Annotated in this window: 111 protein-coding genes and 4 pseudogenes (2 of these 115 only partly in view); 60 read left to right on the forward strand and 55 right to left on the reverse strand. The window is 64.1% G+C overall.

Annotated elements, in window-relative coordinates; all coding sequences use genetic code 11:
• From OW521_RS23010 to OW521_RS23015, 3 genes are all read right to left on the reverse strand, one after another.
• Window positions 1–1,489: the start of an NAD-glutamate dehydrogenase domain-containing protein gene (locus OW521_RS23010; RefSeq protein ID WP_442781193.1), read on the reverse strand. It extends 1,760 nt beyond the left edge of the window; 1,489 of the gene's 3,249 nt are visible here — the first part of the coding sequence; it begins with the start codon at window positions 1,487–1,489; the stop codon falls past the left edge of the window.
• Window positions 1,486–3,084 carry a hypothetical protein gene (locus tag OW521_RS24480; protein ID WP_442781194.1) on the reverse strand — a complete coding sequence of 533 codons (1,599 nt, stop codon included), beginning with the start codon at window positions 3,082–3,084 and terminating at the stop codon, window positions 1,486–1,488. The genes OW521_RS23010 and OW521_RS24480 overlap by 4 nt, the downstream gene beginning before the upstream one ends.
• A 161-nt stretch (window positions 3,085–3,245) precedes the next feature.
• The gene (locus OW521_RS23015) at window positions 3,246–4,904 is read right to left on the reverse strand and encodes a phosphodiester glycosidase family protein (RefSeq protein ID WP_268021765.1); all 1,659 of its coding nucleotides are present in this window, start codon (window positions 4,902–4,904) and stop codon (window positions 3,246–3,248) included.
• Between the two features lie 144 nt (window positions 4,905–5,048).
• On the opposite strand from OW521_RS23015, the gene OW521_RS23020 reads away from it, so the two are divergent.
• The gene (locus OW521_RS23020) at window positions 5,049–5,633 is read left to right on the forward strand and encodes a histidine phosphatase family protein (RefSeq protein WP_268021766.1); all 585 of its coding nucleotides are present in this window, start codon (window positions 5,049–5,051) and stop codon (window positions 5,631–5,633) included.
• 7 nt (window positions 5,634–5,640) lie between these two features.
• Here OW521_RS23020 and OW521_RS24255 read toward each other — a convergent pair whose 3' ends face one another.
• Window positions 5,641–6,993: a PEP-utilizing enzyme gene (locus OW521_RS24255; RefSeq protein ID WP_326493993.1), complete on the reverse strand. Its 1,353-nt coding sequence runs from the start codon at window positions 6,991–6,993 to the stop codon at window positions 5,641–5,643.
• The gene (locus tag OW521_RS24260; RefSeq protein WP_326493994.1) at window positions 6,935–8,305 is read right to left on the reverse strand and encodes a PEP/pyruvate-binding domain-containing protein; all 1,371 of its coding nucleotides are present in this window, start codon (window positions 8,303–8,305) and stop codon (window positions 6,935–6,937) included. Before OW521_RS24260 ends, OW521_RS24255 begins: the two co-directional genes overlap by 59 nt.
• Before the next feature lie 241 nt (window positions 8,306–8,546).
• Between OW521_RS24260 and OW521_RS23030 the strand changes: the two genes are divergently transcribed.
• Window positions 8,547–10,136, forward strand: a complete 1,590-nt coding sequence (locus OW521_RS23030; protein ID WP_268021767.1) for an AMP-binding protein — start codon at window positions 8,547–8,549, stop codon at window positions 10,134–10,136.
• On the opposite strand, the gene OW521_RS23035 is transcribed toward OW521_RS23030, so the two are convergent.
• Window positions 10,133–11,182 (reverse strand): glycosyltransferase, encoded by a 1,050-nt coding sequence (locus OW521_RS23035; RefSeq protein ID WP_268021768.1) that lies wholly within the window; start codon window positions 11,180–11,182, stop codon window positions 10,133–10,135. The two genes, OW521_RS23030 and OW521_RS23035, sit on opposite strands and share 4 nt — an antisense overlap.
• A 162-nt stretch (window positions 11,183–11,344) precedes the next feature.
• On the opposite strand from OW521_RS23035, the gene OW521_RS23040 reads away from it, so the two are divergent.
• The 7 genes from OW521_RS23040 to OW521_RS23070 all read left to right on the forward strand — a co-directional run bounded on the left by OW521_RS23040 (window position 11,345) and on the right by OW521_RS23070 (window position 16,214).
• Window positions 11,345–11,674 (forward strand): PadR family transcriptional regulator, encoded by a 330-nt coding sequence (locus tag OW521_RS23040; RefSeq protein WP_268021769.1) that lies wholly within the window; start codon window positions 11,345–11,347, stop codon window positions 11,672–11,674.
• 1 nt (window position 11,675) lies between these two features.
• On the forward strand, window positions 11,676–12,056 hold the full coding sequence (locus OW521_RS23045) for a DUF1048 domain-containing protein (protein ID WP_268021770.1): 381 nt from the start codon (window positions 11,676–11,678) through the stop codon (window positions 12,054–12,056).
• Window positions 12,053–12,877: an ABC transporter ATP-binding protein gene (locus OW521_RS23050; RefSeq protein ID WP_268021771.1), complete on the forward strand. Its 825-nt coding sequence runs from the start codon at window positions 12,053–12,055 to the stop codon at window positions 12,875–12,877. Before OW521_RS23045 ends, OW521_RS23050 begins: the two co-directional genes overlap by 4 nt.
• Window positions 12,874–13,635, forward strand: a complete 762-nt coding sequence (locus tag OW521_RS23055; RefSeq protein WP_268021772.1) for an ABC transporter permease — start codon at window positions 12,874–12,876, stop codon at window positions 13,633–13,635. Before OW521_RS23050 ends, OW521_RS23055 begins: the two co-directional genes overlap by 4 nt.
• 87 nt (window positions 13,636–13,722) lie before the next feature.
• Window positions 13,723–14,307 carry an HhH-GPD-type base excision DNA repair protein gene (locus OW521_RS23060; RefSeq protein ID WP_268021773.1) on the forward strand — a complete coding sequence of 195 codons (585 nt, stop codon included), beginning with the start codon at window positions 13,723–13,725 and terminating at the stop codon, window positions 14,305–14,307.
• 57 nt (window positions 14,308–14,364) lie between these two features.
• A complete protein-coding gene (gene arfB, locus OW521_RS23065; RefSeq protein WP_268021774.1) occupies window positions 14,365–14,787 on the forward strand; it encodes an alternative ribosome rescue aminoacyl-tRNA hydrolase ArfB in 423 nt (140 codons plus the stop codon).
• Complete coding sequence (locus OW521_RS23070; protein ID WP_268021775.1) at window positions 14,784–16,214, forward strand: alkaline phosphatase family protein; 1,431 nt, start codon at window positions 14,784–14,786, stop codon at window positions 16,212–16,214. The genes arfB and OW521_RS23070 overlap by 4 nt, the downstream gene beginning before the upstream one ends.
• A 45-nt stretch (window positions 16,215–16,259) precedes the next feature.
• Here the strand turns inward: OW521_RS23070 and OW521_RS23075 are convergent, their stop codons facing one another.
• The 4 genes from OW521_RS23075 to OW521_RS23090 form a co-directional block, all read right to left on the reverse strand.
• A complete protein-coding gene (locus tag OW521_RS23075; RefSeq protein ID WP_268021776.1) occupies window positions 16,260–17,375 on the reverse strand; it encodes an AI-2E family transporter in 1,116 nt (371 codons plus the stop codon).
• A gap of 51 nt (window positions 17,376–17,426) precedes the next feature.
• Window positions 17,427–18,560 carry a glutamate--cysteine ligase gene (locus OW521_RS23080; protein WP_268021777.1) on the reverse strand — a complete coding sequence of 378 codons (1,134 nt, stop codon included), beginning with the start codon at window positions 18,558–18,560 and terminating at the stop codon, window positions 17,427–17,429.
• Between the two features lie 307 nt (window positions 18,561–18,867).
• Entirely contained in the window at window positions 18,868–19,446 is a 579-nt protein-coding gene (locus OW521_RS23085) for a DUF1326 domain-containing protein (RefSeq protein WP_268021778.1), read from the reverse strand.
• 111 nt (window positions 19,447–19,557) lie between these two features.
• Window positions 19,558–19,782 (reverse strand): hypothetical protein, encoded by a 225-nt coding sequence (locus OW521_RS23090; protein WP_268021779.1) that lies wholly within the window; start codon window positions 19,780–19,782, stop codon window positions 19,558–19,560.
• A gap of 241 nt (window positions 19,783–20,023) precedes the next feature.
• On the opposite strand from OW521_RS23090, the gene OW521_RS23095 reads away from it, so the two are divergent.
• The 7 genes from OW521_RS23095 (at window position 20,024) to OW521_RS23125 (ending at window position 27,565) form a co-directional block, all read left to right on the forward strand.
• Window positions 20,024–20,902: an FAD binding domain-containing protein gene (locus OW521_RS23095; RefSeq protein WP_268021780.1), complete on the forward strand. Its 879-nt coding sequence runs from the start codon at window positions 20,024–20,026 to the stop codon at window positions 20,900–20,902.
• 5 nt (window positions 20,903–20,907) lie between these two features.
• Window positions 20,908–21,432 carry a (2Fe-2S)-binding protein gene (locus tag OW521_RS23100; RefSeq protein ID WP_268021781.1) on the forward strand — a complete coding sequence of 175 codons (525 nt, stop codon included), beginning with the start codon at window positions 20,908–20,910 and terminating at the stop codon, window positions 21,430–21,432.
• Window positions 21,429–23,822 (forward strand): aerobic carbon-monoxide dehydrogenase large subunit, encoded by a 2,394-nt coding sequence (locus tag OW521_RS23105; RefSeq protein WP_268021782.1) that lies wholly within the window; start codon window positions 21,429–21,431, stop codon window positions 23,820–23,822. The genes OW521_RS23100 and OW521_RS23105 overlap by 4 nt, the downstream gene beginning before the upstream one ends.
• A 1-nt stretch (window position 23,823) precedes the next feature.
• Entirely contained in the window at window positions 23,824–24,765 is a 942-nt protein-coding gene (locus tag OW521_RS23110) for an XdhC family protein (RefSeq protein ID WP_268021783.1), read from the forward strand.
• A gap of 78 nt (window positions 24,766–24,843) precedes the next feature.
• A complete protein-coding gene (locus OW521_RS23115; RefSeq protein ID WP_268021784.1) occupies window positions 24,844–25,767 on the forward strand; it encodes an AAA family ATPase in 924 nt (307 codons plus the stop codon).
• A complete protein-coding gene (locus OW521_RS23120) occupies window positions 25,760–27,001 on the forward strand; it encodes a vWA domain-containing protein (RefSeq protein WP_268021785.1) in 1,242 nt (413 codons plus the stop codon). The genes OW521_RS23115 and OW521_RS23120 overlap by 8 nt, the downstream gene beginning before the upstream one ends.
• Before the next feature lie 309 nt (window positions 27,002–27,310).
• Window positions 27,311–27,565 carry a hypothetical protein gene (locus tag OW521_RS23125; protein WP_268021786.1) on the forward strand — a complete coding sequence of 85 codons (255 nt, stop codon included), beginning with the start codon at window positions 27,311–27,313 and terminating at the stop codon, window positions 27,563–27,565.
• A 67-nt stretch (window positions 27,566–27,632) separates the two neighbouring features.
• Here OW521_RS23125 and OW521_RS23130 read toward each other — a convergent pair whose 3' ends face one another.
• The 4 genes from OW521_RS23130 to trxA all read right to left on the reverse strand — a co-directional run bounded on the left by OW521_RS23130 (window position 27,633) and on the right by trxA (window position 29,720).
• Window positions 27,633–28,433, reverse strand: coding sequence for an SDR family oxidoreductase (locus tag OW521_RS23130; protein WP_268021787.1), 801 nt, complete (start codon window positions 28,431–28,433; stop codon window positions 27,633–27,635).
• Between the two features lie 126 nt (window positions 28,434–28,559).
• Window positions 28,560–28,937: a hypothetical protein gene (locus OW521_RS23135; protein ID WP_268021788.1), complete on the reverse strand. Its 378-nt coding sequence runs from the start codon at window positions 28,935–28,937 to the stop codon at window positions 28,560–28,562.
• Window positions 28,934–29,323: a heavy metal-responsive transcriptional regulator gene (locus OW521_RS23140; protein ID WP_268026074.1), complete on the reverse strand. Its 390-nt coding sequence runs from the start codon at window positions 29,321–29,323 to the stop codon at window positions 28,934–28,936. The genes OW521_RS23135 and OW521_RS23140 overlap by 4 nt, the downstream gene beginning before the upstream one ends.
• Before the next feature lie 70 nt (window positions 29,324–29,393).
• Entirely contained in the window at window positions 29,394–29,720 is a 327-nt protein-coding gene (trxA, locus tag OW521_RS23145; protein ID WP_268021789.1) for a thioredoxin, read from the reverse strand.
• Window positions 29,721–29,929: 209 nt separating this feature from the next.
• Between trxA and OW521_RS23150 the strand changes: the two genes are divergently transcribed.
• Complete coding sequence (locus tag OW521_RS23150) at window positions 29,930–30,613, forward strand: hypothetical protein (RefSeq protein ID WP_268021790.1); 684 nt, start codon at window positions 29,930–29,932, stop codon at window positions 30,611–30,613.
• Between the two features lie 71 nt (window positions 30,614–30,684).
• Here OW521_RS23150 and OW521_RS23155 read toward each other — a convergent pair whose 3' ends face one another.
• Both OW521_RS23155 and OW521_RS23160 read right to left on the reverse strand, forming a co-directional pair.
• Window positions 30,685–31,716, reverse strand: coding sequence for an aldo/keto reductase (locus tag OW521_RS23155; RefSeq protein WP_268021791.1), 1,032 nt, complete (start codon window positions 31,714–31,716; stop codon window positions 30,685–30,687).
• 8 nt (window positions 31,717–31,724) lie between these two features.
• Complete coding sequence (locus tag OW521_RS23160; RefSeq protein ID WP_268021792.1) at window positions 31,725–32,597, reverse strand: NAD-dependent epimerase/dehydratase family protein; 873 nt, start codon at window positions 32,595–32,597, stop codon at window positions 31,725–31,727.
• 182 nt (window positions 32,598–32,779) lie between these two features.
• Here OW521_RS23160 and OW521_RS23165 point away from each other — a divergent pair, with 182 nt between their 5' ends.
• From OW521_RS23165 to OW521_RS23230, 14 genes are all read left to right on the forward strand, one after another.
• The gene (locus OW521_RS23165) at window positions 32,780–33,142 is read left to right on the forward strand and encodes a hypothetical protein (protein ID WP_268021793.1); all 363 of its coding nucleotides are present in this window, start codon (window positions 32,780–32,782) and stop codon (window positions 33,140–33,142) included.
• A gap of 151 nt (window positions 33,143–33,293) precedes the next feature.
• Window positions 33,294–33,887: a molybdopterin-dependent oxidoreductase gene (locus tag OW521_RS23170; protein ID WP_268026076.1), complete on the forward strand. Its 594-nt coding sequence runs from the start codon at window positions 33,294–33,296 to the stop codon at window positions 33,885–33,887.
• A gap of 10 nt (window positions 33,888–33,897) precedes the next feature.
• Window positions 33,898–34,635, forward strand: coding sequence for an FAD-binding oxidoreductase (locus OW521_RS23175; RefSeq protein ID WP_268021794.1), 738 nt, complete (start codon window positions 33,898–33,900; stop codon window positions 34,633–34,635).
• Window positions 34,632–34,979, forward strand: coding sequence for a DUF6510 family protein (locus OW521_RS23180; RefSeq protein WP_268021795.1), 348 nt, complete (start codon window positions 34,632–34,634; stop codon window positions 34,977–34,979). The genes OW521_RS23175 and OW521_RS23180 overlap by 4 nt, the downstream gene beginning before the upstream one ends.
• 517 nt (window positions 34,980–35,496) lie before the next feature.
• A complete protein-coding gene (locus OW521_RS23185; RefSeq protein ID WP_268021796.1) occupies window positions 35,497–36,417 on the forward strand; it encodes a helix-turn-helix transcriptional regulator in 921 nt (306 codons plus the stop codon).
• A gap of 53 nt (window positions 36,418–36,470) precedes the next feature.
• A complete protein-coding gene (mgrA, locus tag OW521_RS23190; RefSeq protein WP_268021797.1) occupies window positions 36,471–37,517 on the forward strand; it encodes an L-glyceraldehyde 3-phosphate reductase in 1,047 nt (348 codons plus the stop codon).
• A 120-nt stretch (window positions 37,518–37,637) separates the two neighbouring features.
• Window positions 37,638–38,567, forward strand: a complete 930-nt coding sequence (locus OW521_RS23195) for an MTAP family purine nucleoside phosphorylase (protein ID WP_268021798.1) — start codon at window positions 37,638–37,640, stop codon at window positions 38,565–38,567.
• Window positions 38,564–39,631, forward strand: coding sequence for an NAD-dependent epimerase/dehydratase family protein (locus tag OW521_RS23200; RefSeq protein WP_268021799.1), 1,068 nt, complete (start codon window positions 38,564–38,566; stop codon window positions 39,629–39,631). The genes OW521_RS23195 and OW521_RS23200 overlap by 4 nt, the downstream gene beginning before the upstream one ends.
• Before the next feature lie 188 nt (window positions 39,632–39,819).
• The gene (locus tag OW521_RS23205; RefSeq protein WP_268021800.1) at window positions 39,820–40,593 is read left to right on the forward strand and encodes a glycosyltransferase family 2 protein; all 774 of its coding nucleotides are present in this window, start codon (window positions 39,820–39,822) and stop codon (window positions 40,591–40,593) included.
• On the forward strand, window positions 40,590–41,297 hold the full coding sequence (locus tag OW521_RS23210; protein ID WP_268021801.1) for a TIGR04282 family arsenosugar biosynthesis glycosyltransferase: 708 nt from the start codon (window positions 40,590–40,592) through the stop codon (window positions 41,295–41,297). The genes OW521_RS23205 and OW521_RS23210 overlap by 4 nt, the downstream gene beginning before the upstream one ends.
• Window positions 41,294–42,025 carry a class I SAM-dependent methyltransferase gene (locus OW521_RS23215; RefSeq protein ID WP_268021802.1) on the forward strand — a complete coding sequence of 244 codons (732 nt, stop codon included), beginning with the start codon at window positions 41,294–41,296 and terminating at the stop codon, window positions 42,023–42,025. The genes OW521_RS23210 and OW521_RS23215 overlap by 4 nt, the downstream gene beginning before the upstream one ends.
• Window positions 42,022–43,551, forward strand: a complete 1,530-nt coding sequence (locus OW521_RS23220; protein ID WP_268021803.1) for a glycosyltransferase 87 family protein — start codon at window positions 42,022–42,024, stop codon at window positions 43,549–43,551. The genes OW521_RS23215 and OW521_RS23220 overlap by 4 nt, the downstream gene beginning before the upstream one ends.
• A gap of 129 nt (window positions 43,552–43,680) precedes the next feature.
• Window positions 43,681–44,094: a hypothetical protein gene (locus OW521_RS23225; protein WP_268021804.1), complete on the forward strand. Its 414-nt coding sequence runs from the start codon at window positions 43,681–43,683 to the stop codon at window positions 44,092–44,094.
• 133 nt (window positions 44,095–44,227) lie between these two features.
• Window positions 44,228–44,656 (forward strand): dihydrofolate reductase family protein, encoded by a 429-nt coding sequence (locus OW521_RS23230; RefSeq protein ID WP_268026078.1) that lies wholly within the window; start codon window positions 44,228–44,230, stop codon window positions 44,654–44,656.
• A gap of 11 nt (window positions 44,657–44,667) precedes the next feature.
• Here the strand turns inward: OW521_RS23230 and OW521_RS23235 are convergent, their stop codons facing one another.
• A complete protein-coding gene (locus OW521_RS23235; RefSeq protein WP_268021805.1) occupies window positions 44,668–45,057 on the reverse strand; it encodes a carboxypeptidase-like regulatory domain-containing protein in 390 nt (129 codons plus the stop codon).
• Window positions 45,058–45,247: 190 nt separating this feature from the next.
• Here OW521_RS23235 and OW521_RS23240 point away from each other — a divergent pair, with 190 nt between their 5' ends.
• A complete protein-coding gene (locus OW521_RS23240) occupies window positions 45,248–46,321 on the forward strand; it encodes a DNA polymerase IV (RefSeq protein ID WP_442781195.1) in 1,074 nt (357 codons plus the stop codon).
• A gap of 42 nt (window positions 46,322–46,363) precedes the next feature.
• Here OW521_RS23240 and OW521_RS23245 read toward each other — a convergent pair whose 3' ends face one another.
• Window positions 46,364–47,266 (reverse strand): MurR/RpiR family transcriptional regulator, encoded by a 903-nt coding sequence (locus OW521_RS23245; RefSeq protein WP_268021806.1) that lies wholly within the window; start codon window positions 47,264–47,266, stop codon window positions 46,364–46,366.
• Between the two features lie 148 nt (window positions 47,267–47,414).
• On the opposite strand from OW521_RS23245, the gene OW521_RS23250 reads away from it, so the two are divergent.
• Genes OW521_RS23250 through OW521_RS23260 form a run of 3 tightly spaced genes read left to right on the forward strand, consistent with a single transcriptional unit; the run spans window position 47,415 to window position 50,468 of the window.
• Complete coding sequence (locus OW521_RS23250) at window positions 47,415–48,788, forward strand: MFS transporter (protein WP_268021807.1); 1,374 nt, start codon at window positions 47,415–47,417, stop codon at window positions 48,786–48,788.
• Window positions 48,781–49,254, forward strand: coding sequence for a GAF domain-containing protein (locus OW521_RS23255; protein WP_268021808.1), 474 nt, complete (start codon window positions 48,781–48,783; stop codon window positions 49,252–49,254). Before OW521_RS23250 ends, OW521_RS23255 begins: the two co-directional genes overlap by 8 nt.
• Window positions 49,251–50,468 (forward strand): metal-dependent hydrolase family protein, encoded by a 1,218-nt coding sequence (locus tag OW521_RS23260; RefSeq protein ID WP_268021809.1) that lies wholly within the window; start codon window positions 49,251–49,253, stop codon window positions 50,466–50,468. The genes OW521_RS23255 and OW521_RS23260 overlap by 4 nt, the downstream gene beginning before the upstream one ends.
• Window positions 50,469–50,584: 116 nt before the next feature.
• Here OW521_RS23260 and OW521_RS23265 read toward each other — a convergent pair whose 3' ends face one another.
• The 11 genes from OW521_RS23265 to OW521_RS23315 form a co-directional block, all read right to left on the reverse strand.
• A complete protein-coding gene (locus OW521_RS23265; protein ID WP_268021810.1) occupies window positions 50,585–51,706 on the reverse strand; it encodes a ring-opening amidohydrolase in 1,122 nt (373 codons plus the stop codon).
• Window positions 51,696–52,484: an amidase family protein gene (locus OW521_RS23270; protein WP_268021811.1), complete on the reverse strand. Its 789-nt coding sequence runs from the start codon at window positions 52,482–52,484 to the stop codon at window positions 51,696–51,698. The genes OW521_RS23265 and OW521_RS23270 overlap by 11 nt, the downstream gene beginning before the upstream one ends.
• 2 nt (window positions 52,485–52,486) lie before the next feature.
• Window positions 52,487–53,104, reverse strand: coding sequence for an amidase (locus OW521_RS23275; RefSeq protein WP_268021812.1), 618 nt, complete (start codon window positions 53,102–53,104; stop codon window positions 52,487–52,489).
• Entirely contained in the window at window positions 53,101–53,799 is a 699-nt protein-coding gene (locus OW521_RS23280) for a GntR family transcriptional regulator (protein WP_268021813.1), read from the reverse strand. Before OW521_RS23280 ends, OW521_RS23275 begins: the two co-directional genes overlap by 4 nt.
• Before the next feature lie 25 nt (window positions 53,800–53,824).
• Complete coding sequence (locus OW521_RS23285; RefSeq protein WP_268021814.1) at window positions 53,825–55,063, reverse strand: CaiB/BaiF CoA transferase family protein; 1,239 nt, start codon at window positions 55,061–55,063, stop codon at window positions 53,825–53,827.
• Window positions 55,050–55,940, reverse strand: a complete 891-nt coding sequence (locus OW521_RS23290; protein WP_268021815.1) for an enoyl-CoA hydratase/isomerase family protein — start codon at window positions 55,938–55,940, stop codon at window positions 55,050–55,052. Before OW521_RS23290 ends, OW521_RS23285 begins: the two co-directional genes overlap by 14 nt.
• The gene (locus tag OW521_RS23295) at window positions 55,937–56,911 is read right to left on the reverse strand and encodes an ABC transporter permease (protein ID WP_268021816.1); all 975 of its coding nucleotides are present in this window, start codon (window positions 56,909–56,911) and stop codon (window positions 55,937–55,939) included. The genes OW521_RS23290 and OW521_RS23295 overlap by 4 nt, the downstream gene beginning before the upstream one ends.
• On the reverse strand, window positions 56,908–58,443 hold the full coding sequence (locus OW521_RS23300; RefSeq protein WP_268021817.1) for a sugar ABC transporter ATP-binding protein: 1,536 nt from the start codon (window positions 58,441–58,443) through the stop codon (window positions 56,908–56,910). The genes OW521_RS23295 and OW521_RS23300 overlap by 4 nt, the downstream gene beginning before the upstream one ends.
• A complete protein-coding gene (locus OW521_RS23305) occupies window positions 58,443–59,615 on the reverse strand; it encodes a sugar ABC transporter substrate-binding protein (RefSeq protein WP_268021818.1) in 1,173 nt (390 codons plus the stop codon). The genes OW521_RS23300 and OW521_RS23305 overlap by 1 nt, the downstream gene beginning before the upstream one ends.
• A 203-nt stretch (window positions 59,616–59,818) precedes the next feature.
• Complete coding sequence (locus OW521_RS23310; protein ID WP_268021819.1) at window positions 59,819–61,933, reverse strand: putative bifunctional diguanylate cyclase/phosphodiesterase; 2,115 nt, start codon at window positions 61,931–61,933, stop codon at window positions 59,819–59,821.
• A 114-nt stretch (window positions 61,934–62,047) separates the two neighbouring features.
• A complete protein-coding gene (locus OW521_RS23315; RefSeq protein ID WP_268021820.1) occupies window positions 62,048–62,707 on the reverse strand; it encodes a peroxiredoxin in 660 nt (219 codons plus the stop codon).
• Between OW521_RS23315 and OW521_RS23320 the strand changes: the two genes are divergently transcribed.
• The gene (locus OW521_RS23320; RefSeq protein WP_268021821.1) at window positions 62,706–64,538 is read left to right on the forward strand and encodes a tetratricopeptide repeat protein; all 1,833 of its coding nucleotides are present in this window, start codon (window positions 62,706–62,708) and stop codon (window positions 64,536–64,538) included. The genes OW521_RS23315 and OW521_RS23320 overlap by 2 nt on opposite strands.
• On the opposite strand, the gene OW521_RS23325 is transcribed toward OW521_RS23320, so the two are convergent.
• The 10 genes and pseudogenes from OW521_RS23325 to OW521_RS23365 form a co-directional block, all read right to left on the reverse strand.
• Window positions 64,535–65,320 carry a diacylglycerol/lipid kinase family protein gene (locus OW521_RS23325; RefSeq protein WP_268021822.1) on the reverse strand — a complete coding sequence of 262 codons (786 nt, stop codon included), beginning with the start codon at window positions 65,318–65,320 and terminating at the stop codon, window positions 64,535–64,537. The genes OW521_RS23320 and OW521_RS23325 overlap by 4 nt on opposite strands.
• Window positions 65,321–65,357: 37 nt before the next feature.
• Window positions 65,358–65,705 (reverse strand): divalent metal cation transporter, encoded by a 348-nt coding sequence (locus OW521_RS23330; protein WP_268021823.1) that lies wholly within the window; start codon window positions 65,703–65,705, stop codon window positions 65,358–65,360.
• A complete protein-coding gene (locus OW521_RS23335) occupies window positions 65,653–66,051 on the reverse strand; it encodes a divalent metal cation transporter (protein WP_268021824.1) in 399 nt (132 codons plus the stop codon). Before OW521_RS23335 ends, OW521_RS23330 begins: the two co-directional genes overlap by 53 nt.
• Window positions 66,052–66,100: 49 nt before the next feature.
• Window positions 66,101–66,292, reverse strand: a pseudogene (locus tag OW521_RS24485) (hypothetical protein); the annotation flags it as partial.
• Between the two features lie 12 nt (window positions 66,293–66,304).
• Complete coding sequence (locus OW521_RS23340; protein ID WP_268021825.1) at window positions 66,305–66,457, reverse strand: hypothetical protein; 153 nt, start codon at window positions 66,455–66,457, stop codon at window positions 66,305–66,307.
• A 164-nt stretch (window positions 66,458–66,621) separates the two neighbouring features.
• Complete coding sequence (locus OW521_RS23345; RefSeq protein WP_268021826.1) at window positions 66,622–67,758, reverse strand: App1 family protein; 1,137 nt, start codon at window positions 67,756–67,758, stop codon at window positions 66,622–66,624.
• A gap of 57 nt (window positions 67,759–67,815) precedes the next feature.
• Window positions 67,816–68,277 carry a GyrI-like domain-containing protein gene (locus OW521_RS23350; protein WP_268021827.1) on the reverse strand — a complete coding sequence of 154 codons (462 nt, stop codon included), beginning with the start codon at window positions 68,275–68,277 and terminating at the stop codon, window positions 67,816–67,818.
• 63 nt (window positions 68,278–68,340) lie between these two features.
• Entirely contained in the window at window positions 68,341–70,401 is a 2,061-nt protein-coding gene (locus OW521_RS23355; RefSeq protein ID WP_268021828.1) for a phosphocholine-specific phospholipase C, read from the reverse strand.
• 735 nt (window positions 70,402–71,136) lie between these two features.
• A complete protein-coding gene (locus OW521_RS23360) occupies window positions 71,137–71,796 on the reverse strand; it encodes a dihydrofolate reductase family protein (RefSeq protein ID WP_268021829.1) in 660 nt (219 codons plus the stop codon).
• A gap of 220 nt (window positions 71,797–72,016) precedes the next feature.
• Window positions 72,017–72,487, reverse strand: a complete 471-nt coding sequence (locus OW521_RS23365) for a cupin domain-containing protein (protein ID WP_268021830.1) — start codon at window positions 72,485–72,487, stop codon at window positions 72,017–72,019.
• Window positions 72,488–72,624: 137 nt separating this feature from the next.
• Here OW521_RS23365 and OW521_RS23370 point away from each other — a divergent pair, with 137 nt between their 5' ends.
• A complete protein-coding gene (locus OW521_RS23370; protein WP_268021831.1) occupies window positions 72,625–74,019 on the forward strand; it encodes a sulfite oxidase in 1,395 nt (464 codons plus the stop codon).
• 82 nt (window positions 74,020–74,101) lie between these two features.
• Entirely contained in the window at window positions 74,102–75,202 is a 1,101-nt protein-coding gene (locus tag OW521_RS23375) for a hypothetical protein (RefSeq protein WP_268021832.1), read from the forward strand.
• 261 nt (window positions 75,203–75,463) lie between these two features.
• Here OW521_RS23375 and OW521_RS23380 read toward each other — a convergent pair whose 3' ends face one another.
• On the reverse strand, window positions 75,464–75,595 hold the full coding sequence (locus OW521_RS23380; protein WP_268021833.1) for a hypothetical protein: 132 nt from the start codon (window positions 75,593–75,595) through the stop codon (window positions 75,464–75,466).
• 702 nt (window positions 75,596–76,297) lie between these two features.
• Here OW521_RS23380 and OW521_RS23385 point away from each other — a divergent pair.
• The 6 genes and pseudogenes from OW521_RS23385 (at window position 76,298) to OW521_RS23410 (ending at window position 83,650) form a co-directional block, all read left to right on the forward strand.
• Window positions 76,298–78,748: a galactose oxidase early set domain-containing protein gene (locus OW521_RS23385; RefSeq protein ID WP_268021834.1), complete on the forward strand. Its 2,451-nt coding sequence runs from the start codon at window positions 76,298–76,300 to the stop codon at window positions 78,746–78,748.
• Window positions 78,749–78,803: 55 nt separating this feature from the next.
• Window positions 78,804–79,511, forward strand: a complete 708-nt coding sequence (locus OW521_RS23390; RefSeq protein ID WP_268021835.1) for a hypothetical protein — start codon at window positions 78,804–78,806, stop codon at window positions 79,509–79,511.
• 87 nt (window positions 79,512–79,598) lie between these two features.
• A complete protein-coding gene (locus tag OW521_RS23395; RefSeq protein WP_268021836.1) occupies window positions 79,599–80,876 on the forward strand; it encodes a glycosyltransferase in 1,278 nt (425 codons plus the stop codon).
• A 154-nt stretch (window positions 80,877–81,030) separates the two neighbouring features.
• Complete coding sequence (locus tag OW521_RS23400; RefSeq protein ID WP_268021837.1) at window positions 81,031–82,509, forward strand: ArnT family glycosyltransferase; 1,479 nt, start codon at window positions 81,031–81,033, stop codon at window positions 82,507–82,509.
• Complete coding sequence (locus tag OW521_RS23405) at window positions 82,506–82,991, forward strand: GtrA family protein (RefSeq protein WP_268021838.1); 486 nt, start codon at window positions 82,506–82,508, stop codon at window positions 82,989–82,991. Before OW521_RS23400 ends, OW521_RS23405 begins: the two co-directional genes overlap by 4 nt.
• A gap of 59 nt (window positions 82,992–83,050) precedes the next feature.
• Window positions 83,051–83,650: pseudogene (locus OW521_RS23410) on the forward strand (aldo/keto reductase).
• A gap of 85 nt (window positions 83,651–83,735) precedes the next feature.
• Here the strand turns inward: OW521_RS23410 and OW521_RS23415 are convergent.
• On the reverse strand, window positions 83,736–83,861 hold the full coding sequence (locus OW521_RS23415; protein WP_268021840.1) for a hypothetical protein: 126 nt from the start codon (window positions 83,859–83,861) through the stop codon (window positions 83,736–83,738).
• Complete coding sequence (locus OW521_RS23420) at window positions 83,858–84,739, reverse strand: helix-turn-helix transcriptional regulator (RefSeq protein ID WP_268021841.1); 882 nt, start codon at window positions 84,737–84,739, stop codon at window positions 83,858–83,860. The genes OW521_RS23415 and OW521_RS23420 overlap by 4 nt, the downstream gene beginning before the upstream one ends.
• Window positions 84,740–84,841: 102 nt before the next feature.
• Between OW521_RS23420 and OW521_RS23425 the strand changes: the two genes are divergently transcribed.
• The 4 genes from OW521_RS23425 (at window position 84,842) to OW521_RS23440 (ending at window position 87,929) form a co-directional block, all read left to right on the forward strand.
• The gene (locus OW521_RS23425) at window positions 84,842–86,293 is read left to right on the forward strand and encodes an MFS transporter (protein WP_268021842.1); all 1,452 of its coding nucleotides are present in this window, start codon (window positions 84,842–84,844) and stop codon (window positions 86,291–86,293) included.
• 82 nt (window positions 86,294–86,375) lie between these two features.
• Window positions 86,376–87,260, forward strand: coding sequence for an aldo/keto reductase (locus tag OW521_RS23430; RefSeq protein WP_268021843.1), 885 nt, complete (start codon window positions 86,376–86,378; stop codon window positions 87,258–87,260).
• Between the two features lie 20 nt (window positions 87,261–87,280).
• Window positions 87,281–87,460, forward strand: a complete 180-nt coding sequence (locus OW521_RS23435; protein WP_268021844.1) for a hypothetical protein — start codon at window positions 87,281–87,283, stop codon at window positions 87,458–87,460.
• Window positions 87,461–87,527: 67 nt separating this feature from the next.
• Window positions 87,528–87,929: a (R)-mandelonitrile lyase gene (locus tag OW521_RS23440; RefSeq protein WP_268021845.1), complete on the forward strand. Its 402-nt coding sequence runs from the start codon at window positions 87,528–87,530 to the stop codon at window positions 87,927–87,929.
• A 172-nt stretch (window positions 87,930–88,101) separates the two neighbouring features.
• On the opposite strand, the gene OW521_RS23445 is transcribed toward OW521_RS23440, so the two are convergent.
• A complete protein-coding gene (locus OW521_RS23445) occupies window positions 88,102–89,232 on the reverse strand; it encodes a YVTN family beta-propeller repeat protein (RefSeq protein WP_268021846.1) in 1,131 nt (376 codons plus the stop codon).
• Window positions 89,233–90,119: 887 nt separating this feature from the next.
• Here OW521_RS23445 and OW521_RS23450 point away from each other — a divergent pair.
• The 4 genes from OW521_RS23450 (at window position 90,120) to OW521_RS23465 (ending at window position 92,332) form a co-directional block, all read left to right on the forward strand.
• A complete protein-coding gene (locus OW521_RS23450; protein WP_268026080.1) occupies window positions 90,120–90,470 on the forward strand; it encodes a DUF6454 family protein in 351 nt (116 codons plus the stop codon).
• Window positions 90,467–90,658, forward strand: a complete 192-nt coding sequence (locus tag OW521_RS23455; RefSeq protein ID WP_268021847.1) for a hypothetical protein — start codon at window positions 90,467–90,469, stop codon at window positions 90,656–90,658. The genes OW521_RS23450 and OW521_RS23455 overlap by 4 nt, the downstream gene beginning before the upstream one ends.
• A 491-nt stretch (window positions 90,659–91,149) precedes the next feature.
• The gene (locus tag OW521_RS23460) at window positions 91,150–91,656 is read left to right on the forward strand and encodes a hypothetical protein (protein ID WP_268021848.1); all 507 of its coding nucleotides are present in this window, start codon (window positions 91,150–91,152) and stop codon (window positions 91,654–91,656) included.
• A 133-nt stretch (window positions 91,657–91,789) separates the two neighbouring features.
• Window positions 91,790–92,332: an NADPH-dependent F420 reductase gene (locus OW521_RS23465; RefSeq protein ID WP_268021849.1), complete on the forward strand. Its 543-nt coding sequence runs from the start codon at window positions 91,790–91,792 to the stop codon at window positions 92,330–92,332.
• A gap of 384 nt (window positions 92,333–92,716) precedes the next feature.
• Here the strand turns inward: OW521_RS23465 and OW521_RS23470 are convergent, their stop codons facing one another.
• From OW521_RS23470 to OW521_RS23495, 6 genes are all read right to left on the reverse strand, one after another.
• Window positions 92,717–94,174, reverse strand: coding sequence for a UDP-glucose dehydrogenase family protein (locus tag OW521_RS23470; protein ID WP_268021850.1), 1,458 nt, complete (start codon window positions 94,172–94,174; stop codon window positions 92,717–92,719).
• Between the two features lie 106 nt (window positions 94,175–94,280).
• Entirely contained in the window at window positions 94,281–95,393 is a 1,113-nt protein-coding gene (locus OW521_RS23475; protein ID WP_268021851.1) for a right-handed parallel beta-helix repeat-containing protein, read from the reverse strand.
• A complete protein-coding gene (locus OW521_RS23480; RefSeq protein ID WP_268021852.1) occupies window positions 95,390–97,288 on the reverse strand; it encodes a right-handed parallel beta-helix repeat-containing protein in 1,899 nt (632 codons plus the stop codon). Before OW521_RS23480 ends, OW521_RS23475 begins: the two co-directional genes overlap by 4 nt.
• On the reverse strand, window positions 97,288–98,553 hold the full coding sequence (locus OW521_RS23485; protein WP_268021853.1) for a glycosyltransferase: 1,266 nt from the start codon (window positions 98,551–98,553) through the stop codon (window positions 97,288–97,290). Before OW521_RS23485 ends, OW521_RS23480 begins: the two co-directional genes overlap by 1 nt.
• A 352-nt stretch (window positions 98,554–98,905) precedes the next feature.
• On the reverse strand, window positions 98,906–99,886 hold the full coding sequence (locus OW521_RS23490) for a D-2-hydroxyacid dehydrogenase (protein WP_268021854.1): 981 nt from the start codon (window positions 99,884–99,886) through the stop codon (window positions 98,906–98,908).
• Entirely contained in the window at window positions 99,883–100,788 is a 906-nt protein-coding gene (locus OW521_RS23495) for an isocitrate/isopropylmalate family dehydrogenase (RefSeq protein WP_268021855.1), read from the reverse strand. Before OW521_RS23495 ends, OW521_RS23490 begins: the two co-directional genes overlap by 4 nt.
• Between OW521_RS23495 and OW521_RS23500 the strand changes: the two are divergent.
• Window positions 100,739–100,911, forward strand: a pseudogene (locus tag OW521_RS23500) (aldehyde dehydrogenase family protein); the annotation flags it as partial. The gene OW521_RS23495 and the pseudogene OW521_RS23500 overlap by 50 nt on opposite strands.
• A gap of 33 nt (window positions 100,912–100,944) precedes the next feature.
• A complete protein-coding gene (locus OW521_RS23505) occupies window positions 100,945–101,643 on the forward strand; it encodes a GntR family transcriptional regulator (RefSeq protein WP_268021856.1) in 699 nt (232 codons plus the stop codon).
• Window positions 101,644–102,345: 702 nt separating this feature from the next.
• Here OW521_RS23505 and OW521_RS23510 read toward each other — a convergent pair.
• A complete protein-coding gene (locus OW521_RS23510) occupies window positions 102,346–102,783 on the reverse strand; it encodes a hypothetical protein (RefSeq protein ID WP_268021857.1) in 438 nt (145 codons plus the stop codon).
• A gap of 176 nt (window positions 102,784–102,959) precedes the next feature.
• On the opposite strand from OW521_RS23510, the gene OW521_RS23515 reads away from it, so the two are divergent.
• Together OW521_RS23515 and OW521_RS23520 are read left to right on the forward strand one after the other, a co-directional pair.
• The gene (locus OW521_RS23515; RefSeq protein WP_268021858.1) at window positions 102,960–103,889 is read left to right on the forward strand and encodes an ABC transporter ATP-binding protein; all 930 of its coding nucleotides are present in this window, start codon (window positions 102,960–102,962) and stop codon (window positions 103,887–103,889) included.
• Window positions 103,889–105,157, forward strand: a complete 1,269-nt coding sequence (locus OW521_RS23520; RefSeq protein ID WP_268021859.1) for an ABC transporter permease — start codon at window positions 103,889–103,891, stop codon at window positions 105,155–105,157. The genes OW521_RS23515 and OW521_RS23520 overlap by 1 nt, the downstream gene beginning before the upstream one ends.
• 340 nt (window positions 105,158–105,497) lie before the next feature.
• Here OW521_RS23520 and OW521_RS23525 read toward each other — a convergent pair whose 3' ends face one another.
• The 5 genes and pseudogenes from OW521_RS23525 to OW521_RS23545 all read right to left on the reverse strand — a co-directional run bounded on the left by OW521_RS23525 (window position 105,498) and on the right by OW521_RS23545 (window position 109,268).
• Window positions 105,498–106,376, reverse strand: a complete 879-nt coding sequence (locus OW521_RS23525) for an aldo/keto reductase (protein WP_268021860.1) — start codon at window positions 106,374–106,376, stop codon at window positions 105,498–105,500.
• Window positions 106,373–106,711 (reverse strand): putative quinol monooxygenase, encoded by a 339-nt coding sequence (locus tag OW521_RS23530; protein WP_268021861.1) that lies wholly within the window; start codon window positions 106,709–106,711, stop codon window positions 106,373–106,375. The genes OW521_RS23525 and OW521_RS23530 overlap by 4 nt, the downstream gene beginning before the upstream one ends.
• A gap of 98 nt (window positions 106,712–106,809) precedes the next feature.
• Window positions 106,810–107,810 (reverse strand): annotated as a pseudogene (locus tag OW521_RS23535) (aldo/keto reductase family protein).
• Between the two features lie 36 nt (window positions 107,811–107,846).
• Window positions 107,847–108,872: a LacI family DNA-binding transcriptional regulator gene (locus OW521_RS23540; protein ID WP_268021862.1), complete on the reverse strand. Its 1,026-nt coding sequence runs from the start codon at window positions 108,870–108,872 to the stop codon at window positions 107,847–107,849.
• A 141-nt stretch (window positions 108,873–109,013) separates the two neighbouring features.
• Window positions 109,014–109,268: a hypothetical protein gene (locus OW521_RS23545; protein ID WP_268021863.1), complete on the reverse strand. Its 255-nt coding sequence runs from the start codon at window positions 109,266–109,268 to the stop codon at window positions 109,014–109,016.
• A 565-nt stretch (window positions 109,269–109,833) separates the two neighbouring features.
• On the opposite strand from OW521_RS23545, the gene OW521_RS23550 reads away from it, so the two are divergent.
• From OW521_RS23550 to OW521_RS23565, 4 genes are all read left to right on the forward strand, one after another.
• Window positions 109,834–110,316 (forward strand): hypothetical protein, encoded by a 483-nt coding sequence (locus OW521_RS23550; RefSeq protein ID WP_268021864.1) that lies wholly within the window; start codon window positions 109,834–109,836, stop codon window positions 110,314–110,316.
• A gap of 494 nt (window positions 110,317–110,810) precedes the next feature.
• On the forward strand, window positions 110,811–111,455 hold the full coding sequence (locus OW521_RS23555) for a metalloregulator ArsR/SmtB family transcription factor (RefSeq protein WP_268021865.1): 645 nt from the start codon (window positions 110,811–110,813) through the stop codon (window positions 111,453–111,455).
• Window positions 111,456–111,465: 10 nt separating this feature from the next.
• The gene (locus OW521_RS23560; protein ID WP_268021866.1) at window positions 111,466–112,752 is read left to right on the forward strand and encodes an MFS transporter; all 1,287 of its coding nucleotides are present in this window, start codon (window positions 111,466–111,468) and stop codon (window positions 112,750–112,752) included.
• Window positions 112,753–113,105: 353 nt separating this feature from the next.
• On the forward strand, window positions 113,106–113,240 hold the 5' portion of the coding sequence (locus tag OW521_RS23565; protein WP_268021867.1) for a recombinase family protein. Its footprint extends 81 nt past the window's final position; the window shows 135 of its 216 coding nt (coding positions 1–135); it begins with the start codon at window positions 113,106–113,108; its stop codon lies off the right edge, out of view.

Raw genomic sequence — 113,240 nt, forward strand, 5'->3', positions numbered from 1 at the left:
AACGCTTGCGCTCTTTGAAGGACGCTGCCGCATCGGGGTTCGGATCAAGAAAGATGTCCCGATGGTCAAATGCGGCCACCAGCCGGATGTGCGGCGAGAGCAGCATCGCGTTTCCAAACACATCGCCGCTCATGTCTCCGATGCCGGCCACCGTGAAGTCCTCTCCCTGCGAGTCCATGCCAAGCTCGCCGAAATGGTGCTTTACGGATTCCCATGCGCCGCGGGCCGTTATCCCCATCCGCTTGTGGTCATAGCCCACGGACCCGCCGGACGCGAAGGCGTCGCCGAGCCAGAAGCCATAGTCCCGGGCCAGAACGTTGGCTGTGTCGGAAAAAGATGCAGTTCCCTTGTCGGCGGCTACTACGAGGTAGTAGTCGTCGCCGTCGTGCCGTGCGACACGTTCAGGGGGCACCACCGCCTCACCGAGTGGCGTGATCACCAGATTGTCGGTCAGGTCCAACAGGCCCCTCACAAATATCCGGTAGCATTCCAGGCCTTCAGCAAGCCATGCCTCCCTATCGGCGGCCGGGTCGGGCAACCTCTTGGGATAGAACCCTCCCTTGGCCCCCGTCGGCACAATAACCGAGTTCTTTACGTTTTGTGCCTTGACCAACCCGAGGACCTCGGTCCGGAAATCCTCGCTTCGATCAGACCAGCGCAGCCCGCCCCGGGCCAACGCGCCGAAACGGAGGTGGACGCCTTCAACCCGCGGGGAGTATACCCAGACCTCGTACTTCGGTCGCGGAAACGGTGCGTTGACGATGGCCGCAGGATTCAGCTTGAAGCTCAGGTGTGCCTTGCCCTGGAAGTAGTTGGTCCGCGTTGTGGCTTCCACAAGGTCCATGAAGGCGCGCAGCAAACGGTCTGCGTCAAGGACGGGAATCTCGTCAATGGCAGCCAGCAACTCCTCCCGGGCAGCTGCCGTGTCCCCAAGGCGGCCGGAATCGTCCAGCCCAGGATCGAACTTCGCCTGGAACAAGTCCAGGAGTGCATGGGTGGCCCGGGCGTTGCCGATCAGCGTGTCCGCGATGAACCCGTACGAGTTGGTGGTTCCCAGCTGCTGGAGATACTTCGCGTAGCTTCGCAATATGGCCGCCTGTCGCCAGCCCACCCGCTCCCGGATGACCAGTGCGTCGATGCGGTCGGATTCAACGTCACCGCGCATGGCGGCGGCGAAGGCATCAGCGATCAGTTCCCTGGTAGCCTCCGGGTCGACTCCGGCGGGATACTTCACGCCGAGGTCGTAAAGGAACAAGTCCTGCCCGCTCCCCCGCCGGAGTTCGAAGGGGCGCTGGTCCAACACCTCCAGCCCGAGGTTGTGTAGGAACGGCAAGATCTGCGTGAGGCTCCTGGGCTTGGTCAGGTAGAGGCGGATCCGTGCGTCCTCGGCGAGGGTAGGCAACATGCCCGGCCTGACGTAAACCGTAAGCAGCGGATCGCCGTGATGGCGGCCGCCTGTGCCGTCGAGGTCGAACGACTCGAAATTCATGATGTCCCCGACAGCAGTTTCCGCCGTGTAGTCCGCGCGATAACTCGGGGGAACGCGTCCGACCACAGTTCGGAAAGCCGTGCGGCCTCGGCGGACGTGAAGCGCTCACGGATTACTTCTTCAAGACCCTCCGCCCATGGGCGGGTGGCTGAGACCAGCCGCCGCTCCAGTTGGGAGGGATCGACGTCGACGGCGACGGATTCCGGCGCATCCAACGCGGCGCCGGCCATGTGGATCCGGAAGAAGACGCGGGCCATGGGCGAGTCTGTCAGGCTGACATCGAACTCAATGGATTTCGCTTTGAAGACCTGCCGGAGCTCCTGCTCCATCAGCAACCGGACGGCAGTGCTGTAGCGGCGCCGCGGGAAGAGGACCACCGCGGACATGAATCGGCCCAAACTGTCCGGCCGGAGGAATACCCGCGTCCGCCGCTGTACCTCGGCGCGGAGGATTTCACCCGCCAGCCGGGTGAGGTCATCCACATCAATGTGGAAAAGTTCATCGCGCGGGAAGGTCTCCAGAATGGCTAACAGGTCCTTGCCGTGATGGGACCGTGGCGTCAATCCCAAGCCCTCGCCGACAACCTGGACCTTTTCACGGATCACCGGAATTCGCCGGACGGATTGATGGGCGGCGCCCGAGGTAAACAGCCCCACGAACCGTCGTACCCCCGTCTTCTTGCCGGCCTCGTTGAAGACCTGCAAGTGCAACTCATCCAAGTAAGACCGCCTCAGGACGGTGGACCTTACTTCTGAAGTGGCAAGCGTGAGCGCTTGTGACCCACGTTCCCTCGGCAACCCCGGTGGTGGCCATCCTGCGGCGGTGTGCCCCTGCGCTCCTCTCAGCAGGCCCAGCCCGGAACCCTGCCGCCCGGAGAGCAGCTCCCCGCCGCCCGCCGTCGTGAGCTCATATTCGTCATACCCCAGGAACAGGAAGTTGCCATCGTCGAGCCAGAGAAGCAGCTCGCGGATCTCTTCCTGTGGCGGAGCAACGGTGTCCGGTAATCCGCTCGCGGAAACCATGGCGTCTTGCAACTTGCCGTGGATGGCAGCAGCGTCCTCGGCAGCAACCCGAACATCCTCAAGCACCCGGTACAGGTTCTCCGTGAGTTCCCTTGCGGCGTCGTCGTCCGCCAGCCTGCCGATCTCGGCCGCAATCCAGACTTCGCTGGCGCCTCCTTCCCGGGAACGCCCTGCCAGGGCGCCCTTCGCGGAGGAACCGGTCCAGACGTCCACCAACTCGTGAGTAACGGGATCCCGCAGCACGTGGAAGCTCGGATGCACAAACAGCCGGATCGTGGCATCGTCGCGTGTGAGTTCCGCTGTGATGGAATGGACAAGGTACGGGATGTCGTCGGTCACCACGGCAATGACGCTGGCGTCCAATTCGTTCAGGATCCCGACGGCGGCCTGGCCCGGGGCCCGCGACGACGCCACTTTCAGGTGGTGTCCCACCCTTGCACGGAGCATCCGGGGACTGTAGCTCCGCAGGTCTTCCGCGGACACTTGCGCGAAGTAGTTGCTCAGGAAAAGCTCGTCCGGCTCGCGCGGAACGGCGGAACTGGCGCGCTCCTCCGGCACCGGTATGTGTGACATGCCACCGCACCTCCGCCGCGGGGTGCCACCGCCAACTGCGCATGGCAATCCAGCCCTCGCGATTCCTTCCATGATGGCTGTGTGCACCGACGCCGTCCAGTGCCGCCGCGGAGGACGGACCGGACGCAGGGCACGCCCCGCGTCCGGTCAACCTGGCAGTACTACTGCTCGTGCTTGCGGGCAGGGAGCACGAGCAGGGCGTCCCCGACGGCACGCTCCGATCCGCCCGACGGGCTGTTCAGGACTTTTCCGCCGGCAACCGCTGTTGTTGAGCCGCCACCGTCCAGGTTCATGGCCTGAACCATGCCGAGCGACACGGCGACGTCCGCCTCTTCCTTCAAGCTCAGTCCCAGCGAGGCCGTTGAGCGTCCGTCTGCGGTGACAAGCATGGTTCTACCCTGGGCATCGGTCCCGGCGAAGGTCCGGGGGTTCCGCTTGTGGACCCAGCCGTAGTAGAAGCTGTTTCCGTCATTGGGGTGGACCATGCCGTCATGTTTGACGGTGACGTCCTCGCTGCCGTCCTTGACCAGCAGCGGGCCGCCGTTCACGACACTCGTGGACTTATTGGTGTGGAGGGTCTTGCCATCCTCGCCGAGCAGGCCGGCGTCGATCTTCAGCTTGGCGCCCAAGGGCGCCAGTGCGCGGAGCCGTGCGACGTCGGTTCCAGTCGCCTGGACCGTGTGTCCGCCCGCAGGAACAGCCGAACCGCGGGTTTCTGCGATGGAAGTTACGGTGTCGTGGCTGTCCACCGTCACCTCAAGGCCCGCCCCGGCAGGAGTGGACGGCCCGAACTCCGGGGTGAAGGTCACGAGCTCGTTCGGGTTGGTGCAGGTGACGTCCTGGAGTGCGCGCGGGGTCGGCAAGTCGTTGGCGCCGCCGCAGTTTCGGATCAGGCCGGGAACCCGGTCGATGCCGTCCAAAGCCGTCTCCCCGGACCCCGAGGAGATCTTCCCGGCCCAGGTTAGGCGCTGGATGCTGGTGGCGTTCTTCTTGCCGTCAATGACCAGGGCCGGACGGTCGGCGACGGGTTCGCTGAGGGTTTTCCCGGCGTACACACCAACACCGGCGGGGTCACCTTCGGCACCGGCCTTCGGATCGAAGACGAAGAAACCAGCGTTGATCGCGGCGATGGCGTGTGCGTCGGACGCCAGTTGGCTGGTCGTCTCCCGCTTCTCCAGATCCGGGCCGAATGAGGCCGCAAGCTGACCCTGGTATGTCCCTGGGTCGATCGTGATGACATCAAGGTTCCACGGTCCGCGGGTCTTCGTGCTGGTCCCGGCGTCGCCGTCCCAGCCTGAGTAGATCACGGACGAGGCGAAACCGGCGGCCTTGATCTTCGCGACGATAGGGGCCCCGTCGGCCCGCGCTGCAAGACGGCCGGCGCGGACCCGGTATCCGAGATCGCCCCCGGCATCAGCCAGCTGGGGTGACTGGACCTGTTCGACCCGGGCATCGACGCCGGCGGCTTTGAGCTTATCGGCGGTGCGCTGCGCGGTGGCCTGGCTTGAGAGCGCCGAGGCGGGCGCGTCAGGATCCGGCGAATCCGAAGGGATGGCAACTTCAGCCGTCCAGAAAAGCGAAGAGTCTGCTCCACCACGGCTGATCTTGGTCAACGTGACGCCTGGGGCGAGGGTTGTCACGGTCCGGTTCTCGGGAAGATCGGCGGCACCAAGGTTGAGGTGCGCGCTCCGATCCCTACCGTTTTCGCTGTTCTGACCGCCGTCGGCGTGGGTGGGGCCCACGGGGCTGAGGATCGCTGAAGAGACGGCGAGTACCAGACCGGCAGTCAGGACGCTGCGGGACTTAAGGGGGGATTTCATGCGTCCACCGTACAAAGGCTCGACCGCGGGCCCGGTCCCGTTTGGCGGTCTTGGGGCGCCTATTGACCCAACCTTCACTCCACGTTCATTTACTCAACTGCCCGGATGCGGGAGGCAGAACGAACGCAGGGCAGAATGGAAAACATGCCCCTCACGACATTCGCCCTCATCCGCCATGGCCAGACAGATTGGAATGCGCAGCGCCGGCTGCAAGGATCCACTGACATTCCGCTCAACGACGTCGGCCGCGGCCAAGCGCGTGACGCCGTCGCCGTCCTGTCGGGTTACGAGTGGGACGCGATCGTATCCTCGCCGCTGAGCCGGGCCGCGGAAACTGCGGACCTGATCGCAGCCGGGCTGGGGCGCAGTGTGGACCGGCGCGTGCCGGAGCTCACCGAGCGTCGCTTCGGACCAGCCGAAGGCCTCCGGGCCGGCCCGGAACTGGACGCATTGCGCATCTCCGGCAATCTCCGGGGCGCAGAAAGCGAGGACGAGGCAGCATCCCGCGGTTTAGGAGCGCTGGAAGCACTGGCTGAAGAGTTCCGTGGCCGCCGCGTCCTGGTGGTCGCCCACGGCACGCTCCTCCGGGTGAGCCTCAACCGCGCCATAGGCCGCACCTTGGAAAGCATCGACAACGCTGTGCTCAATTTGGCACACCATCACCCCGTTGACGGCTGGCAGCTCGAATACTTCAACGGCGAACGCATACTGACCTCCGTCCGGAGCTGACCTGCTGTCATTTCCCTGAAGGCAGCCCCTCAATCGTGACAATGCCGGCGTCGCCGTCGACGCGGATCCGTTGACCGCTGGCAATGCGCTGGGTGGCCACTCCGGTGCCTAGCACTGCGGGGATGCCGTACTCCCGGGCAACGATCGAGCTGTGGCTCAACGGGCCGCCAACGTCTGTGACCACGGCCGAGGCCATCGCGAACAGGGAGGTCCATGCAGGCGTGGTGATCCGGGCGACCAGGACGTCCCCGGGCATCATCAGTGCGAAGTCCTGGGGCCCGCTGAGGACCCGGGCAGGAGCAGTGACCCGGCCCGAGCTGGCGCCGACTCCCTTGATGACGTCGCCTTGCTGTTGCTGCGAGCGTGCCGGCATCATCCCCCCGAAGGTCCGTTCCATCCAACGGCTCTCCGGTAGCAGTTGCGGGGCCGCGGCCTTTGCCTGGCCGCGCCAGAGCATCTTGCGTTCCTCGATAGCTTCGGCCCGTACGGGCCTTTCCGTTCCGGTGATCGTTCCCTCCCCCGCAAGGCCGAACTCGACGGCGGTCCGCAGCTCCTGCTCGCGCAGCCAGAACACGTCGGCGGCCCGGCTGATGACTCCGGAGCCGGCCAGTCGTTGTCCGAGCTCAAGCAGCATCCGCCGAATCAGGGGCCAGGCCAGCCCGACGTCGGCCAGGGCGTCCTCGCGGATCGGTGCGGACTTCTGCGCCCACCGGAGCAGACGGAGGAACGCGGCCCGGCGGTTCCGCCCGAGCCGGCCTTGCCGAAGCCGGGCAAGCATTCGTTCGGTTTCGTCCTCCCGCCGGGCGGCCGAAAGGCGCTGGCGCTCGTGCGGGTCGTTGCCCTGTCCCCGTAGGTAAAACTTGACCGTGTCCAGCAGCGCCGCAGGATCGTCGGCCGGGAGAGGGCTGAGGAAGTCAAGGTTGTAGACCGCATGGCCGAACCGGTCGAGGTGGGCCTGGAAGCGTGGATGCCATTGCTCCCAAAGCGCTTGATCCATGCCGGCAGGCGGGAGCCCGGTGCGCTGTGACTCGGCCAGCGTCGCCGTCGACTCTTTGAGGATCGCCGGGGCCAGCCCCTGAACTTCCCGGGCCCAGCCTGCGAGGTCGTACAACGACTTCTCCGCCCGGATCGGTTCGCTGTCGTAGCCCAGGAGGAATGTTTCGGCCGGGGGATCTCCTTGGCGCCGAACGAGTTTGTCGTAATAGGCCCGGAAAGAGATTTCGCTCACCGCGGCGATCGGAATGACTGACTCCACGGCCGTGTAGTAGACGGTCCCCGCATCGAGCAACGTCCGGACGCCCTCAAGCAGTTCCCCACCCGAGAGCTCCCCTATCGACTTTTCCGACCATCCTTTGATCACCTGCCGGTAGCGGGGATGAGAATTCCCGCCAGCCATCTACGCCCATGTGCGCCTCGCCGCGAGCCAGGGCGAGCATAGCCGCCGGCGCCTTGCCCATCACCCGCCACATTCCTGAGGTGCGGTAGTAGTAGTAGGCGTAACCGTTGACCGTTGGCAGTCCAACGTCGCCGTCCCGGACGACGTCACTGCCGACGGCTTCGTTCATTAAGGCTTTGAGCGACCGGGTCACCGAGCCGTCAATGAGGTCGGCGAACAGCGGCGAGAGCGGGTCCGGCAGTTGTTCCACGATGCTCGCCCGGAAATAAAGTCCTTTCGGATAGGGCACGGGCCAGGTATCCGGGATGTCAGCCGCAGGTTCAGGCAGTGCCGTGATGGGCCGGGACTGCAGGATGAAAAATTCGCCGCCATCCCGTGCCCACTCGATGTCCTGCGGGACTCCGAAATGATCGGCAATCCGGGTCCCGTAGCGGGCCAGCGCGGCCGCCGCGCCGTCGTCGAGCACTGGCTGGTTCCGGCGAGCGGCCGGCACCGGTTGCTCTGTGGTTCCTTGGCCGCCCCCCGCGTAGACAGTCATCGTCTCCTTGTCTGCCGTCCGCCGCGACAGCACCCGCTCAGTCCCGGCATCGACGACGACGTCGTCCGTGGTGACGGTTCCGCTGACCACGGACTCCCCCAGGCCCCACGCGGCACCGATCACAATCTGGTCACGCCGCCCGTTGGAGGGATTGGCCGTGAACATGACCCCGGCAGCCTCGGCCTCGACCATCTGCTGGACCACGACCGCCAGGCGCACAGCTTCCGGTCCGATGCCTTCACGGACCCGGTAGGCCATGGCACGCGCCGTCCACAGCGAAGCCCAGCAATCTCTCACCGCGACGGCCAAGGCTTCCGCGCCACGGATGTTGAGGTAGGTTTCCTGCTGTCCGGCGAAGCTGGCCGAGGCGAGGTCCTCGGCCGTGGCAGAGGAGCGAACAGCTACGGCCTCGTCCCCGTTGCCGAGGCTTCGATAGGCCGCGCCAAGCTCGTCGGCCATCCCGGTGGGCATGGTGCCGCCTGCAAACAGGGCCCGGATCCGCTCCGAGGCGTCTTCGTAGTCCTGCGGCGTGGCTTGCGGCGACAGTGCGGCCAGTTCCTGGATGCCCGCTCCAAGGTGATTGGCATCCACAAAAGCCGAATAGGCTGCGGTGTTCAAGACAAACCCTGGAGGGACCGGCACCCCCGCCTGGACCAGGCCGCCCAGGCCAACACCCTTGCCACCGGCCATGGCGAGATCGGCGCTTCCCACATCGCGTAAGTTGTAGATGTATGTCACAACCGTGCGTCCATTCTGCCCGCGGCCGGGCCCCATTGAATTGACCCTGATTCCCAACATACTGGCACGCCCACGGGCAAGAGGCCATGGCTCACGGTTGCATCAGGCGGCGGCCGGATCGCCGCCCACCGTGCCGGAAGACGAGCATGCTCAGGCGGGGCGCCCCTTGTCCCTGCCCCGGACACCGGGTGTAATGGACGCACGACGGCGACTCCCGCCGTCGTGCGTCGAAGGAGCCGCTATGTTCGCCAGCCCTTACCCGGACGTCGAGATTCCCGAAGCCACTCTGTACGACTACCTGTTCGGCGGGCTAAGCGTTGAGGACCTGGACCGGGTCGCCCTCATAGACGGCACGGCTGGCGGCGAAACGACGTACCGCGAGCTTGTTACGCGCATCGATGCGCTCGCCGGCTGGCTCGCTAGCCAGGATGCCGGGCCGGGAACCACCGCGGGACTGTTCTGCCCCAACATCCCGGCGTTCGCCGTCGTCTTCCACGGGATCCTCCGCGCGGGCGCCGCCGTCACCACCGTCAACGCGTTGTACACCGCCGATGAAGTCGGCCGCCAGCTTGTCGACGCTGGTGCCTCGTGGCTCTTCACCGTCTCGCCGTTCCTTGAGCGGGCCCGAGCCGCGGCGCAGGCGGCCGGCATACCGGCCGAGCGGCTCGTGGTGCTCGACGGCGGCGACGCGGCCGCCGCTGCCGGACATCCTTCCCTCGCCGAAGCGCTCGGCGCGGGCCTCCCCGCTCCGGACGTGCGCGTCGACCCCCACGCCACGGCCGTCATCCCCTATTCCTCGGGCACGAGCGGCATCCCAAAGGGCGTCATGCTGAGCCAGTACAACCTCGTGGCGAACGTTGCCCAGAACAGCGGCTTCGGGTTGACTCCCGACGATGTGCTGCTCGCCGTCCTCCCGTTCTTCCATATCTATGGCCTGACCGTCCTGCTCAACCTCGCCTTCGCCGAGCGCGCGCAACTCGTGACGATGCCGAAGTTCGACTTCCCGGAGTTCCTGCGGATCACCCAGGACTACCGCTGCACCTACCTGTTCATCGCCCCGCCGATCGCGGTTCCGCTCGCGAAGCACCCGCTCGTCGACCAGTACGACCTCTCGTCCGTCCGCGTCGTGGTCTCCGGAGCGGCGCCGCTCGACGGCAAATTGGGCGCCGCCGTCGTGCGTCGTCTCGGGTGCGTCATGCTTCAGGGATACGGCATGACCGAACTCAGTCCGGTGTCCCATTCAATTCCCCTTCAGGACGCGAACACTGTTCCCCTTGATTCCGTTGGTTACCCCATCCCGAACACGGAGTGCAAGCTCCTCGACATTGCCACCGACGAAGAGATCCCGCTGCCCTCCGAGGGGGAGACCGGGCGCGGCCAGCTCCTGGTCAGAGGTCCGCAGGTCATGCTCGGCTACCTCAACCGGCCGGACGCGACGGCCGCCACGATCGACCCGGATGGTTTCCTCCGCACGGGCGACATCGCGACGGTTACGGCCGGCGGCGTCGTGACGATCGTCGACCGGCTCAAGGAGCTCATCAAGTACAAGGGCTACCAGATCGCGCCCGCCGAACTCGAAGCACTCCTGCTCACCCACCCCCGGATTGCGGACGCCGCGGTCATCGGAGTGCCGGCGGACGACGGCGAGGAGGTGCCGAAGGCGTTCGTCGTCCGGCAGGCCGGGGCCGAGCTGGGTGACGAGGACGTCATGGTGTTCGTGGCCGAGCACGCTGCGCCGTTCAAGCGCGTGCGGTTCGTCGAGTTCGTTGACGCGATTCCCAAATCGGCGTCGGGGAAGATCCTTCGGCGGGAGCTTCGCGCGCGAGGCTAATGACGCGTACCGGCGACGATGCGAAGGACTTCGCAGGCCGTTTCTTCCCATCGCGGCAACACCTGGCTGGCTGCCGCAGCCGCATCCTGCCATCTCTTCCTCAGCGCCGAATCGCTGAGCCATCTTTGGAGCATCTCCGCCAAAGATCCGGTTCCCGGGGCAAGATCGATTGCTTCGCCGGCCCCGTGGGCTCCGAGCGCTTCGACGGCGCCGGTCCCCTTGCGAACCACTACCGGTATACCGTAAGCCAGCGATTCCTGGACGACCATGCCGAAGGACTCAGAATGCGAGACCAGCAAACTGAGATCCGCGCGGAGCCACTGTTCCTCCAAAGCCGGACCGGAATGTTCGCCTCGTAGTTCCACGCGTTTCTCGAGTCCATGCCGAAAGATGCGCTCTCGCACGGCCGATGCGTAGGACGGATCAGCGGTTGTGGAACCCACAATCGCCGCTGTCCAGGCCAGATCCTTGATCCGCGCCAACGCCTCGACAAACAGGATCTGGTCCTTGTTGGGAAGCAGGGCACCAACCATGATGAAGTGCGGCGCCTCCGAAGCCCCGGACGGTCCTGGCTTTCCTCCAGGTCCCCGGGGAATTGCCCGCTTGCCAGGGCGATCTGCGCCGGCGGTCGCTGCATGCACGTTTGGCAGGCCGCACCGTTTGGCGGCTTCGGCGGTACCGGAACCGGTGCAAAGAAGACCGGTCGCGGCGCGGAGTGCACGCATTTCAAGGTCCAGTTCTCCGGAAACGGGCATGTGGAGCAACACCCAGACCCTGCGCCCGGCAGCGGTAGCGGTCTCGATTTCCGTGGGCGCTCCCGTGGCAATCAGGCCATCGACAATGCAGATGGACAAATTGTCTCCGGCGAGCGCCGCGGCTAGATGGCTCTTGTCCGTGGCGGTTCCGGAAGGCCAGCCACCGTCAAGGCTGTGGACGGCGACTTCCGCGCCTTGGGCACGGAGGGATTCAACCAACCTCGCGTTGTAGATGTTGCCGCCGGAACGGTGGCGCACGTTGGCCGGCACGATCATGCGGACCTTGACCAAGGGCTTTCCCTCCATTCACGCCGGTGAATTACTTGCCCGGCCCACCCAACCGCGCCTTTTCTCGGGCATGACGCAACTATATCGATGGGGGCTTGCACTTCCGGTACTTAGCGATACTATGTATCAGTAGCTAGTGACACTGAGTAGTCGAGGAGAAGTCCAATGGGCAAGCAGATGACGGAGATGCTCAGGGGGACACTGGAGGGCATCGTTCTTGCCCTCCTGACCGGGAACCCTGCGTACGGGTACGAAATCACTGCGCTGCTCCGGGCGAAGGGCTTCTCCGATATTGCAGAGGGCACCGTCTACGCACTGCTCGTCAGGATCGAGCAGAAAGGCCTCGTCGACGTCGAGAAGCGTCCGTCCGAGAAAGGACCCCCACGCAAGGTGTACTCGCTCAACGAGCAGGGCAAGAAAGAACTGGACGAATTCTGGAACACGTGGAGTTTCCTGTCCGAACGACTGGAACAGCTCCGAAAAGGAGGAAAGTAACATGGCCGCAGGGTGGATCGAGCAGCTTACGGGATCGCTCGAACAGAAGAAGCAGTACCGGCAGTACAAGACCCGCGTGGAGCGGCTTCCCGCCGACTATCGCGCGGCGGCGACCGCGCTGGAGCGGTACCTGATGTACTTCGGGGCCATCACCAAGGGCGATGTGCTGGTGTCGATGCTCGGCGATCTCGCCGACCTCTTCGAGCAGAGCGCCGCGGACGGAACGCCGATCCGCGAAATCGTCGGTAACGACCCCGTCGAGTTCGCGGAAACGTTCATGCAAAACTACACGGGCGGTCAGTGGATCAACAAGGAACGCGAGCGCCTGATCAAGGCGATCGACGCGGCCGCAGGCGAAGTTGCAGAGGAGAAGGACTCATGACCAGTGCATCCATCACCCGCGAACCCGCAATCCGCGTGCAGGGCATGGAAAAGTCCTACAAGGATTTACACGTACTGCGCGGCGTGGACTTCGACGTGGCACCGGGGACCATTTTCGCCCTCCTCGGCTCAAACGGGGCAGGAAAGACCACGGTGGTGAATATCCTGTCCACACTGCTCAAGGCCGACGCTGGGACCGCCAGCGTCAACGGCTTCGATGTCGCCACGCAAGCTGCGGAGGTGCGGGAGTCCATCAGCCTCACCGGACAGTTCGCGGCCGTCGACGAAATCCTCAGCGGGCGGGAGAACCTCGTGCTGGTCGCCCGGTTGCGGCACCTCAAGGATCCACGGACAATCGCGGCTGACCTGCTCGATCGTTTCTCGCTGACTGACGCGGCCGCACGGAAGGTCGCGACGTATTCGGGTGGCATGCGCCGCCGCCTCGACATAGCGATGAGCCTCATCGGGACTCCGCCCGTCATCTTCCTCGACGAGCCGACCACCGGGCTCGACCCCCAGGCGCGCATCGAGGTGTGGCAGGCCGTCAAGGAACTCGCCGGGCGCGGCACGACGGTGCTGCTCACGACGCAGTATCTGGATGAGGCCGAACAACTCGCCGACCGGATCGCGATCCTCCACGAGGGCCGGATCATTGTGAACGGCACCCTCACCGAGCTCAAGCAGCTGCTCCCGCCTGCCAAGGTGGAATATGTCGAGAAGCAGCCGACCCTCGAGGACGTCTTCCTCGCCATAGTCGGTGACAACGACAACGACGACGCCGTGACCGCGGCCACGGCGCGAGCGAGTAAGGAACTACGATGACCACGCATTTCTTCGGCGACACCGCGGTCCTGCTGGGACGATCCCTTCGACACATCGCGCGCAGCATGGACACCATCATCACGACCGCCATCATGCCGATCGCCTTCATGCTGCTGTTCGTCTATGTTTTCGGCGGCGCGATCAACTCTGGCTCGGATTCATATGTGAGCTACCTACTGCCCGGCATTCTGCTCATCACGATTGCCTCGGGCATCTCCTACACGGCGTATCGGCTCTTCCTGGATATGAAAAGCGGCATTTTCGAGCGATTCCAGTCCATGCCGATCGCACGGTCGTCCGTGCTTTGGGCGCACGTGCTGACCTCACTTGTCGCCAATCTGATCTCGCTCGTGGTTGTCGTGCTCGTCGCACTGCTCATGGGCTTCCGTTCGGGGGCGGGAGTGCTGGCCTGGCTCGCGGTCGCGGGCATCCTGGTCCTGTTCATCTTGGCGTTGACGTGGATCGCCGTCATCCCCGGTCTCACCGCGAAGTCCGTGGACGGCGCGAGCGCGTTCTCCTACCCGCTCATCTTCCTGCCGTTCATCAGCTCGGCGTTCGTGCCCACGGCCACGATGCCCGGCCCGGTGCGCGCCTTCGCTGAGCACCAGCCGGTGACGTCCATCGTCAACGCGCTCCGGGACCTGTTCACGGAACAGCCTGTGGGCAGCGACATTTGGCTCGCCCTTGCCTGGTGTGTCGGCATCCTCGTCATCGCGTACATATTCGCCATGGCAACCTACCGCCGCAGGGTCGCCTAATACGCATCACGGCGCGCGGGGCCCCGTCTTCAAAACCGGGGCCCGGTTGTGGCAGCGGATCATGAGTGCAGGTGGGAGGATGGGCGCATGGAATTGCATATCACTGGCGACCCCGCCGCCGACCAACTGCTCAGCGATGACGCGTTCGCACTTCTCATCGGCATGCTGCTTGACCAACAGGTGACCATGGAGTCTGCGTTTGCCGGACCTGAAAAAATCCGGACGCGCATCGGATCCATGGCCCCTGCCGCAATCGCCGAATACGACCCGGCAGGCTTCGTTGAAATCTTCAAGGAGCGTCCGTCCGTCCACCGCTTCCCCGGCTCCATGGCCGGCCGAGTCCAGGACCTCGCCGCGATCGTACAGCGCGATTGGAACGGCGACGCAACTGCCATCTGGACCCAGGACCGCCCTGACGGCCAGGAAGTGCTCCGCAGGTTGAAGGAATTGCCCGGCTTCGGCGAGCAAAAGGCAAAGATCTTCCTGGCGCTGCTTGGCAAGCAGCGCGGACTTCAGGCTACAGGCTGGCGTGAGGCTGCCGAGCCTTATGGCCGGGAGAGTGCGTTCCTTTCCGTCGCCGACATCGTGGACGCGGAGTCGCTGAGAAAAGTGCGCGCCAGCAAGCAGGCTGCCAAGGCCGCCATCAAAGCCGCGAAAACATCCGAACACTGAGCTGGAACCCGCGCGGGCGGGGCTTTGATCCCGCCCAAATCGTGCAACGCTAGTCGCATGGATCTTGAGGTGTCGCCCGCGCTGACGATTCCGACGTCGGAACTCAGTTGGCGGTTCTCGCGTTCGTCCGGACCCGGCGGTCAACACGTCAATACCTCGGACAGCCGCGTCGAACTCTCGTGGAATGTCGCGGACTCCGCGGCGCTTTCTGATGACCAGCGGCTGATTCTGGTCACGCGACTCGGACGACGTCTCATCGCCGGGGTGATCACCGTGACCGCCTCCGAGCGGCGCTCCCAGCTGCGCAATAGGGAGATCGCCCTGGCCAAGCTTTCCGACCTTGTCCTGGAGGGTCTTGCTCCGGAAGCTGCTAGCCGCCGGGCGACCAAACCCACCCGCAGCTCGAAGCGTCGGCACCGAGTCGCAAAGGAACAGCGGGCGGCGACGAAACAGCAGCGAAAGCGGCCGTTTGCCGAGTGACGCCTCCCAGCTACGCCTCCGTTTCCTTCGGCTCTTTCGGCGTAGCCACGAGGACCCCGGCGTGGGAGACTGTTCAGCACGCGCAGGAGCTCTCTTCGAAGGGGATGGTCACCGTGACGGCAAGTGGTCTCAGCGCCGTCGAGCACATCGTCGTACTGATGCTCGAGAACCGCTCATTCGACCATATGCTCGGATACCTCTATGCCGACTCCGGCAATGTATCCCCCACCGGCGAGCCGTTTGACGGCCTCACAGGCACCGAGTCCTGCCCGGGCACCGACGGCAGTCCGGTCACCGTCTATCGGTTGACTCCGTCGACCGCCGACGTCTACTTCATGCCGGGCGCCGACCCGGGAGAGGGATACCAGGCAACCAACGACCAGCTCTATGGCAGCGCCGGCGCGCCGGAAGCCGGGGCTGCCTCCTCGATGACTGGTTTCGTGACCAACTATGCGGGCGCCATCAAGGACAACCTGGCCAAGGGTTGGCATGTGGTACCGGGAACGACCGAGCAAATGATCATGGGCTGCTACACCCCGCAGGCGCTGCCTGTGCTGTCTACGATGGCGGAGGGATTCGCCGTCTGCGACGCCTGGTTCGCATCAGCTCCCACCATGACGATGCCCAACCGGGCCTTCGCGTGCGCCGGCACCAGCCAAGGACACCTGGATGACAAGGCCAAGCGATTCACCGTCCCGAGCATATTCGGGCACTTGGGCCGTCATGGCATCCCGTGGAAAATCTACGGCGAAACAGAGTCTCCACTGACCAAGCTGGACTTCGACGACACGCGGCATGCTCCGGCGTCGAACATTGGCCTGTTTACCGATTTCCAGGCCGACGCGGCAGCCGGGAAGCTCCCCGCCTACGCTTTCCTTGAGCCGTCATGGTCCGCGACCGGCAACAGCGAACACCCCAACTACAACGTCGCCCTCGGCGAGCAGTTCTTGCTCGACGCTTATCGTGCAGTCCACGATGGGCCGGACTGGGACTCCACCCTGCTGATCGTCACGTATGACGAGCACGGCGGCTGCTACGACCACGTCGCCCCGCCGTGGGGCGCGACGCCACCGGACAACGCGCCGGGGGAATTCGGTTTCGATTTCACGCGTTTCGGGCCGCGGGTGCCAACGGTACTGATCAGTCCACTTATCCCACGTGGCACCGTCTTTCGGGCTCCCGGTTCGGTCCCGCTCGATCACACCAGCATCCTCGCGACCGTCGAACGTCGTTGGAATCTACCAGCACTCACTCGCCGTGACGCAGCGGCACCGGACGTCGGCGGGGCCTTGAGGCTCACCGTCCCCCGCACTGACGATCCCCTCGCGGACGTTCGGGCACCCGCTCCCCCTCCGACCACGCGAGCGTTGGCAGCTCAAACGTCCCACTTGCAGCAGTTGCACGACGAACTCCTCGCGCAACCGTAGGGTCGGGCTGCAACCGTAGGGTCGGGCTTCGGCAGTGATCCCTGTTCAGGCCACCGTTCCATCGGTGGGGTAGATACCAGCCGAAGCCGCGTCGTCGCGCCCGGTCCACGTCCTGATAGCAGTCCAGCCAACGGCGGCGGTCGGTACGGCCAACAAGGCACCGATAATGCCTGCGAGCATCGTGCCAACGGCCAAGGCAAGCAAAATGGCCAGTCCATGAATTCTCAGGACCTTACCCATCAAAACGGGTTGAAGGAAGTGATGCTCTAGCTGGTTGGCCGCGATGAGGACGGCGAGGACGATGAGGGACGTCACCGGACCGTTCGAGATCAGAGCGACACCCACGGCGAGGGTGCCGGCCGCAGTGGAACCAACGATAGGAATGAACCCGCCGACAAACACAAAGACGCCCAGAGGTAGGGCAAGCGGAACACCGAGGATGAGCAGGATTGTCCCGATGATCACGCCGTTCACTGCTGCAATGAGAGCCGTGCCCCGGACATAGCCTCCCAGAACGGTGGCGCTTCGTTCCGAAGCCAGATGGGCCTTGCTTCGGTGACCGGCCGGGAGGAATCCGAAGAGGAAATTCCTGATCTTTTCGCCATCTTTGAGGAAGAAGAACAAGATCACCACCATAAGAACCAAGCCAGCCAGAATTTCACCGACCGTACGGGCCCCGGTGAGCGCTTCGGCACCGAAGGTGGTGCTCGCGAAGAAACGCTGGACGGAATCGATCACGGAGCGGAGTTGTTCGTCGCTGACTTTGAATGGGCCGTTGTTCAGAAATTGGTGCAGTTGGTCGATGCCAGCAGTGAATTTCACGGCAAGCTCCTTGGATTGCTCCCTAATAAGAAAAACGATTCCGGTGACGACTCCGCCGAAGACTGCAAGGATCCCCACGAACGAAGCTGAGACAGCGAGTGCCCGGGGCCACTTGCGAGCAGTCAACCAACGTACAAGAGGTGAAATTGCTGAGGCAAGAATGAGCGCGATCGTGACCGGGATAACGGCGAGGGGCACCCTGGTTAAAGCCCACAGAATCACCGATGCCAGGCTGATGACCAGGAGCATCTGCCCTGAACGGATCCCGGCGCGGCCAAGGCCGTCGGACCAGATCGCCGACGTCGTGCGTTTGTTGGGGGAATTGTTGCCCTCAGGCATTGGCTTCCTTCCTGGTTCTGGTTTAGGCAGTAAATGCCTCGCCGCGGCGCATTAGCTCGCCACGAGGGAGGCAGTGCCTGCGTCTGGCGCGATGTATGGTTCGCCGGTGTGCCGGTGATCTACGGGTTCGAGGTGGGTAACGCCTGTTGCATATGCGACGACTCCGGAGAGACTGCCGGTGCGTTCGTGGGCTTGCCGTTGCCGGGCAGCTCCCGTGCCTTGGCTAAGGATCCTTTGCAATCCCTCCTTGGCGTAGTGTGCGTCCCCGGTTTCTTCCAGAGCATCGCGGACGTGGGAGTGGAGTGCGGCGAGGACATGCCTTGCGGTGCCGGGCTTATGGGTTTTCGGGTCGAGCAGTTCTCCGCGCAGGCCGAACCGGCTCGCTCGCCACGTGGCCTGGCGCAGGACGGTGGCAGAAACCATGTCCGGCCGTTTTCCGGACTTCCATTCCCTGGCGGCAGTGTCCACCAAGGCACGCACCAACGCCGCAATCAGGACGGTATCCCGGGCATCAAGGCAAACATCGGAGACGCGGATCTCGACTGTAGGGTGCCGGGCGGACAGGCGAGCATCAAAATCCGGGCTCATGACCCCCCCGGTTCGCGACAGGTCCGACACCAAGGAATGATAAGCCGCGGCAGACCCGAATACCTCCGTGGGACCGGCGCTGGACCATCGGTTCCAGGCTTGGGTCCGGAAACTGGCGTAACCGCTGTCGGCTCCGTTCCAGAACGGGGAATTCGAGCTCAGTGCAGTCAGCGCCGGAAGCCAGGACCTGATCCGGTCCAAGACTGCGACGCCTTCCTCATCCGAATCAACGGAAACATGGACGTGATATCCGCAGGTCAGCTGCTCTCTGGCCGTCAGAGCGAACTTTTCCAGAAGTGCGTCGTAGCGCTCGGTGTTGGTTGCATGGGGAGTGACCGGCAGCGGCGACGTCGCGAGGGCGGCAACTCTCGCGCCCGCCTTCCGAGCGAGCGAATCGGCGTAAGAGCGTCCAGCACGTATTTCTGCGGCGAGTGCACTCAGGCTGCTGTGCGGAGAGCTGATGACCTCAAGTTGCTCCTGCTGAAGCTCGATCGCCAACGTCGGGCGGAAAGGAGGATTCGTTCCCTGGCGACCGGCGCTATGAATGCGCAACACGTCGCCAGCAAGAGGCACGGGGCTGCCGTTGTCAGGATCCACGATCAGAAATTCTTCTTCAACACCAAGAGTACGCACCTGCCAAGTGTGGGCCACAAAAGCCGCCGTCAGCGACCACAGGTCGCAGGGCCCCCGAAATCAAACGTTTTCTGGTCAGTTCCGAGGACGCGCCACTGCTCCTAGCCGGCCGGCGTCACGACATCCTCCAGCATTGACCTGTCGAAGAATCGGATCTCGCCGGTTGCCTGGAAAAACACTGGAACGACCTATGTGTTCGCGTCCTTCGAGGTTTCGAAGATCTCCGGCGCTGCCGTGTTTTCGCGCTATGGTTCCAATCAACTCAGGGCCCTTAGGCCGACCAGGCAAAGGGGGCCGAGAAGGAGTTCTTCCCGGCGTTATCCCAAGTCATCCCGAACACGTCGACGCGGCCAATGCTCGACGTGCCGGCTGCCAGAGTGTCCGCCGGGAATCCGACCCCGCTGATCTTCACTCCCAGTCCTGTGTGATCCAGGGGAGACACGAAGTCCTCGACCGCCATGTCGACGGCGCTGCCAATGCGGACCTGGTGCATACGTCCATCGTCAGCGTAGGCCATTTCCACGGACTCCATGCCCGCCATTTCGCCGATCAATGGGGCGAGGCCCTCCATCGGTCCGCCGAGCTGGCCACCGAAGACTGCACCGAGCGCTTCGGCCTGCTCAGTTGAGGCGGCAGCATCCATGAGGACTCCGAGCTTCCACCCCCCATCACCCATCAGTGCGGGTGTATCGGCGACGACGCAGACGGTGAGGCCTCCGACGTCGACGCCGTTTACGTCACCGGATTCCACGTGGAAGGCCAACGCCACGTTGCAGCGTTCGTTGTCGGCAGGTGCGGTCAGCCCGGAAGTGGAGCACGGGGCAGACCATGTCGCAGTTGCAATTCTCAAAATACGTACCCTCGACATGCCACGGCATTTTGGGGCTCCTTTCGGCGAGGCAACCCCCAAAAGAAAGTCTCCTCGTGGCCTTGAGGCGAGTCAACGCCAGGCGCTGACCCGCTAACCGGCAGGCGTCACCACGTCTTCCAACATTGACCTGTCGAAGAATCGGATCTCGCCCGTTGCCTGGAAGAACACTGGAACTACTGACGTGTTCGCGTCCTTCGAGGTTTCGTAGATCTCCGGCGCACCCCCGTGTTTCCGCGCAATGGTTCCAACCAAGTCGGTACCGCGTACCCGGACGGTTCGATATTTGTAGCTCATCTGGACCCTTTCGTCAGCCAAGGCAAACCCTACTCCTGAGGGCCGCGGCCGGGAGCGGATCCGTGCGTCGCTGCCCCAAGGCATCAACAATCCACGATCCCTCTGGAGCCCCAAATGCGGCCGGATGCAGCCCTCCCTCGCCAATCGACGTGGCTATGATCTTTCCCTCTTGACGATGTTGACACTCACATTGGCGGGGATAAGACTGATCATAGATCCGCGTCCTACGACCTGCAGGACGTCTGGCCCTAAGGGGTGGACAATGCAGATTCCGGCTCCATTTGATTATGAGCGCGCGAGCGACGTCGCAAACGCGCTGGCACTCCTTGAACGCCATGGTCCGGAGTCTCGAGTCATTGCCGGGGGACACAGCCTGCTGCCGATGATGAAGCTGCGGCTGGCCCGGCCGGAGTGGCTGATCGACATCAATGACCTAGCGGAACTGGAATTCATCCGCCGGGAAGGTGACCAGTTGCGAGTGGGCGCATTAACCCGGCACACAGCGCTCCTCGAGTCCACCGATGTCGCCGAACTCTTTCCGATAATTCGCGACGCCGAGCACGTGATCGCGGACCCCGTGGTCCGCAACCGTGGCACGATCGGCGGCTCGCTCTGCCAAGCGGATCCAGCCGAAGACCTGTCCACGGTGTGCGATGTCCTGCGTGCCGAGACCGTGGTCCGAGGGCCCGGCGGCGAACGGATCGTCTCCATGTCGGATTTCCACCGCGGTCCCTACGAAACCGCCGTGGCCCAGAACGAACTGTTGTGCGAAATCCGCTTCATGATCCGCCCGCGCTCGGGCAGCGCCTATGAAAAGGTGGAACGCCGGGTGGGTGACTGGGCGGTCGTCGCGGCCGGGGCCGCCGTCGGGCTCTCCGAAGACGGCACAGTCGAAGAGGCCGCAATCGGGCTGACGGCGGTTGGACTGGACGGCACTGTCCCCGAGGCGGAAGCCGTACTTCGCGGACGGCAGCCGCATGAAGACCTGTTCATCGAGGCCGCCCGCATCGCAGCCGCCGCCTGCCACCCGGTCGACGACCAGCGCGGACCGGTCGATTACAAACGGCATCTGGCGGACGAACTCACCCGCAGGGTCCTGCGGCGTGCGTGTGCGCGCGCTGCCGGTGCACAGGAAGGCTGAACGCCATGCAGATCAGCATGACGGTCAACGGGGACGAAGTCACCCGGGACATCGAACCCCGAGTGTTGTTGGTCCACTTCATCCGCGAGAACCTCGGACTCACGGGCACGCACTGGGGATGCGACACCAGCAACTGCGGAACCTGCGTCGTCCTGATGGACGGTCAGCCGGTGAAATCGTGCACCGTGCTGGCAGCCATGGCCGCCGGACACGACATCCGGACAGTCGAGGGACTGGCGGTCGGCGGGACGCTCGATCCGGTGCAGCAGGGGTTCATGGAAGAACACGGACTGCAATGCGGATTCTGCACTCCGGGAATGATGCTCACCGCCAGGGCCCTGTTGGACCGCAACCAGCATCCCGACGACGCCGAGATCCGCCAAGCCATTTCCGGCCAGATTTGCCGGTGCACCGGTTACGCGACCATTGTCCGTTCGGTGCAATGGGCCGCCGCCCACCCGCTCGGTGCGGACGCTGAGACGGACGACGGCGGCGCCGGCGGGACCATCGCAGAAGAGGTGACGGCATGACCACCACCCAGGAGCATGCACCCAACCCGGCGGCGGGAGACCCCGGCCGCCCGATCGGGTTCGGCCGCCTCCAGCGCAAGGAAGACCCACGGTTCGTCCGCGGCAAGGGCAATTACATCGACGACATCGTGCTGGCCGGCATGCTGCATGGCGCCATCCTGCGCGCACCCGTCGCGCATGCCCGGCTGGTTTCAATAGATACCACGGAGGCGTTGGCCCATCCCAAGGTACTCGCCGTCATTACGGGGAAAGACCTGCAGGCCCTCAACCTCGCCTGGGCGCCCACCCTGTCGGCGGACGTCCAGGCAGTCCTCGTCACGGACAAGGTCCGCTTCCAGGGCCAAGAGGTCGCTTTCGTCGTCGCGGAGGACCGCTATGCCGCCCGGGACGCCCTGGAGCTGATCGACGTCGAATACGAGATGTTGCCGCCTGTGATTGATGCCCGCCGCGCCCTCGACCCCGGCGCGCCGGTCATCCGTGACGATATCGAAGGGCGGACAGACAACCGGATCTTCGATTGGGAGATCGGTGATGCAGCCGAAACCGAGGCAGTGTTCGCCACTGCCGACGTCGTGGTCTCCCAAGAGGTTGTGTACCCGCGTGTGCACCCGGCGCCCATGGAAACCTGCGGTGCCGTGGCGGACTTCGATCCGGTAGACGGCAGGCTGACCCTCTACGAAACAACGCAAGCCCCGCATGCCCACAGGACCCTGTACGCCATAGTCGCCGGAATCCCGGAACACAAGATCCGCATCGTCTCCCCCGATATCGGCGGAGGCTTTGGCAACAAGGTGGGTATCTATCCCGGTTACGTCCTGGCCGTCGTCGGTTCGATCGTGACCGGCAAGCCGGTGAAATGGGTGGAGGATCGCTCGGAAAACCTGATGTCGACGTCGTTCGCACGCGACTACATCATGCAGGGCGAAATCGCGGCCACCAAGGACGGCAAGATCCTCGCCGTCCGCACCAACGTTCTGGCCGACCACGGCGCGTTCAATGCAACCGCGCAGCCCACCAAGACCCCCGCGGGATTCTTCTCCATCTTCACCGGGAGCTACGACCTGAAAGCGGCCTACTGCAAGGTCACCGGCGTCTACACCAACAAAGCGCCCGGCGGGGTGGCTTACGCGTGTTCCTTCCGCGTGACAGAGGCGGTCTACCTGGTCGAGCGCATGGTGGACATCCTGGCCCGGAAACTGGGGATGGATCCGGCAGAGCTTCGGCTGAAGAATTTCATCAAGCCGGAACAGTTCCCCTACGCGAACAAGACCGGCTGGGTCTACGATTCGGGCAACTACGAGCCCGCCATGCGGCTGTCCATGCAAATGGCCGGGTACGAGGATCTCCGGCGCGAGCAGGCCGAAAAGCGGGAGCGCGGCGAACTGATGGGCATCGGCGTCTCCTTCTTCACCGAGACCGTCGGCGCCGGGCCGCGCAAGCACTTCGACATCGTCGGGCTCGGCATGGCCGACGGCGCCGAACTCCGCGTCCATCCCACCGGCAAGGCCGTCGTCAGGATCTCAGTGCAGAGCCAGGGTCAGGGCCACGAAACCACGTTCGCCCAGATCGTGGCCGAGGAACTCGGCATCCCACCCGAGAGCATCGACGTCGTCCACGGCGACACCGACCAAACGCCCTTCGGCTTGGGCACATACGGCAGCCGGTCGACCCCGGTCAGCGGCGGCGCAGTGGCGCTTGTGGCGCGCAAGGTCCGGGACAAGGCGAAGTTCATTGCCGCCGCGATGCTCGAGGCCCGGCCCGAGGACCTCGAGTGGGAAAAGGGCCGCTGGTTCGTCAAGGGCGATCCGAGCGTCGGCAAGACAATCGCCGAGATCGCCTTCGGCGCCCACGGCACTGTTGCCCTGCCAGAAGGTATCGACGGCAACCTCGACGCGGAAGTAACCTATGACCCGCCCAACCTGACGTTTCCGTTTGGTGCCTATATCTGCGTTGTAGACGTCGACGCCGGGACCGGACAGGTCAAGGTCCGGCGCTTCATCGCGGTGGACGATTGCGGGACCCGGATCAACCCGATGATCATCGAGGGCCAGGTCCACGGCGGGCTGACCGACGGCGTCGGGATGGCGCTCATGGAAATCATCGCCTTCGACGAGGAGGGCAACTGCCTCAGCGGCTCCTTCATGGACTACCTCATCCCCACGGCGATGGAAGTCCCGGACTGGGAGACCGGCTTCACCGTCACGCCATCGCCGCACCACCCCATCGGCGCCAAAGGTATCGGCGAGTCGGCCACTGTCGGGTCCCCGCCGGCCATCGTCAACGCCATCGTCGATGCTTTGGCTCCGTATGGCGTGACGCACATGGACATGCCTTGCACCCCGGCCCGGGTCTGGGAGGCCATGCAGGGCCGAGCCAGGCCACCGGTGTGACATGCCCCTGCACGGAGAAGCCTTGGCGGCGAGGGCGCAGGAACTTGTACAACGCCGGGAACCGTTTGTGCGTGCCACGGTAGTGCGAGCCCAGCACCCCACCAGTGCCCATGCCGGCGACACGGCCCTGGTGCTCGCGAACGGCGAAATTGACGGATTCCTTGGGGGCACCTGCGTCGAGGCCTCCGTACGCGAATACGGCCTGCAGACGCTGTCCAGGCACGAACCGCTGCTATTGCGCGTCGTCCCAGGCGAGCCGTCCCGCATCCACGAGGAAGGCGCCGTGGAGGTCGCAAACCCCTGCCTCAGCGGTGGAGCGGTGGAGATCTTCCTCGAGCCGCAGATGCCCGCTCCCCGGGTGGTCGTGGTCGGCGCAACCCCCGTGGCACAAGCCCTGGGCGCCCTGGGTGCGATCCTCGACCTGGACATGGAGCTCACGAACGGAACAGCGGCAGAACCGCGGGCCGATGACGCCGCCCTCATCGTCGCGTCGCAGGGCCGGGACGAGGAGTCCTCATTGGAGGCCGCGCTCCGGATTGGGGTGCCATACGTCGCCCTTGTCGCCAGCCGCACCCGCGGCGCGGCCGTCCTGGCCTCACTCGACGTCGACGACGGCCAGCGCGCGCGTGTGCACAGCCCGGCCGGGCTGCTGCTGGGAGGCCGAACACCCGCCGAGATTGCGCTGTCGATACTGGCAGAGCTGGTGTCCGTGCGTCACCTTGGCGCGGCTGCAGAGAGTGCGACGCCGGAGACTGCGACGGCGGGCGCGGTGCCGGCGGATCCCGTACCAGCAACCGCCGTGGACCCTGTCTGCGGCATGAGCGTCGCTGCCGTGGAGTCTACGCTGCACGCCGAATACGACGGGGCGACGTACTACTTCTGTTCTGCCGGATGCAGAAGAGCCTTCCTCGCCGATCCGGAGCGCTATGCCACTGCGCCTTGAGCTCCCGACTCCCGGAATCATTCCGGCGATCGGAGGGTCCGGCACTGCGCGGGGCGCCGACACCTTGGAACGTGCCCGATGACCGGGCCTGCGCGGGCGGGGGCGGAAGACGATGTGCGGCGTCTGGTCCCCGACGTCGCTGCGCTCATGTCCACGCTGGACGACGGCGACTACCTGGCCGACGTCGGGCTGGCCACCGCACTGTTCTTGTCCGTCCGGCTACCGCAGCCCATCCTTCTGGAGGGCGAGGCCGGCGTCGGGAAAACCGAAGCGGCGAAGGCGCTCGCCAAGGTGCTGGACACTCCCCTGTATCGCTTGCAGTGCTACGAAGGCATCGACGCAGGTGAGGCACTCTACGAGTGGAACCATCAACGCCAGCTTCTGGGCATCCGGTTGGCCGAGGTCCGGGACGTCCACATGGAAGAGGCCGACCTTTTCGGGGAACAGTACCTGCTGCGCCGCCCGCTCCTCAAGGCGATCGAGCATCCCGGCCCTCGTCCGGCCGTCCTGCTGCTGGACGAGATCGACCGGGCCGACGCAGAGTTTGAGGCCTTCACTTTCGAACTGCTGGCCGAGGCCGCCGTGACGATTCCCGAACTGGGCACTATCCGCGCCACGCACCCGCCCGTCGTCGTCCTGACATCCAATCGGACCAGGGATCTGCACGACGCATTGACACGGCGCTGCCTCTACCACTGGATCGACTACCCCCAGCCCGAGCGCATCGCCGCGATCGTTCGCCGCAAGGTGCCTGGGAGCGCCGAGCCTCTCGCCCTTGATGCCGCATCCGCCATCACCAGGCTGCGGTCCCTGGACATGGCCAAACCCCCCGGCATCGCGGAGGCAATCGACTGGGTTTCCGCGCTGACGGTGCTCGGCGTGGAACGATTGGATCCAGCAGCGGTGAAACAGACCTGGGGCTCGGTCCTGAAGAATCGCGACGATCTGGATACTGCGTGGTCCCGGGGCCCGGCTTGGGTGGCCGGAGCCGGCCATGACTGAGTACGCGCTCAAGGATGGCCGGGCCGCCGTCGATGCTGCAGCCCTGGCGGTCGGGTTCAGCACGGCCCTGCGGCGGGCGGGGCTGCCTGGCTCGCCCGACCGGGCGGCTTGGCTAGCGCGGGCACTCAGGATTGTGCCCCCGGTTGCCCGGGATCCGCTGTACTGGACTTGCCGGGTGGTACTTGTGTCCTCGCGGGAACAGCTGCCGGTATTCGACTCCGTCTTTTCGGCCGCATTCGACGGGATGCTGAATCCTGCTGATACCCGCGGAGATGCGAACAGTCCCCGGGCGATCGGCGCGGAGGAACGAACCCGGGAGGCACCAGCGGGGCGACGCCCGGCCAATACGGAGGGTCGGGTCCCAGCGTCGCGGGCACCCATCGCCTCCCCCGACGCAGGCAAGGCCGACGAACCCAACGCACCGGAGCGAGAGGCAATCCTGGCCATGGCCTCGGCCGACGAGCACCTGCATGAGAAGTCCTTCGCCGAGCTCACCCCGGACGAAGCAGCCCAAGTACGGCAACTGGTGCGGCGCATCGTGCTGTCCACCCCGGAGCGCCGAAGCCGTCGGACCCGCCAATGGGCGCACGGCGGCGCCAAACTGGACTTACGGCGGACCATCCGTTCGGCTCGGCGCACCGGTGCCGACACAAGCTGCCTTGTCTATGCCCGCCGTCGCGCGCGTCCGCGCCGCTTGGTGTTCCTGTGCGACGTTTCCGGCTCCATGGAACCGTACACCCAGGTATTCCTCGCCCTGCTGCAAGGGGCAGTGGCCGGGGCCCAGGCCGAGGCATTCGTGTTTTCCACCCGGCTGACCAGACTGACGCGCCAGCTTTCGAGTCGGAACGCAGACAAAGCCCTGGCCCTCGGAGCCGCTGCCGCCCCGGATTGGGCGGGCGGCACAAGGCTGGCGGACAGTCTGCGAGCATTCATCGATGGCCATGGCCGCCGCGGACTGGCCAGGGGCGCCGTCATTGTCGTGCTTTCCGACGGCTGGGCCCAGGACGCGCCGGAGCTAGTGGACGCACAGATGGCGCGGCTAAGGCGCCTGGCCTACCGGATCGTCTGGGTCAATCCGAGGAAAGCCAGCGTGAACTATCAACCCCTAGCGGGCGGCATGGCCGCAGCACTGCCCTACTGTGACGCTTTCATCAGCGGACACAACTACACCGCTCTGGCCGAGGCGGCAACCGCCATTCGCGCAGACCGGCCACGTCCGGCGAGTTCGGCATGATTCAATGCGAAGGCCGCCCGTCATCGACCCCGGCGTTTTGCCGGCTGGGCGTAACACCCAGAGCGGCCCGGTCGACTTTTTCAAACTTCGTCTTGCGCGCGGGCCGCTGATCATTCAGACTAACTACAGATCCGCAGGAAATACTTCCGCCGATCCAGTCTGCCGGACATAACGGCCAGCCACCGCCCCATCACAGAATGCCGGGCGACCCCTCTCGAACCACCGCTTTCCGCCTCCCCGGATACGCCGGGCCCGGGAAGCCCTCCCCCATTGAGAGCCTGGCACACCCCCGCCGAGAAAGAGACCACGATGATCAAACGCCACTCGGACGTCGTCCTGGAAATCACAGCCCACGACCCGGACACGATCGAAAACGACCTGAACACCGCCGTCGAAATCGCCCGCATGCACGCCATGCAGAACCACAGCCACGGCATCCTTGTTACCCAACACGGATACACCAACTACACGGTCGCCATCAGCCATGACGTTCCCTACGGGCAGACATACGAACGGCGCGAATTGCCGGGGAGCTCGCGGATGGAATCAGGGCAAGCCTGCTGAGCCCTCGTCCTCCGACGCGGATCGGAGTTGGCCGACAGTTCCGCCTGCGCACGGCGTGAACAGGGCATCACCCCCTCGGGTCACCGGGCACGCGCTCGGAGAGGAACTCCTCCCAAGTCCTCAGCCCAACGGCCCTGTCCACGGACAGGTTGGCGCCCTCTCGGATGGCCTTGGCCGCCCTTCCAGGCATCGGCACGGGAAGGAGGATGCGTCGCTCACCGGCCGCGGCGAGATACGACCGGATGAGGTCACCCATCGGGTAAGAGACCGGCCCCGCAAGATCGGGCACCAGGCCTGCGGGCTCGCCGAGAGCGAGCTCGACGAGCCGGTCCGCGACCTCACCGGCGTCGACGGGTTGGAACCTGAAGCCTCTAGGCACTGGGATGACCGGGAGCTTGGCCATGGCCCGCGCCGTCAGCATCGTCAGTTCGAAGAACTGGGTGGCCCGGAGGGTGCTGAACGGGATTCCGGAGCCGGCTACGACCAGTTCGGCGTCCCGCTTGGACGCGAAGTAGCCGAAAGCCGCGCGGTCGAAGCCGCTCACGATCGGGATCGTGTCCGCCCCCACTACAGAAATGAACACAAGGTGCGCCACACCCGCGAGGGACGCTGCGGCGACGAGGCGGCGGGCCTTCTCGCCGTCGCCCTTCTGCGCGCCCGCGCAATGCACCACAGTGCGGACACCTTCCATCGCGGCCTCGACTCCGTCGCCGGTGTCAAGGTCACATCTCGCGAACTCGATGACCTGCCCGGGCGCAGGGGCGTGACGGCCCGCCACGCGCACGGCGTTGCCCGTGTCCACTAGGCGCGAGGACACGAGCCGCCCGAGCGTGCCGGTTCCGCCTGTCACCAAAATTGTCGAGTTCATGGCCGTTCTCCTCTTCCGGACCGGTTGTCTGCCCTTTGTCGGTGGGCTCATTTGCCATCATGGCATCCGGGACCCAAATCCTTCGGTTGCTAGGACAACACATCAGCATTCCGCGCAAGCCACGCCTCAGGAGCAAGTTCTAAGGAAGCTGGTGGCACCAGGTCGTGCATGGAAAGTCACGGTATGACCCCTGTCGTCATGGAAGACCGCACTTTGGCCCTCCACGGCGATAGTGCCCGACTGGTAGGGGTTGCCCCAGCCTGCAGGCGGGTTGCCGTGACCGTCGTCGAGCGGCTGGTCGGCGACGAAGAAGGAACCCTCCACCTGCGCTTCGTAAATGCCACAGTGCGTGAAGAGGGAGAAAGGGACAGCCAGGGGAGCGGTTGTGGTCGCACTTGCCGGTCCGTTGCTTTGCGGGGTTGCCGGGGCCGCACATCCACTCAGCATCGCCGTCGCGACAACCGCGGCAGCGACGGCTCGAACGTATCGTGCTGCGGCGTTCACAGGTAGCTGCAGATCCGGCCGGCGTCGCACGCATCGGGGTCCGCGGCAGCCGCGACGGCATGGTACTCCGCGACGGTCGCGCGCAGTGCGACGAGTTCGGCGATCTGCGCGTCGAGGCCGGCCAGCTGACCGGCAAGAAGGTCCCTCACATGGGTGCAGGGAGAGCGGCCTGCGTCGCGCAGGATCAGGATTTCGCGGATCTGTGTCAGGGCCAGCCCTGCGGCGCGACCTCGTCGAATGAAGTCGAGCCTGTTGATGGTCTCGCGTGTGTAATGGCGGTATCCGTTGGCGGTGCGCTCCGCGACTGGCAGCAGCCCGAACTCTTCATAGAATCTCAGGGCCTTACTCGTCATGCCCGCAGCTTGGGCGGCTTCACCGATTCGCACCATGCACCCCGTCCTCCTACCCTCTCGCCCTTCCACTGTAGGGGAAGGGGTTCACGCGGTGTAGTACGGGTTAGCGAAGGTAATCAGCGAATTCCACTTCGAAGTACTGCTTCGCCCCGGCGCCGATCACGGAGATTCTTCGTTCGCCGTCCTTGAACAGGAATACCGACGGAACCGAATTAACCCCGAAGGCCCCTGCAGTTTCGGGATTTTCGTCGACATTGACTTTGACGACGTCGATTTTGTCGGCGTATTCGACCGCGAGCTGTTCCAAGACCGGCGAAAGTCTTGCGCAGGGTCCAGACCAGTCCGCCCAGAATTCCACGACAACAGGTTTGGTTGACTTCAGCACATCGGCGTGGAAAGACGCGTCAGTTACATCTTTGGCCCGTTTCATGATCTCCCCCTTTTTCGCCTGCACCCTCGACCTTTGCACCTTCCCCTAAGGGAAAAGTCAAGGGGCAGTCAATAGGCGGCCGGACTGGCAACTTGGGCGAAAAGCCATCAAGCTAGAACAGGGGTAACCAGGGAGCGAAACGCACTCCCTCCGCACAGGAAGGCCCCGCAATTCCTAGACCAAGCCGGCCACCCAGGCCTTGGATCCGCATGTACCTCAAGGCCAGCAATACCGGCCGGGCAGGCGCCAAAGACCTCGGCGGGCTCAAGCCCGTCGAGCCGGTCGCCTGGCAGGAGGGAGTGCCCCTCCTCGGCGAAGATCAGGTTTATGTGATGAAGAACGGGCAGGAGTACCACCCGGCGTGGTGCCACATTGTGTCCGACAAATGGAGTTGCGCACCGAGAGGGCTGCGCGTGACCCTTTTGGTCGACGTCGGGAAGCGGACCAGGTGCCAGGAATGCGAGCGATTGTTGAGCACAGTAGCGGAATCCATTACGAAGAATGACGAAACACACCCGGGGTCTATGCGCCAGACTAACCCGGTAATCCCGCTGCGAGTGGTTGGGGTCTCCCATGGAATCCTCTTCTTGGCGGCGGGACCGAAATACCAGGAACTCCTCAAGCAGACCGCGGTGGAGCCGGCGACCCCATTGATCGTTGACGGCCGGCGCCACGGCATGCTCCTGCGAGTGGACGCCTCCCGCGACGAACCGCTCCTGGTTCTCCAGATGGACCCCCGTGCGACGTTCCGGAACGGCGCTTATCAGGCGCGGCTGCGTCGCCCACTGCAGCGGTCCGCGACCAAACCCTATGCCGTGGACTCCGTTGAACCGGCGCCGAGGGCCAAGCACGCGGCCCGGCACCCGGCGGTCACGGACGATATGGGAAGTTGAGCCGATACCGGCCGAAGCCGCCGACTCCAACCCAGAAGATGCCGGGCGCGGCTGAGGCCCGGCACCCGGCGTTACCGGCCGCCCTCGATCTTCCGGCTGCGTTGGTTCTGGGCCATCGGGCCGTACGGATACACGCCGACGCGCGGTTGGCTGGCCTGGGTGAGCCGCCCGGTTTCCTCGGGGCTGAGTTCCAGGTCCGCAGCGGCAAGGTTGTCCGCCAGCTGTTCCGTTGTGCGAGCACCGAGGATCACGGAGGTCACGGCAGGCCGGTCCACCAACCATGCCAAGGCTACCTGGGAGGCACTGACACCATGATCCGCGGCGACCTTTTCCACCGTTCCGATGATGTCCCACGTGCGCGGGTCCTCGTTCCGGGCCTGCCATGCCTCCATGCCGCGTTCCGGGTTCTCGCCCAGGCGGGTGGCGCCGACGGGCGGTTCGTCGCGCTTGTACTTGCCGGAGAGCCAACCGCCACCCAATGGCGACCATGGCAGCAGCCCGACGCCGGCATCCAGGGAAGCCGGAACGATCTCCGATTCGATCTCACGGACCAGCAGGCTGTACTGCGGCTGCAGGGTCACCGGTGCGCTCCAGCCAAGGGCCTTGGCCACGTGGACGGCCTTGGTCAATTGCCACCCCAGGAAGTTGGAGAAGCCGTAGTAGGCGATCTTGCCACTGCTGACGGAGTCGTGCAGGAAACGCAGCGTCTCCTCCAAAGGCGTAATGGGGTCCCACGCGTGCATTTGGTAGAGGTCTATCTGCTCCACGCCCAGGCGGCGCAGCGAGTCGTCCAACGCCCGCGTGAGGTGGCGTCGGGAGGTGCCGACGTCGTTCGGCGCCGTCCCCATGGGGAAGCGGCCCTTGGTGGCCAGCACCACTTGGTCCCGCGCATCGGGCCGTTCGGCGAGCCAGCGGCCGATGATTTCCTCCGATACCCCGGCGCTGTAAACGTCGGCGGTGTCGATGAAGTTGCCGCCGGCTGCGACGTAGCTGTCCAGGATGTCGCGGGACGTTTCCTCGGTGGCCTCGGCCCCGAAGGTCATGGTTCCCAGCGCGTAGTTCGAAACCACGGCGCCGCTGTTGCCCAAAGTGCGATACTGCATGATGTTCCTCAGTCCTCGGTGGGGGTAGTGCGGTTGGGATGGTAGGTCCGCCAGGTATGCTCGGGCGCGAACCCCAGTAACCGCCTTGCCTTGTCGATGGAGAGCATGGTCTCGTGCTCCCCCAGTTCCTTGATCACCTTCACATTCGGGAACACCTCTGCGGCCAAGCTGGCGCTGGATCGGCTCATGACCGTATCCGCGTTGGCGATGATGAACGCTTCGAACCCCGGCTTGCCGTTCTCGAGTGCCCGGGCCACAGCCTGCGCGCCGTCCCGGCCATCGATGTAACCCCACAGGTTCCACTTGCGCAGCATGGCGTCCGAGCCGAAGGAGGGAAACCGTTCGTAGTCTTCCACGTCCATGACGTTGGAAAACCGCAGCGCCACAATGCTTAGCTCAGGGTCCCAACGCGTGAGTTCGATAGCCATCTGTTCCTCAAGATGCTTCACCAACGAATACGTGCTCTCCGGCCGGGCCGGATATTCCTCATCCACCGGAATATAGGGAGGGTCGACGTCGAACGGCAGGCCCAGCACCGTCTCACTCGAGGCGTAGACAACCTTCTTGATGCCGGCCCGGCGGGCCGCTTGGAACACGTTGTAGGTGGAGAGCATGTTGTTCTCAAACGTGGCGGCATCCGGGACGATGCCGGGTGCGGGAATGGCACCCAGATGCACCACGGCGTCGAAGCCACTGTGCCGGTCATCCAGCCCCAAGAACACATCCAACACCTGACCGTAGTCGCGCAAGTCCACGATCGCCAGGCCGGGGTTTCTCGCACCTGCACGGTCCAGGTTCAACACCTGGTGCCCGTCCTCCGTGAGCCGGCGCACCACGTGTCGGCCCAGCTTTCCGCTTCCTCCGGTCACTGCAATTCTCATCGTTACTCCCTCGGTATAGCTCGATGGTCCCGACCGGACGCCTGGTCAAGCCTCGTTGGGCAATACCATTGGCGTGCTTGATCCGTGCCGGCGGTGTCGAATCCACAGTAGGGTCTGACCCAGCCCTCGCGCGTGGCCCTCTCAGTCCTAGGACGGCCAGACCCCTTCCCCATGTGAACTGCATGCCCCGCCCCGGGAAGCACGCCCGGGCTGGCAACCCCGACCTCGAAGTGGCGGCCGTCCAGGCGTACCCTGCATTCATGGACAACACCTTCGAGATTGAACTGGTGAATGACAACGAGTACGCAGTGCGTTCGAAGGCAGAAGGGCAGACAGTGGAGTCACTTTTCCGAACCGATCCCGATTATCTTGAACGCATAGGGCTGTCCAAGGCCGACGGGAAGCGGGTCGTGGAGGAGACTGTTCGCTTCCTCGCCGAGCATCAACCCGTGATCGATTTCCCGCCGATGATCGATCTTGAAGACATCGCCGCTGCATACGAGGATTACCCGCAGCAACTCCGGAGTCGCCTCGAAATGGATTAACCCATTACGAGGTTGGCTGGTCGGGAGACGCTAGAGGGTCTTCCTCCCGAAGCTGCTCGCCGCGGTAAGGATCTAGACCCTGCACCCGCGATTGCCCTATCGTTGGGGAACCGAGGACAGTCGGCCCGGCGCTCCGCATCGGAGGTACATGATGGGCATCATCTCGTCTAAATTCCACGGCAGACGGCAGAGCGGCAACCCAGCATTGCCGCCTGGCCAATACCAGACCGAGAGCTTTCCAGTCCTTACGGCCGGCCCTGCGCCCCGAATCCCCACCGCTGACTGGGAATTCTTCATCACCACCGAGGCAGGTCAGCGCCATGCGTGGTCTTGGGATGCATTCATGGCCTTGCCCCAGACAGACATCCATACGGACATTCATTGCGTGACCAGTTGGTCCAGGCTGGGCACCTCGTGGCGAGGAGTGTCCCTGGATACTTTATTTGAGAACGTGGAAACCAGCTGCGAGTTCACGACGGCCCACTCCTACGGCGGATACACGACCAACGTCCCGCTCCCGGATCTCCTTGGTGGCCGAGCATGGGTAGCCTGGGAATTCGACGGTGCGCCACTTGAACGCGCGCACGGCGGACCTGCCCGCCTCATCGTGCCCCATCTCTACTTTTGGAAGAGCGCAAAATGGATCAACGGCATCGAGCTGACGCGGGGTGATGATCCTGGTTTCTGGGAATCCAACGGCTACCACATCCACGGCGACCCGTGGCGGGAGGAGCGTTACTCATGAGGATCGCCAGGTGAGTACGTTGTGGCGCGTGGCCGACGTCGTCAGCAGCATGCCCGAAACGGAGACCGCCAGAACCATAGGGCTGCGCGTGAACGGCCTGAACGGCAACCTCGCCGGACAGCACATCGACATCCGCCTCACTGCAGACGACGGCTACACGGCCGTGCGCTCATACTCCGTGGCCAGGGCAGGCATGGACGAAACCCTGGAGATCACCGTTGACGAGTTGGCCAACGGAGAAGTCTCCCCCTATCTGGTCAGAGACCTGGTGGTTGGGGACCAGTTGGAAATCCGGGGGCCGGTGGGTGGCTGGTTCGTCTGGAAACCGACTGACACAAACTCTATTCAGCTGATTGCTGGAGGATCCGGCATCGTGCCACTCATGTCCATGATCCGCGCACACCATGCATCAGAAAATCCGGCGCAGTTCCGGCTGCTCTATTCGCTCAAATCGCCCGAAGCGGGCTTCTACCGGGAGGAGCTCGGTACCCTCGGCCAAGAATCCTCCAAGCTCACCGTCGACTACATCTTCACGCGCAAGACGCCACCGGGTTGGCCGACTGCTGCGCAACGGCTCACGGCAGAAACCTTGCTGGCCAACATCTTGCCACCCGACCCCACCCCGGACATCTTCATCTGCGGCCAGACCGTATTTGTGGAAACGGTTGCGGAATGGCTCGTACAGGCGGGATATCCGACCGCTTCCATCAAGACCGAACGCTTCGGCGGAACGGGAGGAACCCGGTGAGTGCCAACAACGGCTCCGATTCTCCAGGCGCCAAGGAACCGAGCTTCGACGATCTGGACATCGCTGGAATCGAAGGCAATTCAATACCCCATCTGGATGGAAACGCGGTGGCGGGACAGCTGTGGGAGCTGTTTCGCTTCGATATCGTCGCCGCGATCGGACGGTGCAGGCACTGCGGTGCTGTCCGCGTTTTCGGGGAGACGATGGTGTACGTTGACGCGCCCGGGATCGTTGTCCGCTGCGCTTCCTGCGAGGGCGTGCTGCTGCGCCTCGTAGAGACCCCCACTCAGTACTGGCTCGACGTGAGCGGACTCAGCCATCTGCAGATCGACCGCGAGGGCTAGGTACTCTTCAGGAACCTGGATGTCTCATGCGCGCTGTGGGTGGCCGCTGTCTTCTTGATTGAGTGTCTGGCTCCCCCTGTAGTTGGCAAAGCGAGGTTCGACGGCCCAGGCCGCCTGGTGTAGAACACGGGCCAGCAACGCCCGAAGGCGGACCAGCCGCCTGTGGGTACGTCCGGCGGGCCGTGGAGCGATAACCGGGGCATTCGGCAATGCGCTGAGTGCTTCGTGGTTGATGGACTTGATGACTGCGCAAGCCATCATGAGCGAAAAATCCATGGTTCTCTTCTGTCGTTTGGTTTTAGTCCGCGCCGAAACGGGCCCCAGGCATCCTTCGGGCAGCGGTGAGCGGGGATTCGGAGCGACTCATCCTAGAGCCGGTTCCGTCGAGTCCTTGCAAACGACGTTATGCGGCGAGGGGCATAATGTCAGCAGCTGTGACGCTCCCTGGTTTTCCTAGGACTGAGCGACCTACCTTGCCTAATGGAAAGCCCGAATCCGGCGGTGCAGAATTGAAGGCATGGGTCAGAGTGCAGAGTTCGGAAAATTCCTGAAGGCGATGCGGTCACGGTTGACCCCGGAGCAAGCCGGGATCAGCGCCGGTCCCGGTGCGCGCCGGGTCCCGGGGCTGCGCCGTGAAGAGATCGCCCGGCTGGCTGATGTGAGCACGGACTACTACACAAGGTTGGAGCAGGGCCGCAACATCCACCCCTCCCGATCGGTGCTTGACTCTGTGGCGCGTGCACTGAACCTTGATCCGGGCGAGCATGCGCACATGATGGACCTTTTGCAGAATTGTGCGATGTCCCAGCGTCCGCCCGTTTCCGGGCAGCGAGTGCGGCCCGGCCTGCACCAGCTTCTCGACGCGGTGGGCAACGTGCCTGCCCTTATCCTCGGTCGACGCACTGATGTTCTTGCCGGAAACCGTCTTGCCATCCTCCTGCTTGCCGATTTCCCCACAATGCCCGCAACGGAACGGAACCTGACCCGGTGGATCCTCCTCGATCCGTTCGCACAATCGCTTTTCCGGGATTGGAAGACCGTAGCAGCTGATGCGGTGGGATCCCTTCGCGTGGACATCGGGCGTCACCCCAACGACGTGCAGGCAAGTCAACTCGTCGGCGAACTCGCGGTATCCAGCGAGCACTTCCGCAAGTGGTGGGCAGGGCACCGGGTGGCAAAAGCATCGGCGGGGATTGTGCGGCTCCACCATCCCGTAGTCGGGGACTTGGAACTCAATGTTGAAGACCTGGTACTGCCCGACGATCCGGATCAGATGCTAAGGGTGTATTCCGCCCCGCCAGGGTCGTCGTCGGCGGATTCACTCGCGCTGCTTGGCAGCTTCGGCGCCGGAACCGGCACCCCTGAGGCTGCACAAGCATCCGAAGAAAGGGACGGGTCCGACGCCACAGGGACCCCTGGTTCCCGAACCTCCCCCTGAACAGACGCAAGAACATAACCGTTTCAGATATCTATCCAAGGGAAACTACATTGATGAACTACGCCCCCACGCAGGACCGTTATGATTCCATGCCATACCGAAGGGTCGGGCGAAGCGGTCTGAAACTTCCGGCGGTCTCACTGGGCCTCTGGCACAACTTCGGCGACGACAAGCCTTTTGAGGCACAACGGGCCATCCTTCGCCGCGCTTTCGACCTCGGCGTCACGCATTTCGACCTAGCCAACAACTACGGTCCGCCCGGCGGCAGTGCCGAAACCAATTTTGGCCGGCACCTGAGGGAGGACTTCAAGCCGTACCGCGACGAGCTGGTCATCTCCACCAAAGCCGGATACCGCATGTGGCCCGGCCCGTATGGGGAATGGGGCTCCAGGAAATACCTGCTCTCGAGCCTGGACCAGTCTCTTGAACGCATGGGCCTGGACTATGTGGACATCTTCTACAGCCACCGCCCGGACCCGAATACGCCGCTCGAGGAAACCATGGGAGCGCTCGACACCGCGGTCCGCTCGGGCAGGGCGCTATACGCCGGCATTTCCTCCTATTCCCCGGACAAGACGCTCGAGGCGGCTGCCATCCTCCAGGACCTTGGCACACCATTGCTTATCCACCAGCCCTCGTACTCGATGCTCAACCGCTGGACCGAACAGGGCGAGCCCAACTTGTTCCAAGCCCTTGAGCGGGTGGGCGCAGGCGCCATCGCGTTCTCGCCCCTTGCGCAAGGTTTGCTGACCACCCGGTACCTGAACGGCGTCCCGGAGGACTCCCGCGCCGCCGCAGGCAAGTCGCTGGTGGACACCCAACTCTCCCAAGAGAACCTGACCCGGATCCGCGGGCTCAATGAGATCGCGGCACAGCGCGGGCAGTCCCTCGCCCAGATGGCCATAGCCTGGGTGCTGCGCCCACAGAAGAAGGGCATCCCGGTCACATCTGCCCTGGTCGGTGCCAGCAGCGTCCGGCAACTGGAAGACAATTTGGCGGCAGTTTCGGGCCCGAGCTTCACCGACGATGAGCTCGAGAAGATTGACGAATTCGCCGTCGAGTCCGATATCAACCTTTGGGCGGGGGCCCTGCAGGCCTAAACTGTGGCGGGTTGCAGAACCGCTCGCACCTGGGGCGCTCCGTAGGTAGGCGGGCCCCCGTTCTGGACTTGTAAGGATTCCACCCGCGACGGCCAGGGCAAGCATTGGCATGATGGGGGCATGTCATTGACCTTGGAACGCCACGCCCGGATCGGAATCATTGGCGGCACGGGCCTCTACAAGCTGCCCGGAGCGGTCGTGCTCGACACGCTCGATCTCGCGACGCCGTTCGGGCCGCCTTCAAGCCCCGTCACCGTCGCCCGGCTGGCAGCGCCGGATGGACCTGGCGGCGCGGACGGCCCAGTGGTCGCGTTTTTGAGCCGGCACGGGCGCGTGCACAGCATTGCCCCCCAGCAGATCAACTACCGGGCCAACCTCTGGGCGTTCAAGAGCCTAGGCGTGGAGGCTGTCATCTCCTCCGCGGCTGTGGGCGGACTGGCTTCCAGCCACGGAACCGGCATGTTTGCCGTGCCGGACCAGGTTCTGGACAGGACCTGGGGCCGCTCGGACACCTTCTACGATGGCTCGCTGCCCACCGGAGTGCAGCATCTGCCCGCCGCCGAGCCCTACAGCGCTCCGCTGCGCGCGGCACTCATCTCCGCCCTGGAGCGACAGGGGGAAGACTTCGCTGAGGCGGCCACTGTAGCCACCATCAACGGTCCGCGCTTCTCCACCAAGGCCGAGTCCGCGGTCTTGGTCCAGGCAGGTGCGCACCTCATTAGCATGACCCAATACCCGGAGCCCGTGCTCGCGGCAGAGTTGAACATGCACTTCGCCGCGCTGGCATTCATTACGGATGCCGACACCGGGCACGACGGCTCCGAACCCGTGACGGCAGAGCTGGTGCTGGGCCGGCTGGCGGCGGCGCAGCCCCGGATCCTGTCCGTGTTGTCCGACGCGGTGCGGATCGTTTGGGCGGGGCTGGCCAACGCTGAGCCGGCGGACGACGGCGGAAACTGGCGGATGGCGCTCATGCCGGACGCGGCGGTCGCTGCCGTGATGGGCGACGCCGGCCCTCTCCGCCCCGGCGCGGAAGGGACAGGGCCGTGAGAATTCTGGTCACAGGAGGAGCCGGTTTCATAGGTAGCCATGTTGTCGATGCCGCGGTGGCCCGCGGCTGGGAGGTCCGAATCCTTGACTCACTGGATCCGGCGGTGCACCCGGATCCACCACAAGGACTTCCCGGCGTTCCCCTGCTGGTGGGCGACGTCGGAGACCCGGCCGCGGTGGCAGCGGCGCTCGCGGGGGTCGACGTCGTCGTCCATCAGAGCGCCAAAGTCGGCCTCGGCGTGGACTTCTCCGACGCCCCGGACTACATCCGCAACAATGACCTGGCCACGGCCGTGCTCCTGGCAGGCATGGCCGCGGCCGGCATCGACAAGCTGGTACTGGCTTCCTCCATGGTGGTCTACGGAGAAGGCGCCTACACGGACTCAGCCGGCAAGCCCGTGCGCCCGCGGCCGCGCCTGGTGGAAGACCTCGTACACGGAATCTTTGATCCCCGGGACCCTGCGACCGGGGAGCTCCTACTGCCGACACTGGTCACCGAAGACGCGGCCCTCGATCCGCGGAACGTCTATGCCGCCTCCAAATTGGCCCAGGAAAACCTGGCGTCCGCCTGGGCGCGCTCAACCGGAGGCACTGCGATCGCTCTTCGGTACCACAACGTCTACGGCCCTCGGATGCCCAAAAACACCCCCTACGCGGGCGTGGCCAGCCTGTTCCGTTCTGCACTGGCCCGCGGAGAGGCGGTGAAGGTGTTCGAGGACGGCGGCCAGCGCCGCAGCTTTGTCCACGTCGCGGACGTGGCGGAAGCAAATCTGTGCTCGATTGATGCATTGGCGAGCGGCAGGGCCGTGGCGCCAGGCAGCTTCAGGGCGTACAACATCGGTGCAGCGGAGGTCCACACCGTTGGACAGGTCGCGGCGGTCCTGAGCTCTGTTGGTGGAGGGCCGGACCCTGTGGTCACGGGCGAATTCCGGCTAGGCGACGTCCGGCATATCACCGCCAGCTCGGCTCGCGCGCGAGCCGAGCTGGGCTGGATCCCCGAGCACGGTTTTGAGGACGGCATGCACGAGTTCGCCACGGCCCCGCTGCGCGGAGAACCTAGCTAGACAGCCAGCTCCGGCTCAGCGTCAGTTGAGGTTCGGACGCGACGCCGTCGGCCTGTTCGGTGGCTGCCCGAGGGCAAACGTCCCGGTTCCGTAAGGATTTCCGCCTGTCGCGCCGGGCCTGGGGCTTCTACGGTCAAAGGGTGGAGAAACAGCAGAGTGGTTCGCGCGGTTCGCAGGATGGAATCGGTTTGGAAAGCAGCCAGGGCGGACCAGGCGAGGACTTCGGGGAGCTACCCGTGTTGGTGGATGTGGTGTTGCCCTGCCTCAACGAGCGCTCGGCCCTTCCCCAGGTGCTGATGGCCCTGCCGCTTGGATACCGGGCGATCGTCGTGGACAACGGATCCACCGACGGCTCCGGTGCGCTGGCCGCCAGTCTGGGCGCGACCGTCGTCGACGAACCGAGGCGCGGCTTCGGCGCCGCAGCGCATGCCGGGCTGTTGGCTTCCACTGCGGAGTTTGTAGCCTTTTGCGATTGCGATGGTTCCTTGGACCCGGCCCAACTGGCCCCGATGCTGGAGCTCGTCCGCGCAGGGCAAGCCGATCTGGTGCTGGGTGCCCGGCATCCGGCCCCCGGTGCCTGGCCGATCCACGCCCGCCTGGCCAACATGGCCCTGAGCCGGCGGTTGCGCCGGCTGACGGGGATCCCTGTCACGGATCTGGGTCCCCTTCGACTGGCTCGGCGCAGCGCGTTGCTAAGACTGGACCTCACAGACCGGCGCAGCGGCTATCCGCTGGAAATGTTCCTCAAAGCCCACCGCGACGGCTGGCGTGTAGCCGAGGTCCCGGTCGCCTATGCGCCACGGCTGGGGAAGTCCAAGGTGACGGGGACGCTGCGCGGAACCCTTACGGCCCTCAAAGACATGGGGACGCAGTTGGCGGCAGCTTCGCGGCAGGCGTCGGGGACGAAGGACGGCGGGCCGGCGGATGGACCTTCGGCCGATGCCCAAGGAGCGACGCCGTGAATCTCACCATCGCCGTGATTGCCAAAGAATGTATCCCGGGCATGGTCAAGACGCGCCTCACTCCCCCGCTCACCCAAGAGCAGGCCGCAGCCCTGGCCCAGACCAGCCTCAGCCAGACGCTGGACACGGTACGATCCCTCCCCGCGGCCAGGCGTTTGCTGGTGTTCGAGGGGACGCCTGGCAACAGGGACGCTGCTGGTTTTGAGGTGCTTGCCCAGAGTGCCGGCGGGCTGGACGAGCGGCTGGCAGCCATCTGTTCGCTCGCGACCGGCCCGCTGCTGATTCTGGGTATGGACACCCCCCAGCTGTGCCGGGACCAGCTGGTCCCGCTGCTGGCGGACTGGTCAACGCCCGCCCCGGCACCACGCCGCGACGCGTGGCTCGGCCCGGCGTCGGACGGCGGCTTCTGGGCCTTGGGCCTGCACCGGCCCGACGGCGGCCTGATCCGCGGCGTGGAAATGTCCACTCCGCAGACCGGGGCGCATCAATTCGCCCGGCTGGCCGACGCCGGCCTGGACGTGGGGCTGCTCCCCGTCTTGAGGGACGTCGACCACTTCGCCGATGCCCTGGTTGCCGCGCGAAAATGCAGCGGCACCCCGTTTGCCCGCGCGGTGGACCGCCTTGCCAGAGGACTGCCAGCGCCAGAGGGGCCGGTTGGGGTGCCCTCTGAAGTGGCGCCCAACCGATCGGCGGCCCTGCGATGAGCATCCAGACAGCCCCCATCGGGGGTGCCAAGGCCGCAGTCCCTTTTGCCGGCACCCGTCCGGTTGCCCAATTTGGCCAAGGTGGACACGAACCGTACGCACGCTGCCTGCCCCTCGGCCTGGGGCGCCTGACGTTGCGTCCGGAATCTGCCATGCCGGGGTCCAGCGGGCATGTCACCTTCAGCATGCTCCGCTGGTCCGCCCCGGCCACTGCGGACGAACGCGATCTGTTGCGCACCCTTCGGGGGCCGATTCTCGATGTGGGCTGCGGCCCCGGCCGGATGCTTGAGGCCGCCCGGGAGCTGGGACTGGCGTCGATGGGCGTCGATTTGAGTGCCGCCGCGGTACGGCTGGCCACCGACCGCGGCGGCGCTGCCATCCTTGGCTCCATCTTCGACCCGGTCCCGCACGAGCGCGGCTGGGGTTCGGCTCTTTTGCTGGACGGGAACATCGGCATCGGCGGAAATATCCGGGTGCTGCTGGAGCGCGTTGCCTCACTGTTGTCGCCGGGCGGGCAGGTGCTGGCAGAGGCGGAAACCCCGGACGACCTTGATGTGGCCTATCTGGCCGTGCTGGAGGATTCAGATGGGCATGCCAGTGCCGCCTTTCCCTGGGCCCGTGCCGGCGCAAGTGCGCTGGCCCTCCACGCGGCCCGGGCCGGGCTCGATTGCGTTGCCAAGCGGACCTTTCAGGGCCGCGTCTTTCTGACCTTGGAATTGCGACCATGAAATCCGACAGCGGCCACCGCCGCAGCCACCACCGGGACAAGCCAGAAGACACCCAGGGCCTGCGCACAATGCCTGGTTGGACGGGGCACCGCCCGTCGCCCGGAGGCCATGCGACCGGCCCGGTCGGGAACGGCTCGGCGAGGAAAAGGCCACCGCACCCTGGTGCCGCGGCTGAGGCGGTGGCGCTGTCTCTGATAGCACTGCTGGCCGGCGTCGTCTGGTGGACGGTCACTACGGATCCATCAGCAGAGTGGGTGTCCCCTGTTGGCACCCTGGCCGCCTGGGCCCTCTTCGTTCCGGCAGCACTGGTTGCACGCCGGATCCCGGGACGGCACGCTGCCGCCGTCGTGCTCCTGGGCTCCCTGCTGGTGGGAGCCGCGGCTATCGCCGCACCGCCCGCCACCAGCAACGATTCCGCCCGCTATGCGTGGGACGGCATCATCCAGAAAGCCGGAATCTCGCCGTACGCCCACGTTCCGGCGGACGACGCGCTGCGGCCACTGCGTCCGGCATGGCTGTTCCAGGATGCCGGGCCGGACGGAACCTGCCATACCAATCCCTTCCCCACGGGCACCGAGACCTCCACCAACATTCCCAGCGGCGGCACCCTGTGCACGGCCATCAACCGGCCAACCGTGCCCACCGTCTATCCGGCCGTGGCGGAGCTGTATTTCCTGGCCGTGCGGCTCATCCCCCGTTCCGAGGTCGGGTTCATTGCCTTCCAACTGACGGGGCTGCTCCTCAGCCTCTCCATAACGGTGGCGCTGCTGGCGTTCCTGCGCCGCACCGGAAGACCCGCACACCAGGCGGTCTGGTGGGCGTGGTCTCCGCTGGTCGCCTTTGAAGCCATCAACGGCGCCCACGTGGACACGCTCGGCGCGGCCCTAGCCCTGGCGGCAGCGCTGCTGTTGGTGGGTGGGCGCGCACTCGGGTCCGGAATAGCCTTTGGCGCGGCCGTGGCCACCAAGCTCATTCCCGCCATCAGCGCCCCGGCCCTGCTGTACCGCCGGCCGGTCCGCTTCGTGGCTGCGGCCGTGGCCACGTTTACCGTGGCGTACGTGCCGTATGTCCTCGCCAGCGGTTGGGCAGTACTCGGCTACCTGCCCGAATACCTTCGCTCGGAGGGGTACGACGGGCAGGACAGCCCGCGTTTCACGCTGCTGAAACTAGTGCTCCCGGCTAGCTGGGCAGGGCCGGCAGCCCTGGTGCTACTGCTGGGTCTGGCCTACTACGTGTGGCGGACCACCAACGCCACCCGGCCCTGGGACGGGCAGGTCTTGATGGTCGGAGGAACGCTTCTGATCGTTTCGCCCAGCTACCCCTGGTACGCACTGCTGCTCCTGCCGTTCGTGGTGCTGAGCCGTCGTTACGAGTTCACCGCCATCGCCCCCGTGCTGGCCATGATGTATTTCACCGGCGCCGAACCTTACGGCCAGCTAACTGCGCGGCTGGGCTTGGGTGCCGTCGCCGTGCTCTTGGTGGTTGCCACGGTGGCGCGACGACGGCCGCAGCAAGCAACGACGTAGCCACGGCGCCGGCGAGGCACGTTCCAGTTCAGCCAGCTGCATGCGGGAATCTTGCCGGGGTCCCGTCCGTTCTCATCGCATGGCCTGCCTCGGAGGCGTGGACAAGTAACGGAAGTTTGGGGACCGACCATGACATTGAATGAAACAATTGCCCGTCTACGGGCCGGACATCTCATGGTCCGCGATGCCCAAGAGTGGGACGAGCTATCCACGAACCTGGGACGCGCTTACGACACGAAAGACGACGAACTCATTGAACAGCTGCGGCCACCGTTTCTCCAGTCATGGAGGACCGTCACAAGATACGTCCTCCGCGACACATTCGAGGCAGCAGGCATCGCAGTCACCGACCCCAGCCACCCTTGGGGAATCGCAACGCTCACCGCGAAGGGAACCAGCTGCGAGCCACTCCTCTGCCGCGCCGACTCTGTGGACACTGAAAGGACAGAGTCCGTGTATGGTGGACTCCGCCTGCTCACTTTCGCGGACGCAATGAGCAACTACGCCGACTGCCTGACGCGCCTGTTCGACGAGCTGGACTGACCGGGCCGACCCGGGGAAGGAGCCGCCGTCGAACTCTTGCTTTCGCGCAGAGCACGCCGAAGGATGGGACGGGTGGATGTGATTCCGCGGCATCCTCCTCGACGCGCTTCTCCTCGGCCGGAAGACCTACGACATCTTCGCTGGCTTCTGGCCGACTGCCCCGGCCGATGACCCGATCGCCACCCGGTTCAACACCGTCCCGAAGTATGTCGCATCACACACGCTGACCGACCCCGACTGGGCCGGGACGACCGTGCTGACGAATGTCGGAACCGAGGTCCGCGAGATCCGCGAGCGCTACGACGAGACCCACGTCATCGGCAGCGGTGGCCTCCTCCAGACCCTCCTCACCGAGGACCTCGTCGACCGGCTGAATCTCTGGCTGTACCCAGTGACTTTCGGCAGAGGCAAGCGGATCTTCCGCGACGGCACCGTTCCCTCCGCCTTCGCAGTCGCCCAGCCGCCGCGGGCCTTCCCGAAAGGCGCAATCTGGCTCGTCTACCAGCGCGCGGGCGATGTGGTGCTAGGCGTCGACATCGAGGCGGCGCGCAAAGAGACATGACAGGGGCTTGCCTAGCGAATCCCGCTGTCCACAACCAGCGTGATGTGAACGGGAGTTTGTGAGATGACCACTTGCTCGCTGGCCGTCGAAGCGTAACCGCCCACGTTGCTCGTTTTGATGACGTAGAGACCGTCAGGCAGCGTGAGGTTGAAGGCACCCGCGCTGTCGGTCAGTGTTGAGCCCCGCACCACTTCCCGATCCAAGGCGACAACCGTGGCCCCTGACAGTGGGCGCGGCGGACACTCCTGACCAATACGTTCCACGGGACACACCGGGGCGGTCAGCACGGAGCCGGTAACAACGCCGGAATGCCCAATGCCCGGGCCGCTTTGACCAGCGCACCCACACAACCACATGACCGCGGCCAACAAGGCCCAGCCGAACCGCTTCACTTCACTCACCAACGTTCCAGCACAACACGATGTTCCCAGCCGCCCGTCGGCTCGCGGCGGCGGACCCGTGCCTTGGACCGGCCAATGTGGCCGCCAGAAGGCTCGACGATTTGTACACAACACCGAGTATCCACCCTGCCGGGCCACCGGGAGCCTCCGAACCCATGCTAGCCAGGGATATCTAAGGCAGACTGGTGGCGTGAGCGGAATCCGGTGGGTGCTGCACGTCGATCTCGACCAGTTCATCGCGGCTGTCGAAGTGCTCCGCCGGCCGGAGCTTGCGGGCAAGCCGATCATTGTGGGCGGTCGGGGCGACCCCACGGAAAGAGCTGTGGTGTCTACCGCATCCTACGAAGCCCGGGCGTTCGGCGTGGGTTCCGGAATGCCCTTACGCATCGCGGCCCGGAAAGTGCCCGACGCCGTGATCCTGCCCGTCGATCACGAGGCTTACCTCGCGGCGTCTGAAACGGTGATGGCTACCCTGCGCGCGCAGCCCGGCGCCACCGTGCAGGTGCTGGGTTGGGATGAAGCCTTTGTAGGCATTGAGACGGAGAATCCGGAAGCGTACGCCCGGCAGGTGCAGGCCGCTGTCCTGGAACGAACGCAGTTGCATTGCAGCGTGGGCATCGGCGACACCTTGGTCCGGGCCAAGGTCGCCACCGGTTTCGGCAAGCCGGCCGGCATCTTCCGTCTCACTGCCGGGAACTGGCTTGACGTCATGGGCAGCCGGCCCACTAAGGACCTGTGGGGCGTCGGAACCCGAGTGTCGGCCCGGCTTGCCAAGCTCGGCATCAACACAGTCGCCAAGCTCGCCGCAGCCGACCCCCAAGACCTGGTCCCGGAGTTCGGCCCCAGGATGGGTCCTTGGTACGCGCAGCTCGGACGCGGGGACGGCGCCAGCGTTGTGGACGACACTCCGTGGGTTGCCCGCGGGCATAGCCGGGAGACCACCTTCCAGCGGGACCTGACCGAGCCAACCCAGGTGGACGACGCCGTGAGGGAGCTGACAGCGCGCGTGCTGGAGGATGTTGTGGCCGAAGGACGGCCCGTGGTTGGGCTGACCCTCAAGGTTCGGTACGCGCCGTTCCTGACCACGACGCACGCGAGGAAGATTGCCGAGACATTCGACCGGAACGAAATCCTCGCGCGCGCCTTGGACCTCGCGGCCGGAATCGAAGCGGGCCGTCCGATCCGGCTCCTGGGCCTGCGGGCCGAAATGGCAATGCCCGACGATGCCCGAAAGGGACATACGCCGACGCGCGGAGGTTGGTGACGGCGTCGCTCCCTTCCTTACCCGCGCGGATGCTGACGGATCTCAGAACTGCGGCGGGATGCTGGGTATGGAGCGGTGGAGCATCTTGAATGCCCGCCACGAGGCTTCCATCTCGATCAGGCTTTGACGAGTGCGTTCGGGGTCAAGCCTGGCGAGGCTCGCGACGATCCCCTGCTGGACGGCCATGGCCGTCGCCAACGATGGGAAGAAGGACGTGCCTTCCGCCGGGACGAGGATGACTTCGTCGGCGCATTCTTCGAGTGCTGGCGGGAGGCTGTCCGTCATGACGACGATCTTCGTTCCCCGTGCATGGGCTTCCACGGCGGCGGTCACGGCCACGTCATAGATCCGCCAGTAGGAACACACGATGAGTACATCCGAGGGCCCCATCTGCACGACGGTATTGGCCATGGTCGCCGGGACATCGAGCAGTCCACGGGCCGGGTACCCGGCGATTTGGATGTTGTGGTTAAGGGCGTGCCCGACCGCGGCGAAGCTGCCCTGTGCGGTGACATAGATGCTTTCCGCGGCGGCCAGCATTCGGACGACCCGTTCAATTTGATGCTCGTCGACGTTGCGCAAGGCGGCGGAAACTGAATCCGCGTCCCAGCGGAGCGATGCCTGAAACGGTGAATCAGAGCTCTTGTGTGCTCGGTCTACCTCCATGACCGAAAGATTCGCCATGTACCTGACGCGCAGCTCCCGTTGGAGATCCGGCCAGCCTTTGTAGCCGAGCCGCTGGGCCAGCCTGGTGACACTTGAGACGCTCGTCCGCGCTTCTTCGGCCAGCTCAGAGGCCGTCATGTAGCTTGCCGTGTCGGTCCGGGCCAGGATATTGCCAAGCACCAGGTTGCCGGCCCGGCTCAGCTTCTGCTTCGAGGACAACCGCCTGAGCCACGTGCCGACGGAATCCGGATCGGTGTCCCCGTAAATTGTGTCTGACATCGCACTCCCGACGCTGGCATCCATAGATGGAAACGACGCTACAGCAAGTTTTTGAGAGTTTATTTGCAGAATTCCGTTGACTGCAAGAATCTTTGCACATAGCGTGTGCATACCTTGTAAGCACCGTTGTATCGGCACAGGAGTAACAGTGACCCTATCTGCCCGTCTCGACAGACTTCCCCTCAGCCGCCCGCATTATCTCCTTTTGCTCATCGGAGGGTTGGGCTACACCTTCGACGGAATGGATGGCGCCGTAGTCGCGTTCCTCATGCCGACTATCAAAACCGCCTTCGCCTTGGACAACAGCCAACTTGGCCTCGTGGCATCCGCGTCTCCGTTCGGCTTCCTGTTCGGCGCCATCATCGCCGGTTATCTGGGCGACAGGATCGGCCGCAAGAAGGTCATGATGTACTCCCTCGTTGTCTACGCGGTGGCATCACTCGTTGCGGCACTGGCCGGGAACTTCGAAGTCTTCCTGATCGCCAGGATCGTCACGGGCCTTGGCGGCGGGGCGGAAAGCGCGATCATCGCCCCGTTCCTGTCCGAATTCGTTCCAAGCCACCGCCGAGGATGGTTCATTGGGGCCCTGGCCGGCTTCTTCTCGTTCGGCTTCGTGGCCGCTGCCCTGATCGGACGGTTTGTTGTCCCACTACCGGAGGGCTGGCGCTGGGCGCAGGTCATCACCTTTTTGCCCATCGTCATGGTGCTCTGGTGGAGAAGAAGCGTCCCTGAGTCTCCTCGCTTCCTGATCAACAATGGCGAGATACAACGCGCCGAGCACATCGTGGAGTCCTTCGAACAAAAAGTCCGTGCCGCGACCCGCGCGGAGCTACCGCCGGTGGAGGAGTCCAGAATCCTGGAACTCGAACCGGAAAAATACTCCTTGCGCAAGGCCCTGGCCTACTTGTGGGGACCCAAAATGTGGCGGACTACCGCAGTCACCTGGCTCATTTGGTTCGTCATCACCTTCTCTTACTACGGCTTCTTCTCCTGGATCCCGACCCTGCTCGTGGCCAAGGGCCTCACGGTCACCAAGAGCTTCGACTTTTCACTCTTCATCTATCTGGCCCAGATCCCCGGTTATTTCAGCGCCGCGTGGCTGAGTGAACGGCTGGACCGCAAGCACACGATTGCCATCTACATGGTCGGCTCGGCCATCAGCGCCTTCTGGCTCAGTCAAATGGCCGATCCGGCAATGATCACAATGGCCGGAGTGTTCCTCTCCTTTTTCCTCAACGGCACCTACGCAGGAGTGTACGCCTACACGCCCGAAGTCTTTCCGACCTGGCTGCGGGCAACCGGCGTGGGCCTGAGTTCCTCCTTCGGCCGCGTCGGATCCATCACGGCACCACTGATCATCGGCGTCTTCGCCGCCCAGTGGGGCTTCGCCGGAGTCTTCGGTATGACAACAGCCGTCCTGGCCGCGGGCGTGATCTGCACCCTTCTCTTCGCCGTCCGGACCGCCGGGCGCTCGCTCGAGGAAATCACCGTGACGGAAGTCCTGGAACCCCAGCGTGGATAGGACACCGAAGGCGTCCGGCCAGCTCGAGTCCCTCGCGGAGATCGGAGCAGAAGTAAACGCCACAGTGGGCGCCCTGCTCTTCACAATATTGGGCTTCACTGATGACGGCCGCACCATGGTCCGCCTGTATTCATCCATACCGGCGTCATACCCTGTGGGCGGCAGGAAAGACATGGCCAAGGATGTGTCCCCGGCGTGGGCCGCGGTCTTCGTCGGCGGACACACGCCCTATTTCGGCAGGACCAAAGAGGACGTCCGGCAGATTTTCGGCGATCACGAACTGATCGACAGCCTTGGCTGCGGTTCTGTCATCAACGTCCCCGTTACGGACGAAGGAATTCTCATCGGCGCGCTGAACCTGCTGAACCCGGAAGGGCTCTACGCAGACGCTGACGTCCTCACAGCCGCGGATATCGCCGCCAGGTCCCAAAACGCCATTCGAACAGCACTCCAGGAGATGACATGAGCAGCGATCTGAGCATTACCAACGCACACTACCTCGACGTAGCCGCCGGCATCTACCGGGACGGCGACATCCAGGTTGCCAACGGGATCATCACAGGAATCGGCAAGAGCCAGGCCCCCCGGACCGGACCCACATACGACGCTAAAGGAAAGTTCGTCCTGCCGGGACTGATCGATTGCCACGTCCATCTGACGGCCATTACGGCGGATGTCTCGGCGATGGCCACATGGTCCCCCGCCTACGTCGCCTTCGGTGCGGCGAAGGTGATGGGTGCCATGCTGGACCGCGGATTCACCACGGTTCGTGACGCGGCCGGGGCCGACTATGGCTACCACGATGCCCAGGCCTCCGGCATGGTCCGTGGCCCGAAAGTATTTTTCGCTGGCAAAGCCCTCACCCAGACCGGCGGCCACGCCGACAGCCGGCAGCGGGGGCAGGACAATCACGAACATGGCTATTGCCGCGCGAGCATCGGACGCATAGCCGACGGCGTCGACGCCGTGCGCCAGGCGGCCCGCGACGAGCTCCGAAAGGGCGCTCATCATATCAAGATCATGGCGGGCGGCGGGGTCGCGTCCCCCACCGACCGGATCGATTCCACCCAATATTCCGTGGGAGAACTCCGTGCCGCCGTCGAAGAAGCCGAAGCAGCCAACAGGTACGTCACAGCGCACGCTTACACCGGCCGGTCCATCAACCGGGCGCTGAAGGCCGGCGTCCGGGGTATCGAACACGGGAACTTGCTCGACGAGGAGTCAATTGAACTCTTCAACCAATACGATGCTTTCCTCACCATGAACCTGGTGACCTACTGGTCACTCCAGGAAGAAGGCAGGGAATTCGGGCTCAGCCAGACCAACTGGGAAAAGGTCGACTCCGTACTCAACGGAGGCCTCGAGGCACTCCGCCGGGCCTACGAAGGCGGCGTCAACCTGACCTTCGGCACTGACCTGCTCGGCGGAATGCACCGGCACCAGGCCAAAGAATTCGAGATCCGCGCGAAGATCATCCCGGTCATCGACGTCATACGCAGCGCCACCACAACCGCCGCGAAACTCCTGCAACGCGAGGGCGAACTGGGCGTCATCGCACCCGGGGCAGCCGGCGACTTCATCATCACCGACCAAGATCCCCTGGACGACGTCAGCATCCTCTCAGAGTCCCGACTCGCGGCTGTCATCCAGGACGGACGCGTCGTGTCGCTGCCTGATTAAGCCTGGATCCACCGATCCCGCGGCCGGTTCACACACGTAGCCGGGTTGCCAGACATGTTGGTTCCTTCGGAAGACGGGGCCAATGCGCGGGAAGGACGGCAACAGGGACGGTTCCGCTATTCCATCATGCTGACAATTACGGCAAGCGGGTTGCCATTGGGAGGGCCTTGATGTGAGTTCCGCTCGCCGCCGCTGACGAAGACAGCGGTATGGCCTGTCAGGGAGGCAAGGAGGAAGCCGCCCATTGCCTTGGCGACGTGGTATCCCACCTGGTCGTCGAGCATGGTGATGCGTCGGCCGTCCAGCTCGGCTGTTTCGGGCATGATCATCTTTGCCAAGGCGTACACAACAGTTTTTGACGTCTCACTGACGTCGCATCCGCGTGCTACGCCAGCAGATTCGAGAGCGCCACCCACGGCGGAGGCGTCAATGATGGTCCGCATGGATCGGTGGCCGATGCGCAGTGGGCTGGAAGAGCCGGTTGAGTTGCCCAGCAACAGGACTTCGGCGTGGGTTTTCTCGCCCCCGGAGGAAGTCATGGCGACGTCCGAGTACACGGACCAATCCCTGCGGACCATCGAATCGTGTACTTGATCGTCCGTTGCCTCGCCCAAGGCGAGAGCAACGCCGAGCGCGGATCCGTCGTTGGAGTAGCAGATGGCTCCCTCAGGTCCGATCGAGACATCTCTGGTGACAGTTTCATGGCCACGGGAATTCGCATCCGCGATCGACTCGGTGGTCAGGGACGGCGCCTTGACCAGGACGAGGTGGACATCGCACGGATCCGTCAGCCCGGCGTCCTTCATGGCCGAGCTGACCGCGGACCGGACCTTGGAGATCTGGCCCATCCGCCCGATTTCCTCGGGGAGGATTTCCTCGGAGTGGGACAAGCCGACGACGAGGCGCGGACTGCTGTTGCCGGGTTTCGGCTCGGGGTCGGCCTTCCGTGTGAAGAGGGCAACGTGGGGGGTGATCACCCCGGGACTGCCGCCGGAGAGCACAATGCAGATCCGGTCGGCAATCTCTGCCGGGCTGCATCCGGTCCGCTGGGCGAGGAGGGTCCGGATTGCCAGATCGGCTGTCTCCCGGCCGACGTCCCGGCCGAGACCGGTCCCTTCGCTCTTGCCCACAACGGCGACGATGTCGGCGGGATCGATGGTTCCGGCGTCGAAGAGCTTGGCGATCTCCGAGACATCGGCGGGGGTTCGCATCTGGCATACATACACGTCAGTTCGCATCCGGGATCCTGTTCCTCAGTGTTGTGGTGCGCCCCCATTTGGACGCCTGTTCCAGCGCCGCGCCAAGAGCGAGTGCGATATCTTCCCTGAAAGGGGGCGCGACGATCTGGACGGAGATCGGCGCTCCCGAGTGGGCCGTGGCGACGGGTACGGACAAGGATGGGAAGCCGAAGAGGCTGATGGCCCGGCTGGGAGCCAGCAAGGCGAAGTTTCCTACGTTGCCCCGCAGGTCCCGCGGGACGTCAACGCTCACCGGCAGAACGAGGGCGCGCTCCCCTGTCAGCCACTGGCGAAGCTTGGCGATAATCTCCCCCCGGTGTTCCCACAGCGCGGCCCGTTCGGCCCGGCCGGGTTCCGTCCGGTTCCCCAGCATGGCCCGAACGGGGGCACCTATGAGTCCAGGGCGTGCAGTATTGAGGGCTGCGATGGTGCTCATGGAGTCCGCGGCACGAAGCAGGTCATAGACCTGAAGCCCATCGTTGACCGCCTCGGGCAAGCCCTCCTGGACACGCGTTCCGGATGACCTGAGTGCTTCGACCGCGAAAAGGACGGTTCGCACAACCTCGGGGTCCACCGGTACGTTCCCGATGTGGGTACCCCACCGGACTTCGATGTCACGCGGGTCCACTTCGCGGTAGTTTCCCAGCGGTTCGTCGACGGCGATCGGGTCGATGCCGTCTGGACCGCTGATCACCGAGAGCACCACGTGAATGTCATCGATGCTCCGGCCCAGAGGGCCGATGACCTGGACGGCATCCTGGAAGGATAATGTCTCCACTCCTAGCGGATCGGCGCCGGGAAGGGTTGGCTGCTCCCCGATCTGGGCACCCGTCCCACGGTTGGACGCAGACCGACGAGGCCAGCGCACTGCGCCGGCCAGCGGATCGAGCCGCCGTAGTCGCTGCCGAGGCCCACCAGTGACATTCCGGAGGCAATCGCCGCGGCTTCACCGCCGCTGGATCCTCCCGGCGTCCACTCTCCGAGCGGATTGGACGTCCTGCCGAACAACTCGTTGATCGTGTCCACGCCTAGGGCAAACTCCGGACAGTTGGACTTGCCCATGAGGATGGCACCTGCCGCACGCATTCTGGCCACGGCAGTTGCGTCGGTTCCAGCACTCCAGTCCTCAAGAGTCTTGGATCCGCAGGTGGTCGGGAGGTCTGCCGTCGCGAGCATGTCCTTCACGGTGAACGGGATACCGGCAAGCGGGCGGCCTGTCCCGTCCAACGCAGCAGCTTCTGCCAGGGCATCGGCACCCCGGCTGCAAACCAGGGCGTTGAGTGTGCCGTTGCGGTGTTCGATCTGGTCCACCGCAGACTTCACAAGGGCGTCATTTGCCAACTCTCCGGACCGCACCTGCGCGGTGAGATCCCGCAGGGTCACCGGGGCGGTGGTCACCCTCCAGTGCCAATCAGATCATCGAGATTTTCAAGGAGAGACGCATTGCCGTGATGGGCGATCTCGTACAGGACAGCTTCCTTGTCGCCTGTCTCGATGCTTTCCAGGAGTTGGGCATGGCGGGGGTGCATGTCTTTGCGGTCACCAAACATCTGTTCACGGAACTTCAGGTTGTACCCCATGCACAGTTCAAGCTGAAGGCGGAGTCCTTCGTAGGTGTCGATGAGCCGCTTGTGGCCCGGCAAGGAGACCAACGCCGCGTGGAAACGGCTATTGGCCTCGACCGCTGCTTCATCGTTCATTTCTTCGGCCGCGACGCGCATGTCTTCGAGGGCATCGCGCATAGGCTGGAGCCGCTTCGGGTCCAAGACCGGCATGCCCAATTCCACGGCCATCCGCTCGAGCGCGAAGCGAAGCGAATAGATCTCCCGGACGTCTTCGGCCGTGATGGGGATGACGATGAAGCCTCGCCGGGGAAGGCTCTGGACCAACCCGTCCCGTTGAAGTATCCGCAAGGCCTCTCGCAGCGGCGGCCGGCTGACGCCGAACATTTCCGACAGCCGTTCCTCAACGAGCCGTTCCCCTGGCCGGAATTCGCCGGACACGATCAGGGCCCTCAACCGCTGGACAACGGCGTCGGCCATGGTCGGGACCAGGACTTTGCTCGTGCCGGGGGCCGTTGCTTCAGCACTCATAGTGTCTCCTGATCGTGTGTCGGGTTCATAGTCCGCCATTGCTGGCCCTGTCCGGGTCCGGGTGGACGTGGACCGGACCGGTGATGATGCCGGCCTCAATCAGGCGGGTGATTTCCGACGTCGGGACGCCAAGTTCCGCCGCGATTTCCAGCGTGTGTTCGCCCAGCATCGGTGCGGGGCGGCGCAGCCAGCCTTCTTCGCTTCCCTGGACCTTGACAGCCTGGCCAAGCACTTTCATGGTACCCAGTTCCGGGTGCTCAACGGTCTGCACCATGCCCAAAGCCGCGGTAATCGGGTGATTTAGGGCTTGTTCCAGGTCCAGCACACGCCCGCACGGGATGCCGGCGTCGTTGATCAGCGGGATCCACTCTTCCGCGCCCCGTGTTGCCAGGGCATCCTCGATGAGACGGCGGAGTTCGACGCGGTTGGCCATGCGGCCCGCGTTGTCGGCGAATCTGGTGTCCTCGGCCAAACCATCCAGGTTCAGCACCGTGCAGAGGCGCCGCCACATCTTCTCGTTCCCCGATGCGAGGGTCACCGAGGCATCCCGGGTCTTGAACGTCCCCTGCGGGAACATGATCGGGTGATCGTTCCCGTCACGTCCCGGGATGATTCCGAGGCTGAGATACTTCTGGGCTTGGTAGGACATCAGCGTCAGTGTGGACTCCATCAACGAGGATTCGACTACCGAGCCCGAGCCCGTCCGGTCGCGCTCGTGAAGGGCAGCCAAGACGCCGACAGCCGCGAAAACGCCGGTGGCTGAATCGCTGATGGCAATCCCGACGCGCAGCGGCCCGGTCTCCTGTGTCCCTGTCACACTCATGAGTCCGGACATCGCCTGTGCCGTCTGGTCGAATCCGGGAAGTGCGTCGCCTGGCGGCTTCGTGCCGAATCCACTGATGTTGACGTAGATCAACCGTGGATTACGTGCCCGGAGCACCTCGGCGCCCAGCCCCATCTGTTCAGCCGTCCCCGGACGGAAGTTCTGCACGAAAACATCGGCGTCATCGATGAGCCCCAGCAGCAGGTCCCGGCCTTCAGCCTGCCGGAGGTCCACGGCAAACGAACGCTTATTGCGGTTCGACGCGAGATAGTAGACGCTTTCATCGCCGTGGAACGGGCCGGACTGGCGGGCCGGATCCCCCGTCGGGAGGGTCTCGATCTTGATGACGTCGGCCCCAAGGTCTGCAAGGAGCATCGTCAGCGTCGGGCCCGAAAGGTAGCGAGTAAGGTCAATTACTTTCAATCCGTCAAGCGCGGCCATGAGCGGGGATCCTTCCGTCAGTGAAATTCGGGGTCCGGCCGGTGAGAAATGCGTCGATTCCTTCGCGGAGATCGTTTCCCTCGTAGGCCTGGGCGTGTAGTTCCCGGATCAGTTCATGCCCATCCGTGACTGCTGGGTCGGCGGCGAGCGCCGTTATTTGCTTGGTGGCCCTCACAGTGACCTCCGAGCTTTCGACAATGTTCCATGCCAGGCGGGCCGTTTCAGCACCGAGTTCCCCGGCCTCGACGACCTTTTGAACAAGACCCCAAGCCAAGGCCTGGTCCGCCGTGGCGAGGGTGCCGCTGTAGACAAGGTATTTGAGGTTGGCGGCCCCGATGAGGCCGACGACGGCGCGGGTCTCGGTGAGCCCCAACGTCACGCCGAGCCTCCCGATCGGAATGCCGAAACGCGAGCCGCTGCTGGCCAATCGGATGTCGCAGGCGGTTGCGAGTTCGCATCCGCCGCCGACGGCCAAGCCATCGATCATGGCGATCACCGGGAAGGGCACTGACTGGATTGCAAGCAGGGCGACGGCGATCGCAGCGTTGTACCGGTCTGCCGCGGCCGTCCCAAGGCGTTTTGCCGGGAACTCCGAGATGTCGGCGCCCGCACCAAAGGCTCGTCCCCCGGCACCCCGCACGATGACGACCCGTACAGCCGGGTCATCGCGTAGGTCGGTGAAGACCGCGCCGAGGCGCTGCCAGCCAGCGAGGGTGAGTGCGTTGTGCTGGGCCGGGCGGGTGAGCGTGACCACGACGACGGCCTTATTCCCAAGCGCCAGCATCTGGACTGCGATCATGTCCTCCACGGTGTCCGGCGAAGGCTCTGCTTCGAGAACGGTAAGCAGATCCTTGGCTGCTTCGATCACGCGGATCATCCGTTGTCCAAGGGAACCCGGCGCCGGGACAGCTGGGACAGAGCGACCGCCACAAGCAGGGCACCACCGTAGAAGAGCTGCTGGACGTAGGACTGGATCCCCATCAGTTGCAGCCCGGTGATTCCCGTGACCAGGAAGTACACGGCGATGGCGGTCCCCCACGGGTTGAACCTGCCCGGCATGATGCTCGTCGCCCCAAGGAACGCCGCCGCGAAAGCGGGAAGCAGGAGGTTCGTGCCCGAGGTCGGATCGGCGCCGCCGGAAGTCCCGGCGTAAAGGACTCCCGCCACTGCGGCCAAGGTCGAGGACCCCATCAGCGCGCCAACCCGTACACGTCCGACGCGGACGCCGCTGAGCTTGGAGACATTCCGGCCACGCCCAACGAAGAGCAGGCGGCGTCCTATGGAGGTGTATTCCATGATCCACCACAGCAGGGCGCATAAGCCGATCGCGTAAAAGAACGCCAAGGAAATGCCGCCAAATCGCTTTACGATGACCCAGTCCACCAGCGTGTGGGAGATTCCCGAAATGGTTGCGGAGTTGCTGACCCAGAGCGTAATTCCGCCGAGTAAGGTACCCATGCCGAGGGTGACGATCAGCGATTCAATCCCGAAGAAGACCATGATGACGCCATTGAGGAAACCGACCAGCAGGCCCATCGCGAGGGCGGCCAGGATCGCAGCCCAGATGGGCCAGCCGTATTGGACGTTCAGAATGGCGATCATCATGGCCGACAGGGTGAGCACCGCACCGACCGAAAGATCGTAATCACCGGCGGTGAGGGGCACGATCAAAGCCAGCGTCAGGACCAGGAGGACGGCTTGGGAGCCGAACATCGTCTGGAACGTCGCCGGGGTCAGGAAGACGTGGGGGTTGGCGATGCCGAAGCCAATGATCAGCAGTAGCCACGCACCAGGCAATGCGATGCGCTGAACCAGGCTGAGCCGACCCCCGCCTTTGAGTAGGGTCATGAGGCCTCCGCCGGCTGGGCGTCCTGGTCCACTGCGTAGGACTGCTCCGAGATCTCTTCCTTGTTCACGTGGGTTCCGGTCAATTCCGCCACGATCCGTCCCTGCCTGAATACCAGGACGCGGTCGCAGATCAATGCCAGTTGTTCGTGGTCGCTGCTCGCGCATAGCACAGCCATCCCTTCTGCGGTCGCTGACCGCAATACGCTGAAGATTTCTTCGCGGGCGCCGACGTCGACGCCCTGTGTCGGCTCATGGACCATCAGCAGCGACGGTCTGGTTTGCAGCCATTTGGCCATGAGCACCTTTTGCTGGTTGCCGCCGGACAGGCTTGAGCAAGGCAGAGCCGGATCATTGGGCCGTACTTGGAAGGCGGAAAGGACCTTCCTGGCCTCTTCCCGCATGCGGGAGCGGTGAAGGAAGGGGCCCTTCTGGAATTGGTCCATGGTCTGCATGCTGACGTTGTCCAGGACCGAGAGCGAGAGAATCGCCCCGTCGCGAGGCCGGTCGGCTGGAACAAGCGCCATCCCGGACCGGAAAGCACTGGTCGGGTTTTGGCCCCGCAAACGCATGACCGATCCGTTCAAGGCCAGGGTCCCGGTCTCGGCCTTGGCCGCGCCGAACAGAATGTAAGGAAGATCCTCGAAGCCAGACCCCGACAAACCTGTCACCCCAAGGATTTCTCCCTCGTGAACGGCGAAGGACGCCTCGGCGACGAGGCCACCCTTGAGCCCGTCAATGACCGCGACTGGCTTGGTGGCCGCGATTTGCGCGGCACTGCGGTGAGACACAGCCTCGAGCTCGTGGCCTACGATCAGCTTGACCAATTCCTCGCGGCTGGTCTGCTCCGTCGAGCCGTTGCCAACAACGCGGCCGTCCCGGAATACGGTGAATCGGTTCGTGAGGCGTTTCACCTCTTCGAGGTCGTGGGAGACAAACAGCACGCCGGCGCCACCTGCGGCGACGTTGCGGGTCAGATCGAAGAGCATCTCTGTGTCGTCCTGCGGCAGGAACACCGTGGGTTCATCAAGGACCAGAAGACCGTTGCGGGGGGCACCGGAGACCGCGCGGACAATTGCCAGCAGCGCCCGTTCGACAGGCCGAAGCGTGCTGACCGCGGCAGACGGATCCAGCTCGACCTTGTACTTCCTGAACAGCTCATTGGCGATCCGGCGCCAGGACCTCCAGCGGATGCCCGCAGAGTTCCCAGTAGAGATCTCATCGAGAAACAGATTCTCGAGAACGCTCAGACTGGAGATGAGACCTAGATCCTGGTGGACAAACCTCATCCCCAGCGCCTTGTAGTCTCCGGGGGCAAGCGGAAGCCGGACTTCGCTTCCGTTCACCAGCAGACGGCCCCCGGCATCCGGTTCGTGGAAACCGGCGAGCACCTTGATGAGCGTGGACTTCCCGGAACCGTTCTGGCCCAGCAGCCCGTGGATCTCGCCGGCGTTGACAGTGAGGTCAACCCCCTGCAGCGCCTTGACTCCGCCGAAGGTCTTGGCGAGATTGCTGATTTGCAGAACGGCTGGCATTACTTCACGCCCCAGAGGGTCTTGTATCCGTCCTGGAACTTCGCCGGATCCCCGTAGCCATCCTTCTGGTTCGCGGGTGTTCCCGTCTCATTGACATTGCCTGCGTCGAAGAGCCGCAACGGAGTTTTTTCACTGGCAAGCGGTGCCGTTCCGGTGAGGACACGAAGGACCTGGTCCATGTTGGCCCATCCCAGCCACTCGAGGGGTTCGCCGATCTCGGCCGCGACCAGGTTCTTCGCCTGGATCATGCTCAGTACCGAAGCTGTCCCGTTGTAGGCAACAATTTTGACGCTGTCGGTCTTACCCGCCTGGGTGATGCCAGTGCCAAGCAACGGAGTCATTCCGTCGAACACCGGGACAACGTAGTTGATCGACGGATCGCTGAGCAGGGCAGCCTGGACCTGGGTGGGAACGTCGGTCGCCCAGTTCGAAATCGGGATGTTCACGACCTTGGCCTTGCAACTGTCGGGGCAACGGGCTTTCAATTCATCGCTGAACGCGGACGCTATACCCGCGCTGGGCTGGACTTCATTTGACGCCACAAAGTACGCATTCACGTGACCTCCGGACTGCGCAATCGCATAGTCGGCCATCAGCGTCCCCGCACGGTAGTGGTGGGCGTCCACGAAGGCCGTCACATCAGGAAGATCCTTCTTTGCAGAACCGATGTAAGACTCGTCGTAAAGGTGGGTGCTGATGACGGGAATCCCTGCCGCCTTAGCCGCGGCAATCTGCGGTCCGAGCAGCTTCGGGTCAGGTGAGCCCTCCAGCACGATCGCATCGACCTTTTGGGCGATGGCGCTGTCCATTCCCTGGATCCACTGCGGCACCTGTCCCTGGTTGGTGAACTGAACCACCTTGACTCCGGCAGCCTTGCCCGCGTCTCCCATCGCTGCATCAACAATCTGGTTGAACGGAACAGTGCTGTTCAAGCTGATGTTGGCTACGACTTTCCCCTTGGCCTTGGAAGCATCGAAAGCCGGACCTGGCGCGGAAAACGACGGTGCCGTCTTTGCCTGGTCGATGACGGCCTTCACCGCCGTGGTGTCGATGGCGGGGTTTTGCGAACTGGACGTGGTTGTACTGGCGCCCTCGGAACAGCCTGCCAGTGCCACGAGCGTCATGGCGGCCAGGGAAAGTGTTAGTGCCCTTGATCGGGTGGTGCGGATCATCGCAGTTCCTTCAGTGTGTGTTCGGGCAGCGGGGCGGCCAGCCATGCTGCGTGATGCACATCACCCTACTCCGTCTTTTGACTACTGTATACAATTTCCCTTAACTTCTTTGCGCCACAATGCACCCCAATGCACCGGTGCCTGTTTCAACCGGAGGGGACCATTCGATACCTGAGTCGCCTGTTACTCGCACACCCCGGGGATCAGGTCGGTATCCCTCCCATGCCGTCGACCGGTTCGTCGGCCGGCCAAAGCTCCTCACGGCTGACAGTCGTGCCCGCTGAGTACGAGGCCCGCCAGGCATCGAATGCTGCTGCCGGCACGGGGCGGGAGAAGTAGTGCCCCTGGGCAACGTCGCAGTCGAACGTCATCAGATGCGAGAGTATCTCGGCGGTCTCGACCCCCTCGGCGAGGACTGTCAATCCGAGGCTATGGCCCAGGTCGATGACGCTGCGCACAATCAGGGCGTCGCTGGGCTGCGTTGTCATGTTCAAGATGAACGATTTGTCGATCTTGATCTCGGTGACGGGCAGGTTCTTGAGCTGTCCCAGGCTGGTATACCCTGCGCCGAAGTCGTCAATGGAGAGCCGGACGCCCATCAAGGCGAGGGTTTCGAGCAGCCGCTGCGCCCGTGCAGGTTCAGCCATTAGTGCGCTCTCGGTGATCTCGAGCTCGAGCATTTCGGCCGGTACCCTGTGCAATGCGAGCAGATCGGCAACGTGCTCGGGCAGGCTGTCATCGAGCAGGCTGCGAGCCGACAGATTGACCGACAAAGGCAAAGGACGCCCGTCGTCCATCCAGGCCCGGGCCTGTGCCAGGGCGGAATCCAGCACGTGGCCGGTTAGGGGCCCAATCAAGCCGGTGTGTTCGGCCAGCGGAATAAAGCCGTCCGGGAAGATGAGTCCCCTCTCGGGGTGTTGCCACCGGACCAAGGCTTCAGCCCCGATGATTTCCCCATCGCCGAGGCTGATCTTGGGCTGGTAGTCAAGTACCAGCTGATTCGCGGTCAGAGCGCGACGCAGATCTCCGAGCAGCGCCAGCTTGGCCGGACTGTGCCCGTCCGCGTCCGCGTCGTAGGCGAAAACGCCGAGGTTCTGGGCCTTGGCGACATACATCGCGACGTCTGCCCGCTGCAGCAGCGTCGTCGGGTCGGTCCCGTGCTCGCCGGAGAGCACCACTCCCACGCTGGCTTCGACATCGAGGGCAACGCCGTCGATCAGGAACGGCGTCTCTAATGCGTCCCGCAACCTCGCCCCGACGTCCGTGGCCGCCAGGACATCGGTGACGTCCGGGAGCAGGACGGCGAACTCGTCCCCGCCGAGTCGGGCGATCGTGTCGCCTCCGGTCAGCACCGAGCGCAGCCGTGCCCCGACCTGTTTCAGCAACTCGTCGCCGTAGTGGTGGCCGAACGTGTCGTTGATTTCCTTGAATCTGTCCATATCGATCAGCAAGAGCCCGGCGGTGGTGCCGGCGTGCTGGGCCGCAGAGAGCGCCTGCCTGCAACGCTCGAAGAGCAACGTGCGGTTCGGCAGCCCAGTCAGCGCATCGTGTAGTGAGCGGTGCAACGCCCGGCGCCGTTCGGCGTCAAGGAGCCGGCGATGGCCCCGCGTGACCGAAGCCGTCGCCAAGGCCAGCAGCAGCCCCAGCAGGAAAACCCACGGGGTCAGCCAGCCCTGAAGCTCCTCCAGATGCCGGAGCTGAGTCAGTTGGGACAAAGAAGCCTCATGATGGCTAACGTCCGCCGAATGCACGGCCTCCGCGATGGCAAAGAACTTGGGGTCGACCTCATTGGAGTCGATTTTCAGCGCAAGCGGAGTATCCCCTTTATCGACGGCGTCGAACAGGCGGCTGATCGACGAGCGATAGTCGTGATGCGCCGCATTTACGCGCGATGCCTGCTCCCGGTCGCCCTGGTCCCCGTTCCGGGCCACGAGATCGAGCGCATTCATCAGATCGGCGGAGGCTGCGTCGTATTCGGCCCGCACCCCCGGACCGGGCTCAAGGCGGTACTTTCGCTCGAGTGATTCCTCCGCCGAGACTGCGCGATCGGCCTGGTCATAATAATCAGACAGCTTGCTCGCGACGTCAGCCGAACGGGCCGCCGAGGATGTGGACTGGGAGGACCAGACTGCAAAAAGGGCGACGCCGAGCAGCACCAGCACCAGCACCAAGGAGGCCACCCGGCTGCGCCTAGCAGTGCGGACATCGGCGTTGGACTGCACCGCGAGGAATTCGGGGTCGTTCTCAGCCGTCTGCGTCTCCGCCGATTCAGGGTGGCTCCGGTCCGCTGGCTTGCGCGTAGCGATCTTGTCAATCATTTGGTCCCCCCAGTGCGTCGCACGCCCCGGCTCAAACCCGGGGCGCGGACATAACCAATGTTGAAGTCCCGTCAGCCTACGGCATACGTGACGAACCGGGGACAGAACCGCCGATCACACCGGCTGCGGAACGATCCGAATGTACGGTTTGGGCTCCTTCCAATCGCCAAAGATCTCCCGGGCCTCGCTGTTCGGGACGGAGCCCGCGATGATGACGTCCTCGCCTTGCTTCCAGTTGACCGGCGTCGCCACCCGGTGCTTCGCCGTGAGCTGAAGCGAGTCGATGACGCGAAGCACTTCGTCGAAGTTGCGTCCGGTTGTCATGGGATAGACGAGGATCAGCTTGATCTTCTTGTCCGGCCCGATGACGAACACGTTACGGACGGTCTGGTTGTCCGCGGGCGTGCGGCTCTTGGCGTCCCCGGACGTCGCTGCCGGGAGCATGCCGTAAAGTTTCGCCACGGTGAAGTCCTCGTCGCCGATCACGGGGTAATTAGGGCGAGTCCCCTGCGTTTCTTCGATATCGGCGCCCCACCGCTCGTGATCAGCTGTCGAGTCCACGGACAAGCCGATGATCTTGACCCCGCGCCTGTCGAACTCGGGCTTGATCTTAGCCATGTAGCCGAGCTCGGTCGTGCAGACCGGTGTGAAGTCTTTCGGATGCGAGAACAGCACTCCCCACGCGTCTCCGAGCCAGTCATGGAACCGTATGTCTCCAGCGGTCGTCTTGGCGGAGAAATCGGGTGCGATCTCACCGAGTTGCAGTCCCATCATGTCCTCCTGGGCGTTTCGATGTGATGACGGAGCCAATTGGTTCGCCGTCATTTCTGACGGTAGGGCGACCCTGTTCCCCGATCGTTCCCCCGGATACCATAAGGGCATGGAGACGTGCGCCATCGTCGTGCTGGGCGCGTTCCGCGTCGTGGTTGACGGCCAGGCGGTTCCAGGGGACTCGTGGAAACGCACCAAGGCGGCCGGGCTCGTAAAGATCCTCGCCCTGGCTGAAGGGCACCGGCTGCATAGGGACGTCGTCGCCGATCTGCTCTGGCCCGATCTCAGCGCACAAGCTGCCGGTTCGAACCTACGCAAGGCAATGCATTTCGCGCGGGCTGCGCTCGGCTCGTCCGACGCCGTGCAGGCGCACGGCGACCTGCTGGTTTTACTGCCCGACGCGGAGGTCTCCATTGACGCGGAGCGGTTCGAAGTGGACGGGCGCGCCGCGCTCGCCTCATCGACAGGGGCGGCCGAGGTGCTCGCCCTGTATCGAGGCGACCTGCTTCCCGATGATCGATTCGCCGTGTGGGCCGAGGACCCCCGCGATCGGCTGCGCACGCTGTACCTGAGTCTGCTCAAGGCCGCAGCTCGGTGGGACGACGTGGTAAAGGCCGAGCCAACGGACGAGGACGCCCACCGCGCGATCATGGTTCGCGCGCTCGACGCCGGCGATCGCCAAGGCGCGATCCGCCAGTTCGAGCGACTGTGTCGCCAGTTGCGCGCCGGCTTGGGCGTCGGCCCAGGGGCGGCGACGGTGGCAGTCTACGAGAAGGCCATCGCCGAAGACAGCCGTCGTGCGGAGAATCGCACGCGGGCCACGTTGGCGCGAGCACTCATCGCCCTGAACAGCGGTGACCCCATCGAAGCCACTTCATACGCCCTGCGTGCACGCGAGCTGGCCATGGAAGCGAACCTGGGCCGAGAGATCGGCGAGACCAGCGCGGTGCTGGCGATCGCGGCGAACATGCAGAACCGCTGGCCCGAAGTGTTCGAGGCCGAGTTCGTGGAGTTCACACGACACGATTCCGTGCGCTCCGGCTATATTCTCGACGCACAGTTGTGCCTCGCTGAGTTCTGCCTGTGCGGGCCGGACGGGCACCGGAACATTATGCGGCGAGTAGTGCGTCTACGGACGATCGCCGAACAAGCGGGCTCGGTGCGTGGCCAAGCCATCGCCGACCTGTTGCTTGGGGAGGCGGCCCTGTTCTCCGGTGAACTCGGCGACGCCCGCGCTCTGCTCCAGTCCGCTCTTGAGCTGCACCGGCGGGCCGGGGCCCGAGCCGGCGAGATCGTGACACTGCAACGACTGGCTGAGGTTGACCTCGCGCAGGATCGGCCCGACGAGGCCGCCCGGGCAGCCGGTCGCGCCTTGCCTGCCGCCGCCTCCACCTGGCTTGAGCCCCACCTCGTTGTGCGCCTGTACGAAGTGCTCGCCGAGGCTGCCAGATCTCCGATGCAAGCTGTCCACATTATCGAGCGAGCCGACGCCGCTCTGGCCGGTAGGAGCGTCTGCCCGCCGTGCTCGATGGGTTATCAAGTCGCCGCCGCGAGGATTTACGCTCTGGCAGGGAAGCTGGACGCCGCCCGCCGTCGGCTCGCCAAAGCCGAACAGCTCGCTGGCATGTGGCCTGGCGGCCCATGGCACGCCGCCCTCTGGGAAGCACGAGCCATCCTGCGCCGCGCAGAGGGTCACGAGAACCAAGCCATCGCCCTGTTTCGGGAGGCGGCAGATAGTTTTGCCGAACTCGGCAGGCGCCAAGACGAGCAACGCTGCCTGGCCCGAGCAGCCCAGAGATCGCTGATGACGAGCGGAAAGTCTCTTGCCGGCTAGGCGGTCTTCCGGGCAAAGTTTGCAGCGATCAGGTGAGGTCCTCCGCCCCCGCGAGGGGGCACCACTTGGGCGTCATCGAACAAGGCCCGACGGCGGCTTTGCTTATCCCAGGGTGAGAGTTTCTGGTCCGCGTCGCTGAGCGTGGCGTATTTCGCCATCTCCGCAATGTTGGCGAGCACCAGGCTGTCCAAGCTGCGGCGCTTGCCGTCGGCCTGGCGTATTTCGAACGGCTCAAGTTTCGAGAAGGTCCGCATCGCCGAGACCAATTCCTTCAGGGCCCCCTTGCCGCCCTTTTCCAGGTCCATGGCCACCACCGGCGTCAGCCCAAACCCGACATAGGAGTGCGCGTACTCCCCGGGCGAGTCCGGCCCCTCACCCGTGTGGACGCGCAGCAAATCGATGCTCCGTACCCTGCCGCCGGCGATCGCTTCCCCAAGCGGCTGGGTGCCGGTGCTTCGCCTGTGATCATTGGCATTTCCCGCCCCCAGCACCGCACACACGGCCCTGGGATTGCCGCCCTGCATCACTCCGTTAACGACCTCGTTGTAGCCACCGTCACCGCTGACAGAGACCACCAGCACGTCCCCGCCACCGCGGACAGCATCCCGTGCCAGCTCGACGGCATGACCGGCATGACCGGTCGGCTGGAGCCTGATGTCCACCGCGTAGCTGAGGATATCCTCCAGTTCGCCGTGGAGACGCTCAGCCAGCTTGCGTGCATCCCCTGTGCTGTTGGGATTGAAAATGATGACGATTGATTCAAAGGTCCTTGCAGAAGTCATTGCCGCCGGGAACGCGTAAACCGGGCCTCAGCCCCGGCTATGCCCCGGTGACCGTGGTCCAGATGCCCACAGCACCTGCGACCACCATGATCGCGGTCGTGGCCCAACCGAGCGTGGCCGCGAGTTTTCCGTTGCGGTATTTGCCCATGAGCTCTTTGTCTCGGGAGATGAGCATCGTGACAATGAGGAACGGAGCGGCGGCAATCCCGTTGATGATGGCGCTCAAGACCAGCAATCCAATGGGGTCGGAGTCGAAGAGACTGATGATGACGCCGCCGACGGTTCCCACACCAAGCAGCACATAGAACGTGCGTGCCTGGCTGGGACGCCGATCAAAACCCCAGTTCTTGCCGAGCAGGCCAGCCAGGCCGGCCGAGCTGAACAAGGTCCGCGCGGGCGTTGCGGAGCTTGCGGTGGGCGGCGGCAGCGGAGCTGTCTTCCAGCCCGACGGCGTTGTCCCCTCCGAGGTCATCTTCCCTCAGCTCCTCGACCCGGTGCGCGCTTTGCCAGAAAAACAGGTACGGGGAGATGGTGGTGCCGAGGACAGCGACGATGAGGCCCAGGTAGTCCCAGCTAAACCGGAAGTGTAGGCCCAGCAGACCCGCCATAACGTCTGCCCAGTCCACCTTGGCCACGAACAGCACAGCCACATAGGCCAGCAGGGCCAGGCAGAGCCACTTGAAGATCTTCGCAATGACCGCAAAACCGCCGGCGACCAGGATTAAGGGCAATGCCGATCCCGGCGATCGCGCTCCATAGCTGAGCCGGGCCCGCGCCGAACAGTTCCATGCCCTGGCCGACTGCCATCAGGTCCGCCGCCGCGTTAAGGGTGCTGGCTCCCAACAGGGCCACGATGAGGATTGCGATCACTACCCGAGGTTTGCGCGAGAACTTCCGGCGGGCCAGCCTGCCCAGGCTATCCCCCGTGGCCAGGGCTGTGCGGTCGCGGATCTCCTGGACGGCCATCATCATCGGCTGCGCCCGTCACCAGGCCCGGACCGAGCAGGCCGAGGAACCGCCGGACCGGCGAGCGCTTCGGGCCAGAAGGACCAGGTCGCCGCCGGAAGAATCGTCTGGCTTGGTGCCGCTGGCTGGGGTCTCGCGGGATGCCGGTTCCGTAGCTTCCACAGGACTCATGTCGTTCTCCTGTTGTTCAGTTATACCAAATGCTAAGCATGCTGATTATTCCCAGTAACCTCGGCTTACGGCAAAGGCTTCCCTGTTTACGAAGGCAGCCCGGATCACCAGGAGGCGGGATTCCGTTCGTGCAAAGCCCGGCCCGTCCTTCCGGCAACTGCTCCTCAGCCGGATTCCTCCAGCACATCTGCGGATCGGAGGCTGCTCCGGATGATGCCTAACTGCTCAAGCTGGGCCGACATCCCCGCGCCGTCAGGAGAGTAGATCCAGGGGATCCCGGGAGTGGGCTGACCTCCGGACTTCGACCGCCCGCCCGCGAGCACCGCTTCGCCGACGGAGAGCTGGCGGATCGCGATGGCCTTGACGTTCCGTGGATGGCGTTGGGCGAACTCTGCGTAGATGGCCTCGTCGTGCTGTCCGTCGTCGCCAATCAGGAGCCACCTGACTCCGGGTAACTCCTCCGCGAGACGCTCCAGAGAGGTCCTTTTGTGCTCCTGGCCGCTACGGAACCAGCGGTCCGGGGTGGGTCCCCAGTCGGTGAGGAGCTTGGGACCCGCGGGATACAAATTGCGGGACAGGAACCGCGACAGCGTCGGTGCGACGTTCCAAGGTCCGGTCGAGAGGTACACCACGGGTGCCGAAGGCGCTGTCCTAACGATCCGCTCGTACAGCACGGCCATGCCCGGCGTCGGGGTCCTCGCGTGCTCATCGAGTACGAAAGTGTTCCAGGCGGCTAGGAATGGACGGGGCAGCGCCGTCACCATTACGGTGTCGTCGATGTCGGAGACGACACCGAAGTCTGTGTCGTCAGCGACGATCTGCACTGGGGCCTCCACGATCCTGGAGATCCCGGATTGCACGGTGATGGTATGCCAGCCGGCGTCGAGGGCTACGGGGATACGCGCGTCGACCACACCACCGCGGTCGGCTTCGAGATCATGGACGGTGCCTGCGATGGTCACATGCACGCGGGCGTGTGCCACGGGCGCACTCGTGAAATTGCGCCAGCCGCGCATGCCATCCTTCAGCGGTTTGAGCGCACCGGCCCGAGCACCGCCTCCAGTGTCCCGCTGTTCACTGCGGACAACGCGCGCCAACACCCGGACCCAGGAAGTGGTGCCATAACCGGTGTACGGGATGACGGTCTCCACTCGACCGCGCCGGATCGCGAGACGCGTCTGGAACCTGAGCCAGGCGTCGTCGAGCTTGAGGGCGAGGTGGCGGCCCTCGCCGCTCGGCGCCGGGCCGCCGCTGTCAACACTGTCGGACTGAGTGCGCGGCTTTACAGGACGAGGACACATGCGTCCAGTCTGGCATGGCTGAAGAAGGCTGACGGTGAGGCTCGGTCTCACTGACACCTACTTCAGCAAGTGCACGACCGTCGTTTCGGTGTGGGCCGGATCGGGTGTCGGATCGCCGTAGATCTCCCAAGAGTGCCCGGCAGACTCCCTATGGTTCGTCGCCATCCACTCGTCGATCGCGTTGTATGCCTCTTTCATGCGGTGGTACGGCCCGTGGTGGACTGCCACGGCAGCCTCGCCCCCAGGCGTTTCGGTTGCGTACACCTCGCCCGCCTTTTCAAAGGCGCGCGTGACTTCGACGCCGAAGTCGCACAGAATGGGCCCGTCGGGCTTGTTCGAGTGGTGGTAGACGAAGATGTTGTGGCCGTCCGTCCACAGATCGGGCTGACTGCGAATGAAGTCCCAGACCTTGCCCACCGCAGGACCCCATGCCGAGCCAACTTCATTCGGCGGGACCTCGCGCCGGACGGCGGCCAGGGTGCGGGGGCGAACAGTCTGTAGGTTGACGGGGACCGTCATGCGGAGATCTTACATCCCGCCACGCCAATCAGGCGATGTGTGCACAGAGTCTGCGGGGTCCCGTTATCGGCCCAGTTGGGGGTCGCTCGTGAGCTGACTACCGTTTTCGAGCCGGCCCGCCAGGACGCGGACGAACTTGGCGTTGGCAGCGGAGGTGATTGTCAGGTCGTACCAGCCGCCCTGGGTGGGGATGACGACAGTCTTGCCCTGGCCGGGATTGAGAGAGAGCGTCTGGGTACCGGCGCCGTACGCGTCGGTCAGGGTGAGGGCTTCGCTCGTGGAGCCGGTGTTCTCGATCCGGAACTGCGCGTGCGGTGATTTACCGTCTGCGGCGACAGTAACGCGGAGGTCCGCGGCCGCCGTCGTGCCCGCCAAGCGGCGGTACCAGCCGGCCGGGCCGTGCATGTGCACGTCGTATTCGGCACCGAGCGCCCACGCCGCGTCCAGTGAGGCTGTTGCCCCGATGGTGTACGAGTAGGGAGCCTGCGGCAGCGAATTGGAACGGACCTGCACGTGCGCGCCCAGGGTGCCCCGGTTCGCCCAGCGGGCGGTGAGTTTCCCGGCGTCGATCTTCGTTTCGACGTCGAGGGCGTAGCCGAGCGGGCGGGACGGACGTGTGCCCTTCTCCTGGGCCGGCATCGAGTTCGTCGCCGGGGGCGTCGGAACATAGCTCGGGTGGCGGTTATGGTCAGTTGGCTTGTAAGCCGAGGTGTCGGGCATGGCTGGCGCAGCGCCGCCGGCCACAGCGAAGTCGAAGGCGCTGGTGAGGTCGCCGCTGACAGCGCGGCGCCACGGCGTGATGTTCGGCGAGGCGACGCCGAATCGGGCTTCGAGGAACCGGATGATCGAGGTGTGGTCGAAAGTCTCGGAGCAGACCCAGCCGCCCATGCTCCAGGGCGACGCCACGATCATCGGAACACGGACGCCAAGGCCGAAATGACCCGGAACGTCCTTGCTGCCGTAGAACGTCGGGGTTCCGTCGTACCACTCGCCGGCGGTCGAGACGGTGGACGCTCCCGGGATTTGGGGGGTGTTCGGGTGCGGCGGGACGATGTGGTCGAAGAAACCGTCGTTCTCGTCGTACATGAACAGCACGGCTGACTTGCTCCACACCTCCGGGTTGGAGGTAAGGATGTCCAGGACGTTCGCCGCGTACCAGGCGCCGAAATTCGGCGGCCAGTTCGAGTGCTCCGTGTAGGCTTCGGGCGCCACGATATAGGACACCTGGGGAAGCCTGCCACCTGCAACGTCCTCACGGAGGATCCGGAACAGGTCATCGCCGGCCTTCGCGTTCGTCCCGGTGCGTGCCTTCTCATACAAGGGACTGCCCGGCTTCGCGTCCTGGTACTGCTTGAAATACAGGAGCGAGTTGTCGCCGTAGTTGCCGATGTACGGGTCGCCAGTCCAGCCCTCATAGTGCGCCGGGTCGAGGCCCTCGCCGACGTCCTGGTAGACCTTCCAGCTCACCCCGGCCTTCTCAAGCTCCTCGGGGTACGTGCTCCACCAGTACCCGTTCTCATCGTTCCACAGGTCCGGACCCCCGCCTTTGCGGTCAGGGTCGTCCCCGCCGGCGAACATGAAGTACCGGTTCGGGTCCGTCGGGCCAAGGACCGAGCAGTGGTACTGATCGCAGACCGTGAACGCGTCGGCAAGGGCGAAGTGGAACGGGATGTCCTGGCGTCCGTAAAACGCCATCGTCGCGTCGGTCTTCTCCGGCAGCCACTTGTCGTACTTGCCGTTGTTAAAGGCTTCATGGGTGAGCTTCCACGAGTGGTCAAGGTCCTCCATGAACTGCATTCCGAGGTTCGGCGCCGTTGGGTGGAAAGGAGTGACCTCGCGTGTGGCGTTGGCCTGGTGGAACGCGTCCTTGCCGGACGGCAAAACCGCGGGGTGCGGGTCCGAAAACCCTCGCACACCCTTGAGCGTGCCAAAGTAATGGTCGAACGCCCGGTTCTCCTGCATGAAGATCACCACATGCTCAACGTCCTTGATCGAGCCCGTGGCCCGGTTGGCGGGGATCTCCGCCGCCCTGGCGATGCTCTCCCCCAGCATCTGCGAGATCGCGGTGCCGGCGGCGCCGGCGGCAGAAAGCTGAAGAAAACGTCGACGGTCCAAACCTGCCATGAGCTGCTCCTAGTGCGTTGTGGTCCGGTGATCCCCGATGGACTCTTCCAGCGCCAAGTTACTGCCCGGTATAGGTGTGGTGAACTTTGAGCGACATGCTAAATCGGAAACGGATAAACCTGCGCAGGCAGGTGGTAGACAGAGTGGAGCAGCCTTTCAAACCCGGTCCTGGAATGCCGACAACCGTGCCGGCTTCGCGACAGAGCGCTGAGGTGGCTATGCCTAGAGCAGCAAGCAACAGAGATGTTGGTCCTTCAACGCCGGGTTGTTAGTCGAAGCTTCCAGAGCTCGCGGGATTCAAACGGGAACTGGCCCCAAGGATCACCCGACTGGATCTTTGCCGCGTCCTGAGTAACTGCCTTGATCAAGGAGCCATGATAAGCCTTCGTGAGATCACCGGGTATGCTGAGCCATCCGGCGACCAAAAGGACAGCAACAACAAACGACGTGCGGTGCTGAGAAAGGCCATGCTTAGTAATCTGCGCCGGCATGGTTTCCTACGATTCTTTCAATTCGCGCGTCCCCGGCGGCGAACCGTGGATAGATGCGGCTACGAAGACCGGTACGAAACTGTACCCAATTCTACTGCCGGGCCACGCTGTTGTACCCCGGACCTACGTACTACCGTTCCGGGCACTCGCCTTCCCTATTGCTAATCCGAAGCGGGCCAACTGCCTCGCGCGGTCAAAGCGCTACGTGCCCAAGTTCCGCGGGGGCGATTGCTCCCACGTCGGCCTACCGGGCCGTGCGACGAGTGAAGACCAGATGGAGTACTCCGGCTGGAGAAGGGGTCGCTTCGATTTCAAAGCGCTGTTCGAGTCCTTCGAGTCCATCCCAGAGCCGTTCGCCCCGGCCCAGGACGATCGGCACGAGGACGATGTGCATGTGGTCGATCAGATCGGCCTCGAGGAACTGTCGAATCGTGCTGACGCCGCCACCGATTCGGACGTCGAGGTCGCCGGCCAGGGCGCGAGCCTGCTTTAGCGCGGAGACGGGGTCTGCGTCGACGAAATGGAAGGTTGTTCCGCCTTCCATTTCGAGTACCGGCCGAGGATGGTGTGTCAGAACAACGACGGGCGTATGGAAGACGGGGTTATCGCCCCACCATCCCTTCCATTCCTCGTCCTCCCAAGGACCGCGTTGGGGGCCGAACTTGTTGCGCCCCATGATCTCCACGCCGATCCCCGGCCCCCACGTGCTGGCGAACGCCTCATCGACGCCGAAGGATCCCTCAGACTCCCCGGAGATGCCCATCTCGCGGAAGGTGCGCGTCCCGAATGCCCACTCCATTAGCCGTGAGCCTGCGTGACCGAACGGAGCGTCGAGTTGCTGACCGTCGCCGGTGCCGAAGCCGTCGAGGGAGACCGAGAAGTTATGCACGCGGACGAGGGACATGTCATCTCCTGAGTGGTTGTCAGTCGCAATCACTTTATGGTGATCGAACCCAACGACTCAAGACCGACGATTAGCGGATCAAATGTCCACGGAACCGCGTGGCGCCGCGCGTCGACGGTGCGCTCACTCCGGACAACCCCGAGAGCCGCTTCTTCCGCGACCACCGTGGGCCCGCCAGCCGAAAACTGCGTAAGGCGTCCGTGGAAACCATGCACCGGATTCAGGGGTGCGGATGAATCGGATCGACCCAGTAGACTTCTTCCGGCGGCTCGACAGGCTCGATCTCCAGGTTGATGACAACTGGATCCTGACCGCTGCGGACAAGCACGCAACTGAGAGCCTCGGTCTTGCTCGCGTTGATCTCTTGATGGGGTACGAACGGGGGAACAAAAATAAAATCGCCGGGCCCCGCCTCTGCGACAAACTCTAGGTTGTCGCCCCATCGCATACGTGCCCGGCCGCTGACAACGTATATGACACTTTCCAGTTCTCCATGATGGTGAGCCCCGGTCTTGGCATTGGCATCAATGGTGACTGTGCCTGCCCAAAGTTTGTTGGCCCCCGCCCGGGCGTGTGTGATTGCGGCCGCTCTTGACATGCCAGGCGTTTGCGGCGTATTCAGATCGAGTTGCGATCCCGCAATGATCTTGACTCCGTGCTCGCGCCAATTTGGCTGTGACTCAGAGCTCATTTCATCCCTCCGCCAAGCACCGGTTAACACCCGCCTTGGACAAGGATAGTCCCGCCCAGTGCCACCGAAGTGATGCAGCCCGGAGCCCGGCCCGGGGACGGCGAGTGGTAGAATCAGCGGCACGCGAAGGAGTGAACATGGCTCTGTTTGTTGTGCGTCATCAGCATTCAGCTGAGCGATGCCTCACGCAGGACCCCCGTATGGGAGCCATGCTGTTGAATCACCTGGGCCGCCCGAACGCCAGGCAGTACGGCGTGGAGATCCAGGGCGAGGCGGTTGTACAGGGTGAGCACACGCTGTATTTCATCGCGGAGGCCAGCGACGAGAACCGCCTGCGTGACTTCATGCAGACGTTCCAAGGGATGGGCAGCCTGGACATCTACCCCGCCTCTACGTGGGCCCTCGCCGTCGCCGGCGGCGGCTGCGGCACGCCAGCGCCTATGAGTGAGTCCGCGTCGGCGATCGATCCCGCGGATGCCTGCCAGCAGGCTATCGACGCCGGCCTGGTTGTTCAGCGTGTGCACCCACTCAACTGCGAGACCCCGATTCCGGCGCTGATCGGCGCCATGGTGCCCAACGCCCATTTTTACGTGCGCAATCACTTCCAGATCCCAAACCTTGACCCGTCCGTCTTCCGGCTTGAGGTCGGCGGGTTCGTGAAACGGAAGCTCAGCCTCAGCCTGGACGATTTGCGCAACCTTCCCTCACAAACCCTCACCGTCACCCTCGAGTGCGCCGGCAACGGCCGCGCACTCTTTGAGCCATCGATCGAGGGCGAGAAATGGAACCTGGGGGCCGTGAGCACCGCGGAATGGACAGGTGTGCCGCTGGTGGAAGTGCTGGATCGGGCCGGTGCGCAGCCGACTGCGCGCGAGGTCCTGTTCAGAGGCGCAGACGGCGGGACCGTGGCGGGCCGCTTGGGACCCGTCCGCTTCGAGCGCAGCCTCCGGCTCGACCAGTGCCACGACACCGACCTGCTGCTGGCCTACGCGATGAATGGCGAACCGTTGCCGGTGCAGCACGGCTATCCCCTGCGCCTGGTGGTTCCCGACTGGTATGCCGTGGCATCGGTCAAATGGTTGACCGGCATCGAGCTCCTCGATCGGCCGTTCCATGGCCACTACCAACACGATAAGTACTGGTACGAATGGGAACGCGACGGCGAACCCGTCCGCGAGCCGGCGACGCTGCAGAGGGTACGGGCCCTGATCACCGAGCCGGCGCCCGACCACCAGACCCGGCGCGGCGACGTCGCTATCCGCGGCGTGGCTTGGTCCGGGGCCGGTCCGATCGACCGGGTCGAAATCAGAGTGGGCGGAGGAGGCTGGCAGCCCGCCCACCTCGTCGGCGAACGCAAGCGCCACAGCTGGCAGCCGTGGGAGCAGATCATTAGCGTCCCGGAGCCCGGCATACTGACTGTGCAGGCCCGCGCAACCGACCTTGCCGGCCGAACCCAGCCCGAACGGGCCGAGTGGAACCGCCTTGGCTACGGCAACAACTCGATCCATCAGATCGATGTCCGCATCATCTGAACAGACTGACGCAGGCTGCCAAGGGTCGCAGCCAAGGGGATTGCCCCTCGCCGCGGAGGGCGGCGAGACTTACTGTGGAGCTATGGACGCCACAGCAGCTCACGCCTTTGCGATTCCGCCGGTATCAGTTCGGCCCCCCACCGCTGTCGTTGAGGACGTCATCACCCTCGCGACCGGCGTCTGGCTCCTCACCGGAACCTATGTTGACGGCTGGGCGCACAACACCCTCCATGATCTCGAGACGTTCTTCACTCCGTGGCACGCGATCCTTTACTCCGGCTTCGCGGCCTGCGCCGTCTGGATCGCCGCCCTGACCTGGCGTCGGCACGCCCCCGGCGAGCGGTGGACGGAAGCGATCCCCGCCGGCTACGCGGCCGCCGCAGCCGGGGTCGTCCTCTTTCTCATCTCCGGGGCGGCCGACTTCGCCTGGCATTCGGCCTTCGGCATTGAGCAGGGCATCAAGGCACTATTCAGCCCCTCCCATCTGGGGCTCGCCACCGGCGGCTTCCTCATCCTCAGCGCGCCGTTCTCCGCGGCATGGCACTCACCCGAGCGGTCATGGCCGCGGCTGATGCCCGCCGTCGTGAGCGCCATGCTCTCCGGTATGGTCGCCGCGTTCATCCTGCAGGAGTTCGCGGTCTTCGCGCGCCACGGGCTGATCCAGTCATACACCGGCGCTGCCGGGGCGCAGCCCGCGGTGACTGTTCCGACGTCGTCGAGCATCATGGTCTCTTTGGCATCGTTCTTCGTCTCAACGGCCGTGCTCTTCGTGCCCGTCCTCTTGCTGTCGCTGCGTTGGCGCCTGCACCCCGCGGTACCGATGGCCCTGGCGCTGCTTCCTTCCATAGCCCTGCAGATCATGGTCGGGCTGCGGGACGCCTGGCTCGTGCCGGTGGCCCTCGTCGGTGCCGTCCTCGTTGGAGTGGTGTGGGCGGTGGTGCGACCCAACCCGGACCGTCACGCCAGGCTCATGACCGCGATAGGCCTCTCCCCCGTCGTGTTCTGGGCCCCGTATTTCGCCGGTGTGGCACTCCACGACGGAGCACTGAGCTTCTCCCCTGAAATTTGGGGCGGGACGCTCGGATGGGCCGGACTCGAGATGCTCGCGCTGGCCGTGCTCACGCTCAAGGTGCGAGCCACAGCCGGCGCAAAGGCCCAGTCATATCGTCCCAACCAGACATGAAGCCGTGAAAAGGCTGACAAGCCTGAGGCTCAGAAAAGGAAGCACCCGGCCACAACGGCCAGTCATAACTACATGGGCATGACGGACACCCAACAGCGATCCCCGGACCAATTGTTGATAGTGTCAACCAGGCCAGAAGCCCCAAAAGGCCCCTGATTTGGGGAAACACGCGTGCCCAAGGCGGGACTCGAACCGGCTTCCAGGCCTCGCCAACACGAGGAACTCCCGAAAACGGGACGCCGCTGTGCCGCGCCTCTCCGGCTAGGTGTTCTGAACGTAGTCCGTCGGCAGCGAATCGATTGCTTCGGCGGAATAGACCTTGCGGATGACAAGCCGGGTGAGTCCATCGACGGCGGCAGCGTCTGACCGGGCTCGCGTTGGGACAAAACTCATCGGCTTTGGGGAAATCTTTCGGGTGTGGCGTCTTCGCCGGGGTGTATCAGAAGTCCTCGGGCTCCCGTTCCCACGAGAAATCCACCACTCGAAATCCTGTTGTGTCTGCTCGTGCGCGTCAGCACTATCCTGATCGAAACTGTCCTACTTAACAATTCCGTCGAGCGGCGTCCGATCTCTGCTATGCCTTCGCCGTGAGCAATCAAGCCAATCCGAGCGGAATCTCCCCCGGGATTCATTTCCAAGCGTCGACGGCTTACCCCCAGCTTTTACGGAACAAACTCCTGGCACTCAGACTGGCGGATCCACAGTGTCGTCTGGTTAGCGCGTTTCCGAGTGGAGCATCCCTTCGAATTCGGGTATCGGATACTCGCGCTCGAATCACGGATGACCCGTAGTTTTCTTCAGCAAGGCCGCACTTGCGGAGTTGGTTTGCCGAGGGGGTGCCGGAAGGTCTCAATCGGGTCTCCGGCACAGTGCAATGTCGTCAATCCATCGGACTGACGCCCTGTCGTCACATCTTTGCGGCTGATCCGCAGTTGGAGATTGGGGGGTACAGTGTTGAGTCTTTCATCGTCGGGCTTCTTCCATTCCCGACATAATTTCACGTCTCCAAAAAGGGGATTCCCTTCCGCCGCCAAGCGCAGATCCCGGTCTAGGTTGCACGCACTCACTCTGGTGATATGCCTTTTCGCCGGCTTCATGACCTCCGCTGGCACTGAAGTGCTCGCAGCGACGAGCGTTGGTTCGAACCTGGTGGTCAATCCGTCCCTGGAGGACGGCACCTCTTTTCCCGCTTGTTTTTCGAAGGCCGGGTGGGGTACCGCCGGAGTGTGGTCGATAACTGCCGGGCACACCGGAACACGCGCTGTCACCGTCCAGATTTCGAACTACGCCAGCGGTGACCAGAAACTCCTGCAGTCAGAAAACACAGCCTGCGCGCCGGCCGTTTCTGCCGGGGCTGTCTACAACCTGGGGATTTGGTACCAGTCGACGGTTGCTGTGTCGCTGACAATGTTCAGACACACCTCCAGCGGCTGGACGTACTGGGGTGACATTGGGCAGGTACCGGCGTCAAGCACTTGGGCGCAGGCGACAGGCACCACGCCAGCTATCCCGAGCGGTACCGATCAAGTCGCCTTTGGCTTGTCCATCAACACGAACGGGACCCTCACCACCGACGACTACTCGTTGTTCGCCACGGCAGTGCCCACACCGCCCCCGCCAGGACAGCTTGTTGCCAACGGAAATCTCTCCCAAGGGACGCCGACGCCGGATTGCTTCACAACCAGTGGGTGGGGTAACCGAACCGTGACGGAAGGCCTGTCAACGGACGTGCCGATCAATTCGGCGGCTGGAACTCGGTCCTATACCTACACCGTTGGCTCCTACGTCTCGGGGGACATCAAACTCCTTGAATCAGAGACGCCCGGCTGTGCTCCGTCCGTGACTGCGGGTACCCAGTACAACGTCTCCATCGATTACAAGTCAACATCGGCCAGCAATGCGCTCACGATCTTCAAGCACGACTCGACCGGCTGGTCATACTGGACGGATGTGAAAACGCTGCCCGCGTCCAGCTCTTGGACAACAATGACGGCTGTCACCGCGCCCATCCCTAGCGGGGTGGACAGTATCTCCTTCGGTATCTCACTTTCCGGCAACGGCACTCTCTTCACGACGAACTACTCGTTGCAGCTTCCAGGACCCCCGCCACCGGCCGGGACCCCTTCCCAGGTGGGCTCGTGGCAGATACTCAATACGAGTATGCCAGTCAGGGACATCCACTCAACATTGCTCAGCGACGGCAGGCTCTTGCTCATCGCGGGGTCCGGCAACCAAGCCGGCGCGTTCGCTGCGGGAACGTTCCAGGCCGTGGTTTGGGACCCGAACGCCAACACGTTCACCACCGTGCCGGTGCCATATGACATGTTCTGCACCGGCCATGCGACCCTCCGCGATGGCAAGGTACTGATTGCGGGCGGAACCGCCGCGTTTCCTACGGCAGCCCAAGGCCCGACCACCTTTACCGGATCGGCGCACAGCTACTACTTCGACCCCGCGGACAACCAGTTCCATCAGGTCACGGACATGCAGGGAGGGCACTGGTACCCGACTTTGACAAAGCTGGGCAACGGCGACATCTGGTCCGCCGGAGGCCTGAACGAGAATGCTTCCGGATCGGTACTCACGGAGATGTTCAGCAGTTCTGCAATGACGTGGCTGAACAAGAACAGCGTTCCGCAAACATGGAGCTTCTGGGGTTTGTACCCGCACATGTACTTGCTCAACGATGGTCGTTTGTTCTACTCGGGCGCGCACACATTCGGTAACGGACTTCCGGGATCGGGGGCATCGCTCTACAACTGGCAAACCGCCCAGATGTGGGACGTTGCAGGTCTCAGAAGCAAGGACCTCCGTGACCAGGCGGGGTCGGTTCTCCTGCCGCCTGCCCAGGACCAGCGGGTGATGATCGTCGGCGGTGGCAACACCCAAACCAACACCCCCGGGATCAACCTCGTGGACATCATCGACCTTAATCAGGCGAGTCCCGCATACGTTCCAGGACCCGACCTGCCAGGGCCCGGAAAGCTGTATGTGAACCTGCTCAACCTGCCCGACCGGACAGTCTTCTCCGCGGACGGCGCCCAATACAACCGCTCGGGGAATGTCAGCACTGCGGCCCTTTACCGGCCCGGCAGCAACAGTTGGCTGTCGATCGACCCGGACCCCGTCGGACGGAATTACCATTCATCGGCGATCTTGCTGCCAGATGGACGCGTGGCCGTCCTCGGCTCCAACCCGATGGATAACACCTTCGAACTCCGGATCTCCGTCTACAGCCCGCCCTACCTATTTCAGAACGGGCGCCCCGGCATTACCACGGCACCGGCTTCCGCTACCTACGGGCAGTCGTTCGGACTCCAGGTATCCGGGACCATCAAATCGGCTTCGCTCATGTCGCCGATGTCAGCGACGCATCAGACGGACACCAACGCCAGGCTGGTCGATCTTCCCCTCACCGGAAGCGGCACTTTGATCACGGCGACCGTGCCGACCAGTTCAAACCTACTTCCACCAGGCCCCTACATGCTGACAGTGCTCGATACAAATAACGTGCCAAGCGTCGCCAGATGGGTGTGGATCTCATGAACCAAACAGCACAGTTTGCGCCAGCGGCCCATCACAAGCTTCGCACGGAGACGCCATGAAAAAGAGCTCGCCCAAGGGATTCTTCTTCTACATGAGACTCACCTTCGTCGCGATATGCAGCTTTGCCCTCGCGTCGTTGCTGGTCCATCAGCAAGCGGTCTCGGCTGCCGGGAGAGGAGAACACATCCATTCCTTGGCAACGGCGGGCCTGGCCGCGGCCGAGGTTTCCGGCGGCCCGAGCGCCTCACTCCAGGCCGGAGCAGCGCCAAACGGGCAGTCTGACAAAGGTTCCCCTGCCCATGTCCCCAGTCCACCGTCGGGCCAGAGCCCGGGCGGGCCGCCTATCGGTCCGCCGGCCGACGGCGAACGCGCGGCGGCGAACAGCAAACAGCGATCACTCGGCGACGCTGCCGCCGAGCCGAATGGCCTGGGCCTTCACACGGGAGCGTCGAACCCGGCGCCTGTCCCCCGCGGCACTGTCGCTCCTTCTCAGGTCCTGGACACCGCTTCGCAGTCACTTGGTGGATGTCTCAAGGAATACGGCGACGCCGGGCAATGCTTGCCGGTCGTGCCCCCGAGCCTCACCGGGCACCTCCAGCAAATGAAAGATGCGGGGCTGGATCCGGCCAGCATGCCGCACAACTGGTCCTGCGTCGAGGTGCGTCTGTACTTCCCGCACGGCCTCGCCGTCCGGGAGAAAGGCGTGGACCCGCAGCATCTGGACTCCAATGGTGACGGCATTGCCTGCGGAGCCCCTGATTAGAGAGCCGATTAGAACCGGGCACAGGCCCACACAGCCCAACCCCCACAGCCGCGCGGCGGCCCGCTCCTCCATTGAATCGAGACAATCATGTTCATCGATGCGATGCTCTACGGCCTCGCTACGTTCACTGCTCTGGCACTCTTTGCCATCTCCGCATCTACCTTGTGCCTTGCAACCTATGCCTGGTGGACCCCGAGAACCCAGGAATCGACCTTTTACGCCGAGCTTCGACCCACAATGCGGCACTCATTTTCACTGATCATGCCTTGCCGCCACGAAAGTGAACTTGTCATGGCGACCACCTTGGGCCATCTGCTTGCGCAGTCGCACCCGCACGTGGAAATCATCATTTCCGTTGGCGATGACGATCCTGAAACAGTCACAATCGCCCGTAAGCTCGCGGCACAGAATCCGAAGGTTGTGCGCGTAATCGTGGATACCTGCGAAGTCAAGAGCAAACCGCGCCAATTGAACTCTGCGTTACTGAAGTGCCACAACGAAATCGTGGGCGTGTTTGACGCTGAATCGATTGCCGCACCGGCCTTGCTCGTGAACATTGATAGTTGCTTTCAGGCAAACCAAGCCGATGTGGTCCAGGGAGCGGTGCAGCTGATCAACTACCGTGACACCTGGTATTCGCTTCGCAATTGTCTGGAATACTTCACCTGGTTTCGTTCCCGACTACACGCCCACGCCAACCAGGGGTTCATTCCGCTGGGCGGCAACACGGTTTTTATTAAACGTGATTTGCTTTGTGCGGTTGGCGGCTGGGATGCGAATTGTCTGGCTGAGGACTGCGATCTGGGCGTGCGGTTGTCAGTCCTCAACCGCAGGATTGTCGTGGCGTATTCACCAAGCCTGGTCACCCGGGAAGAAACTCCGGATTCCGTTCGTGCGTTGATCAAGCAACGGACCCGATGGTCTTTGGGTTTCATGCAGGTGTTTGCCAAAGGTGACTGGAAAGCTTTGCCCACCTTCCGGCAACGTGCCATCGCGTGGTGGACGCTGATGCAGCAGCACTTCATGGCCTTCGCAGGGGTGTGCATTCCCGTCGCGATTTTCACAGCCGTCTACGGAAATTTTCCGCTCGTGGTGACGGTGATTGCCTTTGTGCCGATGGTGCCAACTGTCGCGTCGATGGCGTTTGATCTATGCATGCTCAGAGAATTCGGCCGGGACCACGGCTACCGGATCCGTCTCTACGAGTATCTCCGACTGGTGGTCGGCACGCCGTTCTATCAGCTTTTGTTGGCGATCGCCGCGGTGCGCGCATTGGCGAAGTTCCTCAGAAGTGACTTCCGGTGGGAAAAAACCGGACACTCCGGGGCCCACCTGAACTATCTGAAAGCTGCTCCCGTTGACTAGCGCGACCCAGACCCCGGCTGGACGGGTTCCGACGTCGGTCCCGCGCCAGCGCCGGAGGGCTTCCGCGCTGAGGTTATGGCGCTTCCGCGGACAAGAATTTTTCCATTCTGCGGACCGTATCGCGATTGTTCTCATAGCGGTGGGGGCCGCCGTCTTGAGCCTGTGGAACGTCACCAACGCCCCCGACTACCAGGACGACGAAGGCACCTACACGGCTCAGGCTATCTCGACCACACAAGGCAGCTTGGCGCCATACACCTATTGGTACGACCACCCGCCGCTGGGCTGGATCCAACTGGGCGCATTGGCGTGGATCCCGCGATTGCTTGGATTTGATTCGGGGACAGAGATCGGCAACATGCGCTACGTCATGTCGATCTTCTTCGTCGCAAATTCTGTCTTCGTCTTCCTCATCGCCCGCAGGTTGCAGATCCGGATGGTGTTCTCTGTCCTGGCGGTGGCACTTTTCTGCCTGTCGCCGCTCTCCCTGGTCCTAGGGCGCCAAGTCTTCCTGGACAACGTCGGCACCCCCTGGCTCTTGCTGGCCTTCTACCTGGCACTTAGCCCCCGCCTTGCGCTCTGGACCCACGTCGGCGCCGCTCTGTGCTTCGCTGCTGCCGTGTTGTCCAAGGAAACGCTGGCCATCTTTGGGCCGGCCTTGCTGATTGCCCTAATTCACCGATCTAAGTGGATCACCCGGGCATTCTCCGTCGTGGGGTTCCTGACCGTGGGTGCCCTTGCGCTTTCCTCCTACCCACTCATCGCTTTGCTCCGAGGCGAACTGCTGGCCGGTTCGGGACACGTATCCTTGCAGGACGCGCTCGCTTATCAGTTCTTCTCCCGATCCGGATCCGGAGCCCTCTGGGAACAGGGCTCGGGAAGGGCGCAACTAGTGGCCGGCTGGATGTACTACGACAAATACCTCATCGTGGCTGGCCTGGTCGCCGCAGTCATCGCCTTGTTCCGACAGCGCTCACGCTGGATTGCCACAGGATTAACGCTTTTTCTGCTCCCAATCGTACTGGGCACCGGATACCTGCCCACCATGTACGTCATCGCGGCCATCCCCTTGCTGGTGTTGGCCATCGCCGTCGCCGCAGACATCCTGTGGACCGCAGCCAGACGTGCCGGGCCGTCCGGATCTATGCTGCGCCGGACCGTCAGCTTGTTCACCGCAACGTCCATGGTCGGCGGGCTGCTGGTAATGGCCCTACCCCAATGGTTCGAACAAGATGCGACGCTGCTGGCAAGCCAGAACAACTCGGATTGGTACTCAGCTTTGGAATGGACCAAGACCAACGTGCCACGGAACGAGACCCTGTTGGCGCCGTATTCGATGTGGCAGGACCTCAGATCCAATGGGTGGAATGGCCCATGGGAAGTAGTCGCCTTGGAAAAAATGGACCTCGACAGCGCCGTCGCGGTGCATCACCCCCACGGTTGGCGGGAGATTCAATGGGTTATCGAAGGTCCCACCGTGAAGCCGAACATCAGATACTTGAACCTCACCAACGCTGGCTTGGCCCTCGACCATTCCACGATCGTCCAGTCTTTCGGCGCGTGGCATATCCGAAAGGTCGTCACGAACCAGGAAGCAGCACCGTTGCCAGGACCCGACGGGGCTCAGCCATGACCCGGAATTCAGCCCAGGGGCTGATGCGCATCAGGCAAAGATTGTGCGGACGCATGCCAAAATTCGCCTTGATCGGAGCGTTCGGCGCCGGAGTAAACGTTGCCATCATGACTGTCCTGGTAGCTTGGGGGGTCAATTATTTAATCGCGGCTCTGATCGCCACGGAAACCACCATCGTGTCCAACTTTCTGATGCAGGAACGCTTCGTATTTGCTGGTCTGGGCCCGCTCGGGCGGTCGAAGGCAATTCGGTTCCTGCATTCATTCGGATTCAACAACGCTGAGACCTTGGCCCGGGTACCGTTTCTCTGGTTGCTCGTGGACAAAATGGGCGTCGTGAGTCCTTTGGCGCAGCTCGGAACCCTCTCTGCGGCCTTCATCGTGCGCTACACCTTCCATTCGCGAGTGGTTTATGCCCCAACTCCCGCGGCGACGGATTGCACACCCAGCGACACAACTGCGCCCCGAGAGGTTGCGCGTTAAGTGGCCAGGAATGAGCCCGAGCACCGCCCCTTACGTTGAACCGTGGACATAGTCAACGGATGAAGCAACGAATATTGGGCAGGACAGGGCGGGCAGTCTCTCTCGTGGGGCTGGGCCCGTGGCAGCTCGGTGCCGACTGGGGCAACGTGGACCCCAACGAAGCCAGGGACATTCTGGAAGCGGCAGTCAATTCCGGCGTGACGTTTCTTGATACCGCGGATGTCTATGGCGACGGCCGGAGCGAGCAAACCATCGGCGCGTACCTCGCTGCCAACCCTGGACTGGACATCATGGTCGCGACCAAAATCGGGCGGCGCCAGGAACAGACCCCGGAGAACTACACACTTGCCAACTCCGGCAGTGGATTGACCGTTCCCGGCGGAACCTCCAGACGGATTGACTTCGAACAGGGCTTCAAGGCGGTGGATGAGTTCAGAAAACTAGTTCCGTCCGGCGCAACCACAGCCCAAACCGCCGTCGCCTGGATCGCAGCACAAGAGGGCGTAAGCACCGTGATTCCCGGAGCGAGGAACGGTGAGCAAGCCCGCTCCAACGCAGCATCCGCCGAGATGTTGGACCACATTGACCCGGACTTCGAGAACAGCGTCAGGGAAATCTACGACAGGTACTTCCGCGAGACAATCCATTCGCGCTGGTAACCTCAGGGCTAATTCGTCGAATCCTCCGTCGGCGGAGGGTTCTTACCCATGAATCCGGGAGTGCAAGGTCAGCAAGGCGAGGGGTTCACTTGAGTCTGGCGTGGGTGAGGCGGAGGCGGTGGTGGGGTCGCCCGTGGTCGGTAGCGCCGACGTGGAGGCCGATGCTGCCGGTGGCGGCGACGATCAGGACCGGCGACGGACGGTCGTTCATCTTTTCTCCCTGACCGCTACTTGGGCGGCGTCGCGCTGGGTGGCGGCCCAGCTGGCGAGGACTTTCAGGGCATCCTCGGAGGGGGTCCCGGGGTCTGCCGTGTAGACGTTGATGCGCAGTCCCGGGTCTGCGGGGAGTTCCAGCGCTTCAAAGCTCAGGTCCAGGTCGCCGACGATCGGGTGGTGGAGGCGCTTGCGGCCGGCGCGGTGGTACTTCACGTCGTGACGGGCCCATCGCGTGCGGAACTCCTCGCTGCGGGTGGAGAGTTCACCGATCAGGTCCGTGAGGTCCTTGTCGTACGGGTTCTTCCCGGCTGTGGAGCGCAGGACAGCGACGATGTCATCCGCCGCGCGTTCCCAGTCGGCGAAGAACTCCCGCGCTTTCGGGTTCAGGAAGGTGAAGCGCGCGCTGTTCGGCGGAGTGGGCCCCTCGACCATCATGTCCAGATAGAGGGCACGGCCCAGTTCGTTGGCGGCGAGGACATCCCCGCGGTCGTTGCGAACCCAGGCGGGTGCGGCCGTGATCGCATCGATGACACGTTGCACGCTCGGCCGCACTGTCTGCGGGCTGTGCTTGCGCCGCACCCGGGGGGAGGCGGTGGCGGCGCGGGCCAGGTCGAAAAGGTGGGCCGTTTCGGCGTCGTCGAGCTTCAACGCACGCCCGAGGGCTTCGAGGACACTGTCCGAGGCGCCGGAGAGGTTTCCGCGCTCAAGGCGTATGTAGTAGTCGATGCTCATCCCGGCGAGCATCGCGACTTCCTCGCGGCGCAGTCCGGTAACGCGCCGGTTGCCGCCGTAGACGGGTAGCCCGGCCTCATCCGGCGTGATCCTTGCCCGGCGGGAGGTCAGGAACTTCCGCACGTCCTCGCTGTGTGTCATGGCATCCACGCTACGCCCGGTCGATCGGACGAGGGAGGCACTGGCGTTACCCGGAACGGCCGTGACTCCCGGCCGGCAAGGAATCACGGTTGCATTGAGAGCATGAAACCTGAACCTGCAACAGCCTCACATCCGGGAGCGATCCTCGCGATCATCCTCCTCAGCTACTTCATGATCCTGCTGGACAACTCGGTCATCTTCACTGCCTTGCCGAGCCTGCAAGCGGATCTGCGGCTGAGCACCGGCGAGCTGTCCTGGGTGCAGGATGCCTACACGCTGGTCTTCGGCGGCCTGCTGCTCCTCGGAGCCCGGGCCGGAGACCTGCTCGGCCGCCGGCGGGTTTTCGTGTTCGGGCTGGTGGTGTTCTCGATCGCGTCGCTGCTGATCGGCGTCGCACCGGTTGGCTGGTGGGCGATCGCCGGCCGCGCCGTGCAGGGTATCGGGGCGGCGATCGTCGCGCCCGCCTCACTCTCCCTGCTTACCGCGAGCTTCCCGGAAGGCCGTGAGCGCACCCGGGCCGTCGCCTTGTACGGTGCCACCGCAGGGGTCGGTGCCAGCCTGGGGCTGGTCATCGGCGGGGCGCTGGCCCACTGGATCTCCTGGCGGGCCGGGTTCTTCGTCAACGTACCCATCGGCGCCGCGATGATCGCGCTTGCGCCGCGGTTCATCCCGGAATCAGGCCGGGCCCGCGGCCGCTTCGACGCATTCGGCGCGCTCAGCGCCACGGCGGGTGTCGGCGCTCTCGTGTTTGGCATCATCAACACCGCCGACGCCGGCTGGAACTCGCTGGTCACGGTCACAGCCGTCAGTGCCGGCGTCGTGCTCCTGGTCCTGTTCGTGCTGATCGAGCGCACGGCGGCCCAGCCGATCATGCCGCTGCGGCTGTTCGCGAGCCGCCGCCGCACCGGCGCCTATATCGCCCGCTTCCTGTACCTGGGCGCGATGATCGGGTTCTTCTTCTTCACCACCCAGTTCCTGCAGGAAGTGCTCGGCTTCGACCCCCTGCAGGCCGGCATCGGATTCCTGCCCATGACCGCAGTGAACTTCGCCGTCGCGATGAGCATCCCCCGGCTGGCGGGCAGGTTGCCGGGTTCCGTCCCGCTCGTGGCCGGCATCCCGGTCACCCTTGCCGGGATGTTCTGGCTCAGCCGGGTCGGTGTCGACTCCGCATACCTGACCGGGGTGGCCCTGCCGATGGTCCTCATCGGCGCGGGCCAGGGTCTCGCGTTTGCGCCCCTGACCTCCTTCGGCATCATCGGGGCCCCAGCGTCCGACGCCGGCGCGGCATCGGGCCTGGTGAACACCTTCCACCAGGTCGGCACCTGCCTCGGGCTTGGCATCGCGGTCGCGGCCGCAGCGACCGCCCCGACCGCGGGTTCCGCCGTCGCGCACCTGGCCGCCCAGATCAGCGCCGCCCTCACGACCGGCAGCATTCTCCTTCTCCTGGCCCTAGCCGTCACCGCCGTCCTCATCCTTCCCGCGGACTTGGCGGCCCGCCGCACCAGGACACCCCGGGAAGTCGCGCCGGCGCCGCAGCTCGAAACCGCCCGCTGAACCTCCCGGCCACCCGCTTCAAGGGGGTACTGACGTGCACTCCCACAACCCCGCACATCTGCATACCGTGAAAGGCATGGACATGGAACTAACTCTCAATAACGGCGTCACAATGCCAGCCCTGGGCCTCGGCGTCTTCCAAAGCGCCCCGGAGCAAACGACGGCGGCCGTCGAGGCCGCGCTGGCCACCGGCTACCGGCACATCGACACTGCCGCCGCGTACGGCAACGAGCGGGAAGTCGGCGAAGGCATCCGCCGCTCGGGCCTGGACCGTACGGAGGTGTTCATCGAGACCAAAGTCTGGGTCAGTGACTACGGCTACGACCGGGCCCTGCATGCCTGGGAAAAAGCGACGGGCAAGCTCGGCGTCGACTACCTGGACCTGCTCATCCTGCACCAGCCCGCACCCGACCGGTTCGAAAAAACCATCGCCGCCTACAAGGCGCTGGAGACCCTGCTCGCCGGCGGGCGGGTGCGGGCGATCGGCGTAAGCAACTTCATGCCGCACCACCTGGAGCAGTTGCTCGACTCGACCGACGTCGTCCCGGCCGTGAACCAGATCGAACTTCACCCCTACTTCACCCAGCCCGCCGTCCAGGCAGCCGACGCCGAACACGGGATCCTCACCCAGGCCTGGTCGCCGATCGGCGGGATCACCTTCTACCCGGGATGGGGCGGCCAGGAGCGGCGGAACGTCATGGAAGACCCGGCAATCGCCACCATCGCGCGGGCCTACGGCAAGAGTCCGGCACAGGTCATGCTCCGCTGGCACTTGCAGCAGGGCCGCTCAGCCATCCCGAAATCGACCAGCCCGGCACGCATCGCCGAAAACTTCGACGTCTTTAACTTCGAACTTAGCGCCGCCGAACGCGCCGCCATCGACGCACTCAACACCGGCAACCGCAACGGACCGGACCCTGACGAAGCCCGCGAAGAGCGCTTCGCCATGGTCATCCCCGAAGCCTAGGACAGAGAGAAGGAACCACTATGGAATACCGTCACCTCGGCCGCACCGGCGTGCGGCTCAGCCCCTTATGCCTCCGTGCGATGAAGTTCGACCCCTGGATCAACAGCGACACCGCCAATTCCATCCGCATCATCCACCGCGCCCTCGACGCAGGCATCAACGGAGCTCGCGAACTGACACCACTGGCAAGGCGACGGTGACAGACGCAACCGCAACCGCGGTGAGCGCCAAACAACTCTTCACCGAAGAAAAGTAGTAAGGAAGACCATGAATATCGAACCCGCTGCGCCGACCACGAAGAACCCGCCGGCCCAATTCGCCGGCGACGTCTGGCTCGACCCGATCGCACTGCCCCATGAGAGCGACCAGACGATGGTCGTCGCGACCGTTCGCTTCGCTCCCGGTGCCCGCACAGCCTGGCACTCCCACAAGCACGGCCAGTACCTACGCGTCACCCAGGGCGTCGGCCGCTTCGGTACCCGAGACGGCAAGATCATCGAGGTCCATCCGGGCCAGACGCTCTACACTCCACCGGATGAGGAGCACTGGCACGCTGCTGCCCCCGGCTGCTTCATGGAACACATCGCCATGCTTCAGAACGGCGAGGACCCCGCCAAGACCACCACCTGGCGCGAGCACATCACAGACGACGAGTACAACGGTCGCTAAACACCGGATGCCATTATCGTCAGCCCTAGACGTTGCGGGGCTGCGTTTCCCATTTGCATGTCCCTTGACATCCAACGCATTGATGAACAGTCGGGCCAGCTCGAAAGCCCTTTACCCTGCAAACGCCCCCGGCACTCTGCGCGGTGAAGGCGACGGCCTGAGCGCTGTGCGGTCACCGCGCCGGAGCAATCACGACATCCTGAGGACCAGTACCGACCGTAACTGTCGCAATGACGGTGTTACTGGCAGTGTCGGTGACAGAGACCTTGCCGTCCTCACACAAGGTGGAATAGACGTAGCGACCGTCGTTGGTGATTGAAACGCCGTATGGCTCGATGCCGGCGACCGGTACCGCCGCCGCGACCGAGTTTGTCCCAGTATCGATGACCGAGATGGTGTGGCTTACCGCGTTCGTGATGTATGCCAGAGTTCCCGCGGGATTGACAACAACGCCGTACGGTGCAGTGCCGATCGGGATGGTCGCCACGACCGAGTTGGTATTGGTGTCGATCACCGAGGCAGAGCCGTCCGCGTCGTTGGCCACGTAGACGGTGGTCCCATTTGGTGTGATCGCGATTCCATACGGATCTGCCTGGACCGCAATGGTCGCAACGACCCCGAGGGTGGCCGTGCTGATCACGGAGACGGTGCGGTCGGTGGCATTTGTCACATAGAGGTTTGCCCCGTTCGGGCTGACGGCGAGGCTGTGCGGGTTGTTGCCCACCGTGATGGTGTTCATTACCGTGCCCGTCGCGGTGTCAATGACAAAGACTGCGTTCTGCGCCGTCGTCGCATACGATTCGCTGCGCATATCGGCGTCGCTGCGGTAGAACGGGGGCGCTGCCGCGCCTGTGCCGCCCGCCACGGGGCCGTAGCCGGCAACGTAAAGGCGCTGGTTGTCCGGTGAGACGGCGACGCCGAAAGGACCGGTGCCAGCCGGCAGTGAAATGGTCTGGGAAACCAGAGCCGTGCCAGTGTCGATGACCGAGATCGAATCGCCGACGTTGTTCGCGGTGTAGACATGCGCGCCATCGGGCGAGGCAGCGATCCCTACCGGGTAGGGATCCGTAGCGATCGTCGCGACCACGGTGTTGGTGGCGACGTCGATGACCGAGACCGTGTCGCTGGCGCCGTTGGCGACGTAGGCCTTCTGCGTCGAAGCGGCCAAAGTAGTGGTCAGCGGGCCCTGGATGGCTAGCTGGGCGCCGCCCAAAAGCAGCACAAAGAGCAGTACTACCGGCCCGGTAGCCCCGAGGCGCAGCAGTCGGGGCATACCGGCACGCGGGAAGGGAAAGCTGCGCATAAGATCCTCACTCGTCACATTCGCTGTATCCGGGGCAGTCCTTGCGCCGCAGCCGCGGGGGCGGATCGGTCGACGAACGACGCCTCGGGTTGGGCAACAACTACCTTCCGTTCGCGGGGGCACTCACGGCGGGGCTCAGTGCGCCGTACGTTTGCTTTGCTCAACTCCCGGTCGGCTGATATTACGTGGTCGAATATGTCCCAGACACGAGTGAGCGATACCCGGTTAGTGCGCCACTTATCTCAATGAACTAAGAGTGGTTACGCGGTTCCCACCCTTGCCACGGATTAGCGCTGCGATTCACAGTTCTGCCCCTGCCCATGTCAGCGGTACCAGCAGGGTGAGTTCAATGGTGATCCCGGATGGGGGCGGCAACGTTCACGCTCCTGGGACTGACAGGACGGTCTTGCCCGGCCAGCGGAAACGCGCAGATTCAAGGCCATGCCCCGCGGTACCAAACCTGTACCAACCGCGCTTGAGACCTCACAGCTGGCCGTGGACATCGAATCAACCCACGGTGAACGGCATCCTCCAAGCTCCGAGGGGAGGCGCGCCGGACGGACCCTGGCGTTCATCAGCCCGCTAACAAGGTTTCATTACCAGCAAGTAGCTTTGAGAGCTCTTGTTAGGACCCAACCTTTTGAGAGGCTCCCATGAGTACGACAAGCACCCGAGGTATCCTCACGGCCGCCGCCATCATCTTGGCCGTCGGCGGCGATCGGCGGCACCGCGGCCGCCCAGGCTGCCGGCAACAATGACGAGCAAGGCGGCAACAACGCCGAGTCCGGCACCCACAGTGAAACAAACAGTGCCCTGGCCGACGCGTTCAACGGCGTTGACAGGAACACGAACTGGCAGGGATCGACTTCGACGGCACCAACGTCTGGATCCCCGTAGCCCAGTACCGGCCCAACAGCAGCGCCATCATCTACCGCGTTGACGCGAACACCCTCGACCTCCACAAGCAATTCGAGATCAAGGACCACTTCGGCGGCATCGTGATGGACAAGCAGACCGGCCACCTGGTCGGCAACACTTGGGGATCCCGCCGGTTCGCCGAATGGGACCTCCAAGGCAAGCAGCTCTCCACCTGGGATAACCCGAACTACTTCATCGACTACCCGGACTGCCGATACGTGCCGAACTCAAAGATGCTGTGCGCCGGGATCACCAACCTCCCCAGACTCCGGCTGCCGGGGGCAAGGCAACCACCTATGAACTCGGTGGCATTGCGATGATCGACCTCAAATCCCACGGCGTGATCCGCGACGTTCCGTTCCAGCAATGGTCCACCGCCGGCCACGTCGCCACCCGCAACCCGTTCAAAATGACCGCCGACGGGAACCACCTCACCATGAAGGTAGCCCCCGAAGGCAACGGCACCGAAATCCTCACCTACGAAGCCACAGTCACCCCCACCAAGTAATCCAACCGGGCCGCAAGCCGGGCGGGACACACCGCGCACGGCGGTGGACCACCAATGGCGGTCCCGAAGCAGACCGCTTGGAACTCGTGCGTGTCTGGGAGCAGCACCTGCTCCATGCGCGGCCCGGGGTTGCGCCCAGTCCCCCATGAACTTCCAAGCCTCACGCTTCCCCTTGTCAGGATCCGGGCGGCCGGCCCGCGTCTGCTCATAGTAGACGGGCCATCGGGTCGCGCCCGAGACCGTCAGGGATCCTCGGGACGGTGAACTCCCACACGACGGCGAATCCGCCCCGCTCCGCGTTCTACCTACGCAACACCACCATCTCCAACTGTGAACAAGCCAGGGGGGCGTTGGCGGCTGGCCGCCGGCCCTTGATCATTCCCGAATCCCGTGTTGAGCTGGTGCGCATGACGCATAGAGGACGGATCACTGTCTCGGCCGGCATTCCCCCCAATCGTGAAGTTTTTCAGGGGCCATGTTCGGAGCATTCCATGAATAATCCGCCACTCGTGGTGCCCGGCGGTTCGCCCGGGCCCTTCCCACGCATGGTGCTCTCCTCGCCCTTGGCCGGTTACGACGTCACCGTCGTCGAGGGGAAAAATGCGGTGATAGCACTGCGGGCTTTGCAGGCTCTGCCCGGGGCGCTGTTCTTCACGCTTCAGATCTTCAGCGCTCCTGAACTGGAATTGAAAGGCAGGGGCGCACAGAAGGTTCCGCGTCCGGAGCCTGCTCCCGGAGGGTTTGTTGTCGAAGCCCTCTTCAAGGAGGCGGCAAGCCCGGGTGATGAGTCCGTGCGGATCCCGGTCGATATCCACTCCGGTGGCGGGGGCATGGGCCGATGGGATCTCTCCTACTGGTTCAAGGTGCCTGATCCGGTACCCGCGGAGGTTGCCTTGGCGGTTGCCTGGCCCGATGCCGGGATCCAGCCCACGGTTCTTAGCATCGCCCGGGACGATATTCTCGGGGCGACTCCCGAAGAGCTCGGCTTCCCCCGTTAGCCACATCGCGAAAATAGGCTGGCTGGCGGCGAGGGCGCCGGCACTGGTGTAGGTGACGCTCACCCCGGCACCGAAGGAACCCCCGGAACCGAAGACGGGGGTCTCGCCCCTAACTCCCGCAACGCCAAATCCATTGGGGAATTCTGGTCGGCCGCTAGAGGACTGGCGGGCCCGGGCAGGCGTTCTCGATGAGGAGCCGGGCAAGGCGGAGCGCGCGCTGACCGTAGGCGGCGCCGTCAAGGACAGCCGCGGTGGCATAGGTGCCGTTGAGTATGACGAGCAGTTCGTCCGCGAGCCGCTCGGGGTCCTCAGCACCGGCGTCGAGCGCCAGGGAGCGGAACCAGTCCCGCACCTGCTGTTTGTGCCCGACTCCCTCGGCGAGCAGATCCAGCGCGCCTTTCCCGCGGCCCGGGTCGTCAAGTCCCTCAACACTATGAACGCCGCCCTCATGACCCACCCGGACCGCCTGACCGAGGCCAGCACGGTCTTCGTCTCCGGGAACGACGCCGACGCCAAGAACACCGTCACCGGGCTCGTGAACGGCTTCGGCCACCAAGACGTCATCGACCTCGGCGACATCACCACTGCACGCGGCACCGAAATGCTCCTGCCTGTGTGGCTCCGCCTCTGGGGCGCCCTCGGCACACCAAACTTCAACTTCAAGATCGTCCGCTAAACGGCCGGGTAGATCGGCTTCACATCCCGTTGAGCGCGTCCGCGGCGTAGACGGGCCGGTTGGCGACCTGCCCGACCAGACCCTTGACGACAATGGCTTCGATGAAGATCGCCATCGTCGAATGGACGAGTTCTGGCAGGCGGCGCTGATCTCCCGATCGTCAGAGCCTTGGCATCGAGCGAGAGGACCATCTCATCGAGGTGGTTCTGAAGGCAGCTGCGGTTTCGGGGTTTCATGATGGTGATTCTCAGAGGGCCGATTTGGTCGGCGTATTCGTTCGTCCGCTCACCTGGATATCGATGCAGCCCTGGATTGTGCCGCGGCAGCGGGGCGTTTGAGGAGCCGGGCCGCCGGGGCGTTTGAGGAGCCGGGCCGCCGGTGCGCTCAGGCCTGCGGGGCGGGTTCGAGGGAATGTGTGCGGCCGGTCTGGATTCCGCGCCGGCTCGGTGGCGGTGAGCTGGGGCTCTTGGTGGGATTGGGTGTGCCGAGGGCGCGGTAATCCCAGCCTGCGGCGCGGTATGCGCCTGCGTTTAGAGCGTGCCTGCCGTCGACGATGTTGCGCAGTTGCACGAGTTCGCCGAGCACTTCCGGGTCGGCGTCCCTGAATTCGTCCCATTCGGTGAGGAGCGCGACGATCTCGGCTCCCGTGACGGCTGTTTCGAGTGTCTGGGCGTAGCCAAGTTCAGGGTAGGTTTTCCGCGCGTTGTCCATGGCCTTGGGGTCGTACACCGTGACGCGGGCGCCGGACTGGTGGAGCATACGGGCGACGTCGAGGGCGGGGGCGTCGCGGACATCGTCGGAGTCGGGTTTGAACGCGGCACCGAGAACGGTGATGTTCACGCCGGTCAGGTCCCCGAACGCCATTTCGGTGATGAGGTCCACTGTTCGTTGCCGGCGGCGCTGGTTGATGGCATCGACCTCCCGCAGGAATCCAACGGCCTGTCCGACGCCCAGTTCCTTGGCCCTGTGGGCAAATGCGCGGATGTCTTTGGGGAGGCAACCGCCGCCGAAGCCCAGACCGGGTTTGAGGAACCGGCCGCCGATCCGATTGTCGTAGGACAACGCCAGGGCGAGGTGGCTGACATCGGCTCCGGTGGCTTCGCAGATTTCGGCCATCGCGTTGATGTAGGAGATCTTGGTGGCGAGGAAGGAGTTCGCGGCCACTTTGACGAGTTCCGCGGTGGCCAGATCGGTCAAGATCACCGGGGTGCCTCCCTTGATCATCGGTGCGTAACAGGCGGCGAGTCGTTCGCTGGCCCAGTCGGAAGGGGTGCCAAAGACCAGCCTGTCCGGGTGGAGTGTGTCCTCGACCGCGTGTCCTTCGCGGAGGAATTCCGGGTTCCATGCCAGCTCAGCCAGTGCCCCGGCGGGGGCCGTTGCCTGCACCAGGGCTGTGAGGCGCTGCGCGGTGCCAATCGGGACGGTGGATTTTCCGGCAATGAGGCATTTGCGGGTCAGGTGCGGGGCGAGCTGCCGGATGGCCGCGTAGATGAAAGTCAGGTCGGCCGCAGGCGAGGCGGGCGCTTGCGGAGTGCCGATGCACAGGAAATGGATGTCCGCGCCCGCGGCGGCGGCGAAGTCGGTACTGAAATCAAGCCGTCCGGTGGCCAGGGCCTTCCCCAGGAGTTCTTCCAGCCCCGGTTCGAAGAACGGCAGCTGTCCGCAGCCCAGGGAGTTGATCTTCGCGGCATCGATGTCGATGCCCGTAACCCGCAGGCCCAACGACGCCATACAAATGGCGTGCGTGGCGCCGAGATACCCGGTACCAATGACCGTGATGCGCGGGCGGGGACCGGTTTCCGGCGGGGCGGACGAGTTGACGGGGATGGGGGAAGCGGGCATGGTCATCCTTTCAGCGTGGCCCGGGTGGCGGGTCACAGGTGCGTGCATTTGATGTTGCTGAGCCGGCCGGCGCCGATGGTTTTGTTGGAACACTCGACGGTGTTGTTCATCGGAGGCGTGGACGCGATTGCTGCCCCCGGCCGGTGATCGTGGCGGTGTTATTACGGAAAAGGTTGTGATCCCCCCAACCGAGGAGGATGTTGTGGGTCTGGAAACCGTCACGAGGACTCTCCGCACCGGTGTTGCCTTCGATGGTCCATGCGTTGCCTTTGACGTTGACCCAGGCGTCCGCAGCGGTCATGGCGCTGCCGCTGAAAGTGTTGCCGGAGATGACGCCGCCAATGGTGCCTTCCTTGATGTCGATATTCTCGGCGGTGGTCTCGCTGATGGAGTTCCGGGCGATCACGTTGAAGTTGCTTTCATCGGGTCGGCAGCCTGTGAGGGCGCACCAGTTGCCAACGGCGGTGCCGACATAGATGCCTTCGCCATATTCAGGGGTGACTCTGCCTGTGTTGTTCACGGTGTTGGCGAGCAGAAGGTTGCCGGTGCTGTTTCGACGCAGATGGATGCCTTCCTGGCCGACGCCTGTGACAGTGAGTTGTTGCAGCACGGCGCCTTTGACGGTATCGGTCACGATGCCTTTCTGGCCGTTGCGTATGGTCAGTCCCGAAATGACCCAATAGTCCGCATGATCCAGGTGCAGAACGTACCCTGTGTCCGTGTTACCGCCGTCCAGAACCGCGCCCGGTCCCCCGCACAGGAAAATCCGACGCTCCAAGGTGCCGGGGCGGTCGGCCGTGAAGTTCCCGGTGTAGATGCCGTCTGCCACGGAAATGACGTCACCGGGGTTGGCCCCCCCGAGGGCAGCGGACAGCTGGTCTTTGTTCCGCACAGTAGTTGTGGCGCCGGGGCAGTCCTGGGCCGTGGATGCCGGGACCGGACCCTGGCCGGCGCGGGCGCTGAGCGCAGCGGCGCTCATCGGCGCGGCCCCTGGTTCTTGCTCCGCCGAGGCGGTGGGGTCGCCGGCAGCCGCCGACGTCGTCACACCCGAAGAGGGGAAGGCGGACTGCCCGTCCGGCGTCGGGCCGGCCCCCGAACGGTACGTGAACACGGGGTGGCGCAGCGACATCGAGAGCAGGCCGACGAGGAGGAACGCGATGATCATGGCTCCGGCCAGGCCCCAGGCCGCCAGTCGGGTCCGGCCTCGTGGGGGGCTCATCTTCGTGACCTTGACGGACCGGGCTCGTCTGGCTCCCCGGCATAGGTGCGGGGCCCTTCCTGGGGACCACGAACGTGTGAGGCGGTAAAGGTGGCCAGCGGAGCCTGGGACGCGTACGGATGCACGATTTTCCGGCGACCGCGCCGACCCTTGAAGGCTGTCAGGATCAGGATGAACGCCAGCAACGTCCAGATGACCGTCAAGGGTTGGAAGAAGTTCGCGACCCTGGCCCAGAACGGTTCCGTCTTGACCCATCCCTGAGTGTCGTTCCCGGACCGGACGACACTGCTATGGCTATCGCGCAGATTCAGGGCGCTGGGCCCGGAACCGCCGATGGTGTTTCCGTGCAACTGGACGGGAGAACTGCCATTGATGGTGATTCCGTGAAGAGTCAGCCCGGTCATGGTGTTCCGGGTAACCTGACCGGGGCTATTTCGCAGATAGATTCCCGTAGTTCCGCCGGTAATGTTGTTGCCGGCGATCAGGGTGTCCGGGGCGCCGTCGACGACGGAAACGGACCGGGTCTTCTGGTTTTCGAACCGGTTCCCAGCGATCGTGACAAAGGCTGCTGATCTGGAGATGTCGATGCCTCGATCGTTGCCGGCGATGGTGTTGGCATGAAGGCCGATCTTCCGGCCACCCGTGACCTCAATGCCGTACCGGAGGTTGCCGCCCGTGTGACTGCCGGACACTGTCTGATCGGACGAGGACGTCCCCGGGTCCCCGCCGGCTGACGGTCCCTCGGCCAGGGGGATTCCCTTGATGAGGATGCCGCTGCGCCCGTTGAAGTCTGCTGTGGCCCCGGTCAGGGTGATCCCGGCCGTGGCCCGGGCGAGAACGAAGCCGTTGCCGGCGTTGTGAGATGCAGCGGTGTCGATGATGCGCGCGCCTGTCACGAACCGGTGCAGGACAACACCGTCCACGAGGCTGTTCTGGACCGTAACGTTCCGGACCTCCATCCCCCGGCTCTTTGAGGTGAAGATTCCATAGGCATTCCCCGTGATCGTGGTGTCTTGGATGGAGCCGCTGGCGAAATTGTCTGGAAGCGGCCCGGGGTCGGCCGCCAGCTTCCGGACACTTTCCGGGGCCGGTGCGACGGGGGGTTTCGATCCTGGAACTTTGGGGGGTCGTGCCACGAGCGAAGATGTCGTGGTGGGCCGATCGGTACCGGTCAAGGCGAGGCCTCCGGTGCGTCCGGACCAGAAGCCGAGAGATTCGATGTGTGCCCCCGCGATCGTTGTCATGCCCCCGATTGAGCGCAGGTAGGCGCGTCCGTCGGAGGTGACGCTGTCGGGAGCACCCTTCACGGGATCCCAGCTGCCGACCCGGGCCGGCGCGTCTGCGGTGCCGGTGATTTCCAGCTTCCCGCCATCATTGACAATCGAGACGAAACCCGAAGGAGCACTCGCCAAGTGAAGGTTCAAGCCGCCCGGGGCATCAAGAGCCAGATCGGCACCGGCTTGGACCATGACGTTCTCGCTGAGCAGGTAAGTACCGTCGGGTTCATGCACGAAGGTCTCCGGCGCGAGCCCGGCCAGATCCTGGACAGTGTAAGGAGCCGGCCTGGCCGTGAGGACCAATGTTCGGGAGCTCCCGATTGCCACCTCGTATGGGGATACGAGCTTCTCTCCTCTCATTCGGGCGGCGACGGCGGCCGCCCGGACCCGGATCAACCGCTGGTCTTCGGCCCCGACCAGGAGGGGCTCGTTGCGGGCGTCCCCCGGGTAGCTTCGCGTTCCCGTTGCGGTATCGGAAGGTGTCACCACCGTTGCCGGGGCGACGGACGAGGACAACGGTGCGGGTTCTCCGGTAATTCCGGCTGCCGTAGCCGGTATCGAAAGATGGGTCAGCGAGAGCGCCAGCATGCCAAGGGATGCCGCATGGAGGCCGCCCATTATTGCTTGTCCATGGCGGTGAGAGTGGCGGCGGTCTGGCCTTCGCCTCCGGACAGGTTGTCTTGGCGCGTCAGCCATCCTTGTTTGTTCATTGTCAGGAACGCGTATGCTTTCACCGGCAGTGCTACGGCGATCACGACCAAGGTCAGCAGTGGAAGAAGCAGCAAGTCCCGGGGATGCCGGCGCAGATGGGAAAGACCGCGGATCCCTCGGCCAAGCAGAACCCAGGCCAGCGCCAGGATGATGCCGACCGGTGTCAGCTCCAGACGGCCCCACAGCAAATACGTCATCGAAACGCCCATGGTCACCGGTGTCAGGAGGATCTGCAGAACAGTGATTTTTGTAACGAACGGCACCTGCCACAGCCAGCCCTTGTACATCGCGGTCAGGTAACAGCGGTAGGAATTCCGGCTCCACCGCACCCGCTGTTTCATGAATCCGCGCAGGGTATTGGGGAACATCGAGAGCGCCCGGGCCGAGGACTGGTGGACCGTCTTGTAACCAGAGGCCAGGACCAGCCAGGTAAGCCTGCCGTCATCACCGGAAATGCAACGCCGGCCCAGGAAGAACTCGTCCTCCAGATGTGGAAGAAGCGGCAGGACGACCGAGCGTCGGTACGCGGCGGTCCTTCCGGACAGGCAGGCGACGGCGCCCGCGCGTCCCATCGCCGGAACATAGTCGAAGTAGCGCAGGTCGACCAGCCAGTCGGCGATTCGGCGCCAGACGTTGGACTCGCTCTCGTACACGTTCTGTTGGGTTCCCACCCCGCCGACCCAAGGGTCTTCGAAGGGCATCTGGACGGCGGCCAGCAGGCCCGGCTCCCAGAAGGTGTCCGAATCGACGAAAATCAGCAGGTCACAGGCGGCAGCGCGGACGCCGCACCCCAGCGCCGAACGTTTACCGGCGTGACGAAACAGCACCGGACGGACCACGGGGTTCTCCAATGCCGTGATCCGGTGGTACGCCTCGAGGTCCTTGATGTCCAGCACGATGATGATTTCGGTCGGATTCTGGGCCAACCACGTCTCCAGACAGCGCATTAGTATGTCCGGGTCTTCATGGAAGGAGGGAACGATCACCGAAGTAGAAGCGGAGAAATTACTGATGATCGGCCGGGCGCGACGTGACAGGATGACACGGTAGAGCCACAGACCCCAAACGATGGTCCCGGCCAACGCGACCGGCATGTACCGATGCCATGAGGACAGATCCACACCGCCAAACACCGGCCCGGCGACGAGCGGCAAAACCGCGACGGTAATCACCGCCGCCACCGCCAGTTACAGCCCAGTGCGCTGAAACGGGACAAGGGAGTGCGCAGAGACCCGGTCCAAACCATGAGGAGACCCTTCCTGGGCGCATTGCCGAAGCACAGTCAGTGAACCCAAGCTAGAACCGGCCGATGCCGCCCGTCTTGAGTGCCGACTACCCGGAAGCGGTAACCGCCATAGAGTGGCGCCACCTGTTTCCTCCCGTAATGTCTCCGCGAGGCGCACTCTGATGAACCCAATGGTGGGGTGGCCTCAACTAAAACTGCGATTCATCAACAGGCGAGCCGTGAAGGTGGCCCGGAACAACCTGCAAAACCGGTCCCAAATCAAGCTGCCGTACTCGGGGTCAGGAAGCGGGGACAAATCCGAGGGTCTTGTCGACCACGTTCAACAATGGTTCGCTTTTGACGAACCGTCCCAGATTCTCCAAGAACAGCTTGCTGAGGTCGTCGAGATAGTTTTCAGCGTCACCGCTCAGGTGAGGGGTGATGATGACGTTCTCCATACTCCAAAGTGGGTGTCCCCCAGGTAACGGCTCCGGGTGCACGACATCGAGGGCGGCACCGGCAATGGAACCGGAGGCCAACGCTTCGGTCAGGGCTCCGGTGTGAACACGTTCGCCGCGGCCGACATTGATCAGGTGCGCCGACGGTTTCATGGATGCAAGCACGTCGACGTTCACCAGCCCCCTGGTCTCCGCGGTCAGCGGAGCCGCGAGCAGAAGATAGTCGAAGTCGTGCACCACATTGGCCAGGTCCGCGGAGGAGTAGATCACATCAAAGTCGTCGTCATGCGATCGGACTGTGCGTCCGGCACCGCTGACCGCCATGCCCACGGCACGGAACAGTCGCGCGGTTTCGCGTCCGATGGAGCCAGTGCCCACTACCAGCACGCTCTGGCCCTGAATCTTTCGGGTGACCCGGTGCTGCCACCGTTGTTGCTGCTGGAACCGGAATGAACGCTGCGCATCCTTGGCCAAATCCAGGACGAAACCAAGGGCAAATTCGGCGATGGCCCGGCTGAGCACACCCCGGGAGTTCGTGTACACAACGTCGCTTTGGATCAGTTCATCGAAGAGACGCTGGCTCACACCGGCCGCCGAGACATGAACCCACCTCAGCGACGAGGCTGCAGCCCAGTTCTTCTTCAAGGCAGGTGAGAACGAATGCCACTGGTACAACACGTCCGCGCCGTCCAGCGCGTTTGCCAGTCCATCGGCGGTCGTCAAGCGCACTTCGGCCAGTTCTTCGATCTCCCCCAGCCGGGGCGGCAAAGTTTCCCGGTACAGGACTGCGACGACAGGCCGCCTGCGTTCCGGAACCGTCACGATGACGCCGGATTGTTTTCCGTGGTGGCGTCCATCGCGCCAACGGCGTCGATGACGTCAATCGCGGCCAGGACAGCGGCGGTGAATTCGGACGTCGAGGACGGTCCACCGACGTCGCGTGTGCCAAGCCCCTCCCGGAGGACAGACTCGAAGGCCAATTGGAGGTGCTCGGCAGCTTCCGGGTGCCCGAGGTGCTGAAGCATCATGGCCCCCGACCACATCTGGCCCACGAGGTTAGCCAGGCCTTTGCCTGCAATGTCCGGGGCTGATCCGTGGACGGGTTCGAAGAGGGACGGGAAGTCACCTTCGGGATTGAGGTTGGCACTCGGGGCTACACCGATGGAGCCGGTGACGGAGCTACCCAGGTCCGAGAGAATGTCCCCCAGCAGGTTGGAAGCAACGATCACGTCAAAGGTCCAGGGCCTCAGGACCAGGTGCGCGGCCAACGCGTCCACAAGTTCGCTGGTGAGCGTCACGTCGGGGTAGAGGCGGGCTGTTTCTTCCACCACCTCGTCCCAGAAGGGCATAGTGTGGACAATGCCGTTGCTCTTGGTTGCCGAGGTCAGTCGGCCCTTCCGGGAGGATGCGAGCGATGCCGCATAGTGCGCGGCCCGTGATACTCCCAGGCGGGTGAAAATGGTTTCCTGGACCGCAGTTTCATGCGGCAGCCCGCGATAGGTCCGGCCGCCAACCTCCGAGTACTCCCCCTCGTTGTTTTCACGAACAATGAGGATATCGATCGGTTCCTTGGACGCAAGGGGTGACTTCACGCCGTCGAGCGTTTTCACCGGACGGAGGTTGATGTGCTGCTGGAATTCGCGGCGGATCGGGATCAGGAGACCCCACAGGGAAGCGATGCGGTTCTCAGCGGAGCTGGAAGTGGGAATGGTAGGGCTTAACACCGGCGTCGTGTCCAATCCAGCCGCTCCTTTCGGAGGTGTCAAGCAGTCGGGCCTGGGACGTGAAGGCGGAAAGATCGGATCGAAGAATTCCTGGAATACAAATACACCGCAATAGCGGTCTAATAGATTCAATTTGGCAAAGTATGAAATGAGGGGATGTCAATGGCGGCACCGGAGGGAATGTTCATATTGGAGGGCCGGCCCACGGCGCAGCTGATCGCTGACCAACTCCGCGAGCTCATCGTCCAAGGGGCTTTCAGCCCCGGTCAGCAGGTGAACGAATCTGCCTTGGCGAGTCAGCTCAACACGTCAAGGGGACCCCTCAGGGAAGCTCTGCAGCGCCTGTGCCAGGAAGGCATCCTGGTGTGCAAGCGTAATCGCGGCGTTTTCGTGCTGGAGCTTTCAACCGAAGACATCAAAGAGATCTACGCCGTACGCGAGGCGGTGGAACTGGCCGCCGCCAACACTCTCCTCGACTCTAGTCCGGACCAGGTCACGGATACCTGCCGAGAGCTCAAGGGCATCATCAAGAACATGGCGAAGCAGGTTGCGGCGTCGGACTGGCAGGCGATCGCCAGGATCGACATGCAATTCCACACCGCTTTCGTTTCAGGCAGTGGGAACACGCGACTGATCCGGATTTACGAGACACTCACCGCGGAGTCCCGCATGTGTATCCTCAGCCTGGAAGTCGCATATCCCCGCATAGATGTGCTCGTTCAGGAACACCAAAACATCTTGGACCTTCTTGAGGCGCGCGACCGGAGCGGACTTCAACAAGCCATAAAGCGGCACATGCAGAAAGCCGTCGAGGACCTTACTACGACGCGACAGCCAAGTGGTGCTACCGCGTAAATGTTGCTAGCGCACCGGACACAAAGCAGCAGTCCAACTCCCCTGATACGAAGGCACCCCCAGCGTCGCGACGCCGGGGGTGCCTTCGCGCGTGCACCAGCGATCGGATCCAGCATGAGCAGTAGCAGCATTCATGGCTCGCTCAGTCAGAGGCGAAACTTGGGAACGGGAACGTTGTGGGTTACTGGCCGCAGTCCCGTGCCGCGGGCGGAACAGGTTCTGCCCCGCCCAGGCATGAGTTCGACGTGGCGGTCCCGGAAAGGCGTCTCAGTTCACGGGTACGTGCTCAGTTACGAGGTCTGGAACAACAAAAGCTCCCTCGCAGCTCCAGATTTGCGCATCTAGAACCGCCTCGTCTCCGCCCAGACGGCTTCATCGAAGCTATGTCACTTTTCAGGCGCTACTTTCCGGATCACAGGCAACGGTGCCGTATCGAAGAATCGGTATTCCCTCGTGGGGAACCGGATTGGTTTTCCTGCGGCTTCTGCTTTCTCCCGGACAAAATCGTGGTCTTCCGGGGAGAGGACAACCTGCCCGTGCGGGTCACGCTCGGTGTCCTTGGGTGCGCCCCTGCTGAACTTAGCCGAGATAGCAGAGGGTAGAACCAGACATGCCGGATTTTCCAGAAGCCAAGTTCGGGTCTCGGAATCGAGCCGATCCCACTCATCCTTGAGGCTCACGCTCGCAAACACCGCCTTCCTGCTAGGCATATCCTGAATTTGAAAGTCCGTCCAGATTACCCCTGCCCTTCAGGAGGATGATAGGCCCGAGACCGCTCACCCGTGGTTCTGATAGCAGTGTCCTAGCTGGGCAAACTGGCGGTCCATCCGGTGAGCCGCAGAAGGTCAGCCGCGATGTCCTGGACGTTGAGATCGTTTGGTGGGTCCGGTGCACCCAGTCGGGCGTGAGCAGTTCGAGTTCCATGACTGCCGCGTTGCTACGGTCGAGATGGTCCTGCAAGTCGTTGCCCTTGATGCGCCCGCGCAGGCTGGCAGAACCGGCCTCGTCTGAGGCGGTCAGCAGAACAGCGGTGATTCGTGATTCATCCCCCACGGCCTGCTGCCAACTCTTGGGTGACCGGACGATGACCGTGTTGGTGTAGATCATCCGCCGGTAGCCAAGGGCCCGGTAGTTCGCCAAGACAGCGGCGCTCGGCCACGCTTAGTGTGTGTGCAGTAGGCATATCAAGATCCCTTCGTCCATGCAGGAAACCGGGACCTCTATCTGCTCGTCGACATACGTCTTCCTACTGGAACAGTATGGGTTCGAACCGAATCGTGACGCGAAACTCCCAAGAACTTATATAGGGTGTTTGCATGACTGCGGGGGGTGCGGCTGTTGAGCCGTTGGTGCACATCAAAGACTTCAGGATGGATTTCGGGGACACGCAGGTCATCAAGGACCTGTCCTTCGACGTCCGGGCCGGGGAGACGTTCGGGTTCCTGGGCAGCAACGGCTCGGGCAAGACCACGACCCTGCGGGCGCTGCTGGGCATCTATCAGCCCACGGCCGGGACCCTGCACATCGGCGGGAAGACCTTCGACCCCCGCGACGGCGTCCGGCTCGGCTACCTTCCGGAGGAACGCGGGCTCTACAAGAAGGAACAGGTCCTGGACGTCATGGCCTACTTCGGCCGCCTCAAAGGCCTCGGCAAAGCCCAGGCCCGCACCTGGTCCCTGGAGTACCTGGAGCGGGTGGAACTGGCAGACAAAGCCGGAACCCGGCTGGACAAGCTTTCCGCCGGGGAACAACAGAAGATCCAGCTGGGCGTGACCATCATGAACGACCCCGAACTGCTGATCCTGGACGAACCCACCAAGGGCTTTGACCCGGTGAACCGGCGGCTGCTGATGGACATCATTGAAGGGCAGAAACTCGCTGGCTCCACCGTCATCATGGTCACCCACCAAATGGAAGAAGTGGAACGTCTCTGCGACCGGGTGATCCTGCTCAAGGACGGAGCCTCAAGGGCATACGGCACCGTCTCGGAGGTCCAGGAACAATTCGGCGGCACCCTCTACCGGATCGGCTATTCCGGCGTCCTCCCGTCATCGGAACTGTACGAGATCACGGCCGGCGGCGAGGGCAGCGCCGACCTGACCCCGCAGCGCGGAGCCGACGAAACCATGGTGCTGCGGGAGCTCATCAACGCCGGCGTCGCCGTCCGCAGCTTCACCCCCGAGCGGGTCTCCCTGGAGGAAATCTTCATCCGCGTCTACGGCGCCAAAGAAACGGCGGTGGCCTGATGACCACAACATCCACCCGGTCTTCGTTCCTGGGCCGGCACAACCTCGGGACCGTTGTCAGTTTCGAGTTCACTCGAACGATCAAGAAACGACGCTTCTGGATCGCCACCCTCGCGATCCCCGTGGTCATGGCCATCATCTTCGGCCTGGTCTTCGCCAGCAACTCCTCCACCCGCGCCACCGCCCAGGCGCAGAAGAACGCCGCCCTCACCTTCACCTACACGGATGCGTCCGGGATCATCCCCGACAAGGCCGCCACGGCCATGGGGGGCACGAAAGCCACCGACCCGGGCACCGCCTTGGACGAGGTGAAAGCCGGCCGCATCGACGCCTACTTCGCCTACCCGGCGAACCCCGCCAAGGAACCCGTGAAGGTCTACGGCGCCGACAAGGGCATCTTCGCAAACACCACCTACGAAGCCGTCGCCAAGCAGCTCCTCACCCTCTCGGCACAATCCAAAATCGGTTCCCCGGAACTAAGCGCCGCCGTCGGCGGCCAAATCACCGTCGACACCCAGACGTTCCGCAACGGGCAGGTCTCCGGCGGCCTCGGCACGGCCATCCCGCCGCTGGCGTTCCTGCTCGTCTTCTACGTCAGCCTCATCCTGCTCTCCAGCCAGATGCTCAACAGCACCCTGGAAGAGAAGGAAAACCGGGTCACCGAGATGATCCTCACCACCCTGAACCCTACGACCCTCATCATCGGGAAAATCATCTCGCTGTTCCTCGTCGGGCTCGTCCAGATCGGAGTGTTCCTTGCACCGATCGTCATCGGCTACACGTTCTTCCGCGACCGGCTCGCCTTGCCCTACATCGATCTGAGCTCCCTGGTCTTCGAACCCGGGCCGCTGATCACCGGGGCCCTGCTCATGCTGGGCGGATTCACCCTGTTCACGGCCGTCCTCGTCGCCATCGGCGCAATCATGCCCACCGCCAAGGAAGCCGGGGTCATCTTCGGCCCGCTCATGGCCCTGATCTTCGTCCCGTTCTACGCGATCAGCCTCATCCTCAGCGACCCGCACTCCCCCACCGTCCAGGCCTTCACCTACTTCCCGCTCTCGGCCCCGGTGACCGCCATGCTCCGCAACGGCTTCGGGACGCTCAGCCCCCCGGAGGCGATCATTGTCATCGCGGAACTCTTCATCCTCGGCATCCTCGTCCTGCGCCTGGCCGTCCACCTCTTCCGCTACGGATCAATCCAGTACTCTGGCAAACTCTCCATCACCAAAACCCTCCGCCACCGGCCACCGGAACTCGCCGGAAAATAGCCGGAACCGACTACAACGGCGCCACTGCGGGCAGCCAATGACCCGTGACTGGCTTCGTTTACCAGGACGGTGACGCTCATGCCGTCTTCTACGCCGGAATCCACATGGCCGTCGATCGCTGTCCTGGCCGCTCAGACTCGTGTGGCATCCGGCACCCGCTTGAGCGAGTCCATTCCGCCCCTTTTGATTGTCCAGGTCATGCGATCAGATTGCCCTGGCACGGAAGGAACCACCCGAACCAAAGCCGGGGGTTTCGTAGCGTGCCGGGGCCCCTTCTCGCCCGTTTTGGCCAGTCCTGCCGGCAGATCAGCCATAACTGGATCCGACGCGAGGCCGCCGCTCAGGCGACCGGTTGCTGCGCGGAGTCGAGCAGTGCGATGTCCTCGGGGCTGAGCGGGAGCGTCGCGGCCGTCACGGAGTCGAGGATCGATTCAGGACGCGAGGCGCCCGGAATGGGGATCACGACCTCGCTCTTCGCCATCTCCCACGCGAGGGCCACGACCTGAGGCGAGACCGCGTGCTCACGCGCCACGAGAGTGAAGGCCTCGTACTTCGATCCGAGCTGCGACGCCTCGGCGATCCCGCCCAACGGGCTCCACGGAAGGAAGGCAATCCCCAGGTCATGGCAGAGCCCGAGCTCGCCTTCGCTGGACCGGAATCTCGGCGAGAACTGGTTTTGCACCGAGACGAGGCGGTCGCCGAGCAGGTCGTTCGCCTCCCGGATCTGCTGCATATTGGCGTTCGAGATGCCTGCCATGCGGATGATGCCCTCGTCGAGCAGCTCCGCGAGGGCCCCGACGGAGTCGGCGTACGGAACCGTGGGGTCTGGCCGGTGGAACTGGTACAGGTCGATTGCCTCAACGCCCAGGCGCTTGGCCGACTCCTTCGCGGCCCGCTTGAGGTAGGCCGGGTCGCCGTTCTGCGCCCACGGACCCTGCGCGGGCCGGAGGTGCCCGCCCCTCGTCGCGACGATCACGTGGGACGTGTCCCCGCCGTACTGGCGCAGCGCCTTCGCGATGAGTCCTTCGTTGTGTCCGATCTCGTCCTGCGCGGCGAGGTGGTAGGCGTCCGCGGTGTCGATGAGCGTCACACCGGCGTCGACTGCCGTTTGGATGGTCTGGATCGAACGGCGCTCCTCCGGACGGCCCTCGATCGACATGGGCATGGCACCCAGACCGACAGCGCCGACGGGAACGCCGCCGATGGTACGCTGCTTCACCGCCCTGCCCCGACCGCTTCGACCCGGAGTTCGCCCATGCTGTCCCAGCCACCGCCGTCGAGCTGGCGGCTGATGATCTTCGGGGTCTCGGCGAGGGCGGGCCGCATCGCCTTGAGGCCCGCGGCGAAGTGTGGGGCGCTGACGTGCGCCTCGGCGGCGCCGTCCCGGAAGGCTTCGACCAGGACGTACGTGGAGGGGTCATCGAGCGAGCGTGACCACTCGAACCAGAGGTTGCCCTCCTCGGCACGCGTCGCGGCGGTGAAGTCGGCCACGATCTCCGGCCATTGCCCGGTGTACTCGGGCTTGGTCTTGAATTTGACGACGATGAAGATCACAAAGGATTCCTTAAGAGGTGGAGGCCGATCCATTGTTCCGTAACGGCCGTTGGGGCTTGGCAAACTGCGTTACGGAACAGCCAATGCGGGGCGTGGATTCAGGGGCGTTTGAGGAAGGACTCGACCTTGGACGGGTCGCGCTCGACGAGGTCGCCGAGAACCTCGTCGGCTTTCGCGAGCAGCCCGGGGTCGAGGACGACTCCGGCGGCGGTCGCGTTGTCCTTGAGCTGCTCGGGCCGGGAGGCCCCGACGATGGCTGCGGAGACGTTTCTGTTCTGCAGGACCCAGGCCACGGCGAACGCGGCCATTGACAGGCCGGCCTGGTCCGCGAGCGGGCGCAAGGCCTGAACAGCCTCGAGCACAGGTCGTCGCATGTAGTGGTGCTCGGTCTTGAACTCGCCGCCGTCAGAGGTGAAGCGTGACGCCGTGGGAGCCGCGGCCCCCGGGGCGTACTTGCCGGTCAGGACGCCCTGGGCGAGCGGGGACCAGACGATCTGGCTCAGGCCGAGTTCTTCACTCAGCGGAACGACTTCGGGCTCGATGACGCGCCAGAGCATGTTGTACTGGGGCTGGTTCGAGACGAGGTGGATGCCGAGCTCCTTCGCGAGGGCGGCGCCCCTGCGGATCTCCCCGGGGTCCACTCGGAGACGCCGATGTAGTGGGCCTTGCCGGCACGCACGATGTCCGCGAACGCTTGCATGGTCTCTTCGAGCGGGGTTTCGTAGTCGTAGCGGTGTGCTTGGTACAGGTCCACGTAGTCGGTCCGGAGGCGGCGCAGGGAGCCGTTGATGGACTCCATGATGTGCTTACGGGAGAGGCCTCTGTCGTTCTTGCCGGGCTGGCCGATCGGGAAGTAGACCTTGGTGAAGATCTCGAGTCCTTCACGCCGGACACCGTCGAGGGCCTCGCCGAGGGCGGTCTCGGCGCGCGTGCCCGCGTAAGCGTCGGCGGTGTCGAAGGTCGTGATCCCGAGGTCCAGGGCTGTCCGGACGCAGGCCGTGGCCGCTTCCTGGTCGATCTGTTCGCCGTGCGTGGTCCAGTTGCCGTACGCGATCTCGCTGACGTACATGCCGGAGTTTCCGAGCTTGCGGTATTCCATGGGGATTCCTTATGGGTTTGGGTGGATTGTGAAAGGTCAGCGGGAGGCGGCCCGGAGGCGGCGGGGCGGCGCGGTCGAGCCGCGCACCACGAGACGGGGCCCGATGCGCCCGACGGCGGCCGGGGCTCCCGCGAGGGCCGCAACCAGCGCTTCGGCTGCGAGGCGTCCTTGGTCGGCGACGCCGTGGTCCATCGTTGTGAGACCAACGACGCCCGCGAACTCGTGGTTGTCGTAGCCGACGATGGAGAAATCGTCCGGGACGTTGAGCGAGGCCCCGCGGAGCGTGGCCATTGCCCCGAAGGCGATCTCGTCCGACGCCGCGAGGAGCGCCGTCGGCGGTTCCTCCGCGGTGAGCAGTTCGGCCATGGCAGCCGCACCGGCGTCAACCGTGTTCTCTACGACGAGCTCGAGGCCCGGGTGCGCGGGAAGGCCCGCCTCGGCCAGTGCATCGCGGTAGCCTAGGAGCCGCTCGGCCGGCGGCACGCCGCCGAGGGTCGAACCGGGACCGGCGCGCAGGCCGACGAAGGCGATACGCTCATGCCCGAGATTGATGAGATGGCGAGTCGCGGCGCGTCCGCCGACGCGGTCCTCCACCTGGACGGAGGAGGCGCCCGCGCGCTCCGAGCCGACAAGCGAAAGGACCTGCCCCTGCGCCTCGAGCGACGCTAGCTCCTCGGGCCCGAGTTGAAGGGCCACGACGAGCGCACCATCGGAGCGCCCGTGCAGGCGCGGGCTCGCGAAGAAGTCGGCCCGCAGCTCCGCGGTGGACAGCTCGGTCAGGAGAACGTCGTAGCCTTCGCGGCTCAGCACGCGCCCGGCGGCGGCAATGACCTCGGCGAAGAACCACTTCGTGAGAAGAGGGACGACGACGGCGACTGTGCGCGTGCGCCCCGTTGCGAGGCGGGACGCACTCGGCGACGCGACATACCCCAACTCCACAGCGGCATCTCGCACACGCTTGCGCGTTGGCTCCGAGATACCGGGGACCCCCCGGAGCGCGCGGGACACCGTGGAGATGGAGACTCCGGCGCGCTCGGCGACAGCCTGGACGGAAACGGTCATGTGAACAGGGTAACCCCCTTAAAGTTTCTTCGCAAGCGCTTGCAATCGTGTATCGATGTCATACGGGATCAAGCTGGCGTGTCCCGCTGAATTCCCAGCGAGGGGCGGCAGGGGCCTTTCTGTCGTCCGGTGCGTCTGGTCTCAGTCGCCGACGCCGGCGGGTTCGGACTGTTCCTTATCGAAGCGGATGAGCCACGACTTGTTGGCGTCCACGATCGGCCGGTCTGGTCCGTCAATGACCCTTGGGCCGGTCAGCACCACGTCGCCGCTGATGGTGCCGGCGTCGTGGACAGCTTCCGCGTGGGCCAGGACGGTGGCACAGTGGTTGGCGGGCAGCCTTTCGGCCCTTGCGTTGAAGTTCCGGTACATGGTCATCGAGTATTTGCTGATGGCCATCGGTTGGAAGTCACCGCCGACGAGAAGGGTCAACTCCCGGCGAGGGCGTCATCGTCCGTGACCCTGTGGCTGGTGACTCAGAGCGGCGGTGTTTCCACTGTTCGATTGGCGATCCTAGCTGCTGCGGATGACAGAGGTCGAGCGGACCGCGCCGGAGTCCGCCACCCATTGTTGAGCCGGTTGAGACGGTTCCTTTGGGCTCATTGATCAGCGGCAGTTAGGTCGCACCGAGCTACGACTGTCGTGCACTCCAGTCACCTGAGGCGCAAATTAACAAGTATCCGCTACTCGTGCCACGGCTACATTGCAAGAATTATGCTCACTGGCGTAAGTCCCGGGCGCTGATCCTTTGGTGCAGTCCGGGCGAATCGAGCGGCGCGTAACAGGATGCACCGGTGTCAGGGCCCAGTCCCGAACGAACACGGCGATATGAACCGCGGTCTTCAAGTCGCCTGCATGGATCCGCAAGCCTTGACATAGGACAGAAGTCTTCCACCTGTGCGATGCCGACTGCCCGTTGACTGGTTCCGGGTCCGCACTCTAAAGAACAGAAAGACAGGACGCAATGTTGAAATCATCCCTGGCCGGGCTTAGCGCTTCGGCCCTCCTGGCAGCAACCTTTGCCGTCGGTGCCGCCACTCCGGCTCTGGCCAACACAACGACAACCACGCATACCAGTACCATCAACGATGCAATCCCGGTAACGTGCGACGGACCAGGCTTCACTTCCTACACAGGATCGGGCAACTCGGTCACCCATCTGACGGTCAACAACGCAGGGGACTCCTGGTTCACCACGACAACAGAAGGAACGGTCACCCTGCACACGCTGTGGAACGGCGCCTCGACCTCATGGACCGGTCATGTTCAGGAGTGGTTCGGAAGTGAAGACAACAACAAGAACGCCGTCCAGCACGCCACGTTCAACTTCAACGGCACGAGCACCTCGGATCCGTCCAAGTCGCTGACCATGCACGCAGCATTCACCCTCACCGTCAACGCCAACGGCACAGTGGTCGTCAACAACCGGACCGTCTCCTGCCAATGACGCTCCCAACACCTTGACCTCGCGGAAGATGGGCATATCGGCCCGGGGCGGCGCAGATGAGCGCGTTTTAGTCGCCGAGCCTCTTAGCCATCTTGTACCACTCGAGGAAGCTGACGGGCCGGACGGGTTGCCGCCCGAGTGCCGCCCCAGCCTGCGGCGGCGGCGGCTAAAACTAAAGTCTGCAGCTTCCACAGCGGTGGAAGGTCAAGGCCGGAGGCAGGTCCAAGACTCTGTGTCCGGACGCGTCCGCGGTCCTGGCTGTTAGGCGGCGGCCACCGGAGAATCTTTGTGTGGGCCTCATTTACTGACACCCCGGTCCCGTTGATGCTGATCGTCGGCCCCTCTGGGGGGGTGGATCTTCTCAGCCAAACAAGCCAAACCATCTCTTAGCCCAAGGCGTCGCTGGGACAAAAAGGGGCCCGCTTGTCTGCGACTTAATCCAGGCACCCTCTTTTGATATTGTTCCAGTAATCGCTGGAATATTGGAGTAAACCATGAATCAGGATGCCTACGGCCACGTGGCCCGCATCGGCAAGGCCATCGGCAATGGGAACCGGCTTGAACTTCTTGAGTTGATGGCTCAGGCCGAGCAGTCCGTTGACGATATGGCGCGCGTGTCACGAATGGGCGTTACGACCGTCTCTTCCCACCTGCAGGTCCTGAAGAACGCCGGCCTGGTGCGCACCCGTCGTGACGGCGTTCGGATCTACTACCGCCTTGCAGGACCCGAAGTGGCCGGGTTGTTCGTGTCCATGAAAGATGTTGCGGCGCGATTCCTGCCTGCCCCGTTCGCGGCCGACAGTTCAACGGAGGCGGGCAGCAGCCGTGACGTTGTGCCCCTGATTCACACCATCGATGAAGCCCGCGACGCGTTCATGCTCGACGTCCGCCGAGCCCATGAATACCTGGCCGGACACTACCCGGGAGCTGTGTCCATCCCATTGGATGAGCTGGCCTCACGGATGGACGAAGTACCACGGGATCGTCGTGTCATTGTCTATTGCCGGGGTGGATTCTGCCTCCTGGCCCGGGACGCCGCGCGCCTGATGCGCGACAAAGGCATCGATGCCTGGGCCATGGACGAAGGCGTCCTTGAGTGGCGGGCGGGCGGCAGCGTTGAACTGACGGCCACCGCGTAGGCCCCCGGCGATGCAACAGATCTCAGAGCGCCTGATCCGGTCCTACGTCCTCTCACCGGAACGCCGGCATGCGCTCTACCGCCGGACGCTCGTCGTCGTGATCTTTTCCCAAATCTTCGGCGGAGCCGGCCTCGCCGCCGGCGTCACCGTCGGGGCGCTCCTGGCCCAGCAAATGCTCGGCACCGCCGGGCTCGCGGGCCTGCCCTCAGCCCTGTTCACCCTCGGATCGGCCGGCGCAGCCCTTCTCGTCGGACGCATTTCACAACGGAGAGGCCGCCGCGTCGGCCTTTCCGCGGGCTTCATAGCCGGCGGCATCGGAGCCGCCGGGGTGGTCCTCGCAGCGGTCACGAACAACGTGATCCTGCTGTTCATCGCCCTCCTCGTCTACGGGTCCGGGACGGCCACCAATCTCCAGGCCCGCTACGCCGGAACGGACCTCGCCCCGGCAAGGCGCCGGGCAACCGCGGTCAGCATGGCGATGGTGTCCACGACCCTGGGCGCCGTCGCCGGTCCGAATCTCGTCACACCCATGGGGGTCCTCGCAGCGAACCTGGGGATTCCGGCCCTGGCAGGACCATTCCTTCTCGCAGCCGCCGCCTACACCCTGGCGGGCATAGTACTGTTCTTCTGGCTCCGTCCCGACCCCCTCCTGCTCGCAACCGCGATCACCAATCAGGACCAGACGGCGGCAGTAGCTCCTGACGTGCAGTCCCGGCCCGAACCGTCCGTGAACAGCCGCGGCGTCACCGTCGGCACCACCGTCATGGTCCTGACACAGGTGGCCATGGTCGCGATCATGACCATGACCCCGGTCCACATGCAGTCACACGGCCACGGCCTCACCGAAGTCGGCATCGTGATCGGCATCCACATCGGCTTCATGTACCTGCCCTCGCTGGTTACCGGCATGCTCGTCGACAAACTCGGCCGGGTCCCGATGGCGATCGCCGCAGGACTGACCCTCCTTGCCGCCGGGATCGTGGCGGCAACAGCTCCGGCACAGTCAATGATGCAACTGATGATCGCGCTGGCACTTCTCGGACTGGGCTGGAACTTCGGCCTGATCAGCGGCACCGCCCTCATCGTCGACGCCACCCCGCTCGAAACACGCGCCAAAACACAAGGGTCCATTGATGTCCTCATCGCCCTCGCCGGCGCGACCGGGGGCGCCCTGTCCGGAGTCGTCGTCGCAGGCAGCAGCTACGCCATCCTGTCCCTGGCAGGAGGGATCCTGTCCCTGATGCTGATCCCCGTTCTCATCTGGTCACAACGGACAGGTGCAGCTCCAACCGGCTGAACACGCAGCTCGTTGAGGCGCCCCTGAACGGGTGATTCCCCGCATAGCTGACAGCAACACCCGCGCCACTTCCAGCCGACTGTAGTTGACGGGTGAGGCCGGCGAACCGGGCTATGGTTGGCGGGAGCTGTTGCATGAGCTGCCCGATGGTCGCCCCCTGGCTGTGTGGCCGATTGCCGCGAACTGGCTGAAGAGTGCCCTTGTACCGACGGATTGACCATGGCCCTTTCCAAGTACTTCCGGCCTCGGCGAAGAGTCTCAAGAACCGGCCAGTGCTGCCCCGGCGCTCGCAGACTTGAAGGGGATCCTTCGCCGCGCTCGCAGTTTCGAAACTCGACCGCCTCAGCCGCAGCGTGGCTGACTTCGCTGGGATGCTGGAAACGGCGAGCCGTCAGCGGTGGGCGCTGATCTGCCTTGACCTAGGCATTGATACCTCCACTATTACCAGGGCGGCCATGGCGCAGGTGACATGCACCTTCGCAGAGATG

It is taken from the genome of Arthrobacter sp. MMS18-M83 (genome assembly GCF_026683955.1).
Taxonomy (GTDB): Bacteria; Actinomycetota; Actinomycetes; order Actinomycetales; family Micrococcaceae; genus Arthrobacter.

What these genes read in the sequence shown, in the direction of transcription:
- OW521_RS23340 (WP_268021825.1), bottom strand. Translation starts at nt 66,457, where the DNA reads ATGAGTCCTGTGGAAGCTACGGAACCGGCATCCCGCGAGACCCCAGCC.
- OW521_RS23075 (WP_268021776.1), bottom strand. Translation starts at nt 17,375, where the DNA reads ATGCCTGAGGGCAACAATTCCCCCAACAAACGCACGACGTCGGCGATC.
- OW521_RS23415 (WP_268021840.1), bottom strand. Translation starts at nt 83,861, where the DNA reads ATGAACGACCGTCCGTCGCCGGTCCTGATCGTCGCCGCCACCGGCAGC.
- OW521_RS23460 (WP_268021848.1), top strand. Translation starts at nt 91,150, where the DNA reads ATGAATAATCCGCCACTCGTGGTGCCCGGCGGTTCGCCCGGGCCCTTC.
- OW521_RS23170 (WP_268026076.1), top strand. Translation starts at nt 33,294, where the DNA reads ATGGGCATCATCTCGTCTAAATTCCACGGCAGACGGCAGAGCGGCAAC.
- OW521_RS23105 (WP_268021782.1), top strand. Translation starts at nt 21,429, where the DNA reads ATGACCACCACCCAGGAGCATGCACCCAACCCGGCGGCGGGAGACCCC.
- OW521_RS23015 (WP_268021765.1), bottom strand. Translation starts at nt 4,904, where the DNA reads ATGAAATCCCCCCTTAAGTCCCGCAGCGTCCTGACTGCCGGTCTGGTA.
- OW521_RS23120 (WP_268021785.1), top strand. Translation starts at nt 25,760, where the DNA reads ATGACTGAGTACGCGCTCAAGGATGGCCGGGCCGCCGTCGATGCTGCA.
- OW521_RS23350 (WP_268021827.1), bottom strand. Translation starts at nt 68,277, where the DNA reads ATGACGGTCCCCGTCAACCTACAGACTGTTCGCCCCCGCACCCTGGCC.
- OW521_RS23195 (WP_268021798.1), top strand. Translation starts at nt 37,638, where the DNA reads ATGTCATTGACCTTGGAACGCCACGCCCGGATCGGAATCATTGGCGGC.
- OW521_RS23470 (WP_268021850.1), bottom strand. Translation starts at nt 94,174, where the DNA reads ATGCCCGCTTCCCCCATCCCCGTCAACTCGTCCGCCCCGCCGGAAACC.
- OW521_RS23555 (WP_268021865.1), top strand. Translation starts at nt 110,811, where the DNA reads ATGAATCAGGATGCCTACGGCCACGTGGCCCGCATCGGCAAGGCCATC.
- OW521_RS23370 (WP_268021831.1), top strand. Translation starts at nt 72,625, where the DNA reads ATGGCTCTGTTTGTTGTGCGTCATCAGCATTCAGCTGAGCGATGCCTC.
- OW521_RS23245 (WP_268021806.1), bottom strand. Translation starts at nt 47,266, where the DNA reads ATGTCAGACACAATTTACGGGGACACCGATCCGGATTCCGTCGGCACG.
- OW521_RS23395 (WP_268021836.1), top strand. Translation starts at nt 79,599, where the DNA reads ATGTTCATCGATGCGATGCTCTACGGCCTCGCTACGTTCACTGCTCTG.
- OW521_RS23265 (WP_268021810.1), bottom strand. Translation starts at nt 51,706, where the DNA reads ATGCGAACTGACGTGTATGTATGCCAGATGCGAACCCCCGCCGATGTC.
- OW521_RS23115 (WP_268021784.1), top strand. Translation starts at nt 24,844, where the DNA reads ATGACCGGGCCTGCGCGGGCGGGGGCGGAAGACGATGTGCGGCGTCTG.
- OW521_RS23455 (WP_268021847.1), top strand. Translation starts at nt 90,467, where the DNA reads ATGATCGACCTCAAATCCCACGGCGTGATCCGCGACGTTCCGTTCCAG.
- OW521_RS23390 (WP_268021835.1), top strand. Translation starts at nt 78,804, where the DNA reads ATGAAAAAGAGCTCGCCCAAGGGATTCTTCTTCTACATGAGACTCACC.
- OW521_RS24480 (WP_442781194.1), bottom strand. Translation starts at nt 3,084, where the DNA reads ATGTCACACATACCGGTGCCGGAGGAGCGCGCCAGTTCCGCCGTTCCG.
- OW521_RS23300 (WP_268021817.1), bottom strand. Translation starts at nt 58,443, where the DNA reads ATGCCAGCCGTTCTGCAAATCAGCAATCTCGCCAAGACCTTCGGCGGA.
- OW521_RS23110 (WP_268021783.1), top strand. Translation starts at nt 23,824, where the DNA reads ATGCCCCTGCACGGAGAAGCCTTGGCGGCGAGGGCGCAGGAACTTGTA.
- OW521_RS23540 (WP_268021862.1), bottom strand. Translation starts at nt 108,872, where the DNA reads ATGACCGTTTCCGTCCAGGCTGTCGCCGAGCGCGCCGGAGTCTCCATC.
- OW521_RS23320 (WP_268021821.1), top strand. Translation starts at nt 62,706, where the DNA reads ATGTCCTCCTGGGCGTTTCGATGTGATGACGGAGCCAATTGGTTCGCC.
- OW521_RS23440 (WP_268021845.1), top strand. Translation starts at nt 87,528, where the DNA reads ATGAATATCGAACCCGCTGCGCCGACCACGAAGAACCCGCCGGCCCAA.
- OW521_RS23385 (WP_268021834.1), top strand. Translation starts at nt 76,298, where the DNA reads ATGACCTCCGCTGGCACTGAAGTGCTCGCAGCGACGAGCGTTGGTTCG.
- OW521_RS23020 (WP_268021766.1), top strand. Translation starts at nt 5,049, where the DNA reads ATGCCCCTCACGACATTCGCCCTCATCCGCCATGGCCAGACAGATTGG.
- OW521_RS23375 (WP_268021832.1), top strand. Translation starts at nt 74,102, where the DNA reads ATGGACGCCACAGCAGCTCACGCCTTTGCGATTCCGCCGGTATCAGTT.
- OW521_RS23290 (WP_268021815.1), bottom strand. Translation starts at nt 55,940, where the DNA reads ATGATCCGCGTGATCGAAGCAGCCAAGGATCTGCTTACCGTTCTCGAA.
- OW521_RS23315 (WP_268021820.1), bottom strand. Translation starts at nt 62,707, where the DNA reads ATGATGGGACTGCAACTCGGTGAGATCGCACCCGATTTCTCCGCCAAG.
- mgrA (WP_268021797.1), top strand. Translation starts at nt 36,471, where the DNA reads ATGAACTACGCCCCCACGCAGGACCGTTATGATTCCATGCCATACCGA.
- OW521_RS23215 (WP_268021802.1), top strand. Translation starts at nt 41,294, where the DNA reads ATGAGCATCCAGACAGCCCCCATCGGGGGTGCCAAGGCCGCAGTCCCT.
- OW521_RS23220 (WP_268021803.1), top strand. Translation starts at nt 42,022, where the DNA reads ATGAAATCCGACAGCGGCCACCGCCGCAGCCACCACCGGGACAAGCCA.
- arfB (WP_268021774.1), top strand. Translation starts at nt 14,365, where the DNA reads ATGGATCTTGAGGTGTCGCCCGCGCTGACGATTCCGACGTCGGAACTC.
- OW521_RS23160 (WP_268021792.1), bottom strand. Translation starts at nt 32,597, where the DNA reads ATGAGAATTGCAGTGACCGGAGGAAGCGGAAAGCTGGGCCGACACGTG.
- OW521_RS23305 (WP_268021818.1), bottom strand. Translation starts at nt 59,615, where the DNA reads ATGATCCGCACCACCCGATCAAGGGCACTAACACTTTCCCTGGCCGCC.
- OW521_RS23030 (WP_268021767.1), top strand. Translation starts at nt 8,547, where the DNA reads ATGTTCGCCAGCCCTTACCCGGACGTCGAGATTCCCGAAGCCACTCTG.
- OW521_RS23435 (WP_268021844.1), top strand. Translation starts at nt 87,281, where the DNA reads ATGGAATACCGTCACCTCGGCCGCACCGGCGTGCGGCTCAGCCCCTTA.
- OW521_RS23130 (WP_268021787.1), bottom strand. Translation starts at nt 28,433, where the DNA reads ATGAACTCGACAATTTTGGTGACAGGCGGAACCGGCACGCTCGGGCGG.
- OW521_RS23280 (WP_268021813.1), bottom strand. Translation starts at nt 53,799, where the DNA reads ATGAGTGCTGAAGCAACGGCCCCCGGCACGAGCAAAGTCCTGGTCCCG.
- OW521_RS23060 (WP_268021773.1), top strand. Translation starts at nt 13,723, where the DNA reads ATGGAATTGCATATCACTGGCGACCCCGCCGCCGACCAACTGCTCAGC.
- OW521_RS23360 (WP_268021829.1), bottom strand. Translation starts at nt 71,796, where the DNA reads ATGTCCCTCGTCCGCGTGCATAACTTCTCGGTCTCCCTCGACGGCTTC.
- OW521_RS23475 (WP_268021851.1), bottom strand. Translation starts at nt 95,393, where the DNA reads ATGAGCCCCCCACGAGGCCGGACCCGACTGGCGGCCTGGGGCCTGGCC.
- OW521_RS23100 (WP_268021781.1), top strand. Translation starts at nt 20,908, where the DNA reads ATGCAGATCAGCATGACGGTCAACGGGGACGAAGTCACCCGGGACATC.
- trxA (WP_268021789.1), bottom strand. Translation starts at nt 29,720, where the DNA reads ATGAAACGGGCCAAAGATGTAACTGACGCGTCTTTCCACGCCGATGTG.
- OW521_RS23260 (WP_268021809.1), top strand. Translation starts at nt 49,251, where the DNA reads ATGAGCAGCGATCTGAGCATTACCAACGCACACTACCTCGACGTAGCC.
- OW521_RS23365 (WP_268021830.1), bottom strand. Translation starts at nt 72,487, where the DNA reads ATGAGCTCTGAGTCACAGCCAAATTGGCGCGAGCACGGAGTCAAGATC.
- OW521_RS23515 (WP_268021858.1), top strand. Translation starts at nt 102,960, where the DNA reads ATGACTGCGGGGGGTGCGGCTGTTGAGCCGTTGGTGCACATCAAAGAC.
- OW521_RS23480 (WP_268021852.1), bottom strand. Translation starts at nt 97,288, where the DNA reads ATGGGCGGCCTCCATGCGGCATCCCTTGGCATGCTGGCGCTCTCGCTG.
- OW521_RS23310 (WP_268021819.1), bottom strand. Translation starts at nt 61,933, where the DNA reads ATGATTGACAAGATCGCTACGCGCAAGCCAGCGGACCGGAGCCACCCT.
- OW521_RS23225 (WP_268021804.1), top strand. Translation starts at nt 43,681, where the DNA reads ATGACATTGAATGAAACAATTGCCCGTCTACGGGCCGGACATCTCATG.
- OW521_RS23040 (WP_268021769.1), top strand. Translation starts at nt 11,345, where the DNA reads ATGGGCAAGCAGATGACGGAGATGCTCAGGGGGACACTGGAGGGCATC.
- OW521_RS23545 (WP_268021863.1), bottom strand. Translation starts at nt 109,268, where the DNA reads ATGGCCATCAGCAAATACTCGATGACCATGTACCGGAACTTCAACGCA.
- OW521_RS23445 (WP_268021846.1), bottom strand. Translation starts at nt 89,232, where the DNA reads ATGCGCAGCTTTCCCTTCCCGCGTGCCGGTATGCCCCGACTGCTGCGC.
- OW521_RS23430 (WP_268021843.1), top strand. Translation starts at nt 86,376, where the DNA reads ATGGAACTAACTCTCAATAACGGCGTCACAATGCCAGCCCTGGGCCTC.
- OW521_RS23050 (WP_268021771.1), top strand. Translation starts at nt 12,053, where the DNA reads ATGACCAGTGCATCCATCACCCGCGAACCCGCAATCCGCGTGCAGGGC.
- OW521_RS23505 (WP_268021856.1), top strand. Translation starts at nt 100,945, where the DNA reads ATGTCAATGGCGGCACCGGAGGGAATGTTCATATTGGAGGGCCGGCCC.
- OW521_RS23045 (WP_268021770.1), top strand. Translation starts at nt 11,676, where the DNA reads ATGGCCGCAGGGTGGATCGAGCAGCTTACGGGATCGCTCGAACAGAAG.
- OW521_RS23405 (WP_268021838.1), top strand. Translation starts at nt 82,506, where the DNA reads ATGACCCGGAATTCAGCCCAGGGGCTGATGCGCATCAGGCAAAGATTG.
- OW521_RS23155 (WP_268021791.1), bottom strand. Translation starts at nt 31,716, where the DNA reads ATGCAGTATCGCACTTTGGGCAACAGCGGCGCCGTGGTTTCGAACTAC.
- OW521_RS23325 (WP_268021822.1), bottom strand. Translation starts at nt 65,320, where the DNA reads ATGACTTCTGCAAGGACCTTTGAATCAATCGTCATCATTTTCAATCCC.
- OW521_RS23550 (WP_268021864.1), top strand. Translation starts at nt 109,834, where the DNA reads ATGTTGAAATCATCCCTGGCCGGGCTTAGCGCTTCGGCCCTCCTGGCA.
- OW521_RS23125 (WP_268021786.1), top strand. Translation starts at nt 27,311, where the DNA reads ATGATCAAACGCCACTCGGACGTCGTCCTGGAAATCACAGCCCACGAC.
- OW521_RS23520 (WP_268021859.1), top strand. Translation starts at nt 103,889, where the DNA reads ATGACCACAACATCCACCCGGTCTTCGTTCCTGGGCCGGCACAACCTC.
- OW521_RS23295 (WP_268021816.1), bottom strand. Translation starts at nt 56,911, where the DNA reads ATGACCCTACTCAAAGGCGGGGGTCGGCTCAGCCTGGTTCAGCGCATC.
- OW521_RS23420 (WP_268021841.1), bottom strand. Translation starts at nt 84,739, where the DNA reads ATGACACACAGCGAGGACGTGCGGAAGTTCCTGACCTCCCGCCGGGCA.
- OW521_RS23355 (WP_268021828.1), bottom strand. Translation starts at nt 70,401, where the DNA reads ATGGCAGGTTTGGACCGTCGACGTTTTCTTCAGCTTTCTGCCGCCGGC.
- OW521_RS23380 (WP_268021833.1), bottom strand. Translation starts at nt 75,595, where the DNA reads ATGAGTTTTGTCCCAACGCGAGCCCGGTCAGACGCTGCCGCCGTCGAT.
- OW521_RS23345 (WP_268021826.1), bottom strand. Translation starts at nt 67,758, where the DNA reads ATGTGTCCTCGTCCTGTAAAGCCGCGCACTCAGTCCGACAGTGTTGAC.
- OW521_RS23560 (WP_268021866.1), top strand. Translation starts at nt 111,466, where the DNA reads ATGCAACAGATCTCAGAGCGCCTGATCCGGTCCTACGTCCTCTCACCG.
- OW521_RS23425 (WP_268021842.1), top strand. Translation starts at nt 84,842, where the DNA reads ATGAAACCTGAACCTGCAACAGCCTCACATCCGGGAGCGATCCTCGCG.
- OW521_RS23095 (WP_268021780.1), top strand. Translation starts at nt 20,024, where the DNA reads ATGCAGATTCCGGCTCCATTTGATTATGAGCGCGCGAGCGACGTCGCA.
- OW521_RS23165 (WP_268021793.1), top strand. Translation starts at nt 32,780, where the DNA reads ATGCCCCGCCCCGGGAAGCACGCCCGGGCTGGCAACCCCGACCTCGAA.
- OW521_RS23150 (WP_268021790.1), top strand. Translation starts at nt 29,930, where the DNA reads ATGTACCTCAAGGCCAGCAATACCGGCCGGGCAGGCGCCAAAGACCTC.
- OW521_RS23055 (WP_268021772.1), top strand. Translation starts at nt 12,874, where the DNA reads ATGACCACGCATTTCTTCGGCGACACCGCGGTCCTGCTGGGACGATCC.
- OW521_RS23185 (WP_268021796.1), top strand. Translation starts at nt 35,497, where the DNA reads ATGGGTCAGAGTGCAGAGTTCGGAAAATTCCTGAAGGCGATGCGGTCA.
- OW521_RS23285 (WP_268021814.1), bottom strand. Translation starts at nt 55,063, where the DNA reads ATGGCCGCGCTTGACGGATTGAAAGTAATTGACCTTACTCGCTACCTT.